We start from the raw sequence: 110,093 nt of genomic DNA, 5'->3' as shown, positions 1-110,093 counted from the left end.
GCCCCTGGGGGTGCTGCGCCTGTCGCTCACGGCCCGCTGCAACCTGGCCTGCCCCTACTGCTGTCCCGACACGGAGGAGCCGCCCGGGCTGCTGACGCTGGCGGAACGCCTGGCCCTGGTGGAGGCGTCCGTGGGCCTGGGGGCGCACACCCTGCGGCTCACCGGCGGCGAGCCCCTGCTGCACCGGCCCCTGGAGGAGCTGATCGCCGCCCTGCAGCCCCTGCGGCAGCGGCAGGCAGATGATCCCCGCGGTGCCCTGCGGGAGATCGCCCTCACCAGCAACGGCGTGCTGCTGGGCGCCGAACGGGCCCGCCAGCTGAAGGCGGCGGGGCTCGACCGGATCACCCTCAGCCTGGATGGCACCGATGGCCCCACGGTGGCCCGCATGGGGGGCCTGGGGGGAGCGGCCGCCGGCGGCGCCGTGCTGGAGAAGGTGCTGGCGGCCATCGGCCACGCCCGTGACGCGGGCTTCGATCCGGCCCGGGGCGAGCTGAAGCTGAATGCGGTGATCACCCGCAGCGGCAACGCCGACCAGCTGCTGCCCCTGGCGGAGCTGGCCCGGGAGCGGGGGCTGGAGCTGCGCCTGATCGAATTCATGGATGTGGGCAACCGCAACGGCTGGAACCCGGAGCAGGTGCTGCCGGCGGCGGAGATGGTGGCCCGCATCGGCGCCGCCTGGCCCCTGGAGCCGGTGGGGCGGGCGCCCCACGGCACCGCCAGCCGCTGGCGCTATCGCGATCGGCCCGATGTCCACCTGGCGGTGGTGGCCTCGATCACGGCCCCCTTCTGCGGCGACTGCAACCGGCTGCGGGTCACCGCCGACGGGGTGGCCTACCGCTGCCTGTTCGCCGGCAGCGGCACCGACCTGCGCCCCTGGCTGCGGCCCCGGCCTGACCCAGCCCGGCTGCGGCAGGCCCTGGAGGGGCTGTGGCGCACCCGACGCGACCGCTGGAGCGAGGAGCGCCACGAGGCCCAGGGTGCCGAGGCGAGGCCGTCGCCGGCGGAGATGGCCTACCTGGGGGGCTGAACGGAGCGGGTACCCCGGTCCTGGATCAGCTGGGCCACCAGGCCGGTCCAGCCCGTCTGGTGGCTGGCGCCCAGGCCGGTGCCGTCGTCGCCGTGGAAGTACTCGTGGAAGAGATGCAGGGGCCGGCCTTCGGCATCGGTGAGGAAGGCGGCGGAGGGGCCGTAGGCCGGGGGCGGGCCGCCGTCGTCGGCGGGCAGGAACAGGCCGATCAAGCGGTCGGTGAGCAGGTCGGCGGCCTGCTGCAGGCTGAGCCAGCGGCCGGAGCCGGTGGGGCATTCCACCTGGAAGTCGTCGCCGGCGTAGCGGTGGAACTGGTGCAGGGCCTCGATCAGCAGGTGGTTGACCGGAAACCACACCGGGCCGCGCCAGTTGGAATTGCCGCCGAACAGGCCGGAGCGCGACTCCGCCGGCTCGTAGCCGACCCGGTGCTCCTGGCCTTCGAAACTGAAGACGTAGGGGTGATCGGCGTGGTGGCGGGAGAGGGAGCGGATGCCGTGGCCGGAGAGGAATTCGGCCGGATCGAAGAGGCGCTCCAGGATGCGCCGGAAGCGGTCCTCCGCCACGAAGCGGTTGGGGCTGAGGTAGGTGAGGGCGAGCAGGCGGCGGGCCTTCCGGCCCCGGGTCTCCATGCAGGCCACGTTGACCTTGAGATCGGGCCGGTGCTGGATGAACCACTCCAGCCGCTGCTTGAAGGCCGGCAGCCGATCGAGCACATCGGGCTCGAGGATGGCGATGGCGAACAGGGGAATCAGCCCCACCATCGAGCGGATCTTCAGGGGCAGGCGCTGGCCATCGGGAAGGTGGAGCACGTCGTAGAAGAAGCCATCGGCCTCGTCCCAGAGCCGGTTACCACCGCTGCCGTGGGCATTCATGGCGGCGGCGATGTAGAGGAAATGCTCGAAGAACTTGGTCGCCATGTCCTCGTAGACAGGGTTCTCGAGGGCCAGCTCCAGGGAGATGGTGAGCATGTTGAGGCAGAACATGCCCATCCAGCTGGTGCCGTCGGCCTGCTCGATGAAGCCGCCGGTGGGCAGGGGAGCACTGCGATCGAACACACCGATGTTGTCGAGCCCGAGAAAACCACCCTGGAAAATGTTGTTGCCCTCCGCGTCCTTGCGGTTCACCCACCAGGTGAAGTTGAGCAGCAGCTTCTGGAACACCCGCTCCAGGAATGCCCGGTCGCCCTTGCCGGTGCTGCGCTTCTCCATGCTGTACACCTGCCAGGTGGCCCAGGCGTGCACCGGCGGGTTGACGTCGTCGAAGGCCCATTCGTAGGCGGGCAGCTGGCCGTTGGGGTGCATGTACCACTCCCGGGTCAGCAGGTCGAGCTGGTGCTTGGCGAAGCCGGGATCCACCAGGGCGAGGGGAACACAGTGGAAGGCCAGATCCCAGGCGGCGAACCAGGGGTACTCCCACCCATCGGGCATCGACAGCACGTCGTCGGCATGGAAGTGCTGCCACTGGTGGTTGCGGCCGTGGCGATGCTCCGGCGGCGGCGGGGTGACCGGATCCCCCGCGAGCCAGTCGCGGATCACGTAGAGGTAGGTCTGCTTGGTCCACAGCAGCCCCGCGAAGGCCTGGCGCTGCAGCTCGCGCAGCCGGGACGGCAGGCCGGCCGGGATCAGGTCGGCGTAGAAGGCGTCGGCCTCCCGCTGCCGGGCCAGGACGACCGCATCGAACCCCGCGCCGAGGGGATCGTCCGTGAGCCGCTGATCCACCAGCCTCAGCCTGAGCACCCGGGTCTCCCCCGCCGCCAGGGACAGCTCGTAAAGCAGCGAGGCCTTGGTGCCGATCCCCTCCGGATGCACCGCGCTCCGGTCGCCCGCCACCACCCGGTCGTTGATGCCGTCCTTGACGTAGGGGCCGGGGTTGTCGACGCCGAAGAGACGGCGGGCGTTGGTGTCGTTGTCGGTGACCAGCAGCTCAGGCTGAGCATTGCCCGAGCCGTCGGAGGCGGCGGCGAGCCGCTCGGCGTGAAGCCAGTACGCCCCCATGGCGGGATGGCTGGCGGCCAGCGTGAGCCAGGGCACGGAGCTGGCCGCATCAGGGGCCGGCGGAGCCGGGCGGATCGAGGGCCGCGGGTCGTCGCCGCCCCAGCTCCAGGTGTTGCGGAACCAGAGGGTGGGCAGCAGGTGCAGGGTGTGGGGGTCGGGGCCCCGGTTGGTGACCCGCAGGCGAATCAGGATGTCGTCCGGAGCCTGCTTGGCGTACTCCACCTCCACATCGCAGAAGCGGTCATCGGTGAAGATGCCGGTGTCGAGCAGCTCGTATTCGGGGTCATCGCGGCCACGGCGGCCGTTCTCTTCGATCAGGTCCTCGTAGGGAAAGCGCCCGTGGGGGTAGCGGTACAGCGCCTTCATCCAGCTGTGGCTGGGGGTGCTGTCGCGGTGGATGTAGATCTCCTTGACGTCCTCGCCGTGGTTGCCCTGGGGGCCGGCCAGGCCGAACAGCCGCTCCTTGAGGAAGGGGTCGCGGCCGTTCCAGAGGGCGAGCGCGAAGCAGAGCCGCTGGTGGTTGTCGCAGAGGCCCAGCAGGCCGTCCTCCCCCCAGCGGTAGGCACGGGAGCGGGCCTGCTCGAAGGGGAAATAGTTCCAGGCGTCGCCGTCGGCGCTGTAGTCCTCCCGCACCGTGCCCCACTGGCGATCGCTCAGGTAGGGCCCCCAGCGGCGCCAGCGGGCCTCGCGACGATCGTCGGCGGCGAGCCGCTCCCTTTCGGCCGCCGCCCCTCCAGCCACTGGGGGGAGTTCAGCCGTCATGGCCTGCAGCCAGCGGGCCCCGCACCAGCACCGGCACCCGCTTGAAAGCGGGGGTGCCGCAGCGGGGGTCGATCACGGCCTTCATGATTGCGTTCACCTCCGGATAGAACATCAGCGCCGCACCCTCGCGGATCTCGCCGGGGATGATCTCCACCTGCTCCAGGGCGCCGGCTTCCCCCTGCACCGTCACCCGCTGGTGGGCCACCAGCCCGGCGCGGCGCAGGTCGGTCCGGTTCATCAGGATCGTCTGGCGGTGGGGCATGCCCCGGTAGGCATCGCCGGGCTTGTAGACGACGGTGTTGTGCTGGCCGTAGCTGCGGGCCGTGATCAGGGCCAGCACCAGACCTGCCTCCCCCGCCGGCAGGCCACCGAAGTGCTCCGGCTCCGGCAGGGAGAGCGCGGGCAGGGGAGTGACGGCGATCCGGGCCTTGCCGGTGGATGTGGGGAAACGGGGGGCGTCGAACAGGCGCCCCTCGACGCTGAACTCTTCCCGGGTGGCGTCGATGGTGGCGATCGGGCCGTAGCCGGGCACGGTGCGGCCGATCAGTTCCCGCACGTAGGCCGGATCCTGCAGCCGGCCCCAGTCGATGGGGTCGCTGCCCATCAGCCGCCGGGCCAGCTCGGCCAGGAAGGCCACCTCGCTGATCAGATCGGCACCGCGCAGGTGGGTGCTGCCCGGCTCGTTGAGGCGCACGTAGTTGTTGCCGGATTCGGTGGTGGTGCGGTGGGGCGTCTCGAAGCGGTTGAACACCGGCAGCACCAGGGTCTGGCGGGCGGCCAGGCCGTGGAAGTGACCCTGATTGGGCTTGGTGGCCAGATACAGGATCGTGTCGATGCGGCCCAGGGCCCGCCTGGCCTCGGCGGCATCGGGGTTGGCGCCCCAGAGGTTGCCGCCCAGGCACAGCAGGCTCTCCACCCGGCCGTCTGCGGCAGCCTCGATCAGGGCGCGGGTGTCGTAACCCGGCACCCGGCTGAGGGGGCGGCCCAGCAGCTGCTCGAGGGCCTGCTGCATCTCCGCGCGCAGCTTGACGGTGACCCCCATCGAGCCGAAGCCCTGCACGTTGGAGTGGCCCCGGATCGGCATGGTGCCGGCGCCAGGGCGGCCCACGTTGCCGCTGAGCAGGGCGGTGTTGGCGATGGCCTGCACGTTGTCGGTGCCGTTGGCGTGGTGGGTGATGCCCATGGCCCAGGCGAACACCACCGCGCGGGAGCGGGCGATCACGGCGGCGGCGTGCTCCAGCTCCTCGCGGCTCAGGCCGCAGGTGGCGGTGATCGCCTCCCAGCCGGTGGCCTCCAGCTGCTCCAGCAGCGGCTCCCAGCCCTCGGCGTGGGCGGCAAGGAAGTCGCGCCGCACGGCGCCGGCCTCCAGCAGGGCCTTCTGCAGGCCCAGGAACACGGCCGTGTCACTGCCCGGCACGGGCTGCAGGAAGAGGGAGGCGATCTCCGATCCCCGCGGCATCGAGCGCAGCGGGAAGGCGGGGGAGCCGAACCTCAGCAGCCCCACCTCGAGCACCGGGTTGATCACGATCACCGTGCCGCCCCGCTGGCGCAGCTTGATGAGTTCGTTCATCAGGCGCGGATGGTTGGCCGGGGCGTTGGAGCCCACCAGCACCACACAGTCGGCCTGCTGCAGGCTTGCCAGGCTCACCATCGAGGTGCCGGAGCCGAAAACGGCGTTGAGGCCGACGGTGGAGGGGGCGTGGCAGAGGTCGGAACAGTCGGCCAGGTTGTTGGAGCCCATGGCCCGCAGCAGCAGCTGCAGCAGATAGGCGGCCTCGTTGGAGGAGCGGCCGGAGCTGTAGGAAGCCACCCGCTCCGGCGGCGCCCGGAAGGCGGCCTCGGCGATCGCGAACACGTCGTCCCAGCCGATCGGTTCGTAGTGGCTGCCGCCCTCACGCAGCAGCATCGGGTGGCTGAGCCGGCCCAGCCGGTCGGCCTCCAGCGAGGAGAGCTGCTGCAGCTCGGCCAGGCTGCGGCGGCCGAACACCCCTTCGCCCACCGCCGGCTGCAGCTCGGCCATGATCGCCTCGACGCTCTTGAGGCAGCGCTGCAGGGGCTCGCCCAGTTCATCTCTGAAGCCGCCGTGCTGGCCGCCGGTGCCCCAGGCGCAGGAGAGACAGGCGCTGCGGTGGTTGAGGGTCTGCCAGAGCGTTGGGCCCCGGGGCGAGAGGGTGGCCCGGGCCCAGCCCTCGATCAGGGGCCAGCCGCCGCCCACCCCGGGGGTGCCGGGATCGGTGGCGCTGGGGCCGGTGGCGCTGGCGTCGTCGCTCATCGGGCCGGGCAGGAGATGCCCTTCACTCTGGCGGCTCTGCCGGTCGGTGGGGGAGCTGGGGGCCTGGGCTGGCCCCTGGCAAGTGCTGCGGCGGCCCCAAGGCAAAGGGTCCATCACCAGGCCAGGCAATGGGCCAGGCAAAGGCCTGGCAAGGGCCAATCAAAGGGGCGCCAGATAATCCAGGCTTATCACCAAGATATGCGACTCTTTCCTTACGCGGCACCCAACACGATTTGGGTGGAATTAAGGTCTCCGCTGCTTTACCAATACCCACCATGCCTCGCTGTTGAGATCCCTTGAGCCATCGGGGGATCCGGCCCTCAACCTGTTATCCGGAGCCGGCCAGAACAGAGGTGCCGCTGTCATCTGGACCCACGCCCGTCGGCGGGCTGGCCATCACCATCGCCGCCCCATCCCGTGCACGGCAAACCCATGCCGGCCGAAAGATGAGAACTGAAGATCCGGACGTTGTGCCTGACCTCTCTGGCCCTGAGTCCGACACGATCGATGAGCTTCTCTGATATTCTCTTTGCCCTGAATCGATACCACAACCAGAGGATTTGACTTGTCCGATTTCATCACGCTATTTCTCCAGCAGCTCCAGTCTCCAACCCTTGGCTTCCTGATCGGTGGCATCGTTGTTGCCACATTCGGCAGCCAACTGGCCATCCCGGATTCGATCTACAAATTCATCACTTTCTTCCTGCTGATGAAGATTGGGTTGAGCGGTGGCATCGCCATTCGTAATTCCAACCTTTCTGAGATCATTCTCCCGGCCCTGGCTGCCGTGGCGCTTGGCATCCTGATCGTCCTGATCAGCCGATTCACCCTGGCGAGACTGCCGGGAATCAAAGTCGTTGATGCCGTGGCAACCGGTGGTCTGTTCGGTGCCGTGAGCGGCTCCACCCTTGCAGCCGTTCTGCCCCAGCTGGATGCCGCAGGCATCAAGTACGAGGCCTGGACCGCTGCCCTGTACCCCTTCATGGATATCCCGGCTCTGGTGACCGCGATCGTGGTGGCCAGCGTCTACACCAGTCGAATGGCAGGCAAAGCATCGGAACGCGTTGAGATCTGGCCAATTGTGAAGGAAAGCCTGCAGAGCTCTGCCGTCACTGCGCTGCTGCTTGGTGTCGCCCTTGGCATTGCCACCAAACCCGAACCCGTTTATGAGAGCTTTTTCAATCCGTTGTTCCGCGGCTTTCTCGCCATCCTGATGATCATCATGGGGATGGAGGCAGCACAGCGCATGAATGAACTGCGGAAAGTGGCGCAATGGTTTGCCATCTATGCGTTCATCGCCCCCCTGCTGCACGGTTTTCTCGCTTTTGGACTCGGCCTTGTGATTCACAAGATCACTGGCTTCAGCATCGGTGGTGCTGTGGTCCTGGCCGTGATCGCCGCTTCCAGTTCGGATATCTCCGGTCCCCCGACCCTGCGCGCCGGCATTCCATCTGCGAATCCCTCTGCCTACATCGGCGCTTCCACCGCCATCGGAACCCCTGTGGCGATCGCCATCGGCATCCCCCTGTTCATGGGGCTTGCTGAGTCAATCCTTGGTATGTAGCCTTCGTGACAAGGCTGTTCACAACACTCCCCATCTGAGGTCATTCCCATGAGCCAGCAAATCTGCAAACTCGTCATCATCACAGAAGAGATTCTGTTGAAGAAGATCGCCAAGCTGATCAAAGAGGCCGGCGCTTCCGGATACACGGTTCTGGCGGCTGCTGGCGAAGGCAGCCGCAATGTTCGCTCCACCGGCGAACCCAGCGTTTCCCATAACTTCTCCAACATCAAATTCGAAGTGTTGACGTCCAGCCGCGAGCTGGCGGACGCCATTCAGGACAAAGTGGTGGAGAAGTATTTTGACAACTATTCCTGCATCACTTATATCACCATGGTGGAGGCTCTGCGCGCCCACAAATTCTGATCGGATCTGATCCGTGACTTCTTGTTCCCGGCTGTGTGCCTGCACATGGCTGGGATTTTTTGTTTCCGGGTGTCTTGGCTCTCCATGGTGCCGTTTAGGCTGTGAGCCCAACGGCTGTTTGGCGATGCACGACGTTCGCCAGCTGGAAGAACGCCTGCGGGTTGCCATGCTCGCCAGCGACGTCAAGGAACTGGATGTCCTCATCCATGACCGGCTTCTGTTCGTCGGTCCAGATGGCGGCGTCTACAGCAAAGCCGATGATCTTGCGCTCCATCGTTCGGGACAGGAGACGCTCACCAGAATCGACCTCATCGACATCCAGGTCGCGCTGCATGACGCAACGGCCGTTGCCGTGGTGAGGACGGAGATGGCCGGGGTGTTCAAAGGGCAGCCATTCGAAGGCTGCTTTCGCTACATCCGCACCTGGCTCCGCTCAGGTGAGGGGTGGCAAGTCATTGCTGGAAGCGTCTGCACCGCAGGCCCATGAGATTGCCAGGGACAGCAACGGAATTGTGGCCTATCCGTCGCCTGCAGAGCAACGCTTGCGCTCCTGTCCCACCGACAGCGGCCCCTGATGGCCACCCTCAGGCGGCGCCGACGCTCCGTTGCAGGATCAGGGAGAGGCCTGAAAGGGCCCCGGGAACTCAGCCCGAAATCCACAAAGCTTCGCGAACATAGCCTTCGCAGAAGGACAAGTCTGATCTCTGATCTGGTCATGTCTCTTCAAGGTGTCCAGAGGATGGCTTCATCTCCTGGGCAACAACACTTCTCGCGCTGTAAGAAAACGAAACAACTCCAGCTGGAAATGGTGATGGGTGACCGCCAGCCCGTCCGGCAGGCTGTCCAGAGGAGCAGAATCCCACGGATCTTGCTCGAATCTGCAACTTTATGGGCAGCCATCCCGGAGAGTGATCGGAACATGAGGCCCATGAAGTTCGCGACCGCAGTGATCTACACCGATGACGTGGCAGCAACCCTGGCGTTCTACGTCCAGATCACCGGCATCGAGCCCACGCTCCACGACCGCGAACCCGGATTCGCGCTCCTGGGCGCCGACCAGTCGGTGGCGATCGCCTCCCACGCAGCGGGCGCAACGGCGCTCACCCCACCCCGACTGATGCCCTGGGGGCAAACGGTGGCCTACGTGCAGGCTCCGGAGGGCACCATCATCGGCTTGCTGACGCCGGTAGCCGCATGAGCATCACGTTCCGGCAAGCGACTGCTCCGGAAGCGAAGATCGTGGCCGCTCTGGTGATGGCGCTGACCGAAGAGATCGGCACTCGAATGCAGGCCGACCCCTTCGGCCTCGATCTGGATGAAACCATCCAGCGCTGCAAAGAATGGATGGCCAACGACCTGTATTCCGCCATTCTTGGCTGGTCCGACGAGCGTCCCATCGCCGTGGCGACATTCACGGAAACCCATGCTCTCTATGCGGGAGGCAGGGTCGGCATCATCCAGGAATTCTATGTGGTTCCAGAGATTCGCTCGTCCCGCGTCGGAACGGCCTTGCTGGCGGCGGTCCGTGAGCACGGACGCACACGCCATTGGTCATGCATCGAGCTGTGCACGCCGCCCTTGCCGGAATTCGAGCGAACCCTGCAGTTCTACAGAACCAATGGCCTTGATCCTGTGGGCGGCAGAAAGATGCGCCAGAAGCTATGAGGTGTTGTGGCTGACAGCCCAGCGGCATGGCCTCCCCAGCCAGACCGCACCCCTAGGAGGCGCCGGCCAGCAGGGCATCCAGCCGGCCCTGGCGCTCCAGACCGTAGAGGTCTTCGCAGCCACCGACGTGGGCATCGTCGATGAAGACCTGAGGCACGGAGCGCCGGCCGTCAGAGCCCCGGGCCGCCATGGCGTCGCGGGCTTCCTCGTCGCCATCGATGACGTACTCCTCGTAGGCCACGCCCTTGCGATCGAGCAGGTGCTTGGCCCGGATGCAGAACGGGCAGAAGCGCCAGGTGTAGATCTCGACCTTGGGCATGGGCGGCACCGGATGGGGGGCGGAATGCTTTGATTCTGGCGAGTCGGACGCCCCTGGGAGAACCCCCATGCGTGATGGACTGCCCCCCGGCCTGACGGTCTACAGGCGCACTCCCAGCTTCGACGCCGCCACGGTGCCGGCGGGTCTGCTGGCGAACCACCGCACCAAGGAGGGCGTCTGGTCGCGGGTGGTGGTGCTTGAGGGCACCCTGCCGTTCCGGTTCCTGGAGCCCCAGGAGGAACTGGTGATGCTCAGCCCCGAACGGCCCGGGATCGTGGAGCCCACCCGGATGCACCGGGCGGAGGCGCCGCCGCAACTCACTTCCCCTTGTTCAGCTCCTTGTTGAGGATGCAGCCGGCGGTGGCGCCGATGGCCGCCCCGCCGAGCTTGTTGCCCAGACCCCGGCCACTGACCACGGCGCCGGTGAGGCCTCCGAGCACCAACCCGTTGCGGCAGCGGTCCCGGTTGGCTTCCTGGGCCCGTCGTTCGGCTTCGGTGGTCTGGGCAAGGGCCGGGGCGAACAGGGGGAACCCCAGCACCAGCAGGGGGAGAACAACAGCGATCGGCTTCTTCATGACGGGCCTCTCCAACGCATGGATCCAACGCTAACCAACGGGATCGGCCGGGCGGAAGGGCCCTGCCGCGCCGCCGCTGGACCCTGCGGAGCCGCCGCCGGTGCCTGCCGGGGACGGATGGCGCTGCGACACTATCCGAACCCCCTCCTCCTGCCAGGCCCCGGCCGGCTTCCCGCGATGCTCGCGATGCTGCTGCTGGCTCTGCAGGGAGGTGGGGTCGCCGCCGCCCCCGCAGGAAACGCCTGCCCGGAGGCCGTGGCCGGGGCCCAGGCCTCGCTGGTGGCCCGCGGGGCGCTGGTGGAGATGGAGCGCGGATCGAATGGCTCCCCCCACAACCCTCATCCGGGCAGAGACGCGCTGGTGATCCGGCTGGGGTCGACCCAGGCGCCTTTGCCGGTGCAACGACGCTCGGTGGCGGTGCTGACCGACGCCGCCTTCCAGGGCGCCATGACCAGGGATCTTTTCGCCGCCTGCCCGCAGCTGGTGGAGGTGACCTTCACCATCGCTGAAACGGACGAGGCCTCGACCCTGTTCCGGGGCGCCGATGGCGCAGTGCTGCGGGGGATCTGCCTTGAGATCGGCACATCGGACGCATGGCCGCCATGGGGGGAGCTCTTCTGCCCCTGAGGCACCGATCGGTTCACCCCAGCTCGAAGCGATCCAGATTCATCACCTTGGTCCAGGCGGCCACGAAGGCCTCCACGAAACGGGCTTCGGCATCGGCGGAGGCGTACACCTCGGCGATGGCCCGCAGCTGGGAGTTGGAGCCGAACACCAGGTCGACCCGGGTGCCGGTCCACTTCAGATCGCCCGTTTCCCGGTCACGGCCCTCGAAGGTCTGTTCGGCCTCCGAGTCCGCCTTCCAGGTGGTGCCCATGTCGAGCAGGTTGACGAAGAAGTCGTTGCTGAGGGTTTCAGGACGATCGGTGAACACCCCATGCCGCGACTTGCCGTGGTTGGCATCCAGCACCCGCATCCCGCCCAGCAGCGCCGTCATCTCCGGAGCGGTGAGGGTGAGCAGCTGGGCCCGGTCGACGAGCAGCTCCTCCGCCGAGGCCTTGAAGCCGGGCTGAAGGTAGTTGCGGAAGCCGTCGGCCCGGGGCTCGAGTACGGCGAAGGAGTCCGCATCGGTCTGCTCCTGGGAGGCATCCATGCGCCCGGGGGTGAAGTGCACCTCCAGCGTGTGGCCGCTCCGCTTCGCCGCTTCCTCCACCGCGGCGCAGCCGCCCAGCACGATCAGATCGGCCATCGAGACCTTCTTGCCGTTCTGCTGGCTGTCGTTGAAGGAGCGCTGGATGGCTTCGTAGACCTCCAGGGCCCGGGCCAGCTTGGCCGGCTGGTTCACCTCCCAGTCCCGCTGGGGGGAGAGGCGCAGACGGCCGCCGTTGGCGCCGCCCCGCTTGTCGGAGTTGCGGAAGGTGGCCGCCGCCGCCCAGGCGGTGGAGACCAGCTGGGAGATGGGCAGGCCCGCCTCCAGGATCCGGCCCTTGAGGGTGGCGATGTCGAAGGCATCCACCAGGGGATGGTCGACGGCGGGAACCGGGTCCTGCCAGATGAACGTTTCGGCCGTCGCCAGGCTGCCCAGGTAGCGGGAACGGGGTCCCATGTCGCGGTGGATCAGCTTGAACCAGGCCCTGCGGAAAGCCTCCGCCAGCTGGTCGGGGTGCTCGTGGAAGCGCCTGGAGATCTCCAGGTAGGCCGGATCGACCTTCAGGGACAGGTCGGTGGTGGCCATCATCGGCGCGTGGCGGCGGGCCGGGTCATGGGCGTCGGGTACGGCGTCCGCCGCCGCCGGATCGGCGGGCTTCCACTGCCAGGCTCCGGCGGGGCTCTTCTCCAGTTCCCACTCGTAGCCGAACAGGTTGTCGAAGTAGCCGTTGTCCCACTGGGTCGGGTTGGCGGTCCAGGCACCCTCCAGGCCGCTGGTGATGGCGTCGACCCCCTTGCCGCTGCCGAAGAGGTTGAGCCAGCCCAGGCCCTGCTCCGCCATGGTGGCCCCCTCGGGCTCCGGACCCACCAGGTCCTTGTCGCCGGCGCCGTGGCACTTGCCGAAGGTATGGCCACCGGCGATCAGGGCCACGGTCTCCTCGTCGTTCATCGCCATGCGACGGAAGGTCTCGCGGATGTCGCGGGCGGCGGCGAGGGGATTGGGCTCCCCGTTGGGGCCCTCCGGGTTCACGTAGATCAGGCCCATCTGCACGGCGCCGAGGGGATCCTCCAGTTCCCGGTCACCGCTGTAGCGCCGATCGCCCAGCCACTCGGTCTCCTGGCCCCAGTCGATGTCGCTCTCGGGCTCCCACACATCCTCCCGGCCGCCGGCGAAGCCCAGGGTCTTCAGGCCCATGGATTCGATGGCGCAGTCGCCGGCCAGGATGATCAGGTCGGCCCAGGAGAGCCTGCTGCCGTACTTCTGCTTGATCGGCCACAGCAGACGCCGGGCCTTGTCCAGGTTGCCGTTGTCGGGCCAGCTGTTGAGCGGCGCGAAGCGCTGGGTGCCCGAGCCCGCCCCGCCGCGGCCGTCGTAGATCCGGTAGGTGCCGGCGCTGTGCCAGGCCATCCGCACGAAGAAGGGCCCGTAGTGGCCGTAGTCGGCCGGCCACCAGTCCTGGGAGTCGGTCATCAGGGCGAAGACGTCCTGCTTGAGGGCCTCCAGATCGATTCCCTTGAACGCCTCGGCGTAGCGGAAGCCGCGGCCCATGGGATCGGCCAGGGGCGAGTTCTGATGCAGGATCGCCAGGTTCAGCTGGCGGGGCCACCAGTCGCGGTTGGAGAGGGCTCCCGCGCTGGCACCCCGGAGGGTGCCGTGCAGGAAAGGACACTTGCCGCCGGTGTCGGTCCCGGCCTGAACAGCGGTGCCTTCCATCTGTACGTCTGCGTAAGGGCCGATTTTAGGATTGGACCTTGCCCGGGTGTTCGCCGGCTGCCCGTGTCTTCATGGCCGACCCCCTCCCCGACGCCGTTCTGGCGGCGGTGTTCGCCACCACGGCCGAAGCGGAGGCCGCAGCGAAGCATTTCAACTGCAAAGGTGCTCACCGGATGGGTGACCAGTGGATGCCCTGCCGCGAGCATCCGGGTCCCTGAGGGTGAAGACCTGATGGTGAAGAAGGTGCCGGGTCGACGGCGCCGGCAACCGGTCCTTTCAGAATGGGGACCGCTGGCACCTGCTCTTCGCCCGAGCGATGCCGGCCTGGCCTGAGTCCCGCGCTGTCCCCATGAACGCCCCTGTCCGCGCCGCCGCCGGTCCCACGACCGGGTTCCTGGAGGAATCGCCGGGCAACCGTTCCGCCATGCGGCTGATGTGCGTACTGGCCCTGCTGGCCTCGATCGCCTTCGGGGCCATCACCATGGCAAGGAGCGCGCCGATCGTGAGCCGGGATGCCGGCGGTCAGGCGACTCTCACCTATCCGCCCCGGGACGAGACCGGCCTCACCCTCACCTTCGCCTTCCTGCTGGCGGCCTTCGCCCCCAAGGTGGTGCAGAAATTCGCCGAGCAGCGGCTCGGCGGCCTCAAGGGCAGCAGCCTGCGGGAGCTTTTTCTGGGCTCCGGCGGCGGCCCAGCGGCCGAGGCCCCCACCCAGGCCAGCTCCCCGGCGGAGGATCCCCGCCTGGGCCAGCTGCGGCAAGAGCTGGAGCGACTGCGGGCCGAGATCGGCCGCAGCCGCACCCCGATCCAGGTGACCCCGGCCGCCCCCGTCGCCGCGCCGGCCCAGGCCCTGAGCCCACTGGAGCGGATCCGGCTGGGGGGAAGCCTCTGATGAGCTGCCGCTGATGCCTTTCATCACCGCCCGGGAGGACGCGGGCCTCAGCCCCAGCCCCGCCGCCGCCGATGCCGATTCCTACGTGGCTTCCGGCAGCCGCATCGCCGTGGCCTGGGTGCGGCCGGCAGCCGCTGCGGAGCTGGCCATCCTGCGACTGGCGGGCAACTACACCTGCCCCGGCGGCACGGAGCCCTTGCTGGATGGCGAACAGCGCTACTTCAATCCCGACCGCTTCAGCATTCCCGACGACGCCTGGTTGCGGCAGCCCTCCGCCGTTCCCGGCCCGGACCCGCTGCCCCCCGAGGTGGCCCAGCTCAACCACCACTACGAGGGCTGCCGCCTGCAGGCCTATCCCGACCCCCTCACGGGGGGCGAGCCGATCACGATCGGCTGGGGCAGCACGTTCTACGAGGACGGCTCCCCCGTCCGGCTGGGGGATTTGATCACCCAGGAGCAGGCCGATGCGCTCTACGCCCACAACTGCCGGGAGTCGTTCTGGAAGGTGCTGGAGGCCACGATCCCCTTCTGGGGGGAGATGGATGATCGCCAGCGGGCCGCTCTCTGCAGCTTCGCCTACAACAACGGTGCCCGCTTCCATGGCGACGGTCACCACGACACCCTGGATCGCCACCTGCGCGCGCGTCGCTGGGAGGCCGTTCCCGGGGCCCTGATGATGTATCGCAATCCCGGCAAGAAGGTGGAGGTGGGCCTGGGTCGCCGCCGCCGGGCCGAAGGGCTGGTGTGGACCGGCATGGAACCCGTCGCCGCCTGCGCCCGGGCGGAGCGGGAGATCACCAGTCCGGCGGACTGCGAGGCCTGGGAACAGCGGCTCAAGCAGGCGTCGGCGGCTCCGGCCGCGAAGACCGTCGCGGTGCCTGCTCCCGCCGCCTCCGGCGACCGCCCGCCGGTGCTGCCCGGCATGGTGGGCCCCAGCAGGACGCCCCACGACTTCGGCTTCAGCGGCGCTGATTCCCATGTGGTGGTCAACGACGGCAGCGAGACCGCCAGGGCCTTCGACGTGGAGGGCCGGCTGCTCTGGGAGGTCCCGGCCCTGGCCCGCGGCCAGGGCCGGGAGACCCAGTACAAGGAGAACGCCACCGACACGCCGCCGGGCGTCTACCGCATCGGCAGGAAGGTGTACCGGGATTACGAGCAGGATCCCAGCCCCACCTTCTCGGCTGATCGCTGCAGCTACGGCTGGTACAGCTTCGATCTCGAAGATCTGGAGATGCAGGAACGACGCTTCGGCCGCTCCGGGATCATGGTGCACGGCGGCGGCACAGCCTGCGGCTGGCCCGGCGCCTGGGCCCCGCGCCAGCCCCTGCATCCCACCCTCGGCTGCGTGCGGCTCCACAACCAGGACCTGCGCGACAAGCTGCTGCCCCTGGTGGAAAAAGGTACGGTCTACGTGTCGGTGTACCAGGAAGCCTGAGCCCGCCACCCATGGCGATCGCCGATTACCTCAGCCTCGGCCTCGGTGCCCTGGCCGCCGGCGTGGGCGGCGAACTGTTCGTGCGCGGATCGGTGGGAATCGCCCACTGGGCGCGGCTCTCGCCGGGGATCATCGGCGCCACCGTGGCAGCCTTCGCCACCTCCAGCCCGGAGCTGTCGGTGGCCACCACCGCGGCCCTGCAGGGCAAGCCCCAGATCGCCCTCGGCGACGCCCTGGGCAGCAACGTGGTCAACGTGGCCCTGATCCTGGCCCTCACGGTGGTGATCGCGGGGCTGCGGATGCCCTCGGAAACGACCCGCCGCGACCTGCCGGTGGCCCTGGCGGGCCCGATCCTGACCGGGCTGCTGCTGCTGGATGGCACCCTCTCCCGCTTCGACGGCCTGGTGCTGCTGGGGGTCTTCTTTCTCTGGATGCTGCGGGTGGTGGTGGAGGTGCGCCAGCAGCGCAGCGCCGCCGAGCAGATCCTGGGGGAGCCGCGCGGCGGGGTGGCCGTGCTGCTCAGCGGCGCCGGCATGGTGCTGCTGCTGGTGGCCGGCAGGCTGGTGGTGGCGGGGGCCCGGGGCATCGCCCTGTCCTTCGGCATCGATGCCTTCCTGATCGGTGCCACCCTCGTGGCGATCGGCACCTCCATGCCGGAGCTGGCCACTTCGGTGGTGTCGAAACTGCGGGGCCACGACGAAGTGGGCCTGGGCACGATCCTCGGCAGCAACATCTTCAACAGCCTCTGGGTGGTGGGCGTGGCCGCCACCATCACCCCGATCCGCGTGCCCGGACGGGAGGTGGAGCTGGTGCTCGGCTTCGGCATCGGCGCCCTGCTGCTGCTGATCCTTCCCAACGGCTCGGGCTTCCTGGCACGCTGGCGCGGCTGGCTGCTGCTGACGCTCTATGGCGGCTACCTGGCGGCGATCGTGCACGGCCGGGTGCCCCACGGCTGAGCCGCCATCACCTCCGCCCGGCCGCTACTTCCGGGTCAGCTGAACGTTGATGGCTGCGCTGTCAGCGCCGACTTCGGCGTACTGGCCCTGGATCGTGTCATCCAGGAACCGGCCGCGGAACACCCCATCCTCGTCGGTGATCAGGATGTCGCCGTTGGGGGCGATCACGCCGTTCAGCACCTCCTTCTGGGCCGGCTCGCCTTCCCGTTGGTAGGTCTTGTAGCCGGTGAAGCCCTGGCCCTCCGCTTCCTCGACGACCAGCGTCTGGTTCTCCCAGCTGACCGGTCGGCCCTGCTCGTAGCCGGTGCCCGTCTGGGCCCAGGTTCCCTTCAGCTCGCCGGCCGACGGCACCCGGGCGGCTGGATTCGCCTGGCAACCTGCGCCCAGAGTGACCGCTGCCGCCATGCTGACGGCGGTGAACAGGGAGGAGATCCTGAAACCCATGGACAATCCCGGACGATGGCGTGAACCCCGGCCACCGTATCCACCAGCCACCGGCATGGGCCGGGGCCGAGCGGCAGGGTGATGGAGCTGCGGCGGGTTCTCGTGGGGCTGATGCCTGGCCTGGAGCGACTGCTGGGCTACCGGCGGGACTGGCTGCGGCCCGATCTGCTGGCGGGCCTCACCGTGGCCGCTTACCTGGTGCCCCAGTGCATGGCCTACGCCGAGGTGGCCGGGCTGGCCCCGATCACCGGCCTCTGGGCGATCCTGCCCCCCCTGCTGCTCTATGCCCTGCTGGGCTCCTCCCCCCAGCTCTCGGTGGGGCCCGAATCCACCACGGCGGTGATGACGGCCGCGGCGATCGGGCCGCTGGCGGCGGGGGATCCGGTGGCCTATGCCGGCCTCAGCAGCCTGCTGGCCCTGCTGGTGGGACTGGTGTGCTGTGCCGGGGCCTGGAGCCGGCTGGGCTTCCTGGCCGATCTGCTCTCCCGGCCGATCCTGGTGGGCTACCTGGGCGGGGTGGCCCTGATCATGATCGGCGGCCAGCTGGGGCGGATCTGCGGCCTGAGCCTGGAGGCCAGCTCGATCCCGGGTCAGCTGCGCGAAGTGGCCGGCCGGCTGGGGGAGATCCACGGGCCGACCCTGCTGCTGGCCCTGGGGGTGCTGGCCTTCCTGCTGCTGGTGCAGCGCCGCTTCCCCCGGGCCCCGGGCCCCCTGCTGGCGGTGCTGCTGGCCATGGCGGTGGTGGCGGCGGCCCATCTGGAGCAGCGGGGCGTGGCTGTGATCGGCGCCATTCCGGCCGGTCTGCCCCACCCGACGCTGCCCCAGGCCCCCGCGCCCCCCCAGCTCCGCTATCTGCTCACGGCGGCGGTGGGCATCGCCCTGGTGGGCTACTCCGACAACGTGCTCACAGCCCGGGCCTTCGCCGCCCGGGGCGGCTACCGCATCGACGCCAACCGGGAGCTGCTGGCCCTGGGGGCCCTGAACCTCGGCACCGGGCTGCTGCAGGGCTTTCCGGTGAGCAGCAGCGGCAGCCGCACCGCCATCGGCGACTCCCTCGGCAGCCGCTCCCAGCTCTTCTCCCTGACGGCCTTCGTCGTCGTGCTGGCGGTGCTGCTGTGGCTGCGGCCGCTGCTGGCCCTGTTTCCCACTGCGGCCCTGGGGGCGATCGTGATCTACGCCGCCCTGCGGCTGATCGACATCCCGGAATTCCTGCGGCTGCACCGCTTCCGGCCCAGCGAGTTCCGGCTGGCCCTGATCACCCTGGCCGGGGTGCTGCTCACCGACCTGCTGACGGGGGTGGGCGTGGCGGTGGGGCTGTCGGTGATCGATCTGTTCGCCCGGCTGGTGCGGCCCCATGACGCGGTGATGGGCAGGGTGCCCCAGCTGGCCGGGCTGCACGACGTGAACGACTGGGAAGGAGCCCGCACCATCCCGGGCCTGGTGCTGTTCCGCTTCGATGCTCCCCTGTGCTTCGCCAACGCCGAGCACTTCCGCCAGCGGGTGCTGGAAACGGTGGCCGCCGAGCCCCAGCCGGTGGCCTGGTTCGTGCTCAACGCCGAAGCGATCGTGGAGATCGACATCACTGCCGCCGACGTGCTCGAGGAACTGCACCGGGAGCTGACGGCCCGTGGCATCACCTTCGGGATGGTGCGGGTCAAGCAGGACCTCTACGCCCAGCTGGAGCGGGCCGGCCTGGTGGAGCGGATCGGGGAGCGGCTGTTCTTTCCCACCCTGCCGACGGCGATCGCGGCCTTCCAGGGGCGGGCGACGCCGGCGCCTACCCCATGAGAACCGCGGCGCAGCGGCACCAGCTGGTGCTGGCCGGGGGCGGCCACAGCCACGTGCTGGTGCTGCGGCGCTGGCTGATGCGGCCGGCCTCCAGGCCCGCGAACACCCGCATCAGTCTGGTGAACCGCCACGGCACCGCCCTCTACTCGGGCCTGCTGCCGGCGGTGGTGGCGGGGCTCGAGCCCCGCGAGGCCGCCGCCATCGACCTACGCCGCCTCTGCGGCCTGGCCGGCGTCGCCTTCCTGCAGGCGGAGATCACCGGGCTCGACCCGGCGGGCCGGGAGCTGCACCTGGCAGGCCGGCCGCCCCTGCGCTTCGACCGGCTCAGCCTCGATGTGGGTGCCGTCACCGCCATGCCGGAGCCGATGGCGCCTGGGGAGGCGATGGCGGTGAAGCCCCTGGAGCCCTTCCTGGCCTGGGCGGAGCGGCGCCACGCCGGCGAACCGCTGGTGATCCGGGGCGGTGGCGCCGCCGCCGTGGAGCTGGCCCTGGCCTTCCGGGCCCGGGGGCTGGCCTGCCGCCTGCTGTTGCGGGGCGAAACGCTGCACCTGGGCTCGGCGGCGGCGAACCGGGCCGGGGAACAGCTGCTGGCCCAGGCCGGCATCCCCATCCAGCGCCAGGCCCCGGCCGGAGCCCGTGCCGATCTGGCCTGCACCGGCAGCCGCGCGCCCGCCTGGCTGGCGGCCGCCGGCCTGCCGGTGCAGCCGGAGAGCGGCCGGGTGCTGACCCAGCCCAGCCTGGAGGTGATCGGCCATCGGGATCTGTTCGCCGCCGGCGACTGCGGCCTGATCGCCGACGATCCTCGGCCCCCCTCAGGAGTCTGGGCCGTGCGGGCGGCGCCGGTGCTTGCGGAAAACCTGCGCCGCTGCCTGGCCGAGCCGCCGCGGCCCCTGCGGTCCTGGCGGCCCCAGCCCCGCGCCCTGCAGCTGCTGGGCGACGGTGGCTGGCACCCCGGCGGCCCCCGGGCCCTGGCCTTCTTCGGCCCGCTGGCCCTGGGGCCCGCCGGCTGGATCTGGGCCTGGAAACAGCGCATCGATCGGGCCTTCATGGCCCGCTTCACCCAGCTGCGGCCGATGGCCCCGGCCGCCATGGCCTGTCGGGGCTGCGCCGCCAAGCTGGGCGCCGCCCCCTTGCATGCCGCCCTGGCCCGGCTCGCCCCGGATGGCCTCGCGCCGCTGGCGGACGATGCCGCCCCGGTGGGCCTCAGCGCCGGGGGTGATCTGCTGCTGCAGAGCGTGGACGGCTTCCCGGCCCTGGTGGATGACCCCTGGCTGAACGGCCGCCTCACCACCCTGCACGCCTGCAGCGACCTGTGGGCCAGCGGCGCGGCGGTGGAGAGCGTGCAGGCCCTGGTGACGGTGCCGGAAGCCGGCGCGGAGCTCCAGGAGGAGCTGCTGCTGCAGACCCTGGCCGGTGTGCAGTCGGTGCTGGAGCCCCTGGGGGCGGCCCTGGTCGGCGGCCACACCCTGGAGGGCCGCGACGGGGCGGGCCTGGCCCTGGCCCTGACCGTGAACGGGCGGGTGGCCCCGGCCGGCCACTGGCGCAAGGGCCCCCTGCAAGACGGCGATGTGCTGGTGCTGAGCAGGCCCCTCGGCAGCGGCGTGCTGTTCGCCGCGGCCATGGCCGGCGCCGCCGCCCCCGAGTGGATCGAGGCGGTGCTCGAAACGCTGCAGCAGTCCCAGGCGCCCCTGGTGGATCTGCTGGGGGCCCACGGCTGCGGTGTCTGCACCGACGTGACCGGCTTCGGCCTGCTGGGCCACCTGGGGGAGATGCTCGCCGCCGGTCCCGGGGACCTGGACGTGGTGCTCGACGGTGCCGCCGTTCCCGCGCACCCCGGCGCCCTGGACCTGCTGGGGCAGGGGTTCGCCAGCAGCCTGGCCCCGGCCAACGCCACCGCCCTGGCCCTGCTGGAGGGGCCGGTGCGGCTGCAGGGGGCCGCGGGCAACAACGCCCGGGAGGCCGCGCTGCGGGGGCTGCTGATCGACCCCCAGACCTGCGGGCCGCTGCTGGCGGCCCTGCCGGCGGAGCGAGCGCCGGCCGCCCTGGCGGCACTGCAGGCGGCCGGGTTCACCGGGGCCGTCCTGATCGCTCGGGTGCGCAGGCGGCGGCAGGACGCGGAAGGGCCACCGCCACGCACCCGAAGAGCAAGCCGAAGGAATGGGTGAAGGACAGCAGCGGTACCGAGGCCCGGAAGCCATAGCGGAGGGAACCGGTGGGGAAGTCCCGCAGCCGTAGGGTCAACGTTCCGATCATCTCCACCGTCAGGAACAGCCCCCAGGCGTCATGGCGTTGGGAGGACATCAGCCCAGGGGATCGATCGGGGCACGGGCCGCCTCAGGACGCAGGCTGGTGGAGCGGCTGTTCTCCTCCTTCCTCACCATGCAGCGCAAAAAGGAGAGGTCTCAGCGGCCACCGCCGCGAGCGTACCGGTCGGCAAGAGGTGCTCCGACCCTGCGGATGACTTCCAGCAGCAGCAGGCTCAGGCAGACCAGAGAGAGCGGGATGAGCGGTTCGCTGTAGCGAGGGATGAAGTGAGAGAACAGCCCATAAAAGAGGAAATAGCCCACGGGAACAATGGAAATCAGCACCCATTCGGGTTTTCGCCACATGACTCCGAGCGCAGGCATCGCCAGCAGACTGGTCATGGCCAGGCCATTGGCAATGACACCGAACCAGGTCATCTGGTTCCTGAAGGTCCATAAGGCTTGCCAGGACAGCGGCAGGCTCACGAGCACATGCTTAAGGGGAGCGGCCCGAATGCGATCGAGGGCCACGCCCTGCTGAACGACATCACCGGGAGTCTTGATGCCACTCATGACGGTCTGGGCACGGATCTGGGCAGGGAGAACACGCTTGCCGATCTGGTAGAAACTTTTCACATCTCCTTCACGCCCCTCGGCGAACGCGCGCTCATCGCACGGCAAGCTCCGGGACAGACGCTCCAGTGACCCCCCGCACTCGCGCTGCGTTTCCGAAAAGCCCAGATAAGGCTCGAAGAAGTCCTTTTGTAATCGTTCCGGTGCGAAGAAATAAAAGGCTCCCCGAAACTCATGAGGTGTCATTTGATTGTAAACGGATCGGATCATCAGGACGTCGGCCCCTCCTCTGGCGATGGCAGGTTTTCCGAACTCAATCAAGTTGCGTGCCACCCAGGGGAGAACGGCCAGAGCGAAGCCAAGAGCAACACAGAGACCAAGGGCCAAAGACCTGCGCCTGGAGTGATTCAGCAGGAACGGGATCAGGGGCAGCAACACCAGCGCCAGGTAGCTGCCCGAGGCCTTGGTAAGCACCAGGCCTCCGAAAACAAGGCCGGCCAGAATGGCCCAACCACTGTGGTGACGCTGCCGGAGCAGCACGAAGGCCAGGGCCGTGAGAGTCATCATCAAGGCCGCCGGCAGCTCGGTGTTGAGTGTGGTGAGTTGATCTGCGGCGAATGCGTTATCACTGAAGTAGATCACTACGACAGCGACCAGATGGGCCAGCCATCCAGGACGGATAAGGCGCACACACAATCCCCAGAGCGAGAGAAATAGCGCCAGAAGATAGACGAGATTCACCTGCATCGTCCTGGTCAGCAGGTCTGGATCCGCCACAAGGTCTGCATACGGAAGACCCACCGGTGCTCGCACCAGCCACTTCAGATGGGCCGCCAATATCCAGTTGGGCAAGGGTTCGCGGCGATACCCCGCCTCAACGGGATTCAGGGACTCCCCATACACTCCGTGCTGCCACAGGTTCATTGCACTGCGCAGGTTCTGGCTGGCGTCACCTCCAATGGAATCCACCCGCAGACTGATCCAGCCTTGCCACACAAGAAACAGGCTGAGTCCCAGCACAAGGAGCGGCAGCAGAACGGCCAACCCATGCAGGAAGCGATGCCGTGAGGGGGACCTCGCAAAATGCCTCACCTCAGACAAACCCCATGGATGTAACATTGTACAAAATCCCCAGCGAAGGCCAGACGTGAGCAGCTGAAGCTCCCACCGGCAGCCAACACCGGAAACCATCAAGGTCGCGGCAGAGACGGGAAAGGCTCAGCGATCAGGCCAGAACCATTCCTCAACATCTAAGGTGAGGCTATTGCGGGATGAATCCACTGCCATGCTGGCCAACATCGTCATACCATGTTACAACGAAGAAGGTGCCATTGCGCGAACGGTTGAGGACCTCCTGGGTCACCTCAATGAGCATGGTCTGGATGATGTTGAAATCATCGTCGTCAATGATGGATCCTCGGACGGGTCGGAACGTACGCTCAATCAGCTGCTCGTCGCCCACCCGGACCAGCGCCTGAGGGTGGTTCACCATCGCCGCAACCTCGGCTACGGAGCAGCTCTGAAGAGTGGAATCATGCGATCCAATGCTGAGTACATCGCCATCACGGATGCCGACGGCACCTATCCGAACCACCGCATTCCGGAATTGATCCGCCTGACTGCGGAGCACGACATGGTGGTAGGAGCGCGCATCGGGGAGGACGTGACCTACTCCAGGACGCGCTCAATCCCCAAGATGATCCTCGTGCCATGGGTGTCCTTTCTGTGTGGAGAGCACGTTCCTGACATGAATTCAGGGCTGCGCGTCTTCCGGCGCGACCTCGCGCTGAAATTCCTGAAACTCCTCCCCGATGGATTCAGTTTCACCACGACCATCACGATCTGCTTTCTACGGAATCGCCACGATGTGGCATTCGTGCCGATCAGTTATACCAAGAGAATCGGCAAGAGCCACATCAAACCGATCCGAGACACGCTTCGATTCGTGCAGCTGATTGCTCGCACAGGGATGTACTTCGCACCCATGCGGCTACTCGTTCCCATCGCCGTCCTGCTGGCCTTTCTGTTCCTGGCCAGCGGCTTCTATGACGCTCTGGTACTCGGCAACCTCACGGACAAGACGATTCTTTTCGCCATCTCAAGCTTGAATATCTTCATCTTCGCCATGCTGGCGGATATGATCGATAAACGCAGTTAATACTGCCTCTGAGGAAATCTTACGCCATCCCAACTGAAGCCATCCTTCTTCATCATCCAGAGCCCTGGGGTTTCGCTGGAAAGCCAGGCTGACCACCAGCAGGAAGGCGCAGATGGCCACCAGCACCGCAGGAGAATCCGCAAGAGTGATCAGACCATTGGCAGGCAGAAAGCCGATCCACAGCGAGGCCTGGGTCTGATCCTCACGGGAGCGGCCGAGAGCGAAGCCCACCCTGGCGCTCTGGAGCTTCAGGGGGAGGGTTTCACCAGCAGACGGCCGGGTTCGCCTGGGCGGCCCTGATCGGACGGGTGCTCAGGCGGCAGCCGGATGGTTCAGGACCACCAGCCCCCGGCTGACCAGCTCCAGGGCCGCCGCCGCCGCCCCCAGACCGCCCAGGTCGACGGCGCGGCAGGCATGGCCATCCAGGCCGTGGTCGTAGCAGCGGTCGTAGTAATCGAGCATCTGCCGGCAGGCGGAGGCCCAGTCGCGCTGCCCGATCGCCTCCAGGGCTGCCGCCGTGCGCTGGGGCCCCAGCCGCCGGGCGATGCGCTGGGTGGCCTCCGCCAGGGCGAGGGGGTCCTGGGCGCCGTAGATGGTCACCAGGTGAGTCACCCGCTCCGCCAGAGGGCGCTCCACCGCCAGCACCGGCGCGGCCTTCATCTGGCGCCAGAGGCCGGCGGGGATGCGGCAGCGCCCCACCATGGCGCTTTCAGCCTCCAGCCAGATCTGGCCGGCGCCGGCCATGGGGGCCAGCACGGTGGCCAGGCTGTTCTCGTAGTGCTCGCTGGTGGGCTGCTCCGGCAGACCCAGGCCGCCGAAGCTGCTGCCCCGGTGGTGGGCCAGCCCCTCCAGGTCGACCACGGCCGCCCCCAGCTCCCGCAGGGCCAGCAGCAGCTCGGTCTTGCCGGTGCCGGTGCGCCCCCCCAGCAGCCGCAGGGGCCAGGGCCGCTCGAACAGCTCCAGCACCCAGTGCCGGTAACTCTTGTATCCCCCCTCCAGCAGCACCACCGGCAGCTCCAGCTGCCCCGCCAGCCAGGCCACGCTGGCGGAGCGCATGCCGCCGCGCCAGCAGTGCAGCCGCAGGGGCGCACCTGCCGTGCGCTCGCTCCAGGCGGCCAGCTCCGCCGCCATGGCGTGCATCCGGGGCCCCACCAGGGCCAGGCCCCGCAGCACGGCGGCCTGGCGCCCCTGCTGCTTGTAGAGGGTGCCCACCTCGGCCCGTTCCGCGTCACTGAACAGGGGAAGGTTGCGGGCACCGGGGATGTGGCCCTGGCGGAACTCGGCGGGCGTGCGCACATCGATCAGGGCGCCGCCGCCCGCCAGGAAGGCATCAATGGGGAGGGAAACCACCATGGCGCTGGGCAACGGGAGGGGGCGCCGGACGACGGGGAGGGTCGCGCGGATGGCCGCGGACCGCAAAGCCATAGTGGGCCAGAGGACGACCCTGCTTGCCAAGCCTTTCCATGACCTTTCGGCTCCGTGTCGCCGCCACCCTGGTGGGCGCTTCTCTGGCTCTGCTTCCCCTGCTGGCGCCACCCGCCTCGCCCCTGGCGGCGCTGCTGACCCCGGCCGCGGCCCAGCAGAGCCAGAAGGTGCTGCGCATCGGTGCCATCCCCGACCAGAAGCCTGAGAAACTCAACCGCCTCTATCCCCTGGTGGCCGATGAACTCAGCCGGCAGCTGGGGGTGAAGGTGGTCTACGTGCCGGTGGTGGATTACGCCGCCGCCGTGAGCGCCTTCCGGACCGGTGGCCTGGATCTGGTCTGGTTCGGCGGCCTCACCGGCGTGCAGGCCCGACTGCAGAAGCCCGGCGCGAAGGTGATCGCTCAGCGGGACATCGACGTGGCCTTCCGCACCATCTTCATCGCCAGCACCCGCAGCGGCCTCAAGCCCCTGAACTCCCAGAAGGGGCTGACGGAACTGAAGGGCAAGCGCTTCACCTTCGGCTCGGAGAGCTCCACCTCCGGCCGGCTGATGCCCCAGTACTTCCTCGGCCAGGCTGGGGTGAAACCCTCCGACTTCGCCGGCGGGGCGCCGGGCTTCAGCGGCAGTCACGACGCCACCATCGCCCTGGTGCAGAGCGGCGCCTATGACGCCGGTGCCGTGAACGAACAGGTGTGGCGCGCCAGCCTGCGCGACGGCAAGGCCAACCGGGCCAAGGTGATCCCCATCTGGAAGAGTCCCGGCTACCCCGATTACCACTGGATCGCCCAGCCCGACCTCGACAGGCGCTTCGGCAAGGGCTTCACCAGCAAGGTGCAGAAGGCGATCCTGAGCTGGCGCAGCAACGACCCCACCCAGAAGCAGATCCTGGCCCTGTTCGGCGCCCAGCAGTTCACCGGCGCCGACGCGGCGGCCTACGGGAAGATCGAGCAGGTGGGACGGCAGATCGGCAAGATCCGCTGATGGCCGCGGGCCGGCGGGCGGCGGGTCTGGCCCTGGCTGCCCTGCTGGGGGCGGGAGCGCCCCTGTCGGCCGCCCCCGGGCCCTGCGTCCCCGGGGGCGCCTGGGTGGAGCCCAGCGCCGCGGGGCCCCGACCGCGCGCTGCAGGGACCCTGCTGGATCAGGCGGCGGCGGGATCAGTACTGCTGCTGGGGGAACGCCACGACAGCGCCGACCACCACCGCTGGCAGCTGGCGACGCTGCAGGCGCTGCTCAAGCGGCGACCCGACCTCAGCCTCGGCCTGGAGATGGTGCCCCGGCGGCGGCAGCCGGTGCTCGATCAGTGGTCGGCCGGGGAGCTCGACGAGGCCGCGTTCCTGGCGGCCCTCGACTGGCCGGCGATCTGGGGCTACGACGTGGAGCTCTACCTGCCGATCCTGCGCTTCGCCCGCGACCGGCGCATCCCCCTGCTGGCCCTCAACGTGGACCGGCAGCTGGTGCGCCGGGTGCGCCTGGAGGGCTTCGAGGCGGTGCCGCCGTCCGAGCGGGAGGGGGTGGGGCGGCCGGCGCCCGCCAGCGAGGCCTACGTGGCTCTGCTGCACCGGCTCTGGCAGCACCATCCCTTCGTGCCCACCCCGGGCCACCGGCTGCCCGGGGTGGAGGATCCCTCCTTCCGGCGCTTCGTGGAGAGCCAGCAGCTGTGGGACCGGGCCATGGCCCAGGCCATCGCCGACCAGCGAAGGCGCCGGCCCGGGGCGCTGGTGGTGGCGCTGATGGGCAACGGCCATCTGGCGGGAGGCTTCGGGGTGCCCCACCAGCTGCGGGCCCTGGGCATCGCTGAGCCGGCCTGGTTCCTGCCCTGGGACGCCTCCCTGAACTGCGACACGCTCCGGCCAGGGCTGGCCACGGCGGTGTTCGGCATTGACCCCGGCCCACCGGCGGGTCTGACGCTGGGGGTGTACCTGGAAACCCACCGGGGCCGGGTGGAGATCCATCAGGTGGCCCCGGGGTCGCTGGCCGATCGCTCCGGCCTGCTGGTGGGCGACGTGATCACCGCGATCGATGGCCGCCCGGCCACCAGCGCCCGCCAGGTGATCGACGCCGTGGCCGCCCATCCCCGGGGGCTGCCCCTTGTCCTGACGATCAGCCGCAACGGGCGGGGCGAACGGAGGGAGATGGTCCTGCCATCGCCAGGACGGCAGCCGACGGCCCCGGCAAGCCTCCCAACCTCCTAGTATCGATTTATACACTCCCGCTCCGTGGGGGCCAGTGGTTATCCCTGCTCGGTTCGGCGACCGGCAGACCATGCGGCCGCCTCCCCTGAGCCCACAGAAAGGATCCGAACCCCTTGACCGTTCCGCCCCGGGCTATCGGCGCGCGCCCATCGGGGCGCGTCCTGGCCCAGCCGCAGGCGACGCCCGCCCCGCTGACCGCACCCATGGCAGCGGTGGTCTACTGCGAAGGACAGTTCGCCAGCGCCGACGGCAAGACCGCCCACGGACTGGTGCGTCACAGCGCCGATTACCAAATTTTGGCCGTGATCGACAGTCAGGCTGCCGGCCACGACGCCGGTGAGCTGCTGGATGGCCAGTGCAGTGGCATCCCGATCGTGGCCGATCTGGCGGCCGCGTTCCGCCTCGGCGGCCCGGCCCCGCGAACACTGATCTATGGCATGGCTCCTGCCAATGGCCTCTACAGCCCCAGCGACCGGCAGGTGCTTCTGGCCGCCATGGCGGCTGGTCTGTCCCTGGTCAGCGGCATGCGCGAGTTTCTTGCCGATGACCCTTTCTTCGCCGCCTGCGCGGCCCGGCACCGGGTGACGATTCAGGACGTGCGCCGGCCGCCGGCCCTGCAGGATCTGCGGCTGTTCAGCGGCGCGATCGGTGGCGTCACCTGCCGGCGCATCGCTGTGCTGGGCACCGATGGCGCCATCGGCAAACGCACCACCGCCACGCTCCTGGTGCAGACCCTCAATGATCACGGCATCCATGCGGCGCTGGTGTCGACGGGGCAGACCGGCATCATCCAGGGCGGCCGCTACGGCCTGCCGCTCGATGCGATTCCCTCCCAGTTCTGCTCCGGTGAAGTGGAGGCCGCCGTGGTGGACGCCTTCAACAGCGAGCATCCCCAGGTGATCGTGATCGAAGGTCAAGGAGCGCTCAGCCATCCGGCCTATCTCTCCTCCACCTTCATCCTGCGGGGCGCCCAGCCCCAGGCCGTGATCCTGCAGCATGCGCCAAGACGTCGCCAACGCTGCGATTTCCCCGGCGTGGCCATGCCCACGCCCCACAGCGAGATCACCCTGATCGAGGCCTTTGCGCCCACCCGGGTGATCGGCCTCACGCTCAACCACGAGGGCATGACCGCGGCCCAGATCTCCGCTGCGATTGCCCTTTACGAGGCGGAACTGCACATCCCCGTCACCGATCCACTCAGCGGCTCCCCCGAAGGCCTGGTGCAGATGGTGGTCAGGGCCTTCCCCGAACTCGGCTCGGAACTGGCGGCGATGGCGTGAGCGCCCCGCGGCTCGAGATCGCTCTCGACCGCCTGCGCCACAACGCCGTCACGCTGGTGGGTCACCTGTCACGCCATGGGATCACGGTCACGGCGGTCAGCAAGGCCTGCCTCGGCAGGCCGGAGATCGTGGGCACCTGGCTGGCGGCCGGCGTGACCTCGATCGGCGACTCCCGCATCGAAACGCTGGAGGGACTGGCCCGCGGCGGCCTGACGGCGCCGACGCTGCTGATCCGTACCCCGATGCTCAGCCAGGTGGAGCAGGTGGTGGCCCATGCCACCAGCAGCTGCAACAGCGAACCGCTGCTGATCCAGGCGCTGGCGGCGGCGGCCCAGCGTCAACAGCGGCGCCACGGCGTGCTGCTGATGGTGGAACTGGGCGATTGCCGCGAGGGCCTCCTGCCCCGTGATCTGGAGGCCGCCGCCAGGCTCACCCTGAGCCTGCCGTCGCTGCGACTGGTGGGGATCGGCACCAACCTGGGCTGCCAGCACGGGGTGGTCCCCGATGCGGCCAACATGGCGGAGCTCTCGGCCCTGGCGAACGCCCTCGAAGCCCGCCTGGGCATCGGGCTCGAGCTGGTGTCCGGTGGCAATTCGGCCAATCTCCCCTGGCTGGCCCAGGGGGGCACCCCGGGGCGGATCAACCATCTGCGGTTGGGGGAGGCCCTGCTGCTGGGGCGGGAACCCCTGGCCCGCACGGCCATCCCCGGCCTGCACACCGATGCCTTCACCCTGGTGGGGGAGCTGATCGAGGTGAAACGCAAACCCAGCTCCCCCTGGGGGAAACAGGGTCTCACCAGCTTTCAGGCCTCGGCCCCACCGCCGGCGCCGGACCGGGGCCTGCGGCAGCGGGGTCTGCTGGCGCTGGGTGTCCAGGACATGGATCCGGCGGATCTGGAGCCGCCGGCGGGCGTGTCGATCGTGGGGGCCAGCAGCGATCACCTGGTGGTGGAGGCGGAGCGGCCGCTGCGGGTGGGCGAGGAACTGCACTTCCGGCCCGGCTACAGCGCCCTGCTGCGGGCCATGACCAGCCCCTTTGTGGTCAAGAGATACAGCGGCGGCGACCGGTGGCTCACCAGGGCAGCAGCTGACCGTTGGCGTGCCAGAAGCTGCCGGACGTCTCAAGGCTGAGGGCGTCGATGCGGGCCAGCAGGCCAGCCACCGCCTCCTGGGGGCTGATGCCCCGCTCGCTGAAGCCGGTCATGCGGGTGCGCACCAGGCCGGGGTGGAGCAGGGCCACGGCGATGCCGCGGGGCGCCAGGTCGATGGCCAGCGACCTGCCGGCCATGCAGAGCGCCACCTTCGACATCCGGTAGCCGTAGGAGCCGCCGGAGCTGTTGTCGGCGATCGAGCCCATGCGGCTGGTCATCAGGATCACCCTGGCACCGGCCGGCAGCTGGCCCAGCAGGGCCCGGGTGAGCGCCAGGGGGGCGATGGCGTTGACCTCGAACTGGCGGCGCAGGCTCTCGGTGTCGAGATCCTCCAGGCCGGTGCGCTCCAGGATGCCGGCGTTGTGGATCAGCACGTCGATGGTCAGGCCGTCGAGCCGCTCCACCAGGCCGGCCACGGCGGCCTCGGAGGTGAGGTCGACCCCCGCCTCGATGCGCACCCCCAGGGCCTCCAGCTCCGGCGACGGGGTGCGGCACACGGCCAACACCGTGTCGCCCCGGGCCTGGAGCTGGCGGCAGTATTCGAGGCCGATGCCGCGGTTGGCGCCGGTGATCAGATAAGTGGCCATAGGAACAGTCTCAACCCTCCTCCCAGCGAAAGCCCTGGTCGTCCCAGGCCTTCGGATCCTCGATCGGTTCGAGGTGGGTGAGCACATCACTGCGGGGCAGGGCCGCCGCGATCTCCCGCTCCAGCCGTTCACAGAAGTCGTGGCCGGCCTGCACCGTCCAGCGGCCCGGCACCAGCACGTGGAAGGCCACGAAACGGCGCGAACCCGCCACCCGGGTGCGCAGGGCATGGAAGCGGATCTCCTCCGTTTCATGGGCGGCGAGCAGCGCCTCCAGCCGACCGTGCTCGTCATCCGGCAGGGATCGGTCGAGCAGGCCGGAGGCCGTTTCGTGCAGCAGTTTCCAGCCGGTGACGATGATATTGAGAGCCATGGCGATGGCGATCAACGGATCGAGGATCGTCAGACCGGTGACCTTCACCAGCCCGATCCCCAGCACCACGCCGAAGGAGGTCCAGACGTCGGTGAGCAGGTGGTGGGCGTCAGCCCGCAGGGTGATCGAGTGGAAGTGGCGGGAGGCCCGCAGCAGCACCCAGGCCACCAGGCCGTTGAGGGCCGTGGCCACCAGGGAGAGGGCCAGGCCGATCCCCAGCTGCTCCAGCGGCTGCGGCTGCAGCAGCCGGCCCACGGCGGCAAAGATGATCGCCAGGGCCGCCAGCACGATCAGCACACTCTCCAGACCGCTGGAGAAGTATTCGGCCTTGAAATGGCCGTAGTGGTGGGTCCGGTCGGCCGGTTTGGCGGCCAGACTCAGTGCCCAGAAGGCCCCAAGGGCCGCCACCAGGTTCACCACCGATTCCATCGCATCGGACAGAAGGCCCACCGATCCGGTGAACCGCCAGGCCGCCGTCTTCAGCACGATCGTGGCCACGGCCGCCGCCACCGACAGCAGAATGAAGGAGCGGGGAGACGCGAAGGCCATCGGGATGGGATCGGCTGTCAGCCGTCGTTCCGTTCGACCACGAGCAGCAGGCCCCCCATGATCGAGAGGTTCTTGAACAGCGCAATGCGCTCCTGCGGGTCCGCCACATCGTTGTGGAAGAGCAGGGTTGTGGGCACCAGGAACAGCAGCAGCAGCAGCGCCCCCAGCCGGGTCCAGTAGCCGCTGATCACCAGCGCCGAACCCACCGCCATCAGCGCCATGGCCGCCGCCAGCAGCAGCGGTGCGAACGGCAGCCCGCGGGCCGCCATCATCCCGGCCACCCCGGCGAAGCCGCTCAGCTTGCCGATCACGGCATGGACGAACACCAGGCAGAGCAGCACCCGGGCGATGCGGGTGAGCAGGGAGGGCCGGAGCCGGGGAAGGGATGTCATCGGCGAAGTCGCGGATGACTGGATTCTGGTGGCCGCCGGCGAGGCTGGGGGCAGACGGCTGCCATCGTGGGTCGACGCTCTGCTGCCACCACCTGCCATGGCCGCCGGCCCGCCCACCGCCGTGCTCGCCCTGCGGGGGATCCGGGTGCCCGGCCGCGAGCGGCCCCGGGTGGAGGACGTCGATCTGAGCCTGGCCCCCGGGGAGAGGGTGGCCCTGCTGGGGGCCAGCGGTGCCGGCAAGAGCACATTGTTGGCGGTGGCCAACGGCCTGCTGGCGCCGGCGGCAGGCACGGTGCTGTGGGAGGGCAGGCCCCCCGCCCGCTCGCGCCGCGGCCGGCGCCTCCAGCAGGCACGCATCGGCACCCTCTGGCAGGACCTGCGCCTGATTGAGGAGCTGACCGTGCAGCAGAACCTCAATGCCGCCCGCCTGGCCCGCTGGGGCTGGCCCAAAGCGCTGCTCAACCTGCTGCTGCCGCTGGAAACGGAGGCCTGCGCCGCGGCCCTGCGGGCGATGGACCTGGATCCGGCCCTGCTCGACCAGCCGGTGACGGCCCTCTCCGGCGGCCAGCGCCAGCGGGTGGCCATGGCCCGGCTGCTGCGCCAGGAGGCCACCCTGCTGCTGGCCGATGAACCCCTGGCCAGCCTCGACCCCCGCCTGGCCAGCGAACTGCTGGCCCTGCTGCTGGCCCAGGCCAAAGCGCCCCGGGCCCTGCTGCTGAGCCTGCACCGGCCCGACCTGCTGGCCGGTTTCGATCGGGCCGTGGCTCTCAAGGGCGGACGGGTGGTGTTCGACGGGCCCGTGGACCAGCTGGACGAAGCCCGGCTGGCGGACCTCTACGGCGGCGCGCCGCCGTGAAACCGGCCGCACCACTGCTGATGCTGCTGCCGGCCCTTGTGCCGGTGCCCCTGGCCGTGCTGCTGCCGGGCCTGACCCACGGCGGTGGCTGGGATCTGATCGGCTCCTTCGCCGCAGCGGCGGTGACACCGTCGCTGGATCCGCTGGTGCTGGGCTCGCTGGTCCGTGGCCTGGGGGTGACCGCCGGCATGGCCCTGCTGGGCTGGGCAGCCAGCCTGGTGCTGGGTCTGCTGCTCGGTGTGGCCAGCTCCCGCACGGTGTGGCGCACCCTCACCGGCACCGCCCTGCCGGCCTCGCTGATCCGGCGACTGCTGGCCATCCCCCGCTCCATCCATGAACTGATCTGGGGCCTGCTGCTGCTGCAGCTGGTGGGGCTGCAGCCGGCGGTGGCGGTGCTGGCCATCGCCCTGCCCTTCGGCGCCCTGGTGGCGCGGGTGCTCAGTGATCTGCTGGATGCGCTGTCCACCGCCAGCCTGGAGGCCCTGCGGGCATCTGGCGCACCGGCGCCGGCGGCCCTGCTCACCGCCCTGGGGCCGGCCCTGCTGCCCGGGGTGCTCAGCTACGGCGGCTACCGGCTGGAGTGCGCCCTGCGCAGCGCCACCCTGCTGGGGGTGTTCGGCCTGGGGGGCCTGGGCACCGACCTGAAGCTGAGCCTGCAGTCGCTGGAATTCCATGAACTCTGGAGCGGCCTGTGGCTGCTGCTCGCGGTGATGCTGGCCCTGGAGGGGAGCGTGAGCCTGCTGCGCCGCCGCTGGCTGGCCCCCGGCCGCTTCGTGCTGGCCCGCCGGGGCGTGGGCGAGCGCAGCCGGGAGATGCTGCTGGCCACGGCGGCCCTGCTGCCCCTCTGCGCCCTCGTGGGCCACCGGCTGGGGGTGGATCCTTCGGCCCTGCTGGCCTGGCAGCCCCTGCCGGGACTGGGGCAGGGCGACTGGGCCACCACCCTGGCCCTGCCCTGGCCCCGGCTGGTGGGGGGCACCCTGCTGCTCACTGTCCTGGCGGCCACCCTGGCGGTGGGCCTGGCGCCGCTGCTGCTGCTGCTGGTGGCGCCCCGGGCCTGGGCGCGGCGGGGGCTGCAGCTGGTGTGGGCCCTGGCGCGCCTGTGGCCGCCTCCGCTGAGCGCCCTGCTGCTGCTGTTCGTGCTGCAGCCCGGGGTGGTGACGGCCGCGCTGGCCCTCGGCTTCCACAACCTGGGCGTGCTGGGGCGGCTGCTGCTGGAGAGCACCGACGATGCCGACCCGGCTGCCGAGGAGGCCCTGGCCTGCGGCGGCAGCGGGCCCCGGCTGGCCCTGCTCTATGGGCGCTTCAGCGGCCTGGCCCGCCCCTACCTGGCCTACGGCGCCTACCGGGCCGATGTGATCCTGCGGGAATCGGTGGTGGTGGGCCTGGCCGGAGCCACCGGCCTGGGCAGCCAGCTGCTGGAGAGTCTGAGCTCCTTCGCCTGGGACCAGCTGCTGGCCCTGGTGGCGGCCTACGCCGTTCTCACCCTGCTCGGTGAGGACCTGAGCGACCGGGCCCGGCGCCGCTGGCTCGCCGTGGCCTGATGGCCCATGGTGAGACCGCCGCCGCGACGCCCGGATGCCTCCAGCCCCCTCCAACCCCGGTGAGGGCGCACCCGCCTTCACCTATCGCTTCCTGCATCGCATCGAGCCGGCGGGGGTGGAGCGGTTCCTGGCGGTGCAGGAGAGGCTGATGAGTGCCGCTCACCGCTACCCCGGCTTCGTGGCGGAAACCGTTCCCACCCCCCTGGGACGGGAGTCGCACGGGCAACGGCTGCTCTACCAGTCGGAGCTGAGCTTCGCCTCCCCGGACGCTTTCATGGGCTGGATGGATTCCCGGGAGCGGCGGGCCCTGCTCAGTCCGGCCGAGCAAGGCGGCTACCGCTATGAGGGCAGCAGCGACTGGGACGGCTATGCCCAGTGGCTCCAGGGCAGCGTGGACGGGGAGCTGCCGGCCTGGAAGGTGAACCTGATCGTGCTGCTGGTGCTTTATCCCAGCGTGATGGTGCTGGGGGTGCTGCTGAAACCCCTGCCCCTCGATTTCCCCACCGCTCTGCTGCTGGGCAACGTCTGCAGCGTGGCCCTCACGGGCTGGCTGCTGGTGCCCTGGGCCAGCCGGCTGCTGCAGCCCTGGCTGGAGGGAAGCCTCGGCCGGCGCGGCCGCTCCCTCACCCTGGCCGGGATCCTGCTGGCGCTGGTCCTGATGCTGCAGCTGTTCCGGACCCTGCCGGCCACCCGCGTCGCCTGAGAGCCTGGGCGACAGCGGCAGTGGGGAGCCGGACGCCCGGGATCAGTAGCGGACCCGGTCGGGCTTGGCCTGGTAGGCCTTCCAAACGTCCACCGCCTCCTCGCGCAGCACCTGGGTCAGCTTGATGGAGCGCTGTTCCTTGGGCAGGGCCAGCTGCTCGTAGATGGGGCGATCGTCGAAGTCGCCGTATTCGAAGGCATCCTCCACGCTGGCGGCGTAATACACCTCATCGATGCCGGCCCAGTAGCAGGTGGCCATGCACATCGGGCAGGGCTCGGCGGAGGTGTAGAGAATGCAGCCGGGCAGCTTGAAGCTCTGCAGGGTGATGCAGGCCAGCCGGATCGCCTCCATCTCCCCGTGCCAGGTGGGATCGTGGCTGGCCACCACCCGGTTCATGCCGGTGGCGATCACCTGGCCATCCCTGACGATCACCGCACCGAACGCCCCACCGGTGCCGTACTCCAGGGCCGCTTTGCGGGAGAGTTCGATGGCCTGGCGGATGAACGTTTCGTGATTCGCCGTTGATGCAGCCATGCCTTCTCTCTCCTTTGATGGTGCGGAAGCCATGGCTCGCGCCGTTTCACCGTACCGTCGCTGGTGATGCCAAGCCCACTCCAGCCCAGCACCGAAGCGGTGGGGATGGCCCTCGCCGCAGCCCTCCTGATCGGACCCAGCGCCTTCGCGGCAGCCCCCGCCACTGCCGGTTCCCCTGGGGCGGCAGCGGCGACGATGGCGCCGGTGGCAGCACCCCTGCCGGCCTGGCTGGAGCGGCGGATCGCTCAGCTGGCGGCCCAGCCACTGGGCAACCCACCCCAGTCGGTGTGGCGCTACGTGTACCGGGGTCGGGTGGTGTATTACCTGCCGCCCCAGTGCTGCGACCAGTACAGCGTGCTGCTCGATGACCAGGGCACGGTGATCGGCGCCCCGGACGGGGGCCTGACCGGGCGAGGGGATGGCCGGGCAGCCGACTTCCATGCCGTGCGCTCCCAGGGCCTGCTGCTGTGGCGCGACCCGCGGGGCCAGGGCCCGCAGGCGCCGCGCTGATCAACGCAGGGCCGCCAGCTCCAGTCCGTCGGCCAGGGGGATCCCTTCCTGCTGGAGGCGGGCCACCAGCCGCCGGCGCAGCTCCCGGGAGGCGGCCCACTGCTCACCCGCCACGGTGGTGAGCAGCACGCTGACGGTGATGCCGAGGGGGCCGGTGGCGCTCACGCCCCGCAGCAGGGGCGGCGCCAGCAGGCGGGGAGCCCAGGTGGCGTCACAACGGAAGGCCTCGAGCACCTCGGCCACCACCGCCAGCGCCCGGTCGATGCCGGGGCCGCGGTGGGAGAGCAGCAGCGTCACCTCCTTGCCGGAGCGCAGCTTGGTGTGGTTCACCACCCGGTCGAAGGCACTGTTCTGGATCACCGCCACCCGCTGGTCGAGGCAGCGCAGCTGGGTGCTGAGCACCCCCACGTCCACCACGTCGCCCTCGAGGCCGCCGATCTCCACCCAGTCGCCGATGGCGTAGCGGTCTTCGATCAGCACGGCGAGGCCGGCGGCGAAGTCGCGCAGCAGCCCCTGGAACACCAGGGCCAGGCCACCCAGCAGGGCACCGCCGGCCAGCAGCAGGGAGGCGGAGGCCTCCCGCACCCCGGGGATGTCGACCAGGATCCAGAGCACCGCCAGGTTCAGGCTGGTGAGGTCGATCAGGCGATGGATCACCCGCACCAGGTTGCGATGCCGCTGCTCCCGCCGCGCCTGCTCCTCCACCGCCGCCCGGGCGCCGTCGGCCCACTGGTTGAGCAGGAAATTGGCCAGGGAGCGGCCGATCAGGGCCACCGCGGCGAATACGAGGAGCTTGAGCCCCCCCAGCAGCGGCTGGAAGAGGAGCTCCAGGCCCAGGGGCACCTCCCCGGGAACGGCCATCACCGCCAGGGCGACGACGGCCGTGAGTTCGACCAGCACCAGCAGCAGCAGCAGCTGCCCGAGCAGGCGCCAGCGTTGCCGCGAGGGGTCGGCGGACACCCGCAGCCGGTTGCGGCGCCAGAGGCAGAAGCTGACCGCCGTGAGCGCGAGCAGCAGCAGCTCGAGCAGCAGCAGGGTGCGCCAGCGCCGGACGAGGGCCTCAGGCCCCGTCGCCTTGCGGGCATAGAGCAGACGGCTCTCGAGACGGCGGCGCCAGCGTTCGGCCAGATCCCAGGCGTTGGTTCCGTTGAGGGCCGCATCGGCATAGGTGACCGTGAGCAGGGACAGGGGCTCGCTGCGCTCCGGCACCACCGCCTCCAGCACCACCTCGCCACCGGGCAGGCGGCGCCGGTTCACCGTCACCTCGGGATGGCTGCCGCGGCGTTCCTGAAGGGGGGAATTCACGCAGGCCCGGTCCTGCCGATCCCCCAGCACCCGCAGCAGAATCCCCTCCGCGATCCACTCGCCGTCGCTGCACAGGGCGGTGGGGTCGTAGAGGAGGTCGAGATTGCCCTCGATCACCTGAGCGCGACGGCTGGCATCGGGGGCATCGCCCTGATCGCCCACCACCGGGGCCGCCACCGTGAGGGCGGGGATCCCGAGGATCCGCACCTTGGCCTGCTCGTAGCTGCCCGCGGAGAAGCGCTGCCCGGGGGCGTCCCGGTCGGCCCCTGCCGGCGTGGATCCCTCCAATGCAGCGGGGCTCACCGCCGGCCGGGCGGGCAGGGCCAGCAGGGCCGCCAGCAACAGGGCACCCACCCCCAGCAGCAAGGACCGCAGCCGCCGCAGGAGGGAGGCCGCCATCAGTGCTCCATCAGCCTTGGCAGCAGCTGCACCAGGTTGCAGGGGCGGGTGCTGGTATCGAGCTGGGCGCGGATCAGCCGGTCCCAGGCGGTGGTCACCGCATCGAGGGAGCCGGGCAGCACGAACACCACCGTGCCGTTGGCCACCCCGGCCAGGGCTCGGCTCTGCAGGGTGCTGGTGCCGATGGTCTCGAAGGAGAGCACCCGGAACAGCTCGCCGAAGCCCTCGATCGTCTTGTCGAGCAGGGGCGCCACCGCCTCGGGGGTGCCGTCCCGGCCGGTGAGGCCGGTGCCGCCGGAGCTGATCACCACCTGCACGGCCGGATCGGCGATCCAGCGGCTGATCTCGGCCCGGATGCGGTAGCGGTCGTCGGGCACCAGGGTGCGCTCCAGCAGCCGGTGGCCGGCGACGTCCAGCCGCTGCTGCAGGGCATCACCGGAGGGATCCTCGGCGAGGGTGCGGGTGTCGGACACCGTGAGCAGGGCGATGGCGAGGCTCAAGACCGGGGCAACGGCGGCCTCGCCATTGTGAAGGGCCCGCCGGATCAGGGCGGGATCCCCGGCAGCTGGTGGGCCTGCCAGCGGCCGCCCGCCTTCTCTGCCACCAGGGGGGTGAGCGTGATCCGCAGCGGCGTGCCGGCGGCCACCTCGACCCGCAGGGCGGAGTAGGCACGGCGCAGGGAGGAGCCCCGGCCGCTGCGGCCAAGAAACAGACGGGAGCGGGCCACGACGCGCTGGTCGCCGGGCGGCCCCTCGCGCAGTTCGGGGCCCTCCGGCCGCTGGCGGCGCAGGCTGTAGCCGCTGCCGCCGCAGATCACCCAGGGGATGCCAGCATCGCCGTGGCCGGTGTCGGCGGTGCGCAGCACCTCCAGGCAGTGGGCATGGCCGCTGAAGGCCAGATCGATCAGAGGGCGGCCGGCCGGGAGGTCGCCGAGGGCCGCGGCCACCCGATCCAGCGCCTGGCGCAGCCGGGCTCGCACGGCGAGGGTCTGGCCCTGGTCCCACTTGCTCGCCTCGGTGACGTAGGGGGGGTGGTGCAGCACCAGCAGCCGGCCCCGCACGGCCGGGTTGCGCCAGGAGGCGATCAGGGCGTCGGCGAACCAGTCGAGCTGGGCCTGGTCGACCACCACGGGACCGCCGGCGAGCTGCTTGTCGATGTCGCGGATCTGCTCATCCAGCTGCTCGGCCTTGGCGGCCCGATCGTCGAGGGTGTCCTCGTCGGCCCCCCACTCGTCGAGGGAGCGCAGCAGGGCCGCCCGCTCGGCGTCGAGGACGCGGCGGCGGTGGCGCAGCCCGTCGTCCTCCCGGGGCCCCGCCGGCAGGGGCTGGTTGATGGTGTTGGAGTCGAGGGCGAACACGTCGACCCCAGCCCAGCGGAAGCTGTAGTGGCGGTGGGGCAGCCGGGTGAAGCGCCCGGGCCGGTAGCCGAGGCAGCGGGTCCCGTCGGCCGTGGCGGTGCGGGTGGCATCCAGATGGTCGCCGAGGCGGTCCTCGGGCACGTCGGCGAGCATGTCGAGGAAGGCACGGGCCCAGGCCTCGCCCACGTAGGACCCGTGCCAGCCCACGTCGAGGTCGATCCAGGAGCGCATCAACCGGCGCAGCGGCGCCGTGAGGCCGGAGAGCAGGCCCAGCGGCAAAGGCAGGTCGTAGTAGTCGTGGTTGCCGGGCACCGGCAGGAACGGCACCCGGAACACCAGCTGGTCGTAGCGGAGCCGGCGCCAGTCCTCACCGCCGACGATCCACTCCCGGTAGGGACGGATGAAGTTGTTGCTGTACTGCTCGCTGGAGCCCACCTGGTAGACGACGTCGCCGGTGTGGAGCAGGAAACGGGCATCGCCGCCATGGGCGAGCAGCTGCTCGGCCACCCGCCGCTGGGGGCGATCGCGGCGATGGCGACCGGTGCCGCTGTCGCCGAGCACGAGGAACGCGAAGGCCTCCGGCTCTCCCGGATCCCCCTCGATCGCCAGGCGGCAGGGGTCGATACCGCGGCGGGCCAGGGCGGGGTGGCCCCAGCGCACCCGCTCCTCCATGCGGCGGATCTTGGTGGCGACACCCGCCTCGGAGGCGAGGTTCACAGCGGCGGCAGCGGTGCGAACACCGTCAGGGCGCCGGGCAGGCAGGTGAAGGTCACGGGGTTGGCTGCCACCATCTCGCCGTCGATCACCAGCTCCTGGGGCGGGTCGGTGCTGATCGTGAGGTGCCTGGCCCGCAGGCAGAGCAGGTCGGGACGGTTGGTGGGGGACTGAACCACGGCGGAGGCCAGCAGGGAGGCGAGGGCGTTGAGCCCCGCCAGCCGGGAGGCAGGGGAGGCGATGGTGACCTCGAGCAGGCCGTCGTCGGGGATCACCCGCCCGAATCCCTGGGCCAGCACGGAGGAGGCGGGGGCCACGTTGGCCACGGTGATGGCGGCGGCCTGCAGCTCGGTGACGGCCCCATCGATCTCGATGCGGGCCTGGAACGGCTGCTGGGCCACGAGCTGCTGGGCGCCGGCGAGCATGTAGGCCAGCAGGCCGAGCATGGACTTGAGCTCCCGCGTGGCCCGATCCACCATGCCCGCCTCGAAGCCGAGGCCGGCCAGCAGGGTCATGGGCACGTCGTTGCAGCGGGCCGCATCCACCACCACGGTGTGGCCGGCGAGGATGGTTTCGCAGGCGCCGACCAGGTCGGAGGGGATGGCAAGCGCCGCGGCGAAGGCGTTGGCGGTGCCGCGGGGAATCACCCCGAAGGGAATGCCGGTGCCGGCCACTGCCCCCGCCACGGCCGACACGGTGCCGTCGCCACCACAGGCGATGATCATCACCGTGCCCGCTTCGCCGAGGGCGCGCGCCTGCAGCAGGGCGACCAGCTCCCGGGTCTGCTGGGCCGGATCGCCCTCGGGCCGGGTCACCAGCACGGTGAGCTGCAGCTGGGGCTCGAGGATCGAGCGGATCAGGGCCAGGTCGCTGTTGGCATCCCCCTGGCCGGCCACGGGATTGAACAGCAGGTAGGCGGAACGGCCGTGGGCCAGGCCGCGCAGGGCCAGGTCGGCGCTGGCGGCAGTGAGAGCCAGGGGCACTGCGGCCTGCTCACAGGCGCGCAGCAGCAGCCGCAGGTCGGGTGGCGGCCCGGGGAGAGCCTGCGGATCGAGAAAGGCCACCACCAGGGCCGCCTGGCCGTCGAGCACGCGGGCGGCGATCTGGATGTCGCCGCCCTCGGCGAGGGCCGCCACGGCCGTGACCGGCAGGGCCGCCGTGCGCGCATTTTCCTGCAGCCGGCGGGCCAGGTCGGCGGTGACGAGCAGGGGCAGGCCGGCCACAGCCAGGGCCTGCCGATCGAGCCAGTCGAGCAGCGCCTCGACGCGCGATGCGCTCGCCAGCAGCACCAGGGCATGGGCCATCACTGCTGAGGCTAGGACTGTGCAGGGAGGATCTGAACGACAGGGCGAATGTTCGCCCAGGCTGGGGGGTGTCGCCGCCGCCCTTCCATGGCCCGTCCCGACCAGCGCCTGGCCGCCAACGTGCCAGGGGCGTTCTACGTGGATGGCAGCTGCATCGACTGCGGCACCTGCTGGCAGTTCGATCCGGCCCACTTCGCCCCCACCGGCAGCACGTCACATGTGTGGGCCCAGCCGGAGGACGACGCGGCCACCCGCCAGGCGCTGCTGGCCCTGCAGGCCTGCCCGGTGGCGGCGATCGGCGCCCCGAAGCAGCTGCTGGCCCAGACGCCGGCCGATGGCTTCCCGGCCCTGGTGACGGCCCTGCCGCAAGGCGAGGTGCACTACTGCGGCTGGGCGTCGCGCAAGAGCTTCGGGGCGAGCAGCTGGCTGATCACCCGGCGGCGAGCGGATGGCCGCCCCGACAACGTGCTGATCGATTCCCCCCGCTGGAGCGCCGCCCTGGCCCGGCGGATCGAGGCCCAGGGCGGGGTGAGCCGGATTCTGCTCAGCCACCGCGACGACGTGGCTGACCACAGCGCCTGGGCCGATCGCTTCGGCGCCGGGCGCTGGATCCACACCGCCGATGCGGACGCGGCCCCCGAGGCGGAACATCGCATCGAGGGCACGGAGCGCCAGCAGCTCGACGACGACCTGCTGGTGGTGCCCGTGCCGGGGCACACCGCCGGCTCGGTGGCGCTGCTGTTCGCCGGCACGGTGCTGTTCAGCGGCGACCACCTGTGGTGGGGCGTGGATCCAGCGGGGCTGGTGGCCTCGCGCCGCCACTGCTGGTGGAACTGGCAGGAGCAGCTGCGGTCGGTGGAGCGGTTGCGCGATCTCGACGTGCGCTGGCTGCTGCCGGGGCACGGCCGCTGGCACAGCTTTGTGAAAGGGGAGTGGGAGCTGGAGCTGGAGAAACTGCTCCGCCATCTCCATCGCTGACGACCGTCACAGCAGAGGCAGCCGCGTTGCACCAAGCGCTGCGATGGTGCCTTTGCCGGCTTGTTGCCTTCCTTCGCTGGCGTTACGGTGCCCCGACCCGTTCAGCACCCCCGTGAGCCTCACTCCCACCCGCGCCACTCCGGGGGCATCCCCACAGCACGGTGGCAGCCAGGTTCCATGGCTGGCTGTTCTCCTCAGCCTGATGCCCCTGGCCCTGCAGGTCGGCCCTGCCAGGGCCGAGAAGACGGACCTGAATCCCACCATCGAGCAGATGTGTCAGGGGATGGCCGGGCTCAACACAAAGATCGGCGCCACCGCTGCACCCGGCACGCCGATGGGGAAGCTGATGGAGACGAATCTGTCCCTCTCCGTGGCGCAATATGAAGCGCTCTGGTCATTGATGAAACTCACACCCACCACCACCTGCCAGTCGTTGTACTGAGGGCCATAGCGGTCGGTGCTCTCGTTCAGGCACTTGCCACCGGCGGGCACCTTTCCACGACGGGAAACAAGTGGACCTACACGCTGCGGCCGAATCCAGTCGGCATGGAGATCAACTGAGCGACAGACAGCGTGTGCCTCGGAGCAGGGGGGAGACCTGATCGGCCCTGACAGAATGGTGATCGTCATCCAGTGAGGCGGTGGAGACGCCACGACGGACGATGAACGTGCTCGTATTCGGCAATTCGGGTTCCGGCAAATCCACCTTCGCCGGCGCTCTGGCCCGGGTCCATGGGCTGGCCCACCTGGATCTGGACACCATCGTGTGGGAAGCCGACACGGTCGCTGTGGAGCGCCGACCGGCAGACGTGCGGGCGTCGCTGGAAACGTTTCTGGCCTCCTACCCGCGCTGGGTGATCGAAGGTTGCTACGGGGAGCTGGTGGAAGTGGCGGCCGGCCGCTGCACCGAACTCGTGTTCCTCAACCCGGGCCTTTCCGCCTGCCTGGACAACAATCGGCGCCGGCCGTGGGAGCCCCACAAGTACGCCACGAAGGAGGCCCAGGACGCCATGCTCGCCGATCTGCAGGAGTGGGTGACGGGCTACTACCAGCGGCAGGACGCCTGGTCCTACACCGATCATCGCCGCCTCTTCGAGGCATTCACCGGCCCCAAGCGGGAGATCACCAGCACCAAGGCGGCGGATGAACTCAGACAAGCAGATCCGGTCCAGGAGCAACCAGGAGGCCTGCCCATGAACAGGACGGCCTACAACAGCATTGCCACCCAGTGGGATACAGCCCGCAGCGGGTTCTACGGGCGGGAGCGTGACTACATCGAGGCGGTGCTGTCGGCGGCACCGCCGGGCAGCACCCTGCTCGACCTGGGCTGCGGGACGGGGCGTCCGATGGCGGAACACATCGTGTCCCGGGGGCGCCGGGTGCTGGGAGTGGATCAGTCGGAGGCGATGCTGGCCATCGCACGCCGCCGGCTGCCGCGGGAGCAGTGGCGGCTCTCAGCGATGGAGACCTACAGGCCGGCGGCAGGTTTCCAAGGGGCCCTGATCTGGGACGCACTTTTTCATCTGCCGCGGACGCTGCATGAACCGATCCTGCACCGGGTGGTGGACGCGCTGCCCTCAGGCGGCAGGCTCATGCTCAGCGTGGGTGGCTCCGCCCAGCCCCCGTTCACCGATGTCATGTTCGGCCAGGAGTTCTCTTACGACTCCCATACACCGCAGCAAACGGAACTCATCCTCCGGGGCCTAGGGTGCCGCATCATTCTCGCGGAGGTCATGAACAAGCCCGATGGGAAAAGGGACAAGGGCCGCGATGCCATCATTGCCGAGAAGGCCTGAACTTCGGCCATTGAAAACTGCCAGCAGATCAGCCATCACGGAACTTCAAGGCTTGCGTAATCTGGGCCCGAAGAGTGCCGCCTGGCTGGCCGGCATCGGCATCACCAGCCGCGCCGAACTGGCACAGGTGGGAGCGATCGAGGCCGATGCGATTCAGGGCGCCCTGATGGACTGCGACTGGCGAGCGCTCCCTCCGGAATTTCGCCGGACACTCGTGCTGGAGTTCAGCAGCATGAAACTGAAAACCCTCCAGAGCTGAGCTCCCACTGCCTCTGAAGCAGACCTGCAATCAGGCTTTCAGCAGACAGACCGAGAGCAGCACCGGGATCTCCCGCGCCAGCCCTTCGGGTTCCAGCCGCTCAGGCCGGTCGACCATCACCCCATGCAGGAGTGATCGGATGGTGCACTGGAGGGGAACGCCTGACAGGGCTGGGCGCCGCCTGTTCGGCAGCCTGCAGAACGACCTCGTGCTACGCCCACGGACCGGGTGAAGGGATGCCCTCCGTCAACATCCAGATCACCCGCGGCGCCACCCGGGAGCAGAAGGGGAGAACTGGGGCTTCTGCGGCCTGCTCACCGACGACTGGACGCGGCAGGCCTGATGGACCTGGCGCTTCAAGCCGCTCCAGCCCGCGCTGCACCAACCCAATGGGTGGAGACCAAGGCGTCGCCGCAGGTGAGTCCGGCAGTCGGATCGCCAGGCTGTTCCGCCACGCCGATGCCCGGGTGTTCACACCCGACGGCCGGGCCCTCTCGCTTGAGGAACACCAGCGGCTCCACACCCGCTGGACCGACGAAACGCACGAGCTCGGCCCCTGCGCTCTCACCCCCGTTTCCGCTGACCCCCAGCGCGTTCGTTCGGATCACATCCGTCGCCGGGGAAGACTGGATCATCGAGAGGCGTTTAGTTGGCAGCCATTGCTTTGTTTGTTATCACACAACCTTTTTCCATCTCCTGCCGGGATCGGCGCAGGTGGTGATCTGACGACGGCTGTGGCGATCCCTTCAACGCTGTTCGCGTCCAACCAACCGCCTGTCCCGGGGGACGCTGGGATCGTGGCCACCGTCGGTCACGCTGGAGTCCCACCAGCAAGGACGCCATGGCCAGCCAGCAAAGCGCCGTCGCGGCCATGGTGCGCGTGCGCCTGTTCGCCGCCCTGCGGGAGCGGGCCGGCTGGTCCGAGCGCAGCCTGCCCCTGGCGGCCGACGGCTGCCCGCTGACCCCCGCCGACCTCTGGCGGCAACTGGCCCTGGGCGAGGCCCCGCCCGGGCAGGCCGCCGAATTCCCCGCCACCATCCGCGTGGCCATCAACCACGCCTTCGCCCCCGCCGACACCCCGTTGAATCCCGGCGACGAGGTGGCCTTCCTGCCGCCGATCACCGGAGGCTGAGCCATGGACGCGGCCACCACCAGCCGGCCCCGCCTTGAGGTGCGGATCCTCAGCAGGCCCTTCCAGCCCCTGGCGCTGCTGGAGGCCTGGCAGAGCCAGAGCGCCGCCACCGCCGCCGACAGCCCCGCCGCTGAGGGGCATTTCATCGGCCGCGTCCGCGGCAGCACCGCCAGCGGCGCCCCCCTGGAGGCCCTGGAGCTGGAGGACTACCCGGGCATGAGCGAGACCCAGCTTCAGGCCATCGCCGCCGCCTGCGCCGGGCGCCATGGGGTAGGGGCCGTGCTGGTGGTGCACCGGGTGGGGCGGATCCTGCCGGGGGAGGCGATCGTGCTGGTGGCGGTGGCGGCCGATCGCCGCGGCCCGGCGCTGCGCTGCGTGGCGGAGCTGCTGGAGGAGCTCAAGCACCACGCCCCCTTCTGGAAACGGGAGTGGAGCGGCGGCCACGGCACCTGGGTGGCGGGCAACACGCCGCTCTGAAGACTTCCTCCGCGGGGTGCAGAATCAAGCCTGGCCGCTTCGCCGCGGTGGCCGGGGAGAGGCAGGTGCCATGAAGTTCAAGGATTACTACGCCGCGCTGGAGGTGGAGCGGGACGCCAGCGCCGAGGACATCAAGAAGGCCTACCGGCGGCTGGCGCGGCGTTACCACCCGGATGTGGCCAAGGAAGAGGGCGCCGAGGACCGCTTCAAGGCGATCAGCGAGGCCTACCAGACCCTCTCCGATCCGGAGAAACGCCAGGCCTACGACGATCTCGGCCGCCACCGCCCCGGGGAGGAGTTCCACCCCTCCCCCGACTGGGAGACACGCTTCCGGCGGGACGGCGGCCAGCCGCAGGAGGTGGATCTGGCCGATCTGTTCGAGCAGATGGGCTTCGGCGCCGGGGGCTGGGGGCGCCCGGCGGGGCCGGTGCCCATCCGCGGCCAGGACCTGGAGGTGGCCACCGAGCTGACCCTCGAGCAGGCGGCCCAGGGCACCGAGGTGTCCTTCAACCTGAGCGTGCCGACCCTGCAGAGCGATGGCCGGGTGCAGCGGGAGACCCGCTCCGGCCGGATCCGGGTGCCCCGCGGCGTGATCGAGGGGGAGCGGCTGCGGGTGCCTGGTCGGGGTGGGGCGGGGATCGGTGGGGGGCCGGCCGGGGATCTGTATCTGGACATCCATCTGAAGCCCCACCCCCGCTTCCGGGCCGTGGGCCATGACCTCTATCTCGACGTGCCGATCGCTCCCTGGGAGATCGCCCTCGGCGCCGAGATCACCCTCCCCAGCCTCGATGGCACCGCCCGGGTGCGGGTGCAGCCGGGCATGCGCAACGGCCAGAAGCTGCGCCTGGCCGGCAAGGGCCTGCCCCACCGGCGCGAGGGAGCCGGCGATCTCTACGGTGTGCTCCAGATCGTGATGCCGCCGGAGCTCAGTGAGCGGGAACGGGAGCTGTTCCAGCAACTGGCCGACGCCTCGTCCTTCCACCCCCGCCTCCATCTCGAAGGAGTTCCCACCGATGGCTGACGATCTGCTGATTCCCGACGACAACGAAAGCCCGCTGCCCCTGGAGGAGTTGCTCTCCGCCTCGGGGCTGGTGCAGGAGGAGGTGATCGAACTGGTTCAGTTCGGTGTGTTCCAGGTGGCCGGGGGCAGTGAACCCACCTGGACTTTCCACAGCCGCACCCTCACCCTGGCCCGCCGCGCCGCCCGCCTGCGCGACGACTTCGGCCTCAATGTCTCCGGCATGGCCCTGGCCCTCACCTATCTCGATCGCATCGAAGCCCTGGAGCAGCGGCTGCGGGAGCTGGAATCCCAGCTGCCGCGCTGAGGGGCGGCCCAGCGGGGCCGGCTACAGACCCAGCTTGCGGCGGCCGAGCGCCATGTCAGCGGCGTAGCCGATCGCCGGCAGCAGCAGCACCGGGCGCAGGGGCAGCTGCACCACCAGGGCGATCCCCACCAGCCAGGGCAACAGCAGCAGAACCCCGAAGGCCAGCTGGGTGAAGCGGGAGCGGCGCGCCAGGCGGCCGGAGCCCTGCACCAGCCGGGGAACACCCTTGCCCAGGCCGTAGCCCAGCAGCACGGTCAGAACGGTAAGCAGGATCGCGCCCATGGCAGGGAGGCAGGCCCCCGGATTCTGGTGCGCCGCGGGGACGGCGAGGAGGCCCGGCAGCAGTCGATGCGGCTGGCCACGTCGGAGTCGCCCCAATGGAGCGAGAGGTGCCCGACTGGCCCGACTGGACGGCATGACCCTGGCAGGGTTTACGCCGGCAAGCCACGCCCCGCCGTGGTGGTGCAGGCGGACCGCTGGCTGCAGGCCCATCCCAGCGTCACGCTCTGCCCCTGGCCGCCCTGGGCGGTGTGGTGGGCCAGCTGGAGCCCCAGCTGTTGATCGAGCTGGATCTGGCCCTGCGGGGCTGGCTGGAGCTGCCGTGGAGGGGGCCGGTCGGCATGGCCAGCCAAACGAACCAAGACCTGACGAGGGGATGGCGGAACCTATCCCGTCCTGCGCCCGAACGCCAACAAACGGGCTGTCTACCCTGAACGCATCGGCTGCCGGCTGGACCTGTGACCACTGGATCGGATCTGGCCTGGGCGGATTGCCCTGCCGTGGAGAAGGATCCTTTGCGCGTCAGTGGTGCCTGGGTGTTTCGCGGTTCTCGGATTCCGGTGGCAGCCCTGTTCGAAAATCTGGAAGATGGCGTTTCCGTTCAGGAGTTCGTCGAGCTGTTCCCTGGCGTCAGTGTCGTGCAGGCCCGGCTGGTTCTGGAGCATGTCGCTAGGAGCACGGCCGCGACGGTGGTCTGAGTGCGGATCCTGTTTGATCAGGGGACACCCGTTCCCCTGCGCCGGTATCTGGATGGCCACATCGTTGCCACGGCTTACGAGTTGGGCTGGTCGACCGTCACCAATGGCGAGCTGATCCGGCTGGCGGAGCAGGAGGGTTACGAGCTGCTGATGACAACCGATACCAACCTTCGTTAGCAGCAGAACCTCCAGGACCGCAGCATCGCGATCCTTGTCCTGACCACCACCAGCTGGCCCAGGATTCGGCAGGCCACGGAAGCCGTGATGGCCGCTGTTGCGGCCACCAGGAGCGGCGATTACAGGGAACTGTTGATTCCCTGATGCCATCAACGGTGGGCATCACGCGGCTGGCAGATCCCGCTGGTTCCACGAGGATCCACCCATGACTCCGACCCTTGACCCCGACCCCCGCCTGCTCGACGGCCCCGACGCCGCCCCGGCCACCCTGCTGCTGGCCCATGGGGCCGGGGCGCCGATGCACAGCCCGTTCCTGGCGGCCATCGCCGCCGGGCTGGCGGGTGGTGCGCTTCGAGTTTGCTTACATGGCCCGGATGCGCGAGACGGGCCGCCGCCAGGGACCCGACCGGATGCCGGTGCTGCAGGAGGCGTTCCGCCAGCAGGTGCGGCTGGAGAGGGGCGTGAGCCCGCAGCGGCCGCTGTTCATCGGCGGCATGGCGATGGGCGGGCAGGTATGGGCGGGCGGGTGGCCAGCCTGCTGGTGGAGCAGCTGGGCTGGATCCCCAGCTGCGACCACAGCTTCAAGCCCACCAGGCGTTCGGGGCTGAGCTCAGTTGCTCCAGCAGCACCGCAGACTGACTCGTTTACTCCTCCTGCGGGGCCTATCGGGTCGGCAGGTTTCATGAGGATCTTCTTCCTCTCGGGTTCACTCGGCTTCATTCCCGATGGACTTGACTTAGCCGCACACAGACTAAGCTGATCCCATTGCGGGCCCTGGCCATGCAGGTGAACCTCCACGACGCCAAGACCCACCTCTCTCGCTACGTGGCCCAGGCCCTCGAGGGGGAGGAGGTGGTGATCGCCAAAGCCGGCCGGCCGCTGGTGCGGCTGGTACCCGTGCAAGAAACCTCAGAGATTCGCCGCGGCGGGTTCCTCCAGGGTGCTGCCGTGGCCCGAGCGGATCTCAAGGCCGACTTCGCCAGCGAGATCGACGCCCTGTTCGGCTGATCCCGCAGGAGTGACCCCCACCGAACCCCAGGCCCTGCTCCTCGACACCCAGCTGCTGCTCTGGTGGGCGATCGAACCGAAGCGGTTGCCCGCTGCTGTGGCCAGCCTTCTGGCAGATCCGGCCCAGCCGGTGGTGCTCAGCGTGGTGAGCCTGTGGGAGGTGGCCATCAAGTCGTCGCTCGGGCGAGCCGATTTCCAGGTGGAGGCTTCCGCCTTGCGCCTGGGTCTGCTTGGCCAAGGGTTCCGCGAGCTGCCAGTGCGCGCCGAACACGCGCTGGCCGTGCAGCACCTGCCCTGGATCCACCGCGACCCGTTCGACCGCCTGCTGGTGGTGCAGGCCCAGGTGGAAGGCCTTCGGATGCTCAGCGCCGATCGCACCCTGGCGGCCTACGGAGAGCATGTGGAGGCCGTGGGCTGATCCTCAGACCTTCACCACGGCTTGACCCGCCCTGCGCGGATGGTCTCGTCACCCCGACCTTGGGCCAACGCCTGCTACGAGGCTCAGGCGCGATGCTCCCCTCTGTTGTCGCCTCAGAGCTGGAGCATGTCGCAAAGGCTGATCGATCGCTTTCCGGCCGATCACGAGCGGCTGCGCAAGACCCTTATGTGGCCTCGCTGGAGCACAAGCCGATCGCTTCGCTGCTGGCCGAAGCGGTGAGCGAGATCCTCGCAAGCGACGCCGACCGGCGCCTGCTGTCCGCTGGCCTGGCCCCGGCGGAATGGACGGAGGGCCGGCGGCTCCACCAGGATCTGGCCATGACGGCTCAGGCCCCAATCTCCGCGCCACGGTTGATCGACGGCCCCGACACCGCCCCGGCCACCCTGCTGCTGGCCCATGGGGCTGGAGCGCCGATGGACAGCCCGTTCATGGTGGCCATCGCCACCGGGCTGGCCGCGGCGGGCTGGCGGGTGGTGCGCTTCGAGTTTGCCTACATGGCCCGGATGCGAGAGACGGGCCGCCGCCAGGGGCCCGACCGGATGCCGGTGCTGCAGGAGGCGTTTCGTGAGCAGGTGCGGCTGGAGAAAAGCGCCAGCCCGGAGTGGCCCCTGTTCATCGGCGGCAAGTCGATGGGCGGGCGGGTGGCCAGCCTGCTGGTGGAGGAGCTGGCCGCCAGCGACGGGGTGCGCGGCTGCCTGTGCCTGGGCTACCCCTTCCACCCGCCCGGCAAACCGCTGCAGCTACGCACCGAGCACCTGGCCGCCCTGACCACGCCCACCCTGATCCTGCAGGGGGAGCGGGACAGCTTCGGGCGCCGCGAGGAGGTGGAGGGCTACAGCCTCTCGCCGGAAGTGCAGCTGGGCTGGATCCCCAGCGGCGACCACAGCTTCAAGCCCACCCGCCGTTCGGGGCTGAGCGAGGCGGAGAACTGGGCCACGGCGGTGGCGTGGAGTGATGGTTTTTTGCGGGGGGTGCTGGGGGGGTGAGGCTTGCCAGCTCGATGCAGCGGAGACAAGAAGCTACGAGGGCTGCCATGCTGACCGGAGACTCGGACTCCTGGATACTGAAACCATGAAAGTGACCGTCGAGTTGTCCGAAACGGAGATGGCCGAAATCCTGGACATCACGGGTGAGCGCAAGAAGGGGCCCGCCATTCGCCGTCTGATGGAGGAGGCCCTGCAGCAGAGGCGCCGGGCCCAGGTGGCTCAGCGCTTCCTCAGCGGCGAGTGGGGCGTGGAGCTGGAAACCTTTGAGGCCGACCAGGAGCGCGAGCGCCAGCGGGCTCAGAAGTTCGCCTCATGACCCTGCTGCTCGACACCAGCCTCTGGATCGACTTCACCCGGGCCCGCAGCCCGGCCGCGCTGAAGCAGTTCATCGCGCCCTTCGTCCTGGACCCCGAGGCCCATCTGGCGGAGCCGGTGCTCTTCGAGGTGCTCCGCTCCGCCCGGCCCGAGGAGGCCCGCCTGCTGGAGGCGCAGTTCGCCACCTTGCCCACGCTCTCCACCCCCACGGACCTGTGGCAGCGGGCGATCGGCCTGGGCCAGGCCTGCCGCCAGGTCGGCCGCACCGTGCTGAGCCTGGATCTGCTGGTGGCCGCCGTGGCCCTGCACCACGACGCCGTGCTGGTGAGTTTCAATGCCGACTTCGAGGCCATCGCCTCGGTCTGCGAGCTGCGGCTGCAGCGTCTGGAGCGCCCCGGTTGATCGACGGCCCCTTCATGGAGGCCATCGCCGGCGGCCTGACGCAGCGGGGCTGACGGGTGGTGCGCTTCGAGTTTGCTTACATGGCACGGATGCGCGAAACAGGCCGCCGCCAGGGGCCCGACCGGATGCCGGTGCTGCAGGAGGCTTTTCGTGAGCAGGTGCGGCTGGAGACGACGCAGCACCCGGAGCGCCCGCTGTTCATCGGTGGCAAGTCGATGGGCGGGCGGGTGGCCAGCCTGCTGATCGATGAGCTTGCCACCAGCGACGGGGTGCGCGGCTGCCTGTGCCTGGGCTACCCCTTCCACCCGCCGGGGAAGCCGCTGCAGCTGCGCACCGAGCACCTGGCCGCCCTGCGCACGCCCACCCTGATCCTGCAGGGGGAGCGCGACAGCTTCGGGCGGCGGGAGGAGGTGGAGACCTACAGCCTCTCCCCGGCGGTGCAGCTGGGCTGGATCCCCAGCGGGGACCACAGCTTCAAGCCCACCCGCCGTTCGGGCCTGAGTGAGGCGGAGAACTGGGGGGCGGCGGTGGGCTGGGGGGATGGGTTTCTGGGGGAGGGGCTCAGCTGCTGAGCCCAGGCCTCTGGTGGCAGCTCCTGCCGGGGTCGGCCGGTAGGTAGGCGGAGCAGCTGGCACCAGCCATCAAAAGTGGCCCCTACTTCGCCGGAAGGCTGTCGTGAAAGACCCCCCCACCCACATTGAACTTTGAGGTGGTCATGGCGTGACCCTTACCGACTTGTCCTCGAAACAGGGGGACCCCCACTTGCGGCCGCCCACGAACTGCAGGTCAACATCGATCAGTCGCTCACCTTCGCCTGCTTTGACCGCCGACTGAAGCAAGCAGCCCAGCTGCTCCAGCTCAAGGTGTTGCCATGAGCGCCGGACCACCGAAGCATGGCGGACCTCCCTGATCCGCTGCATCAGCCTGGAGCCATCTCTTTCAGCAGATCTCCGCCTGTTCCCAGCGCATCTCCGGCGGCAACATCCTCCATCAACCCTTACCCCCCAGCCACCCAGTTTTCAACATGCAGCCCAGGCACCCGGGCAAACTCGCGGCTGTTGTTGGTGATCAATGGGACCTGCTGGCTCAGGGCATGGGCGGCGATCATCATGTCAAGTGCGCCGATCGGCGTGCCACGGCGTTCCAGCTCCACGCGAAGGCCGCCGCAGGCCCAGGCGGCGCGCTCGTCAAAGGGCAGCAGTGTGAGTGGGGCCAGAAACAACTCCAGGGCCTGACGGTTGCGGGCTGAGCCACTCTTGGCCACACCAAAAGCCAGTTCAGCGGCCACCACACTGCTCAGGCCGATCTCACCCATGCGGTAGGACTTGAAACGCTCCAGCACCGCTGCTGGTTTGGCATTGATGATGTAAATACAGATGTTGGTATCGAGCAGGATCATGGGCTGATCGGCTCCCGGATCTGCTCTTCCGGCTGCTCACGCGTGATCACAAATCCCGGTTCAAAGGCCGCCAGTCCCGCCTCCAGGGTTTGCCATGGGTCATCCATGGGCAGCAGCAGCACCCCGTTGCCGAAATGCTTCACCACCACCTCGCTGCCACTGAAGCGATAGTCCTTCGGCAGTCGCACCGCCTGGCTGCGGCCCGATTGAAACAGACGTGCGGTGTCCATGGGCGCCCTTGATCAGGTAGCTACCAATGGTAGCTACTATTGGTGGCCATAGCGATCGTCCCGTGCCCTGCGGCGGGCCTATGGGCTCGATCCAGCCAGCGGCCGTTGTGTTGACTTCGATCTGTTCAGCGGCACCCAGGTGGCGTCCTTTGGCGCAAAGGTGCCGGGCTGCACCGGCCGGTCGCCGCGGAGGGCTGGAAGCGTTGGTGGCGGAGCAGGCAGGCCTGCGGAACCCCCCCTGCTGAGGCGCCGCAGCACCTGCGGGGCCGGCCGAGAAAAGCCACCCAGGCGGCCGATACTGAGCTGATCGGACTGGTGTGATGACGCACAGCTCGCATCGAACAGAGCCAGGTGCTCCGCGACAACCAGACCACCGGTGAGAGCCGCAGCAGCAGGCTCTGTTCCGGGTTCAAGGGGCAGAAGGACATGAGCTTGACCATTCCACAGTCCCTCACCCAGATCTTGAGCTGTCACTTGGATCTGGGCAGGTTTCAGGGCGTCTCTGAAGAGGCTGGACGCTGATCTGGGCGCGACACGCTCCTGGCAGGTCAGTGGTTGACGCGCATGGCCTCGGCTACGCAGGCCGCCTGGACGTGAAGTGCTGCTGTACGACATTCCAGGGCGAACAATCCCAGACATCAAGATGCGAACTGATCAGATTGGCCTGATTCAGAACCAGCTCACTGCGGCCAGGAATGGCAATGCGCGGTTGCCACGGCAAGGGGGTTGTCCAGTTCAGCGTCCAGCGGGTGTGGATGGTGTCATCCACCTGATCGATGGCATGCAGTTGTAAATTCACATCCTGAAACCATCTCTCAATGAATGCAATCATCCGCTGATAGCGAGTGATGCCGTGAAATTGCGTTAGAGGATCTTTGAAAAAGACGTCGGAGGCGTAGAGATCAAAACTCTGCTGGTGGGGAAAGGTTCGGTAGTCGCTGCGAAGCGCCGCCAGGATGTCCATAGGTGTTGATCGGGCGGCGGGCAAGACTGGCATGGACGGCAGGATCCTGGGCCGACTGGGACGCGGGCTACGACGCGCTGATGGTCTCGGACACCTCCTTCATGCGCAATCCGCACGACCACCGGCTGAGCGACACGAGCGACAGCCTCGATCTGCCCTTTCTGGCCGCCGGGTGAACCTGTCAGAGCGATGGTCGGGGGTCCGTGAGGGCCCGCCCCCTTCCTTCAGGGGCTCCCAGACCAGGATGCCGCCATCGGCCAGCAGGCTCAGATACAGCCTTCCGTCCTTCAGCAGGTAGGTGCGCACATAGGGCACCTGGGCGCCCAGACGCTCGCCCAGGCTGGGAGCCGGACAGAGGGCGCGGGTGGTGGCCAGGGGCCCGAAGCTCAGGCTGCCGCTGCCGGGATCGGCGGCCGCTCTGGCCGACCAGGTGCCCCTGGCGCGATTGCAGTCGAGGCGCAGCTGAGCCGTGCCGTCAGCGCCGAACAGAAGCGTGTAGCGGAAAGGATCGGCCGGCCGGGTGGTGCCCTGAGCGTCATCCATCGACTGGATCTCCACCAGGCGCCACTGGGATCCGGCCAGGGGAGCGGCAACGGGCCTGGCCCAGCTGGTGCCGGGCCCGCCGGGAAGCAGGCCGGTGGCGGCGAAGGTTCCGCTGGCCAGAAGCACGGCAACGACGGCTTGGCTCACCCCGGCGGGAACGCAGGCCTTGGCCATCAGGGGATCGCTGCTGCTTCAGCAGTAGCGGCGCCGGAGCTGCCCGTCCAGGCAGCCTTGGGGATCAAGTCCCGCCTGTGATCAGCAGTCGTAGACGCCCACCGCGCAGCGACGCACGGTGCGACGGCCCACCCCGGCCACGCTCACGGGCGTGAGCGGCCGGCCGACCCGCGCCATCGCGGGAGGGATCAAGGTGTTCAGAAGCCCTGCGGAAAGGGTGTGCAGCTGACCTGAGCCAGCCAGGCCCACGGCAACCAGCAGGATGGCAGTTCTCTTGATGTGGGTCATGGGTTACCTCCGTGTGTAGTTGCTGGGCAGTTCGCCCATATCCGTCATCTTTTTGATTTCATCATGGCTGATCTTCGTGGCACCCTCCGGTGGAACGAAGCTGAAGTTCAGGCCGACCGCCGCGGGGCCGGCCTGCCAGTTGCTGATCTGGACAATGTACTGAGGCGAACCGGGAACAAGCTTGGATGTGATCTGATAACGGCAGGGGAAGGGTCGATCTCCCTGGGCGATCCAGATCTGGTAATCCACGTCCTTCTTGCGGAAGGCGAGATGGTCACACTCAACGCCACCGACGACCCCGCTGCCGAGATCCTTCACATCGATGACACCGTCGGTGAGTTCGACGTAGGCCCTGGGAAGCAGCAGGTCGGCAGCGGGAAGGGGCCGGCGGTACGTGTCCTTGAGCTCATCCACCAGGGTCTCGATTGTTCCTTGAATCGGAACCTGCATGTAGACATTTCTGTCCTTGCCAAGGAGGGTGAACGTCGTCCCGTCGAAAACAGATTCTGTATTGATGAAGCCGTTGGAGCGGGTGGCGCGGATCTTCCCCGGCCGCGACAGCGACACCGTGCCGGAACTCGCCAGGGTGAGTCGCTGACTGTCGGTGGTGACAATCTCAAGGTCGGAGTCGTAACGGAAGGAAAGGGTCTGCTGAGCCGACACATAGTTGGTCATGCCCTTGAGCAGGGCCATCGCTTCAGCTTCTCCTGCCACAGCCCTGGAGGCTAATCCTGTGCACGCCACCACCGAGACGACGCTGACAGCGGCCCCACGGAGCAAGCCACGAACAGGACCTGCGGAAAGGGAAAATACTGACATTTTGTTAAAAATCTCACTTGCAGATACCAGCTGTGGTGACAGCCGGAGTGGCCACACAGATTCAGTACCAAGAGATTGCATTCTACGCCATCGCAGCCGTCATGAAATCTCCACAAAAGAAACAGCCCACCCTGGTCAACACCCTCTGAGCCACGCCAGGCTTCGGTGCTCAGCTCCGGCTTGGCTCAGCCGGATGTCCTGCCCCGCAGGATCCGCTCCCCGTCGCGGATGCCCAGCAGCCGGGCCACGGCGAGGAACGTCAGTGCGCCTGCCGCCCCTGCCGCCGCCAGGCGCAGCAGGGCCATGGGGAAGGCCTCCGACTGCGGCAGCACCCCGCCCATCTGCCAGAGGCTCCATGCCGCCAGAGCGGCGAGCAGGCCCGCCAACGTCTTGGCCAGCAGATCGCCGCTGAGGCTCCACCAGGCGATCCCCCCCAGGGCCCGCTCCAGGGCGATGGCCAGCAGCAGGGCGGCGAACAGATTCACGCCCACCGAGGCCAGCACCAGACCCGGTGCTCCGAAACGTTGCACCAGGGCCGCATCCAGGACCACGTTCAGGACGACGGAGGCCAGGCCGACGCGGAACGGTGTGGCCCCATCACCCAGCCCGTAGAAGACGCGCACCATCACATCGCGCACCAGGCTGGGCACGATGCCGATGCCGTAGATCAGCAGCAGCCCCGCCACCTGGCGGGTCGATTCCGGGTCGAAGGCCCGCCGCTGATACAGGGTGGCCACCATCGGCTCCGCCAGGGCCGCCACCAGGGCCGCAAGGGGAACGGCCACGAAGCCGGTGAGGCGGAGGGCCAGCGTCACCCGCTCGCGCAGCTGGGCCGGCTCCCCCTGAGCGGCCTGCCGGGCGATGGCCGGCAGCAGGGGGACCAGCAGCATGCTGGCCACCCATCCGCGCGGCGCCTGGACCAGCACCTCCGCATAGCCGAGGGCGGCGGCCACCCCCGGCAGATAGGAGGCGAAGATCAGATCCACCGTGGCATTGGCGCTTCCCAGCGCCGTCGTCAGGGTCGCCGGTGCCAGCAGGGCGAGAACCTTCCGCTTCGCTTCAGCGGCCGGCCGGTTGGTGCCGGCAGGCCGGGGCGGCGCCGGCTCGGCCGCACGCGGCAGGCGCCCCATCGCCAGCTGCTGCAGGAGCCACTGCAGCAGGGCTCCGAGCACCATGCCCAGGGCCAGGGTGCGGGACGCGGCCGCCATCCAGGTCGGTGAGCCCGGGGTGAACCAGCGCCCCTGTGCCATGGCCACCGCGGCGGCGGCGATCACCGCCGCACTGGAGAGCATCGGGCTGAGCGACGGGATGGCGTAGACACCGGCGCTGATCAGGCGGGCCATCGCCACCCCGATCCAGCCGGAAAGCAGCACGATCGGCGCCATCCAGCGCAGCTGCAACACCGCCAGCTGCCGTGTTTCGTCGCTGAGCCCCGGCGCCAGCAGCTCCAGCAGGGGCCCGGCCGCCAGCACGATCCCCAGGCTGAGGGGCAGCAGCACCAGGGTCAGGCCGCGCTGGGCCCAGCCGATCAGGCGTTGCTGGTCGAGCCCCTCGTCCTGGCTGAGAACGCTCACCAGGGCCGATTGCAGCGGCCCATTCTGGCCGCCCAGCACCACCAGGAAGAAGCCCGGGAGCATGGTGGCGAACGCAAAGGCGTCGGCCACCGCCCCGACACCGAACACCGCCGCCACCGCCATGGAGCGTGCCAGCCCCAGCCCCTTGCTCAGGGCCGTGGCGACCCCCACCACCCCGGCGATCCCCAGCAGGGAGCGACGCTCCCCCACCCCGCTCAGGGCCCGCCGTGCCGGCGCCGGCACGCCGCCACGATCGCGCCGATCAGATCCGGATAGGCCATGCCCGCCTGGGCCGCCACCTGCGCCAGCGACCGCTGCGGGTGCAGGGTGGCATCGGCGTTGAGATCCAGCAGGTGGGCGGTGCCGGCGGCGTCGATGCGGAAGTCGAAGCTGGCGTAATCGAGCGGACCGAGCAGCTCCACCAGCCGCAGGGCGCCGCGGCGCAGCGGCCGCAGGACGGGCTCGTTCAGGTCCACGGCCACCTTGATCAGGCCGCCCCGACGCTTGGCCGTCAGGTCGAGCAGCCGCTCCCCCAGCGCCGAGCCGTCAGCCGCCAGGGTTTCCACGGCGCCCAGCAGAGCGGTCCCCTCGCCCCCGTTGCCCACCACCCCCACGCTCACCTCCCGCCCGGCGATCAGCTCCTCGCACAGCACCGAGCCGCCGAAGTCCTGGCGCAGGCTGTCCACCAGCTGCCGCAGGGCCGCAAGCCCCCAGGCGCTCTCGAAGCGTCGCAGCCCCAGGGAATAACCCTCGCTGGCCGGCTTGAGGATCGAGACCGGCCAGTCCGGCAGCACCTGCACCGGTTCCGCCGGACCGATCAGACGCCAGGCCGGGGTGGCGATCCCGGCCCAGAGCATCACGGGCTTGAGCCAGTCCTTGTTGAGGGCCAGTGCCTTGGCGGCCGCATCAGCACCGGTGTAGGGAATCCCCAGGTGCTCCAGCAGCGCCGGGGCGATCGCGGTCCGGCTGCGGGAGAGGGCCCCCACCGACAGGTTCATCACCAGATCCGGCGCTGCGCCGCCCCCGGCCGTCCCGACCCGCAGCAGGGCGTCCACACCCCCGAGGCGCTCCACCCGGTGGCCCAGCTGGAGCAGGGCCTTTTCCACCGCATCCAGTTCCTCCGGCTCCCGCCAGTGGTAGTGGGTCTCCTCCCGGGCGGCGGGGCCGGCCAGCAGCTCGTCACGTGTTTCGTACAGCAGCCCGATCCGCATCACTGCTGGAGCCAGGTCGTTTCGGGGGTGATCGCTGCGAGGTGGAGGCCTTCGCGGCTGATTCCCCGGCGCACCTGATGCCAGCGGCAGACCAGCTGGCCATCCCGGCCCGGCAGCAGCCCGACCAGTTCCAGCTTGCCGTCGGCATGGGTGAGGATGTAGCGGAAGCGCTTCACGGGCCCGTTGCAGCGCCGGCGCACCGCCTCCACCAGCGCCAGACCGTCGAGGAGCGGCAGCTGGAAATGGGTGGCGTGCTGCACCGGCCGCGGATGGAAGAGGTACTGGGGCAGAACGCCGAGGCGATGCAGGCGTTTGAACAGCTCTGTGAGCACCTCGACGTCGGCGTTCACCCCCTGCATCAAGGGGATCTGGGCGGTCAGCAGACAGCCGCTGTCCTGCAGCGCCTCGATCGCCCGTTCGGCCGCGGGGGTGATCTCGCGGGGGTGGTCGAAGTGGCACTGCACCACGATCTGGAAGCGGCTCCGCAGCCGGCGCAGCAGATCGAGCAGGGCCGGGTCGCTGCTGAACCGGCTCGGCAGGAAGGCCGGCAGTTTGGTGCTGATGCGCAGCTGCCAGAGATGCCGGATCGGGGCCAGGGCCTCGAACAATCGCTCCAGGCGTCGGGTGCTGCAGATCATCGGGTCGCCCCCCGAGAGCAGCACGTTCTCCACTTCCGGATGGGCGGCCACATAGGCGACGGCCGCTTCGAGATCCTCGATCGTCTCCTTGGTCATCACGTCCCGGCTCATCAGCCGCCGGCGAAAGCAGTAGCGGCAATGGCCGGCACAGGCTTCGGTCAGCAGAAAGACGGCGGTCTGCTCATACTTGTGCTGCAGACCCGGCACGATCGTGGAGAGGGCTTCTCCGCTGGTGTCGAGGGATCCTTCGGGGCTCTCCTCCGCGGCGGTGGGCATCAGCAGCTGCCGCAACGGATCACCGGGATCGTTCCAGTCGATCAGGTCGGCGTAGCCGGTGGGCACAAGGAAGGGAAAGCGCTCGCCCGCCGCGGCCACCGCCGGCTGATCCGCCTCCGGCAGCGGCAACCCGGCGCCGGAAGGGTCAGCAGCGAGCGCCCGTGCCTGGCGCAGGCCGCTGCTCAGCTCGTCTTGCCACAGGACCATTGGCGGGATGCTAAGCCAGTCATCCGACCCGGCCAGAATGGCGGTTTCAGGGCGCCGTCATCGATGCCGTTGCCTGCCTGGGCCCAGCCTCTGCGGGCCTGCCTGCGCCAGGGGTGGATCGAATGGGGGTACCGGCGCCGGGGCCACCGCCGCCGCTTCGCGCGGCGCCTGAAGGGCCCCGCAGAAACCACCTACCCCTGGTGCTGGGGGACGTGCGTCACGCCGGTGAAGCGACGCGGTGGGGACTCGGCCGAGGCGGACCGGCTGCACAACATGCAGCGGGCGATCGACCAGCTGCACGGGGTGGTGATCCAACCGGGGGAGGTGCTGAGTTTCTGGCACCACGTGCCTCGCCCCTGCCTGGGCAACGGCTACCGCGCCGGGCCGATGCTCGTGGACGGTCGCCTGCGCAGCGACACCGGGGGGGGGCTCTGCCAGGTCTCCACCACCCTGTTCGGCGCCCTGCTGCGGGCCGGTTGCACCCTGCTGGAGCACAGCAACCACAGCACCGACGTGCATGGAGAGGATCGTTTCTTCGTGCTGGGGCAGGACGCGGCGGTGGCCTACGGCTTCAAGAACCTGCTGGCCCGCAACGACCACGCCGTGCCGCTGCTCCTGGCGATGCGGCTGCACCGCAGCGGCGACGGGCGGAGCTTGGAGGCCGCCCTCCTCGCCCGGGCCCCCTGTCCGCTCCAGGTGCGCCTCGACTCGCGGGTGATCGCCTGGCTGCCGCCCCCCGCCGCCGGTGGCCACCCTGGCAGCCGGGTGGAGACCCGCCGCTGGATGGCGACGGCCGGCCCCGGCGAAGACGACGCCCTGGGGTGGCGGCTGGATTACCGCTTCATCAGCCACTACCGTCCCCTGGCCACCCTGCCTGACTGAATGGCCATGACGGCTGCCGACGGGGCCTGCCTACGCGTGCCCGCAGAGCGGGTCGACCGCTTCATCGGCGCGATGCTGGACCGCCATGGCGTCCGCCCCGATGTGGCCGCTGTGATCCGCAGCCACCTGGTGCAGGCCCATCTCTGGGGCATCGATTCCCATGGCCTGCAGCAGCTGATCGGCTATGACCGCAGCCTGGGCAATGGGCGCATCAACCCCTCCCCCACGCTGCGTTTTGAAGCCACCCACGGGTGCCTGATGCGGGTCGACGCCGATCGCAGCCCGGGGCAGTACGCCGCGGCGCAGGCGATGGGACGGGCGATCGAGGTGGCCCGCACCACGGGGATGGCCGCCGTGGGCGTCACCAACAGCAACCACTTCGGCGTGGCGGGGGTCTACACCCGCATGGCCGCCGCCGCCGGCATGGTGGGCTTCGCCACCAGCGACACCAACGCCGTGGATCTGGCCCCCTTCGGCGGCTGCGCGGCCCGCCTGGGCAACAACCCCCTCTCCTGGGCGATTCCCTGTGGGGACACCCCCGTGGTGCTCGACATGGCGGCGGGCACGGTGAGTGGAGGCCGCATCCGCCACTTCGCCTACCTGGGCCTGCCGATTCCCCCCGGCTGGGCGCTCGACGCCGAGGGCCGCGACACCTTCGACCCGGCAGCATCTGCGGTGAATGCGCCGGGTTCCCCCAAGGGTTCCGGGCTGGCCTTCATCGCCGACCTGCTTTGCGGGCCGCTGCTGGGCACAGACGCGGCGATGTTCAAGCGCAAGGCGGTGCATGACGCCGCCAACGGCACCGGCCATCTCTTCTGGGTGCTTGATGGGGCGGCCTGGAACGGGCGGGCCGAGGTTGAAGCGCGGGTTGAAGCCGCCATCGCCGGACTGAAGGCCACCCCTCCCATCGATGCCGGTGATGAGGTTCTCTATCCCGGCGAACGGGAACGCCTCACCGAAAGGGAACGGCGCCGCGATGGAATCCCCCTGCCCCACGCCCTTCTCCAGGCCCTGGGCGAACACTTCGGTGACGATGCCACTGCCCTGCTGCGGGACGAGTCCTGAACCGGATCCGGTGGCTTGGCCTGTTCATGTTCCGGCCGAGAAGCCCACAGGAACGGCCTTACGACCAATGTGATGGCCGTGGCTGCTGAGACAAGCCGCCAAAGCTTGTGCCGCAGACAGGAGGGCGAGGAGGCTCTGCACGAAGACTGATCGGGAGACTGAAAGGTGACATCTTTAACCTGAAATACTTCCTGCCCGCACTGACTTGGGCCTGAGTTTTGCACATCATCCATTGTATATTGATCTCAAGGGGTTCAGTCAAGCAGGATGGCTCGTCGGCTTGTTTTTCTCGCTCGCTCCTTTGGCGGGGCCCTTGCCAGGCCTCCTATACCTGGTGAAGCGCGTTGATATCGGCGGTGAAACGGCCATAGCCATTCAGATCGTATTGTTTGGATTTCTTATTCTTTGCCATCATTATTACAACAAGAGATGGGCAGGGCTCGTCTCCGGAGCGGGTGCCTTGCTGTGGAGCCTGTCGGGATTTTTCAACGTCTATTCCTTGGCCGCTTGAGCTCCCCTTACACCCAGCATGTCATCACAGGACGAAGGCCATCGAACGATGAAAGTGAATTCGTGATAAGCTGTCTGCCTGAGCATTGCAATAGGAAGGCGTAAAATGCACATTGGAAACGCCAGTCTTTGGACCCTCGCGCTTGTTGCCGCTTCCAGCCTGACGGGTCTTCCAGCACGCTCGCAGGAAAAACGACCCACCACCAGCGTCCGTCCAATCGCTGAAGAAGCCTTCATTTACGGCTTCCCGATGGTCATGAACTATGCCATCTTCAACGAGTACTTCATCGATAGCTCTGGGCCCCAGTTCAAGGCCCCCATCAACCAGATCTACAACACGGCACGCGTCTATACCCCCAAGGACACGACGGTCGTCACTCCCAACAGTGACACCCCTTATTCCTTCGTCGCCATCGACCTCCGCGCTGAGCCGTTCGTGCTCTGCAATCCGAAAATCGAGTCATCGCGCTATTTTTCGGTTCAACTCATTGATATGTACACCTTCAATTACGGCTACATCGGCAGTCGTACAACGGGTAACAATCCAGGCTGTTACATGATCGCAGGTCCGAGATGGAGGGGAGAGAAGCCTGCCGGGATCGGCAAGGTCTTCCGCAGCGAAACCGACTTCTCGACTGCCCTGTTCCGCACCCAGCTGTTCAATCCTGCCGACATCGACAACGTCATCAAGATCCAGTCCGGCTATCGGGCCCTGCCGCTCTCGACGTTTCAGAACAAGCCTGCACCACCCGCCGCACCGCAGATCGCCTGGCCAAAGATCAACAAGCAGCTGGCTGATGCCGATCCCTTCACCTATCTGAATTTCGTCCTGGCATTCAGTCCGCCCATCGGTCCTGCGGCCGTGGAACGGCCCATGCGCGCCCGCTTCGCCTCCATCGGCGTTGCATCAGGCAAGCCCTTCTCTCTTGAGCGGCTCACACCGCAGCAGCAGGCAGAGGTCAAGACGGGCATGAAGGATGGGCTGGAAACGATCAGACAGTCCGTCGGCAGCCTTGGCAACGATGTGAACGGCTGGCGCATCGCCACCAAGGGCATCGGCGACCGCAAGGCCTATGGGGGGGATGACCTGCTCCGCGCCACCGTGGCCATGGCTGGCATCTACGCCAACGATGCGGTCGAAGCGATGTATCCGATCCTTTCCACCGACAGCGAAGGCAACAAGCCCGACACCAGCACCAACCGCTACACACTCACCTTTCCGGCCGGTCAGTTGCCACCGGTCAATGCCTTCTGGTCGGTGACCATGTACGACGGCAAGACGCAGTTGCTGATCGAGAACCCGATCAATCGGTATCTGATCAATTCGCCGATGCTGCCTGATCTGAAGAAAAATGCTGACGGCTCCCTCACCATCCACATCCAGAAAGACTCACCAGGCAAGGACAGGGAATCCAACTGGCTGCCGGCACCCGACGGCCCGATCTACATGGTGATGCGGCTTTACTGGCCAAAGGAATCGGCGCTCAGCGGAACCTGGAAGCCCCCGGCCCTGCAGCGCGTGAAGTGACTACCCCTTCCTGCCGGGAAGAATCAGCCCCTCGCCACCGGGGGGGCCTCTGACCATGGGCCAGTCGTTCGACGCCCTCACCGCCGACCACATCGCCTTCATCGCCGCCCAGAAGCTGTTCTTCGTGGCCACCGCCACGGCCGACAGCCGGGTGAATCTGTCGCCCAAGGGGATGGATGCGCTGCGGGTGCTCGAGGCGAGCCGCCTGATCTGGCTCAACCTCACCGGCAGCGGCAACGAAACCGCCGCCCACGTGCAGCTCTGCCCGCGCATGACCCTGATGTTCTGCGCCTTCGAAGGCAACCCTCTGATCCTGAGGCTCTACGGCAGCGCCCGCACCATCCAGCGGGGCGAGCCCGACTGGGACGAGCTCTACGCCCGGTTCGAGCCCCTGGCCGGCGCCCGCCAGATCTTCGAGCTGGCCATCGAGAAGGTGCAGACCTCCTGCGGGATGGCGGTGCCCCGCTTCGCCTATCAGGGCGACCGCAGCGACCTCGACGCCTGGGCCCGGCGCCAGGGCAAGGCCGGCATCGAGCGCTACTGGTTCCGCAAAAACCGCCGCAGCATCGACGGCCTGCCGGCACCCATCCCCACGCCTGCGGACGACGGCGCGGGCTGATGCGGGCAACGGTTCAGAGCAGCGGCAGCCGCAACAGCTGGGCCCACAGCTCCTGGCCCTCCTCCAGGCCGCCCAGCTCGGCGGGGATCTCCAGCAGCAGGTCGGCCCCCTGCAGCGAACCGATGCGGGAGGAGGCCTGGCTGCCCTCCACCACGGCCAGCAGGGCGCCATCGGCCGCCACCTGCAGCCGGGCCCGGGCCAGTTCCGGCCGGCCGGCGCCGCGCTTCAGCGGCGCCGCCAGCCGCACCTTCAGCCGCGGCAGCAGGCTCACCTCGCCCCCCTCCAGCCGCTGCAGGGCCGGCCAGAGCAGCTGCAGGGCCGTGATCGCCGCCGCCACCGGGTTGCCCGGCAGGCCGAAGAAGGGCCGCTCCCCCAGCCGGCCGAAGGCGAAGGGCCGGCCGGGCTTGAGGAACAGCTTCCAGAACCCCACCTCCCCCAGCTCGGCGAGCAGGGGCCGGATCCAGTCGCTGTCGCCGGCCGACACCCCGCCGGTGCTCACCACCACATCACAGCCGGCGGCCAGCTCCAGCAGGGCCCGGCGCAGGGCGGCCGGATCGTCGGCCACCACCCGCTGCTCGGCCACCGGGTAGCCCAGCCGCTCCAGCAGGGCCCGCAGCAGGGTGCCGTTGCTCTCCCAGATCTGGCCCGGCCCCCGGGCCGCACCGGCCCCCACCAGCTCATCGCCGCTGATCAGCAGCCCCAGCCGCGGCTGGGCGGCCACCTCCAGCGCAGCCACCCCGCAGCTGGCCAGCCGCCCCAGGGCCGCCGGGCCCAGGCGCACGCCGGCAGCCAGCAGCTCGGCGCCGGCGGCGACCTCCTCCTCGGGCGAACGGATCCAGGGGTTGGCACCCGCCTCCCCCGTGAGCCGGATCGTCCCGGCCCCGCCGACTTCGGGGGGCTCGGGGCTCACCAGCTCCTGGGGCAGCACCCGCCGGGCCCCCTCGGGCAGGGGCGCACCGGTGAGGATGCGGATCGCCTCCCCCTCCCCCAGGGCCGCTCCGAAGGGAGCCCCGGGGGCCGAGCGGCCCACCAGCCGCCAGCGGCTTCCCGGGCCGGGGGATTCGGCCTCGGCAACGGCGTAGCCGTCCATGATCGAGGCCCGGAAGCCCGGCACCGCCTCGGCGGCCCGCACCGGCGCGGCGCTCACCCGGCCCAGGCAGCGCGCCAGGGGCAGCCGCTCGCGCCCCTCCAGGGGCTGGAGCTCTGCAAGCACCCGGCGCCGGGCCTCCTCCAGGGGCAGGCCCTCGCGGGGAAACGGTTCAGCCACCGGCCGCCTCCGCCCTGGGCGCCGCACCGGGGTGCTCCCACAGCCCCTTGCGGCCCCCCTCCTTGCGCAGCAGCCGCACCGGCCCGATGGTCATGGCCGGATCGGCCGACTTGACCATGTCGTAGAGGGTGAGCAGGCCCACCTGCACCGCCGTGAGCGCCTCCATCTCCACGCCGGTGGCACCGCTGGTGCGGGCGCTGGCCTGCAGCCGCAGGCCCGAACCATCGGCCGCCGGCTCGATCAGCACCTCCAGGCCCGTCAGGGCGATCGGGTGGCACAGGGGAATCAGCTCCCAGGTGCGCTTGGCCCCCTGGATCGCCGCCACCCGGGCCACCGCCAGCACGTCCCCCTTGGCCGCCCGGCCCTCCAGCACCAGGGCCAGCACCGCCGGGGCCATGGCGATGTAGCCCTCGGCCACGGCGCGCCGGTCGGTGGCGGGCCGGTCGCCCACCTCCACCATGTGCACCTGGCCGGCGGCATTGAGGTGGGAGAGGCCGGGCTCGCTCATGGCGATGGGCGCAGTGGTCGGGGCTTCCAGCATGGCGCTCAACCCAGCGCCAGCAGGCAGCCCTCGGGCAGGGAGAGCACCAGGGGGCCCCGGGAGGCTGCCGGCGCCAGCGCGGCCCAGGCCCGCTGGCGCAGCTCCACCAGCACCGGCTCGCCGGCCCCCTCGCCGGCGCCGGCCGGCACCACGAACACGGTGACGTGCAGCGGCCCCTCGCTCACCCGCACCACCCGGCAGGGCCAGCTGTGGGCCGCATCCGGGGCAGCGCTGACGCCCAGCTCCAGGTGGTTGGCCCGCATGCCCAGGTGGGTCACGGCGGCGTGCAGGGGCTCCGGCGTGTCGAACGTCAGGCCCCAGGCCGGGGCCCGCAGCCCGGTGGACCCGAGCCGCTCCACGGCGGCCACGTTCTTGCAGCCGGTGAGCCGCGCCACCCCCACCGCCCCGGGCCGCTCGAACACCTCCCGACGGGGCCCGTGGCGCTGCAGGCCGCCCCGGTCGATCACCAGCAGCTCCTCGCCCAGCCGGTAGGCCTCCTCCACGTCGTGGGTCACCAGCAGGGTGGGCACCCCGGAGCGCTCCAGCAGCTCCTCCATCAGCTGCTGCAGCCGCCGCCGCCGGTGGGCGTCCTGGGAGGAGAAGGGTTCATCCAGCAGCAGCAGGTCGGGCTCACACACCAGGGCCCGGGCCAGGGCGGTGCGCTGCTGCTGGCCCCCCGAGAGCTGGGAGGGGTAGTGCCGGGCCAGCCCCAGGAGCCCCACCGCCGCCAGCTGGGCCGCCACCCGGGCACTGCGCTCCGCCGGCGCCAGGTGGGCCAGGCCGAAGCCCACGTTGGCCGCCACGCTGAGGTGGGGGAACAGGGCGTCGTGCTGGAGCATCACGGCGATGCGGCGCCGCTCCGGCGGCAGATCGATGCCCCGCCGGGCGTCGAACAGCACCCGGCCGTTGAGCGTGATCCGTCCTGCCGCGGGCCGCTCCAGCCCTGCCAGGCTACGCAGCAGCAGGCTCTTGCCCGCGCCGGAGGCCCCCAGGATCGCCAGCCGCCGGCAGGGGGTGTCCAGGGCCAGATCCAGCTGGAACGCCCCGTGGCGCTGCTGGAGCTCGAAGGCGAGCCGGAAGGGGGCGGGGGGGCGCAGGGACAGCGGCGGCGGCTGGGCGGCCATGGCCGGTGCGAGGGGTGGTGGGGGCTCCGCTGCGGCAGGGGGCGCGGCCTCCGGAGCGGCAGTCCCCCCCGTGATCGGCCGCCGGCCCCGGCCCAGGAACAGCTGCACCAGCGCCAGGCAGAGCCCGTTGAGCAGGAGCACCTGGCCGGTCCACAGCCAGGCCTGAGACAGGTCGCCCGCATCCACCGCCGCGTAGATCGCCAGGGGCAGGGTCTGGGTGCGGCCGGGGATGTTGCCCGCCAGCATCAGGGTGGTGCCGAACTCCCCCAGGGCCCGGGCGTAGCTGAGGCTGAGGCCCGCCCCCAGCCCCGGCAGCACCAGCGGCAGGGTGATGCAGCGCAGCACCCGCCAGGGGCCGGCGCCCAGGCTGCGGGCCACCCCCTCCAGGCCCGGATCCAGCTGCTCAAGGGAGGCCAGCAGGGTCCGGTACATCAGCGGGAAGGCCACCACCGCCGCGCTCAGCACCGTGGCCGGCCAGCTGAACACCAGCTCCAGCCCCAGCCGCGCCAACGGCTCCCCCAGGGGTCCGTAGCGGCCCAGCAGCTGCAGCAGCACGAAGCCCAGCACCGTGGGCGGCAGCACCAGGGGGGAGAGCAGCAGCAGGTCGGCGCTGGTGCGCCGCGGCCCGTGCCAGCGGCGCACCCGCTCGGCGGCGAAGAAGCCCAGGGGCGCCACCAGCAGCACCGCCAGGGCCGCGCTGCGCAGCGACAGCCCCAGAGGTGTCAGCGCCGCCCCCGCTTCCATCAGGGGACCCGGCCGGCCAGGGGCTCGAAGCCCTCGCGGCCGAACAGCGCCTGGGCCGCCGGGGTGGCGAGCGAGCCCAGGTAGGCCCGCGCCAGCCCAGGCTGACGGCTGGTGCGAAGCACGGCGCCGCTATAGCGGATCGGCGCGTGGCTGGCGGCCGGGGCCGTGGCCACCACCCGCAACCCGCCCAGCTGCACCGCGTCACTGCGGTACACCAGGCCGGCGTCCACATTGCCGGCCGCCACCGCCCGCGCCACCGCCCGCACCGAGCCCAGGGGCACCAGCTTCGGGGCCACCGCAGCGCTGAGGCCGTAGTGGGCCAGCACCTGGCGGGCGTAGTCGCCGGCGGGCACGGTGCCATCGCCGATGGCGATCCGCCCCACCCCCGGCCCGGTCAGGCCCGCGAAGCCCAGAGGGCGCCGGGGGGCCCGGGCCGGCACCACCAGCACCAGCCGGTTACCCAGCAGGTCGCGGCGGCTGCCGGGGAGCAGCAGGCCGGCCCGCTGCAGGGCCTCCATCGGCCGCCCGCCAGCGGAGAGAAACACGTCGGCCGGGGCCCCCAGCTGGATCTGCTGCTGCAGCAGGCCGGAGGCGCCGACGTTGAAGCGGGGCGCCGCCAGGCCCCGGGAGCGGGCGAAGGGCGCCGCCAGGGTCTGCAGGGGCCCGGAGAGGCTCGCCGCCGCGCTCACCAGCAGGGGCTCGGAAGCGGCCGCGGCCCGATCTCTGCCCCCACGGCCAGCCAGCGCCACCCCCACCAGACCCCCCATCAGCAGCGAGCCGGCCAGCACTGCCAGGCGCACACCGCGACCGGACGCAAGCAGGGCCATCGGCGGCCTCAGAAGGGAATCGGCATGGCCACATCGGCCGGCGGCGGTGCACAGGACACCACCCGCTCCCCCACCACCGCGCCCACCACCACGATCGAGGGGGAGGCGAAGCCCTCGGCCTCCACCCGGTCGGCCAGCTCCGCCAGGGAGGCCACCAGCTGGCGCTGGCCCCGCACGGTGCCCTGCTGGATCACGGCGGCGGGGGTGGCGGGGGACAGGCCGCCTTCGATCAGCTCCTCAACGATGTGACGCAGGTTGTGCAGACCCATGTAGATCACCAGACCGTCGCTGCTGCGGGCCAGGCCGCGCCAGTCGACGCCCGGCCGTCGCTTGTCGATCTCCTCGTGGCCGGTCACGAAGGTGACGCTCGAGCCCGCCCGCCGGTGGGTCACCGGAATGCCCGCATAGGCCGGGGCGGCGATGCCGGCGGTGACCCCCGGCACCACCTGCACCGGGATGCCGTGCTCCGCCAGGTGGGCCGCCTCCTCGCCGCCGCGGCCGAACAGGAAGGGATCGCCGCCCTTGAGGCGCACGATCAGCCGCCGCCGACCGGCCAGTTCGCGCAGCACTGCATTGGTGCTGGGCTGGGGCACCGAATGGTGACCGCGGCGCTTGCCCACGAAGTGTCGTTCGCAGTCGGCCGGCACCAGATCCAGCAGGGCCGTGGGCACCAGGGAGTCGTAGACGAGGGCGTCGCACTGCTGCAGCAGCCGGTGGGCCCGCAGGGTGAGCAGGTCGGGATCCCCGGGGCCGGCCCCCACCAGGTAGACGGTGCCGGGGCCGACGGAGGACGCGGCGGGCGGAGGCGCGGCGGTCATGGCAGGGCGAGCAGCCGCTCCAGCAGCACGGCCCGGAAGCGGGTGCGCTGCAGCAGGGGGCAGTTGAGCGGCGCAGGCAGGGCGTCCGTGAGCCGGTTGGCCGCCAGGGCCAGGGGCAGGGCAGGGCCAGGCAGGGCCAGGGTCGGATCCTCGCGATCGGACGCACTGTATGGAGTGGCGCGGCATCTGGCTCCGGTCACCGCCGCCAGGTGAGCCAGGTAGGCGGCCCCCAGCGGGCCCTCCAGCGGGTGATGCAGCAGCAGGGGCCCGGCCGAAGGCGCCCCGGCCCCCGGCGCTGAGCGTTCGGCCAGGGCGGCCAGTTCCTCCGCCAGGGCCCGCTGCCAGGTGGGCCAGGAGCCCAGGAACGGCAGCCGCCGCACCGCACCGCCGCGGCGGCAGCGCTCGGCGATCCGGGGCACGTCCTGCCGCACATGGGTGCCCGGCAGCAGGAACAGAGGCACCAGCAGCAGGGGGGCTTCGGCGCCGGCGCCTGGCACCGGCCCGGGTTCAGCGGCTGTGAGAACCTCCAGCCCCACTGGAGCGCCCCGCTGCCGTTCCAGCTGGCGGGCCAGCGCGTCCAGCTCGGCGGGAATCACCCCCCCGGCACGGCCATGGGCCACCAGCAGCAGGGGGCTTGCGATGATCCGGCCCATACCCCTCACCCTACGGAGCCCGCCGGCCATGTCGACGCCGACTCCCGCAGAGGAATGGACGGCCCATCGGCGGGAGCAGCAACGGCAGGCCCTGGGTGAGGATCTCTGCCGCTTCCGCGAACTGATCGCCGCCCTGGGCAGCGGCGAGCGCAGTGGCCGGGCCCTCAGCCGCGCCGAGGCCGGCGAGGCCCTCGACCACCTGCTCGACGGCCGCTGCACCGACGCCCAGGCCGGGGCCTTCCTGATCGCCCATCGGCTGCGCCGCCCCGAGCCCCAGGAGCTGGCCGGCATGCTGGACAGCTACCGCCGGCGGGGGCCGCGGCTGGGGGCCATCCCGCGCCGGGTGGTCAGTTTCGGCGTTCCCTTCGATGGCCGGGTCCGCTCCGCTCCACTGCTGCCCCTGCTGGCCCTGCTGCTGGCGGCGGCCGGCGCCGGGGTGGTGCTCCACGGCGGCGGTCCGATGCCCGTCAAATACGGCCTCAGCACCGCCGAGACCCTTGCTGCCCTCGACCTCGACCTGCGCGACCTGCCCTGGAGCGAGGCACAGCAGCTCTTCGCCCAGGAGGGTCTGGCCCTGATGCACCAGCCGCGTCACTTCCCGGAGGCCGAACGGCTGGTGCCGATCCGTGAGCAGATCGGCAAGCGTCCGCCGATCGCCACCCTCGAGCTGCTGTGGAGCTGCTACGAGGGACCGTGCCTGCAGGTGAGCGGCTTCGTCCACGCGCCCACGGAGGGGCTGGCCTGGGAGGCGCTGAGCACGGCCGGCCAGGACGACGTGCTGATGGTGAAGGGGGGGGAGGGGGGCGTGGAGCTGCCCAACAGCCGGGTGGCGATCGCCTCCCATCGGCGGGGCGGCGTTCCCGAGCGGCTGATCCTGCGGGCCCGGAACCATGGCCTCGGGGCGCCGGAGGTGGCGCTGGAGACTCTCCCCCAGTGGCGCAGCCAGGCCCACCAGGCCCTGAGGGCCACAGGTCCGCTGGCGAGAGGTCTGCTCTGGAATGGCGGCTTCCTGCTCTGGCGGGCCGGGATCCGCGACAACCTCGAGGAAGGGCTGCTTCTGGCGGAGCGGCTGCTGCGGGATGGGGCGGTGGAGAACCTGCACCGACAGCTCATCGCCCGCCTGGCCCTCAGGCCAGGGGGAAGGCCCCCAGCAGAGCCGCCACCCGATCCAGCAGGTTGTTGATCAGCCGCCGCCCCTGGTGTTCCGCAGCCTCGCCCCAGCGCGCCTGCCCCTCCCGCACCTGCTCGACGCCGTCGGGCCCCAGAGCCGTCCGCACCCAGGCGGCATCCTCCCGGAGCCAGCGCTCCAGGGCGGAGTCCGTCACCTCAACATGGAACTGGAGGCCGTGGGCATGGTGGCCGATCCGGAACATCTGCTCGGCGCACAGCTCCGTCGACCCCAGCAGGGTGGCCCCGGCCGGCAGCCGTATCCGGTCCCCGTGCCAGTGGAGCACCGGCGCGCCGGCCCCGAGCCCGGAGAGCACCGGTTCTTCGGCCTCACTCTGCGTCCAGTCCACCGGCCCCCAGCCCAGCTCATAGGCCCGCCCGGGGGGGTCGCCCGCCACCAGGGGCTCCACCCGCCCGCCGGCGGCGAAGGCCAGCAGCTGGGCCCCCAGGCAGAGGCCGATCACCGGCCGCTCGCAGTCCAGGCACTCCCTGAGCAGGTCCACTTCCGCCGCCAGCCAGGAATGGTCCGGTGAGCCGATGTCGGCCACCCCCATCGGACCTCCCAGCACCAGCAGGGCCTGGTCGGCCCCCAGGCGGGGCATCGGCTGTCCCAGGTCCGGCCGGCACACCGTCAGGCCCCAGCCGCGGCGTCCAGCCTCCTCGGCGAAGCGTCCCGGGCCTTCCCGCTCCAGATGCTGCAGCACCACCAGCTGAGTCATGGCCGTGCACAGGGCGGAGGTTGGCCCCAGCATGAGGTTCCCAGCCGCCGACGGCCAGGATCCATGGGCAGCGATCCCTCCAGCCTGCACCGTCTGCTCCGCTCAGCCATGGAAACCCCCGCATCGGTGCTGCGCTTCTGGTTCGAGGAGACGCCCCCCTCCGCCTGGTTCCGGGCCGGGCCGGAGCGGGACCGGGCCGTGCAGGAGCGGTTCGGGGACCTCACCGAACGGGCCCTGGAGGGGGGGCTGGCCCCCTGGGCCGGGAGCACCCCGGAGGCCCTGGCCCTGATCCTGGTGCTCGACCAGTTCCCCCGTCAGATCTGGCGCGATCAGGCCCGCGCCTTCGCGGGCGATCCCCGGGCCCAGGCCCTCACCCTGCGGGCCCTGGAGGCCGGCTGGATCGCGGCGGAGCCGGCCCCGGAACGGCGGCCGTTCTGGCTCATGCCCCTGATGCACAGCGAGGATCTGGCCCTGCAGGAGCGGGGCCTGCCCCTGTTCGAGAGCCTCACCGATGCCCGCACGGCCGACTTCGCCCGCCGTCACCATGCGGTGATCGCCCGCTTCGGCCGTTTCCCCCACCGCAACCAGACCCTGGGGCGCCCGAGCAGCGCCGAGGAGCTGGCCTTCCTGCAGCAGCCCGGCTCCCGCTTCTGACACCGATGAGCGACCCCCCCACCCCCGACACCGCCGAAGCCACGGCCCATCGCCTGGCCGGCGAGCTCTTCCCCTGGGACCTCACCCGGGCCCTGGAGCTGGCCCTGCTCAAGACCTTCTGCGTGCCCTCCATCTCCGGCCTGCTGGCCCGCACGGGGGAATTCGAACGCCGGCCGCGCAAGCGCTACGACGACACCGGCCTGATGGTGGCCGAACTGCTGCGCCATGGCCCTGCCAGCCCCGAAGGCGCCGCGGTGATCGAGCGCATGAACCGCATCCACGGCCACTACGCGATCAGCAACGACGATTTCCTCTACGTGCTCTCCACCTTCGTGGCCGAGCCGATCCGCTGGCTGGCCCGCTACGGCTGGCGGCCGCTCACGGCCCTGGAGCAGGAGCACCTGTTCCTCTTCTGGCATGGGGTGGGCGAGCGGATGGGAATCGCCGCCCTGCCGGCCAGCCTGGAGGCGCTGCTGAACCTGAACGAGCGGGTGGAGCGAGAGGCCTTTGCCCCGGCAGCCACCAACCGGCGCATCGCCGAGGCCACCCTCGCCATGCTTCTGGCCGACTGGCCCCCGCCCCTGCGGCCCGCCCTGCGCCGGGTGCTGCTGGGTCTGCTCGACCCCCAGACCAGCGAGGCCCTGGGCTGGAGCGCCGCCCCCGGCTGGCTGCAGGCCCTGGTGCTGCAGGGCCTGAGGGCCCGCAGCCGGGCCGCTGCCCTGGTGGCCGCCGGCCGTCGCGCCCTGGGCCGCCCCGCTCCCGCCCGTTTCTATTCCCAGCACCCCACCCCCAGCTACGGCGCCGGCTTCCGCCTCGAGCAGCTGGGCCCACCGCCCCTGCTGGAGGCCCTCGGGGAGACCCCCAGCGGTGACCCCTGAGCCTCCGCGGGGCTGCCCGGCCCGGCGGCCCTGGCTATGCAGGGATGGCAGATCCGCCCCTGCCGCCCATGGCCGCCCCGTTCCAGTCCCCCCACTTCGCCATCGCGCGCACGGAAGACGGCTGGATCATCGAGGCCCGGGTCACCAAGGATCTGACGGGTGACTGGCTGCTGAGCCGCCACGAACTGGAGGAGCTCCACGGGCTGCTGGAGCGGGTGATCGCCTCCTGAGCCCCTCCCTCCCCGACGATCCGATGTCCACCGACCTGGAAGCCACGCCGCCGGCACCGGGCCGGCTGCTGAATGTGCTGGGGGTGACCTTCGGCATCGCCGGGGCGGTGGGCGGCACCATCGGCGCCGGCATCCTGCGCACCCCCGGCCTGGTGGCGGCCCAGCTGGGCAGCGGTGGCTGGGTGCTGGCGGCCTGGCTGGCGGGCGGCCTCTATGCCCTGCTGGGCGCCCTCGCCGCGGCGGAGCTGGGGGCCAGCCTGCCCCTGGCGGGCGGCTGGTACGTCTACGCCCGCCGCTGCTTCGGGGACGCCGCCGGCTTCACCGTGGGCTGGATGGACTGGATCGGCCACTGCACCGGCATCGCCTGGGTGGCGGTCACCGTGGGGGAGTACGCGGCCTTTCTGCTGCCTGACCTCGAGGCCCATCAGAAGCTGGTGGGGCTGGCGGTGCTGCTGCTGTTCACCCTCATCCAGCTGCTGGGGGTGGAGGCCGGCAGCGGCAGCCAGAAGCTGCTGAGCCTGGCCAAGGCGGCCGCCTTCCTGGCGGTGGTGGCCGCCTGCTTCCTGCTGGGCGGACCCGACACCCGCGCCGCCGCCACCGCCGCCATCCCCACCGGCCCGGGGGCCCTGGCGACCCCCGCCGGCTGGACCGGCCTGGCGGTGGCCCTGGTGTTCTCCCTCCAGGCCATCGTCACCACCTACGACGGCTGGCACAGCCCCATCTACTTCTCCGAGGAGTTCAGCGAACCGGAGGACGACCTGCCCCGCTCCCTGATCGGCGGGGTGCTGGCGGTGATCGCCATCTACACCCTGTTCAACCTGGCCCTGATGCGGGTGCTGCCCCTGCCGGTGATCGCCGTCTCCAGCCTGCCGGTGGCCGACGCCGCTGCCCTGCTGTTCGGCGCCTTCGGCGGCCAGGCCATCACTGTGCTGGCGCTGCTGTCCTTGGCGGGGCTGATCAACGCCTCGATCATGGGCGCCCCGCGCATTCTCTACGGCCTCAGTCGCGATCGGCTGTTCAGCCCCCTGGTGGACCGGGTGAACCGCGGCGGCACGCCCACGGTGGCGCTGGTGCTCACCAGCCTGGCGGCGGGCCTGCTGGTGCTCGGCGGCGACTTCACCATCCTGCTGGGGCTGGCGGCCTTCCTCTACGTGAGCCTCTACCTGGTGGGGATCATCTGCCTGTTCGCCCTGCGCCTCAGGGAGCCGGAGCGGCCACGGCCCTTCCGGGCCTGGGGCTACCCCTGGAGCGCCGCCATCGTGCTGCTGGGATCGGTCGCCTTCCTGATCGGCGCCCTGCTCAACGACACCGCCAACAGCGGCTGGGCCCTGCTGCTGATCGGCCTGAGCGTGCCGGTGTTCCAGGCCACCCGCGCCCTGACTCCCGCCGAGGCGCCGTGACCGGCGCCTGGCCGCCGCCCTGGTGGGATGGCGCCCTGGCGCGGGAGATTCTGCAGCGCAGCGGCGAACACCTGCTGCTGGTGGGCACCGCCCTCGGCCTGGCCCTGGCGATCAGCCTGCCGCTGGGCCTCTGGATCAGCCGCCGGCCCCGCTGGGCGGGCGTTGTGCTGGCGGCGGCCAGCACGGTGCAGACGATCCCGAGCCTGGCGATCTTCGGCCTGCTGATCACCGTGCCCCTGCTGGGAGGGATCGGCACCAACCCGGCCATCGTGGCCCTCACCCTCTACGCCCTGCTGCCCCTGCTGCGGGGCCTGGTCACCGGCCTGGCCCAGGTGCCCCCGGGGCTGAAGGAGGCCGGCCTGCGGGTGGCCACCGTGATCGGCGTGGGAGTGGCCACGATCGCCGCCGCCATCGGCGCCGGCGGCCTGGGGGTGTTCATCTTCCGGGGCATCGCCACGGTGAACAACAGCCTGATCCTGGCGGGAGCCCTGCCGGCGGCCGCCATCGCCCTGGCCGCCGATGGCGGCCAGGGGCTGCTGGAGCGGCGCCTGGCCCAACGGCGGCCGAAGGCTGCGCGCCGCGGCGGCCGGCGGTCGCGACGGGTCGCCGGGAGCCTGGCGGCCCTCGCCCTGGCGGCCGTGGTGGGCCTGAGGCTGCTGCCAACGGCCGGCGGGGGCACGGTGCGGATCGGCAGCAAGAGCTTCACCGAGCAGCTGATCCTGGGCGAACTGCTGGCACAGCAGATCGAAGCCGACACGTCCCTGAAGGTGCAGAGGGATTTCGGCCTGGGGGGCAGCGGCCTGATCCACGAAGCGGTGCGCCGCGGCCGCATCGACGGCTACGTGGAGTACACCGGCACCGCCTGGACCACGCTGCTTGGCCAGACCCCACCTCCGCCGGAGACTCTTGATCCGGCGCGGAAGGTGTTCGAGGACACACGCCGGCTCTACGCCGCGCGCTTCGGACTCGCAGTGTTCCCCTCCCTGGGCTTCGAGAACAGCTTCGCGATCCTCGTGCGCCGGGGCGAGGCGAAGCGGCTGGGGATCGCCAGCATCAGCGCCGCGGCCCCCCACACCCCGGGCTGGCGGGCCGGATTCGGCTACGAATTCCTCAACCGGCCCGATGGCTTTCCCGGCCTGGTCCGTCGCTACGGGCTGCGCTTCGCCGGGCCGCCGGAGGCCATGGATCTGGGCCTCACCTACCGGGCCCTGGCCGAGGGGCAGGTGGACCTGATCGCCGGCGATTCCACCAACGGCCTGATCCCCGCCCTCGATCTGCAGCAGCTGACAGACGACCGCCACTACTTCCCCCCCTACGACGCCGTTCCGGTGTTCAACGCCGCCAGCCTGCGCCGCCACCCCGAACTGGAACCGGTGATCACGGCGCTGTCCGGCCGGATCCCCGCTGCCACCATGCAGCGGCTCAATGCCCAGGTCGACCTGGAGGGCCGCAGCGTTGCGGAGGTGGTGCGGGGCTGGCGCCTTCAGGAGGCCGGAGACGCCGGCTCCGCTTCCGGGCGGCGGTAGACCAGCACCGGCAGGGAGGTGTGGGTCAGCACCCGCTGGGTCTCACTGCCCAGCAGCAGCCCGGAGAGCCCCCGGCGGCCATGGGAGGCCATGAAGATCAGATCGCAGCCGTGGCGGGTGGCGGCCTCGATGATCGCCTCGCAGACCACCGGGTGCTCCCCCAGGTCCGTGTCGCAGCTCACGCCGGCCGCCTCGGCGATCGCCCGGGCCCGGTCGAGAAGGGACACGGCATAGGTGTGCTCCGCACGGCTGAACTGCTCCACGACGGCCGGATCGAGCAGCACCGGATCGCCGTACAGGGAGGCGTGGGGGGGCATCGCCAGGCTGGCGAGGGCGTGGAAGAAGGTGATCGTCGCCCCAGTGTCCCGGGCGAAGCTCACCGCCTGGCGAACCGTGTCCTCGGAGAGGTCCGAGCCGTCGGTGGGCACCAGCAGGTGGCGGAACATCGGCCTCGCCGCAAGGGAGTGGGGATGCGGCTCATGATCGCCCGTCCGGGGCGGCGGATCCCCGGCCCGCGAGGCGCCGCCGCAGCCGCCGGGCCAGCTCCGGGGCCAGGCGGTCGTGGTCGAGCGCCGCCAGGTCCTCCAGCCCCCCCGGCAGGCGGGCCAGCAGGTCCACCGCGGTGGCGGCCAGGGCAGGGTCGAGGTCCCCCACCAGGGTGACCAGGCCCTGGCGCAGGGGTTCCGGTGGCCAGGCCCCGAGCCCCACCGCCAGGCCCTCAAGGGCGGCCCGGCGCTGCGCCAGCGGCAGGGGAGCCAGGGCCCGTTCGAGCAGCAGGGGGAAATCGGCTGGATCGCGCTGGTGGCCCAGCAGCGGCAGCAGAACCACGCTGCGCTCCGAAGCCACCGCCGGGGCGTCCAGGGCCTCCCGCAGCAGGTCCCGGCAGGGGGGATGGCGATGGCGGCCGATCACCTCCAGCAGGCGGGGATCGGCCACGGGCTCGGCCAGCCACCAGGCCAGCAGCCGGGCCGCGGCCGGGCCGTCCAGCCGCTCCCCCAGCACGGCCAGCAGATCGGCGGCGGGCACCAGCCGGCCCGCTTCGACGGCCTGCAGCCAGGGCTCCAGATCGACGCCGTCGGCGCGCCGCAGGCCCTGCAGCCAGGTCCAGCGCTCGGGACTGCCGGCAGCGGGCAGCTGGAGCGGGTCCCAGCCACCAGCAGGGCCGCCAGCGGCGGGGGAAATCGGATTCGACATCAAGAAACTGTCGCCATTGCTACGTTTCATGCCACCGTCCCGATGGCCCCATCCGCCGGCGTTACAACCGAATCAACCCTTCCGCCAGGCTGGTGTCCCATGGTCGCCCATCCCGCCCCCGTCCTCGGCACCGGCACCATTCCCGACCTGGCGGCCAGCCCCAATGAACGCAAGCTGCGCCAGCTGGTGCTGACCCTGGCGGCCCAGCTGGCCGAAGCCCAGTTCGTCCAGGCCGACCGGCCCCGGGTGGAGAGGCTCTGGCAGGAGGCGGCGGCCCTGGAGATCGACCCTGAGCGCCTGATCCGGCTGCTCTACGGAGGTCAGGACCTGAACGATCGGCAAGCCCTGGCCACCATGGACCGGGCCTGGTCCGCGGCCGGCAGGGGCCGCCAGAGGATCGGGAAACCGTGGCTCAGGAGGCCGTGGCCCGCCTCCGGGCGCCGAAGTGCTCCACCAGCAGACCTTCCAGCACGTCACTGAGCTCGCTCAGGGGCACGCCCTTGTCGTGCAGTTCGGCCAGCTTCGGATCGCCGTCCATGGCACCGCCCAGGAAGATCTTGGCCGCCTCCACCATCTGGCCGTCCTGGCGGGCCTTGGCCCCCATCAGCCCGATCTGGCCCATGTAGGGCTGGCCGCAGGCGTTGGGGCAGCCGGTCCAGTGGGTGCGCACGGGGTGGGGCAGTTCCAGCCGCCGCTCCAGGTCGTCGATCACCGCCTGGGCCGTGCTCTTGGTGGGGATCAGGGCGAAGCTGCAGTAGCGGTTCCCCGTGCAGCTCACCGCTTCGGCCTGCAGGGTGCCGGGCTCCAGGCGGAACCGTTCCAGCAGGGGCTCGGCGCGCAGGGCCTCGAGCCGATCGGCCGGCACGTCGATGATCAGAGCGTTCTGGGCCTCGGTGAGGCGCAGTTCACCGCTGCCGTGTTCCCGTGCCAGACGGGCCAGTTCCAGCATGGTCTCGGCGTCGAGACGCCCCATCGGCACATGCAGTCCGGCCCAGTGGAGCCCTTCCTGCTTCTGGACCTGGATCCCCAGCCCGTCGCGGGGAGCCCGCTCCACCAGATGGGATCCGTCGTGGGGCAGCACTGCCGCGGACGGCGCCCCGGCCAGCGATGCATAGGCCTCCACCACAGCGGCCCGGTACGCCTCCAGCCCCAGGGCGTCGATCAGGTACATCAGCCGGCTCTTGTTGCGCTGGACCCGGTTGCCGTGCTCGACGTAGTGGTGCAGCACGGCGAGGGTGAAGTCGGCCAGCTGATCCGGCCGCAGCCACAGGCCCAGGGGGATGGCCAGCTCGTTGCGCTGGGCCGAGAAGAACCCTCCCACCATCACGGTGAACCCGAGCGGCGCCGCCGGATCCTGAGGATCGGGTGCGGGCAGGTAGGCCAGATCGTTGTGCAGCAGGAAGCTGTCGGGGGCACCGCCCACCGCCACGTTGAACTTGCGGGGCAGGTTGCGGAGCCCATCGTCCGCCAGCATCCGGGCCTGGATCGCCGCAACCAGCGGCCGGGTGTCGATCAGCTCCTCCGGGTCGATGCCGGCCAGGGGGTTGCCGGTGACGTTGCGGGGGTTGTCGTGGCCCGACTGGCGGCTGGTGAGCCCGACCCGCTCCATCGCCGCCATCAGGGGCGCCATGTCCTCCAGCAGCAGGCCGCGCAGCTGCAGGTTCTGGCGGGTGGTGATGTCGGCGCTGCCATGGTCGCCGCAGCGGTCCACCGCATCGGCCAGCGCCTCGAGCTGCTCGGCGCGGATCACGCCGTTCGGCAACCGCAGACGCACCATGAAGCGGCCGGGGGTGACGGGGCGGAAGAAGATCCCCAGCCACTTGAGCCGGATGGTGAGGGTGGCCTCGTCGAGGGATTCCCAGCCCTCCGCGGCCAGCTCGGCCAGCCGAGGGGCCAGGTCGAGGCCACAGAGGTCGGCCTTGGCCTGCTCGACCTTGCTGAGCTTCGGCTGGGGCGGGTTGGAAACGTCGGTGCTTGTCATTCAGAAACGGGGAGTCCGCAGGGCCAGCCGTGGGGAGGGGCTCTGCCGGAAGGGAGAACAGGGGCGAAGCCGCTTCGGCAAGCGCCTCAAGCCATGGAGGAAAGACGCTGAACCGAGGACGCCGATGAGAGCTGCGTCGTCGGGGAGGCTGGGCTGTCGGGGTTTGCCAGCGGGAGCGCCAGAGAAAGCTGCGCAGGCCGCGGATCAGTGAAGATTTAGTTTCCGGGATCGCTTCGTCCTCTCGTGTCGTCCCTGTTACCGAAATCGGCCAGGCCCGAGTCCGACGCCTCGGCGCCTGGATCGGACGCCCCGGAGGACCGGCGCCTGGCCAGGCTCCAGGCCCTGGGCCCCGCCCGGGCACGCTTCCGCGAGCTGATCGGCAAGGTGGGCAGCGGTGAACACACCAGCACGGGACTGGATCGGAAGGAAGCCGCTGAGGCGATGGAGCTGATGCTCAGGGGGCTGGTGGATGACGCCCAGATGGGTGCCTTCCTGATCGCCCATCGCATCCGCCGGCCCCATCCCACGGAACTGGCCGGCATGCTCGACAGCTACCGGCGTCTGGGGCCGGTGCTGGAAACGCCGGGACGGCGACCTCTGGCCTTCGGAGTGCCGTACGACGGCCGCAGCCGCACCGCGCCGCTGCTGCCGCTGGTGGCCCTGGTGCTGGCCAGCGACGGCCTGCCGGTGGTGCTGCACGGCGGGGGGGCCATGCCGGTGAAGTTCGGCATCACCCTCGCCGAACTCTTCGAGGCGATCGGCATCCCGTCGACCGGTCTGCCGCTGGGCGAGGTGCAGGGGCGTCTCGATCACCATGGACTGGCCCTGACCCATCAGCCCGACCATTTCCCGCTGGCCGAGCGGCTGGTGCCGGTGCGGGATGCCATCGGCAAACGGCCGCCGGTGGCAAGCCTGGAGCTGCTGTGGACGCCCCACCGCGGCGACCACCTGCTGGTGAGCGGCTTCGTCCATCCCCCCACGGAGAGCCGGGCCTGGCAGGCCCTGGAGGCCTGCGGAGAAACCGATGTGCTCACGGTGAAGGGCCTGGAGGGGTCCACCGACCTGCCCACCTCCCGGGCCGGGATCACCGCCAGGGTGCACCGGGGCGTGCCGGAGCGGATCCTGCTCCACCCCCGCGACCACGGCATCACCGCCGCCGAGGTGCCGTGGCAGAGCCTGGAGGTCTGGCGCACCCAGGCTCTGGAGGCCCTCCGCGGGGAGGGTGCCCTGATGCCGGCGCTGCGCTGGAACGTGGCGGCCTACCTCTGGTTCGGCGGCCGCTTCGAGCACCTCGAGGATGCCCTGGTGCAGGCGACGGCTCTGCTGAGGGCCCGCAGCGGCGAGCGCCTGCGGCGGGAGCTGGTGGGCTCGGACGACCGCTGAGCAGGCCGCGCGGACCTTCGGGTCCCGACACCCGGACACGTGTAGCAATGGCCACAGCCCAAGGCCCGCACCCAATGATGGGATGAACCCAGTGGTCAGCATCTGCGCCGCGCAAGAACCTGGGCGCATTCTTTATCGGAAGCCAGGGTTAATTCCTTATACCCTGATCCATGTTAGGCGAACTCTGGTCTTTTCAAGGACGATACCGAACCCTGCATCTCACCTGGTTCGCATTCTTCCTCACCTTCGTTGTCTGGTTCAACTTGGCCCCACTGGCCACCACGGTCCAGGCTGATTTCGGACTTTCCGTTCCCCAGATCCGAACCCTGGCCATCTGCAACGTGGCCCTCACGGTGCCGGCCCGGATTCTGATCGGCATGCTGCTCGACAAATTCGGGCCGCGCATCACCTATTCCACTCTGCTCGTCTACGCGGCCTTTCCCTGCCTGTTGTTCGCCACGGCGCAGGACTTCAATCAACTCGTGATCGCCCGCCTGCTGCTCTCGATCGTGGGGGCTGGTTTCGTCATCGGCATCCGCATGGTGGCAGAGTGGTTCCCGCCCAAGGAGATCGGTCTCGCAGAAGGGATCTACGGCGGCTGGGGCAACTTCGGGTCCGCCTTCTCGGCCCTCACCCTGGTGATCGTGGCCGGCTGGCTCTCCTTCTCCGGCGGCGCCGACCTCGGCGGTGTGGTGCTCAACTGGCGCGGCGCCATTGCCCTCACCGGCATCATCGCAGCCGTCTATGGCGTCATCTACTTCTTCAACGTCTCCGACACTCCCCCCGGCAAGACCTACCAGAAGCCCGCCAAGACCGCGGGCCTGGAAGTCACCTCCATGAGGGACTTCTGGGGCCTTCTCGGCATGAACGTTCCCTTCGCGGCGATCCTGGTCGTGCTCGCCTGGCGCCTGCAGAAGGTCAACTTCCTCGATGCCGGCGGCTACACCCTGGCCCTGCTGCTGGTGCTGGCCTGGTTCATTTTCCAGACCTGGGGCATCATCCGCACCAACAGCGATCTGATTTCCGGTGCCAAGACCTATCCCAAGGAGGATCGCTACGACTTCAAGCAGGTGGCTGTCCTGGAGCTCACCTACATCGTGAACTTCGGCTCCGAACTGGCTGTGGTGTCGATGCTTCCCACATTCTTCGAAACCACGTTCTCCCTGCCCAAGGCCACCGCCGGCATCCTGGCCTCCGCCTTCGCTTTCGTGAACCTGGTGGCCCGTCCCGGCGGTGGGCTGCTCTCCGATCGCCTCGGCAGTCGCAAGAACACCATGGGCTTCCTCACCATGGGTCTGGGGATCGGTTACCTGGTGATGAGCCTGATCAAGCCCGGCACCTTCACCGGCGGCGTGGGCATTGCCGTTGCCGTGGTGCTCACCATGGCCTGCTCCTTCTTCGTCCAGGCCGGGGAAGGGGCCACCTTCGCCATGGTGCCGCTGGTCAAGCGCCGGGTCACCGGCCAGATCGCCGGCATGGTGGGGGCCTATGGGAATGTGGGCGCCGTGGCCTACCTCACTATCTACAGCCTCCTGCCAGTGTGGATGGGCGGTGATACCAAGGACCCCTCACCGGCCATCGTGGCGGCTTCCAACAGCGCCTTCTTCCAGGTGCTCGGAATCGCAGGCCTGATCGTGGGGTTCCTCTGCTACTTCTTCCTCAGGGAGCCCAAGGGATCCTTCGCCGAGGAGCATGAGGGCGAAACGGCCGTGGCCCAGGCCTGAGCCAGTCGTCTGTCCGCGGAGGCCGGGGCAGTTCCCCGCCTCCGCCCCAACGCCCGGGAGATTCCCCTTTCCCAGAACGGAATTCGTCCTTGACGGTCCCCTGCTTCGATGGCTGAGACCACTGCCCCCACAGCCGCAGCCCGCACCCAGTGCCCCTACTGCGGGGTGGGTTGCGGACTGGAGATGCTGCCTCCCGCCGTGGCCGGGCAGAGCGTGCGCCGTGATGCCGAAGGCACGCCGATGTGGACGGCCCGCGGCAGCCGGACGCACCCCTCCAGCCTCGGCCAGGTGTGCATCAAGGGGGCCACGGTCGGCGAGACCCTCTCAAGGGGGCGTCTCAGCGAGCCCCTCTACCGCCCCAGCCTGGGGGAGGCCTTTGAGCCCATCGGCTGGGAGGCCGCCCTCGAGCTGCTGGTGGGCCGCATCCGCCACAGCCTGGCCACGCGGGGCCCCGGGGCGATCGCCATGTATGGCTCCGGCCAGTTCCACACCGAGGACTATTACGTCGCCCAGAAGCTGCTCAAGGGCGCCCTGGGCACCAACAACTTCGACGCCAACTCCCGCCTCTGCATGAGTTCGGCGGTGGCGGGGTACACCCGCAGCCTCGGCTCCGATGGCCCCCCCTGCTGCTACGAGGACCTGGACCACTGCAGCGTGGCCTTCCTGATCGGCACCAACACCGCCGACTGCCATCCGGTGCTCTTCCAGCGACTGGTCAAGCGCAAGAAGCGCCATCCCAGGAGCGTCACGATCGTGGTGGTGGATCCCCGGGCCACCGACACCAGCCGGGCCGCCGATCTCCATCTCGCCATCGCTCCTGGCACCGATCTGGCCCTGCTTCACGGCATCGCCCACCTGGTGCTGCGTGAGGTGGGCTTCGACAGCGACTTCATTGAGGAGGCCACGGATGATTTCGCGGCCTATGCCGAACTCGTGGCGGCGTGGACGCCCGCAAGGGTGGCAGCTCTGTGCGGCATCCCCGAAGAGCAGCTGCGTGCCGTGGCACGCCTCTGGGGATCCCGGCGGGGCATTCTCAGCCTCTGGTCGATGGGGGTGAACCAGCGGCGCGAGGGCACCGCCGTGGTGGGGGGACTGATCAACCTCCACCTGCTCACCGGCGAGATCGGCCGGCCCGGTGCCGGGCCCTTCTCGCTCACCGGCCAACCCAATGCCATGGGCGGTCGGGAAGCCGGAGGCCTGTCCCATCTGCTGCCGGGTTACCGGCTGGTGACCAACGGCGAACACCGGGCCGAGGTGGAACGGGCCTGGGGCTTCGCGCCCGGTTCGATCGCCTCCCGGCCCGGTCTCACCGCCTGGCAGCAGGTGGAGGCCATGGAGGCCGGCGCGCTCGATCTCTGGTGGGTGGCGGCCACCAACCCGCTGGTGAGTCTGCCCAACCTGGAGCGGGTGAAGGCGGCGATGGCCCGCTGTCCGCTGGTGGTGCTCAGCGAGGCCTATGCCGGCAGCGAGACGGCCCACTACGCCCACCTGCTGCTGCCGGCTGCCCAGTGGAGCGAAAAGGCCGGCGCCATGACCAATTCGGAGCGGCGGATCACCCACTGCCCGGCCTTCCGTCCGCGCCACGGCCAGAGCCGGCCCGACTGGGAGGTGTTCGCCGACGTGGGTCGGCGGCTCGGCTTCGAGGCGCAGTTCAGCTTCACGTCCGCCGCCGAGGTCTATGCCGAGTTCGCGGCCCTCAGCGCCGGTCGGGTGTGTGACGTCTCGGGCCTGAGCCACGACCTGCTAGAGCGCGAAGGGCCCCAGCAGTGGCCTTTCCCCACCGGCTCCGCACCGGACTCCGCCTCCAGGCGGCTCTACACCGACCAGCGCTTTCCCACCCCCTCGGGCCGGGCCCGCTTCGTGGCGGACCAGCCCCTGGGACTGGCGGAGCCCTCCTGCGACACCTACCCCCTGGTGCTCACCGTGGGTCGCTACCTGGGCCAGTGGCACACCATGACCCGCACCGCCAAGGTGGAACGCCTGCAGGCCATGCATCCGGAACCTCTGCTGGAGATCCATCCCCAGGATGCGGAGCGTTACGGCATCGAGGATGGCGCCCTGGCGGCCGTCACCTCCCGCCGCGCCGGCCTCACCGTCAGGGTGCAGGTGACCGATCGAATCCGCCTCGGCTCAGTGTTCCTGCCGATGCACTGGGGCTTCAACCAGGAACCGGCCTGTGAAGCCAATGCCCTGATGCATGAGCAGGCCTGCCCGATCTCCGGCCAGCCGGAACTGAAGGCCACGGCCGTCTGCGTGGCCCCCGCCACGGCCGGGGGCCACCCGGCCCATTGAGAAGTATCAAGAACTACAGAATGTCGTGACGGTGGCCAGGTGGCGCTGGGGCGGGCGGCGTTCGGTGTCATCGGCTGCGGACCTCTGCCCCCCGGGCCCTGCAGGATGCGCCCATCAATGAGTTGCTGCAGTGCGTCTGGCGATTTCCCTGGGTCTGCTTCTGGGCATCGGCCATGGCTGGCTGGCCTCCGACCAACGGCTGCAGACCACGCACCAGACCCCCGGGAGCTGGCTTCAGTCCGTCCGGCCCGCCCAGGCGCCCTTTCCATACTGAGGGGGTGCCGCCGAGTCCTCCCATGACCCAGATCAGGACCTCCACCCGCCCGGGTTCCACGCCCCTCGGTGTCGCAGCGGGTTTCCTGGGTGCCTTCGTCGTGGCCTCCCTCGCCGTCCAGCTGATTCGCGAAGCCCAGCCTGCCGCCGGCACCGCATCCGCCGGACCCGCCCCCGTGCTGGCCCACCAGGCGGCCCTCTGGGAAACCCTGGGCAAGCCCTGAACGGCTGAGGCTGACCCTCCGGATGTCGTGGGGCCCACTGATGCTGGGCACGATGGCCACTGGGCTGCTACCAGCTAGGGAGACCTCCGCCTTCGCGGCGCCGTCCCCCAGCCCGTGAGCCATGCAAGACCCCAACGGCAGCTTTCCGATTGATCTGGGAGCCTGGCGTCCCCTGGCCCTCGACCCAGCCGAGCCGCGGCTGAGCGCCGAACAGCGCGACACGCTGGCGGCCAACATCCGCCTCTGCCGCGACGCGATCGTGTTCTTCACCGCCACCGGCGCCGCCCGGGGGGTGGGGGGCCACACGGGCGGCCCCTACGACACCGTCCCGGAGGTGATGATCCTCGATGGCTTCTTCCGCGGGGCCCCCGAGCGTTTCCTGCCGGTGTTCTTCGATGAGGCCGGCCACCGGGTGGCCACCCAGTACCTGATGGCCGTGCTGCGGGGCCATCTGCAGGCCTCCGACCTGCTGCACTACCGGGCCGCCCACTCACGCCTGCCCGGCCACCCCGAGCTGGGCCTCACCCCGGGGGTGGAGTTCAGTTCCGGCCGGCTGGGCCACCTCTGGCCCTTCGTGAACGGCGTCGCCCTGGCCCACCCGGGCCGCACCCTGTTCTGCCTGGGCTCCGACGGCGCCCAGCAGGAGGGGGACGACGCCGAGGCGGCCCGCTTCGCCGTGGCCCACGGCCTGAACGTGAAGCTGGTGATCGACGACAACGACGTCACCATCGCCGGCCACCCCTCCGAGTACCAGAAGGGCTACGACGTGGCCCGCACCCTCGGCGGCCAGGGTCTGGTCACCCTGGTGGGCGACGGCGAGGACCTCGACGACCTCTACGGCCGACTCTGCACCGCGGTGGCCAGCGATGGCCCGGTGGCGGTGATCAACAAGCGGGCGATGGCCGTGGGTATCGAGGGGCTGGAGGGCTCCACCCACGGCCATGACGTGATCCCCGTCGACCTGGCGATCACCTACCTGGAGCAGCACGGCCAGGACGCGGCCGCCGCCTATCTGAAGGCCATCGAAAAACCGGTCAATCCCTACATCTACCTGGGCTCGAGCACCCACACCGCCGCCAACCGCAACATCTTCGGCGACACGGTGGTGTCGATGCTCGCCCCGATGGAGGCGGCCGAACGCAAGACCACGACCCTCTGCGTGGACAGCGATCTGGAAGGCTCCTGCGGGCTGGCCCAGATCCGCAAGGCCTATCCGGAGATCTTCGTCAGCGGCGGAATCATGGAGCGCGGCAATTTCTCCGCCGCCGCGGGTTTCGGCATGCAGAGGGGGCGGCAGGGGATCTTCGCCACCTTCAGCGCCTTCCTGGAGATGTGCATCTCCGAGATCACCATGGCGCGGCTGAACGGCGCCCATGTGCTCTGCCATTTCTCCCACGCCGGCGTGGACGACATGGCCGACAACACCTGCCATTTCGGCCTCAACAATTTCTTCGCCGACAACGGCCTGGAGGACGACCATCACCCCACCCGGCTCTACTTCCCCGCCGACGGCGGCCAGATGAAGGCCTGCGTGGAGGCCGTGTTCCACGATCCCGGCCTGCGCTTCGTCTTCTCCACCCGCTCCAAGGTGCCCGACCTGCTTGATCGGGAAGGGCTTCCCCTGCACGGTGAGGGCTACGTGTTCGAACCGGGCCGCGACGAGGTGGTGCGCGAGGGGGATGCCGGCACGATCATCAGCTTCGGCGCCTGCCTCTACCGGGCCCTGGATGCGGTGGAGAAGCTGCGGCTGGAGGGCATTGCCATCCGGTTGATCAACAAGGCCAGCCTCAACGTGGTCGATGAAACGATGATGGCGACCGTCGGCAACTCGCCCTTCGTGCTGGTGGTGGAGTCCTTCAACCGCCGCACCGGCCTGGGCAGCCGTTTCGGCACCTGGCTGCTGGAGCGGGGGTACCACCCCAGGTACGCCCACCTGGGCACCTGGCGGGAAGGCTGCGGCGGCCTCTGGGAGCAGATCCCCCATCAGGGCATCGACAGCGACGGGATCCTCAGCCACGTGCGCGCCCTGCTCGCCTGAGCGGACCGCAGGGCGTTTTCACCTCAACGCCCTTAACGGGCCCTTGAGGCAATCGTTCTAGTGTTCAGAACGCATCAAGAGGAGTTCAGGCCCATGGTGTCCACCTCCCTTCCCGCCGGAACCACGACCACCCCCCCCGATGCCGAGCAGGAGCTCAACCTGCTCGACGCCTGGTGGCGCGCCGCCTGCTACCTGGCGGTGGGGATGATCTACCTGCGCGACAACCCGCTGCTGGCGGAACCGCTGCGCCACGAGCACATCAAGACGCGACTGCTGGGTCACTGGGGTTCTTCCCCGGGCCAGGCGTTCCTCTGGGCCCACGCCAACCGGGTGATCCGCCGCCACGACCTCGACATGATCTATCTGTCGGGGCCGGGTCACGGTGCTCCGGGCGTGCTGGGCCCCACCTATCTCGATGGCAGTTACAGCGAGGTGTATCCGGACAAGAGCCGCGACACCGAGGGGATGCAGCGCTTCTTCAAGCAGTTCTCCTTCCCCGGCCACATCGGCAGCCACTGCACCCCGGAAACCCCCGGTTCGATCCATGAGGGCGGTGAACTGGGCTACGTGCTCTCCCATGCCTGCGGGGCGGTGTTCGACAACCCCGACCTGATCGCCCTGGCCTGCGTGGGCGACGGGGAGGCCGAGACCGGCCCCCTGGCCACCTCCTGGCACATCAACAAGTTCCTCAATCCCATCGGCGACGGGGCGGTGCTGCCGGTGCTGCACCTCAACGGCTACAAGATCGCCAACCCCACCCTGCTGGCGCGGATTCCGCGGCAGGAACTGGCCAGCCTGATGCGCGGCTACGGCTGGGATCCGATCTTCGTGGAGGGCAGCGATCCGATGCCGATGCACCACGCCATGGCAGCGGCGATGGAGCAAGCGGTGGGCCGCATCCTTGAGATCCGTGCCCAGTGCCGCGCCAGCGGTGAAGCCGTGCGTCCCGCCTGGCCGATGATCGTGCTGCGCTCCCCCAAGGGCTGGACCGGTCCTGCCGAACTGCATGGCAAGAAGCTTGAGGGCTTCTGGCGTTCCCACCAGGTGCCGTTGCCCGCACCGAACACCGATCCAGAGCAGCTGAGGATGCTTGAGGACTGGATGAAGAGCTACCGGCCCTGGGAGCTGTTCGATGCCGGGGGGACCCTGATCCCGGAACTGCAGGCGCTTTCACCGCAGGGACCGCGGCGGATGGGCTCCAACCCCCATGCCAACGGAGGCCTGCTGCGGCGCAAGCTCCGCCTGCCTCCCATCGAGAGCTACGCCGTGCCCGTCGAGGCACCCGGAGCCACGGAAGCGGAGAACACCTACCCCCTCGGGGAGCTGCTGGGCGACATCATCCGCGCCAATCCCGATTCGATGCGGGTGTTCGGCCCCGATGAAACCGCCTCCAACCGCCTGCAGGCCATCTACGCGGTGAGCAAGAAGGTGTGGATGGAGGACTTCCTGCCGGAGGATCTCAACGGCAGTGAACTGGCCCGCGAGGGCCGGGTGGTGGAGATGCTGAGCGAGCACACGCTGGTGGGAATGATGGAGGGCTATCTGCTCACCGGTCGCTACGGCTTCTTCCACACCTATGAGGCCTTCGCCCACATCATCGCCTCGATGTTCAACCAGCACGCCAAATGGCTGGAATCCTGCAACCTGCATGCTCCCTGGCGTGCCCCGATCGGACCCTGGAACTGCCTGATCTCCTCCACGGTGTGGCGCCAGGACCACAACGGCTTCACCCACCAGGACCCCGGCTTCATCGACCTGGCCGGCAACAAGAGCGGCGAGGTGGTGCGGGTCTACCTACCCGCCGACGCCAACTGCCTGCTGGCGGTGGCGGAGGAGGCCCTGCAGGACACCAACGTCTGCAACATCATCGTCTCCGACAAACAGAAGCACCTGCAGTACCTCACCATCGAGCAGGCCCGGCGCCATGTGGCCAAGGGGATCAGCATCGTCCCCTGGGCCAGCAACGACGACCAGGGGACCGAACCGGATGATCCCGATGTGGTGATGGCCTGCGCCGGCGACGTCCCCACCAAGGAGACCCTGGCGGCGGTGGAGATCCTGCGTTGCGAGATCCCCCACCTGCGGATCCGGGTACTGAACGTGGTGAAGCTCTTCGCCCTCACCCAGCCCAGCGAGCACCCCCACGGGCTGAGCGACCGGGACTTCGACACCCTGTTCACCACTGACCGGCCGGTGATCTTCAACTTCCACGGCTATCCCTGGCTGATCCACCGGCTCACCTACCGCCGCACCAACCACCCCAACTTCCACGTGCGCGGCTACAAGGAGAAGGGCAACATAAACACGCCCTTAGAACTGGCGATGAAAAACCAGATCGATCGTTTCAATCTGGTGATTGACGTGATCGACCGGGTACCCTTCCTGCGCTCCCGTGCGGCCCACGTCAAGGAGCGGATGAAGGACGCGATCCTGTCGCACAGAGAGTATGCCCATCTCCACGGCACCGATGCCCCGGAAGTGACTGACTGGCGCTGGACCCTGCCGATCGCCGAGGACTGATGACAGGCGCCGCCACTGCGGGAGCGGTGGGACATGGGGAGGTTCTGGTGCTGAACACCGGCAGCTCCAGCCTCAAGGCCTCCGTGCTCTCACGCTCCGGCGCCTGCCTCTGGAGGGAACAGCGCAACTGGAGCGCAGCCGCTCAGGAGGCGAACGCCCCGGAGGAGGGCCTGGACGAGGTGCTCGAAGGCTGGCTTCCCGAGGCGCTCACACCCTGGGGTGATGGGCTGGTTCTGGCCGGCCATCGCGTCGTCCATGGCGGCGAACGTTTCACGGCGCCCATCCGCCTCAATCCTGAGGTGCTGCAGGCGCTGGAAGAACTGGTGCCCCTGGCTCCGCTGCACAACGGTCCGGCCCTGCGGGTGATGCGTTGGCTGGGGGGCTGGAAACCCGATCTCCAGCAGTGGGCCTGCTTCGACACGGCCTTCCACAGCACACTGCCACCAGAAGCCCACACCTATGCAATCCCGGCCAGCTGGCGCGAAGCGGGCCTGCGACGGTTCGGCTTCCACGGCCTCAACCATCAGCATGTGGCCGAAACCTTGGCCCGACTCCGGAACGATCCGGACGGCCGTGCTTCCCTGCGGCTGATCAGCTGCCACCTCGGCGCCGGCTGCTCCCTCTGCGCCATCCGGGGGGGGCGCAGCATCGCCACCACGATGGGCTACACCCCCCTTGAAGGGCTCGTGATGGCCACCCGCAGTGGTTCGCTGGATCCGGGGCTGATGCTGCACCAGCTGCGCCAGGGGCTCACGGTCGAGGCCCTCGATCACGCCCTGCGGCAGGAGAGCGGGCTGCTGGGCCTGTCAGAGCTGAGCGCCAGCATGAAGGACCTGCGCCTGGGCGCCGCAGAGGGCCACCGAGGAGCCCAGCTCGCCATCGAAGTGTTCCGCCACCAGCTGCTGCAGGGGATCGGGGCGATGGCCGCCTGCCTGGAAGGGGTCGACGTGATCGCCCTCACCGGTGGCATCGGCGAAAACGACGCGGCGCTGAGGGACGAACTGGAGCAGCGGCTGGCCTGGTTGCAGCCGTTCGAGCTGGTATGTGTGCCTGCCGATGAGGAGGGCGTCATCGCCAGGGATTGTCTGGCGGCCGCGGCCCGGAGCCACGGACCGTGAGGGGAAACGGATGCTTCCTCAGGCGCGCCGCCAGGATTCCCGGTGCATCCAGCTGATCCAGTCGGCGGAGATCTGCTTGGGGCAGACGGCCTCGCATTCCAGGTTGCTGCTGCAGCTGCCGAAGCCCTCCTCAGTCATCCGGTCCTGCATGGCGCGGGCCCGGTGGCGACGCTCCGGCTGCCCCTGGGGCAACTGGCCCAGGTGGGCCAGCTTGGCGGCCACGAACAGGCTGGCCGACGCATTGCGGCAACTGGCCACACAGGCACCGCAGCCGATGCAGGCGGCCGTGTCGAAGGCCCCGGCCGCCTGCTCACGGCCGATCAGCAGGGCATTGGCTTCGGGGGCGCTGCCAGTGTTCACCGAGCAGTAGCCGCCGGCGACGATGATCCGATCGAAGGCGGAGCGGTCCACCGCGAGATCCTGGAGCACCGGAAACGCCCGGGCCCGGAAGGGCTCGAGCGTCAGCGCGTCCCCGTCGCGGAACTGGCGCAGATACAGCTGGCAGACGCTGGTGGCCCGCTGGGGCCCCTGGGCCTGGCCGTTGACCAGAAAGCCGCAGGATCCGCAGATCCCTTCGCGGCAGTCGTGCTCGAAGCCCACCGGCCGCTTCCCGGCGGTGATCAGTCGTTCGTTGAGCAGATCGAGGGCCTCCAGCAGCGAGAGGTCGGTGGACAACCCTTCCAGGGCATGGGTCTCGAAGCCGCCGGGGTCGGCGGGTCCGGCCTGGCGCCAGATGCTCAGGGTGAGGGAGACGGTGGGCATGGTCGGGCCGTGGAGGGCGCCGGAGCGGGCCTCGATTCTGACGGCCCGGCCCAGGCTCCCGGCACGGCGATGATGTCGTTCCACGTCATCCCTGCGGCCCGGCCCACGGCCTCCAAGAAGGAGGTGTCAGGCTCATGGAATTTTCAGGTTCAACGGCCCGAGTGTGGGTTGATCCGGTCCGTCAGGAAGCGTGAACGAGCATCGCAAGCTGGTTGTGGAACTTCGCCGGTCGATGGGGCGCCTGGAGGCTGCCCTGGGCACCATCAGCGATGCCCTGGTGATCACCAGCAGCGAGGGAAGCGTGCTCTGGTGCAACGCCACCTATGCCCGGCTGGTGGAGCGGGCGCCCCCCGGGCTCCTGGGGGAGTCGATCTACGACCAGCTGCCCCGCGACTGCGACAGTGCTCCGCTGCTCAACCCGGCCCAGGTGAAGGAAGCCGGCGATCAGGGCGGCCAGATCACCAGGGTGCTGCAACGCCACAAGCTGCGTGCCCTGCAGATCGAATGGAAACCGGTCTGCACGGAGCGGCTGCGGCCTCTCATCTTCTGCTTCCGGGATGTGAGCGCCCTGCTCTCCTACGAGCAGCTGCGGGTCGAGGCGGAACGGATCGAGCGACGCCGCCAGCAGACCGAGAATCTCAACCAGGCCCTGGAGCTCGAACGCCTGGCCCTGGCCACCAAGGTGATGGAGTGTCCGGTCACCGGGCTGCCGAACCGCCGCGGACTCCATGTCAGCCTCAATGCCGCCCTCAGGGCCCAGCGGGAGAGTGGCGGCCGCATCACGATCCTGTTCTGCGATCTCAATGGCTTCAAGGAGATCAACGATCTTCACGGCCATCAGGTCGGGGATGAGCTGCTGATCGAGATCGGGCGCCGGCTGCAGCGGGCCCTGCGCCACGGGGACATCCTGTCGCGCCTGGGAGGGGACGAATTCGTGATTCTCACGATGGGGGTCTTCGATCAGGGCGATGCGCTCCAGATGGCCATGCGACTCATGGACGCCGTGGGACAGCCCTGGTCGGTGGAGGATCACACGATCCGGCCCTCGATGAGCATCGGCATCAGCCTCTCGGACGATCCGGAGATCGCGATCGACGAACTGATCCGCCGTGCCGATCTGGCGATGTACGAAGCGAAGACCAGGAGCGCCCAGCCCATCTCCTTCTACCAGCCCTCCATCGACAGGAAGGTGAAAAAGAACATCCACCTGCGCCATCAGCTGGAGGACGCGATCCTGCACGAGGCCATGTTTCTGGCCTATCAGCCGATCGTGGATCTGCGCGATCTCAGGCCGCTGGGCATGGAGGCCCTGCTGCGGCTCGGAGGCACCGCCTCGCCGATCGCGACCCCGTCGGAATTCATTCCGCTGGCCGAACGCACCGCCCTGATCCTGCCGATCGGCCGCTGGGTGATCGTGGAAGCCCTCAAGCAGCTCAACACCCTCCGCGCCGGTGGTTCGCCGGTCACGATGGCGATCAATGTGAGCCCGCTGCAGCTGAAGGAAACCGGCCTGTGCGACTTCTTCCTCACCCAGGCGGAACATGCCGGTGTGGACCCGTCCTGGACCGCCATCGAAGTCACCGAAAGCATCCTGATCGAACATCCCGACCTGGCCGCCTCCGAGCTGCGCCGGTTGCGCGAAGCCGGCGTCAAGGTGCACCTCGACGACTTCGGCACGGGGTACTCGAGCATGTCCTGGCTGGCACGGCTGCCGATCGACACCATCAAGGTGGACCGGAGTTTCATCGCCGATTTTCTGGTCAACCACCGCAAGGCCGTGGTGCTCGAGGCGATGATCCGCCTTTCCAACGACCTGGGCCTGGGCCTGATCGCCGAAGGCATCGAGACCAGCGAGCAGCACACGGGCCTGCTTGCCCTGGGCTGCCATCAGGGGCAGGGATTCCTCTTCGGCCGGCCCGAGCCCGTCATCGGTAGTTTCGCTGCGTTGGCCTGACGCGCTCGTACACCAGCGGCTCGGTGTGACGCACTGGTGTCTGCCCGGCTCGATGTTCCCAGGCGGCGATGTGGGCGAAGCGATCGTCATCCCGCAGGGCTTCCCCCTCCGCTGTCTGGTGTTCCTCCCGGAAGTGGGCGCCACAGGATTCCTGCCGCTCCAGGGCATCCCTCAGCATCAGATCCGCCAGACCGAAGAAATCCTCCAGCCGCAGGGCTTTCTCCAGTTCTCCGTCAAGGACTCCGCCCTGCTCGGGAACGCGCACGTCGCTCAGGAAGCACTGGCGCAGATCCTCCAGTGCCGTGAGGGCCTCCGTGAGGCGATCCCCCCGGCGGCTGATGCCGCAGGCTTCGATCATCAGATGACCCAGCCTCCGGTGGAACAGGTCCACGGGTTGGGTTCCCCCGCTGCTGCCCAGCGCCGTGATGCGCCCCTGCACCGCCGCCAGCGCCTCACGACAGGCGGGATGGTCGGTCGGCAGCTCCTCGCCCGGCCGTCCGGCCAGCCAGGCGGTCACCGTGGCCGGGGCGATGAAGTAGCCATCCGCCAGGCCCTGCATCAGGGCACTGGCCCCCAGCCGGTTGGCCCCGTGCTCGGAGAAGTTGGCCTCACCGAGCACGAACAGACCGGGCACCGAACTCATCAGGTGATAGTCGACCCACAGCCCGCCCATCGTGTAGTGGGGCGCGGGGTAGATCCGCATCGGCGTGGTTCTGGGGTTGTCGCCGGTGATCCGCTCGTACATCTCCAGCAGGTTGCCGTAGCGGGCCTCGATCGCCGTGGCGCCATCCCGGTCGAAGGCCTCGGCGAGATCCAGGTAGACCGACCGCCCTCCGGGACCCACCCCCCGCCCCTCCAGGCACAGCTCGCGGGCCCGGCGCGAGGCCAGATCGCGGGGCACCAGATTGCCGTAGGTGGGGTATTGGCGCTCCAGGAAGTAATCCCGCTCCGCCTCCGGGATGGCCGCGGCCGGCCGGTCGTCGTCCGGCCGCAGCGGCAGCCAGATCCTGCCGTCGTTGCGCAGGCTCTCGCTCATCAGGGTGAGCTTGCTCTGGTGGGCGTCGCCGCTGGGAATACAGGTGGGGTGGATCTGGGTGAAGCAGGGGTTGGCGAAACAGGCGCCCCGCCGGTGGGCCTGCCAGATGGCCGTGGCGTTCGACTTCAGGGCGTTGGTGGAGAGGTAGTAGACGTTCGAATAGCCCCCGGTGGCCAGCAGAACCGCATCGGCGCTGAGCACCTCCAGCGCGCCGGTCGTCTGGTGACGGCAGACCACACCACGGGCCACGCCGTCGTGGACGATCAGGTCGAGCATGTCGCGACGGCAGAGCAGCTCCACCCGCCCGGTGGCCACCTGGCGGAGCATGGCCTGGTAGGCGCCGTAGAGCAGCTGCTGGCCCGTCTGGCCGCGGGCATAGAAGGTGCGGCTGACCAGGGCGCCGCCGAAGCTGCGGTTGGCCAGCGTGCCGCCGTACTCCCGGGCGAAGGGAACCCCCTGGGCCACGCACTGGTCGATGATCGCGCCGCTGATCTCCGCCAGCCGGTGGCAGCCGGCCTCCCGGGCCCGGAAGTCACCCCCCTTCACCGTGTCGCGGAACAGGCGCTCGACGCTGTCGCCGTCGTTGGCGTAGTTGCGGGCGGCGTTGATGCCTCCCTGGGCCGCCACCGAGTGGGCCCGGCGGGGACTGTCGTGGTACGTCACCACCTGCACCCGGTAGCCCTGCTCGGCCAGGCTGGCGGCGGCGGAGGCCCCCGCCAGGCCGCTGCCCACCACCAGGATCCGCAGCCGCTGCTTGCGGCTCGGGCTGATCAGCGGAAGGTTCTCACGGCAGCGCTGCCAGGCGGTGTCGATCGGACCAGCAGGGAGGCGCGGATCCAGGCGCGGGGAGCCGTTCATCCGCCGGCCCCCGCCATCACCGCCGGTCTCAGCACCAGGGCCACGGGAATCAGCGTGAAGCCAGCTCCCAGCAGCAGGGCCAGCCCCCGGCCGGCCAGGCGCAGGCTGGGGGCGGTGGCCGGGGCCAGGAGCCCCAGCCGTCGGGCGGCGCTCTCACCGCCATGCAGCAGGTGCATCCCCAGCGCCGCCCCGGCAGCCACGTAGAGGGCCAGGCTCCAGGGAGAGGCCAGCGCGGCCCGCACCGCGGCCAGCTCCGCACCCGCCGGCGGCCGGTCCCAGCGCAGCTGAGCGAGGTGCAGGATCAGGAACAGCGCCAGCACGGCTCCGCTCCAGGGAATGGCACGGGCCGCCAGCGCCGCCAGGGGTTCCCATGGCCCCTGACGACGACTGCGCAGCGGGCCCGCGACCGGCCCCCTGGCCTGGCGGTTGGCCAGGACCCGCCGCAGGGAAAGCAGTGGATGGCCCAGAACCGCCGCCGCCAGGACGACCTCGATCCAGGGGAGCCAGGCCTGCCGGTGCAGTGAGTCCGCATAGCGCTCAAAGGCCGCCGGATCCACCAGGGCCACGGCCACGCCACCCAGGTGGAGGGCCAGGAAGAGCACGAGCGCCAGGCCGGAAACGGCGATCCAGACTCCCTTGATCATTGGATGCAGGTTGACGTCCCGTGCATCGGAGGTGCCGGAAAGCGCATCACCTCGACCCTACGATGGGTCAGCCAGGCCTGGGGGGACAGCGATGAAGCGGCCCGGCACGTCGCCTCTGGTCAGCGTCATCGTTCCCAACTTCGAGCACGCGCCCTTTCTGCGCGAGCGGCTGCGCTCCATCCTCGAACAGTCCTTTCAGGATTTCGAACTGATCGTTCTGGATGATGCCTCCCAGGACGATTCGCTCCAGGTCATTCGTGACACCCTCCGGGACCATCCCCACCGACTGATCCGCAACCCTGTCAACTCAGGCCAGCCCTGCTCCCAGTGGCTGAATGGGCTGCGCCATGCCACGGGTCGCTATGCATGGATCGCCGAATCGGATGACACCTGCTCACCCCTGTTTCTGGAGCGATTGGTGCGTGCCCTGGAAGAGGGCTGTGTGCTGGCCTACTGCCGGACCACCTCCATCAATACTCAGGGCGATCCCTTCTCCACGGATTTTTTCTGGCCGGACACGTTTGATCCCGTGCGCTGGCGCTCCCCGTTCACGCTCGGCGGAGCCGACCTGTGTCGTGCCTACATGGCCCGCGGCAATGTGATCGCCAATGCCAGTTCCGTGGTGTTCCGCAAACCCGATGACTCCCTGCTGGCCGCTCTGGAGCAGGCCGTCGCGGGCAGACGCTGCACCGGGGACTGGCTGTTCTGGACCCTCTATCTGATGCGAATGGGGGGATCGGTGGACTTCGAATCCGAAGCGCTCTCCAGCTTCCGTTTTCACGAAGGAACCACCCGCAGCATCGCCAGTCGCCAGAAGGAAACAGGGCGTTTCGGCGAATACTCCACCGCCATCGCAACGATCCTGCGAATCACTCGCCCATCGCCGCGGTGGCACTGGTTTGAGGTGGCCACCAGCGGCGACTGGGACTGGCTTCTCAACGAATATCTCTTGCAGTACAGACCTTCTCTGAGCGAGAAGCTGTTCCTCCTGATCGTCCACGGCCCCCTGCGCCTGGGGCTGTACGTTCGCCTGCTCCAGTGCCCAGCTCTGCGTCGTCGCTACCTGCGCTGGCCCACCGCCTGAAGCCGATCGGAGCCGGTCCGGGGGCGGCGCCAGATCCTGCGGGTATCCTTCAGGCTTCCTGGAGGGTGCGTTGAGAGTCGCCTTCGCCCACTACAGCCAGGCGAACGACATCAGCGGCGTCACCACATGGGTGCTCACCCTGGCCAGGCGACTGGCGGCAGATGGTGTCCCCGTGGCCATCCATTTCGTGATCGCACCCGGGGAACCGCAAGGGGAGCCCTCCCTGTTCCAGGACCTGCGCCAACGGGGCATCCATGTGTCCTCGGCGCCGCGGCGGCCGACCCTCAAGGACGACACCCGGGAAACCCTTGCCTTCCTGAACCACTGGCAGCCCACGGTGTTCCTGCCGCAGTGCAAGCCGGCGCACTATGCGGCGGCGGCTGTGGCAGGCGCCTGCGGCCTTCCCTGGGCACTCACCATCCATTCGGATGACCCGGATTACTGGTCCACGGTCAGACAGTTCGGTGGATCCCGCGACGGAAGCGCCATCGTCAGCGTTTCGGAGCACATCCAGGGCGAACTGAATCGCAGAGCCCCCGATCGGGCGTCCAGGGTCATTCCTTACGGGGTGGCCATTCCCGAATGCACCACCACCTACCGGAATGATCCTTTCCAGGTGGTGTTCAGCGGCAGGCTCTGGGAGCACCAGAAACGGGCGTCCCTGGTGATTCAGGCCCTGATCGGCGCCTGTCAGGACCATGGGGCCATGCGGGCCACGTTGCTGGGTGAGGGCTATGCCCGCCGCGACTGCGAACGGCAGGTGGCCGAGGCCGGCCTCACCGCCAGGATCACCTTCACCGGATCCCTTCCGCCTTTCGAGGTCATGGCCCGGCTGCTGGAATCCCAGGCCATCCTGCTGATGTCCGATTTCGAGGGGCTGCCCATCGCCCTGCTGGAGGCGATGGCGGCGGGCGTGGTTCCGGTGGTGCGCCGCATCCCCAGCGGCATTCCCGAACTCGTGACCCATGAGCACACCGGCCTTCTCGTCTCGGAGGATCCCGGCGAGGCCGCGGCGGCCCTGGTGCGACTGGCCGGTGATGCCGACCTCTGGCGGCGCTGCTCCACGGCGGCCCGGGAGCGGGTGGCGCGGGGCAACAGCGCCGACACCAGCTACGCCCAGTGGCGCGAGGTTCTGGAGCAGCTCGACCGGCAGCAGGCCGCCGCCCCGTCCAGCCCCTTTCCTCTGGACACCCGCAGGATCCCCAGCCTTCGCCAAATCGATCCAGCGATGCACCAGGAGTACAGGAGAGCGGTTCCGCTGCGTGCGGCCTTCACCCAGGCCCTGCGCACCGGCATCGCCCGGTCCAAGCATCGGCTCAAGCGTCTTCTTCCCCCCCACCCCTGAGGCGGCCGCGCCGGCCAGGCCTTGCCCCCCGGCGTGGGAAGGTGCCCGGGATCCAAGGCCCCCTGCCGTGCGCCTCTCGCGCCCCTCCACCCTCCTCTGCGCCTTCCTGACGCTGCTCAACGACCGGCTGGGGGAGAGCATCGTGTTTCCGCTGCTGCCCTTCCTGCTGGCGGGCTTCACCGCCGACGGCCGCACCCTCGGCCTGCTGGCGGGCAGCTATGCCATCGCCCAGTTCGCCTTCACGCCCCTGATCGGGGCCCTCAGCGACCGCTACGGCCGCAAGCCCGTGATCACGGCCTGCGTGGCCGGGTCGGTGCTGGGGCTGGGCCTGTTCGCCCTCACGGTCAGCCTGCCCTGGAGCCGCCTCTGGCCGGAGGCGGCCGCCAGCGGCCTCCCCCTGGCCCTGCTGTTCGCCGCCCGGCTGATCGACGGGGTGAGCGGCGGCACCGCCGCCACCGCCGCGGCCGTGCTGGCTGACATCTCGACGCCGGAGCGGCGGGCCCGGGCCTTCGGCCTGATCGGCGTGGCCTTCGGGCTGGGGTTCATCCTCGGCCCGGCCCTGGGCGGGCTGCTGGGCGGCATCGACGTGACCCTGCCACTGCTGCTGGCGGTGGGCTTCGCCGTGCTCAACCTGGTGGTGGTGGTCACCCTGCTGCCGGAGACCCATCCGCCGGAGGCGCGGCTGCCCCTGCCACGCCATTGGGAACTGCAGCCCTTCGGCCAGCTGCAGCGGGTGTTCGCCAATCCCCGGGTGCGCCGGCTCTGCGCCGCCTTCTTTCTTTTCTTCCTGGGCTTCAGCGGCTTCACCGCCCTGCTGGTGCTCTATTTCAAGCAGGTGTTCGGCTGGGGGCCGGGCCTCTCCGCCGGGGCCTTCCTTGTGGTGGGGGTTGTGGCCACGGTGGTGCAGGGGGGCCTGATCGGTCCGCTGGTGCAGCGGCTGGGGGAATGGCGCCTCACCCAGATCGGCCTGGGCTGCGTCATGGCGGGCTTCCTGCTGGTGCCCCTGGCGGAGCGGGCGAACGCGGTGCCGGTGGTGTTCACGGCCGTGGCCCTGCTGGCCCTGGGCACGGGCCTGGTGACCCCGAGCCTGCGCAGCCTGGTGTCCCGGCGCCTTTCCGACGAAGGCCAGGGCGCCGCCCTGGGCAGCCTGCAGGGGCTGCAGAGCCTGGCCAGCTTCCTCGGCCCGCCCCTGGCGGGCCTGGCCTACGAGACCATCGGTCGCCGGAGTCCCTTCTGGCTGGGCATCCTGCTGATGGCCGTGGTGGTGTGGCTTGTGGCCGGCAGGGCCCCCCGTCAAGCGGAGGCAGCACCCTGAGGCTGCAGCCGCCATTGCTACGTTGCCTGCTTCCGTGGCCGTGGAGCCCAGCGCATGTCGTCGCAGCCGGTCGTCGCCCCTGATCTGTACATCAACCGCGAGCTGAGCTGGATCGACTTCAACCACCGGGTGCTCTCCCAGGCGCTCGATGAACACACACCGCTGCTGGAGCAGGCCAAATTCAGCGCCATCTTCAGCAACAACCTCGACGAGTTCTTCATGGTGCGGGTGGCTTCGCTGAAGTCCCAGCTGGAGGCCGGGATCTCCACCCGCAGCGATGACGGTCGGACCCCCCAGGAGCAGCTGGAGGCCATCCAGGCCAAGCTGCGGCCCCTGCTGGAGATGCAGCAGCAGCACTATCGCCACTCCCTGAAAACCCACCTGGCCGAGTACGGCGTCCAGCTGCTCGACTACCTGCGCCTCAACGAGCAGCAGAAGGCCTGGGCCGACGAATACTTCCGCAAGGCGATCTTCCCGGTGCTGACGCCCCTGGCGGTGGATCCGGCTCACCCGTTCCCGTTTCTCAGCAACCTCAGCCTCAACGTGGCGGCCCTGATCCGCGACCCGGACACCGGCCGCCAGCAGTTCGCCCGGGTGAAAGTCCCCCAGAAGATCCTGCCCCGCTTCGTGCCGATCCCCACCGACCTCAGCGGCATCGCCCCCTCCCCGGGCTTCACCGCCGTACCTCTGGAGCAGCTGGTGGCCTTCAACCTGCGCTGGCTGTTCCCGGGGATGACCATCGAGGGGCACTACTTCTTCCGGATCACCCGCGATGCCGACCTGGAACTGCGGGACCTGGAGGCCGATGACCTGATGGAGGCCCTGCAGGAGGGCCTGCGTAAACGACGGGTCGGCGGCGAGGTGGTGAGGGTCGAGGTGGCCGACGAAATGCCCGAGGAGGTGGTCCAGCTGCTGATGGAAGGCACCAACGTCGAGCCGGAGGACGTCTACCGGACCAACGGCCCCCTCGGCCTCGATGACCTGATGAGCCTGATGGCGATCCCCCTGAGCCAGCTGCGGGACGCCCCCCACAAGGGCCGCACCGTGCCGTCCCTGGTGCGCGCCCAGCGGAGCCAGCTGGAGGACGGTTCGATCAAGCAGGAGGAGTTCGAGAGCATTTTCTCGGTGCTGCGCCGCGGCGACGTGCTGCTCCATCACCCCTTCGACCTTTTCTCCACCTCCCTGGAGGAATTCCTCAACCAGGCCGCCAACGACGCCTCGGTGCTGGCCATCAAGATGACCCTCTACCGCACCTCGAAGGACACGCCCGTGGTGTCCTCCCTGATCCGGGCCGCCGAAAACGGCAAGCAGGTGATGGCCCTGGTGGAACTCAAGGCCCGCTTCGATGAGGACAACAACATCCAGTGGGCACGCCAGCTGGAACGTTCAGGGGTGCATGTGGTCTATGGCGTGCTGGGTCTCAAGACCCACACCAAGGTGCTCCTGGTCGTGCGCCGCGAGAAAGGGGCTCTGCGCAGCTACGTGCACATCGGAACCGGCAACTACAACTCCAAGACCTCCTCGCTCTACACGGACATCGGATTACTCACCGCCCGTGAGGACTTCGGCCAGGACCTGGTGGAACTGTTCAACTACCTGACGGGTTTCTCCAAGCAGCAGAGCTTCCGCAAGTTGCTGGTGGCTCCCGTCACCCTGCGCAAGGGCATGGAAGGCCTGATCCGCCGGGAGATCGAGCATGCCAGGGAGGGCCGGGGCGGTCACATCCGGGCCAAGATGAATGCGCTGGTGGATCCGGCCATCATCGCCCTGCTCTACGAAGCCTCCCAGGCAGGGGTGCGGATCGAACTGATCATCCGGGGCATGTGCTGCCTGCGGCCCGGTGTGGAAGGGGTCAGCGAAGGCATCAGCGTGGTGAGCGTGATCGGTCGCTTTCTCGAGCATTCCCGCCTCTTCTGGTTCGGCAACGGCGGGCAGCCGGAAATGTTCTTCGGCAGTGCCGACTGGATGCCCCGTAACCTCGATCGCCGCGTCGAAGCGGTGGCCCCCATCGAGGACCCGCAACTGCAGAAGCAGATCGAGGCCCTGCTGGAGCTTTACCTCAGCGATACGGGCGCCTGGCACATGCATGGCGATGGACACTTTTCACAGCGTCAGCACGACGGGGAACCACAACTGACGCAAGCCTTTCTCATGGAACGCTGGCGTGGCGGCTTGCCCATCGGGGTGAAAAGCGTAGCCACCACGACATAAGCAACGTTACTCAGCCAATACACAGAAAACCTTCCTGCTCGCACTGGTTTACGCCTTGCTGCGGTGCTACATTCCGGCCAAATTCATTCGGGAGCCTGGGGTGATGGGGACACCTCTGCATTCCGCCATCTCTCTGCTCAAGAGCAGTGGGGAGGGATCGTCCTCAAAAAGGACGAAACCCAGCGGCGGTTCTGTCAGCGCAAAATCAGCACCACGTCAGGGGGGTCGGCTCAGTGCCGATTCGATTGGCTGGTATCTCAGCACCATCGGCCGTGTGCCGCTTCTCACACCGGCCGAAGAAATCGAACTGGCTCACCACGTCCAGGCAGGCAAGACGCTTCATGCCCTGGCCGAGGAAGAGCTCACGCCGCGCCAGAAGCGCCAGGTGCGGATGGGTCAGCGGGCGCGCGACCGCATGATGGCTGCCAATCTCAGGCTCGTGGTGAGTGTGGCGAAGAAATATCAGAACCAGGGGCTGGACTTGCTCGATCTCGTCCAGGAAGGAGCCATCGGCCTGGAGCGGGCTGTCGACAAGTTTGACCCCGCCATGGGCTACAAATTCTCCACCTACGCCTACTGGTGGATCCGTCAGGGGATGACGCGCGCCATCGACAACAGCGCCCGCACGATTCGCCTGCCGATTCACATCAGTGAGAAGCTCTCCAAGATGCGGCGCATCACCCGGGAGCTCTCCCACCGGCTCGGGCGCCAGCCGAACCGGCTCGAGCTGGCCCACGCCATGGGGATGCGGCCCGAGGAACTGGAGGAACTCATCACCCAGAGCGCCCCTTGCGCCTCCCTCGACGCCCATGCCCGGGGCGAGGAGGATCGCAGCACCCTGGGTGAGCTGATCGCCGATCCGGCCAGCAACGAGCACTTCGACTCGATGGATCGCCATCTGCAGAAGGAGCACCTCGGCACCTGGCTGTCCCAGCTCAACGAACGGGAGCAGAAGATTCTGCGGCTGCGCTTCGGGTTGGAGGGCTCCGAGCCCCTGACACTCGCCGAGATCGGCCGCCAGATCAACGTCTCCCGCGAGCGGGTGCGGCAGCTGGAGGCCAAGGCGATCATGAAGCTGCGCCTGATGAGCAATCTCCACCAGGCCGCCTGAGCGACATCTCCCTGCTGGCGTTGGCAGCTTCTACGGTCCCCCATGGGTGGGCCCAGCCCATGGGGGTGGTGGCTGTGGCCGCCTGGCTGGCCCTGCTGAGTGGCGCGGCCCTGCTGCTCCGCCAGCGCTGGCCGGAGCAACGGGAATGGAGCCGCAAGCTGGTGCACATCGGGGCCGGTCCGGTGGTGCTGATCGCCTGGGCCTTCGGGGTGGATCGCCTGATCGCCGTTCCCGCCGCCGGAGCCATCACCCTGCTGGCGGCGCTCAACCACCGCATGAGGGTGCTGCCGGCCATTGAGGACGTGGAGCGGCGCAGCTACGGCACCATCGCCTACGGCGCCTCGATCACCCTGCTGCTGTGGCTCTGGTGGCCGGCCCATCCGGCCACGGTCGCGGCCGGTGTGCTGGTGATGGCCTTCGGGGACGGCCTGGCCGGCCTGCTGGGCCCCCTGATCCCCTCCCCCAGCTGGACCGTCATGGGGGAACGGCGCTCCCTGGTGGGCACCGCGGCCATGGCGATCGCCAGCCTGAGCGTGCTGCTGGCCCTGGCCCTGCTGGGAAGCGCGCCCGCACCGGCACCGGCCTGGATCGCCCTGATCGCCCTGCTGGCCACGGGGCTGGAGCAGTGGGCCCTGTTCGGCATCGACAACTTCAGCGTGCCCCTGGCAGTGGCGGGACTCTGGCAGGTGCTGGCCTGATGGAGCTGCTGGAGCGGGCTCTGCTCAGCCTGGTCCTGGTGGCGGGCCTGCTGCTGCTGGTGCTCGCCACACGCCGTCGGCGACTGCCGCCGCCGCCACGGGTGATGCCACTGGTGGCCGTGTTGCTCTGGTGCCTGCTCAGCGGCAGCACGCGTCCCGCCGGGCTGCGCTGGCTCGGCGCCGTGGACGAACTGGCCATCGCCTACGCCCTGATCGGTCTGCTGGCCTGGCTGACCCTGGAATGCCCAGCGGCCCTGGGCTGGTGGCGACCCACCGCCAAGATCCTGCGCGACCTGCTCAACCTCGGCCTGTCGGCGGTGGCCACCGTGCTGGTGCTGCAGCGCCAGGCCAACCTGAATCTGGTCGGTCTGGTCACCACCTCGGCGGTGCTGACCGCCGTGATCGGCCTGGCGGCCCAGGAATCGCTCAAGGATCTGTTCGCCGGCATCGAACTGCAGGTGGATCCGCCCTTCCGGGAGGGGGACTGGATCAGCGTCGGGGACGAGAGCGGCACGGTGGACTCGCTGCATCTGATGAGCACCCGTCTGCGCCGCATCGACGGCTCCACCGTGAACCTGCCCAACAACACGGTGGTGGACACCCCGATGCAGCGGTTCAGCCAGAACGGGCCGGTGGGCAACCGCTTCGGCATCGCCCTGGGCTATGAGATCCCGCCCGCCCGGGCCCGCCAGCTGCTGGAGGCAGTGATGGCCGACAACCCCCTGGTGCTGCAGGCACCGCCCCCGGAGGTCTGGATCCGCGCCTACGAGGACTCCCAGATCCGCTACGAGTTGCTGGCCTTTCATCGGGGCGCTTCCGAGGAGGAGCGGCTGAGGCTGCGCAGCGGCCTGCTGGAGCAGATCTGGTACGCCCTGGAGCGCCAGGGTTGGGAGCTTCCCTATCCGGTGCGGGAGCTGCAGCGGAGGGTCGCCCGCACGGATCCCTCCCACCCCGGCGGGGAGGATGCGACGCTCACGGGGGAACTGCTGCGGCGCAGCTGGCTGTTCGCCCAGCTGGATCCTGCCCTGGTGGATCAGCTGGCCAGCTCAGTGCGCTGCCTGCGCTTCGGCCCCGGCGAAACGATCGTCGCCGAGGGCCAGGAAGGGGATGCCCTGTTCCAGGTGGTGCAGGGGGAGGTGGAGGTGTTCAAGGCCGACGGGTCCCCCCTGGGGCGGTCCGTGGCGGTGCTGGGCAGCGATCAGATCTTCGGGGAGATGACCGTCTGCACGGGGGAGCCCCGCACCGCCACGGTGCGCTCCCGCAACGAGTGCGTGCTGCTGGAGGTGGAGCGGCACGACTTCCTGCCCCTGGTGGAAGCCGACGCCGGGCTGGTGGAGGCCCTGGCGGCGATCGTGGGCCGCCGCCGCACCGAACTGGAGAAGCTGTCCTCGCCCGATGCGGCCCGACGCCAGACGTCGATCCTGGAGCGGATGCGGCACCTGTTCGGCATCGAGGCCGACTGAGCTCAGGCCCGCAACGACTGTTCGCAGCGGATCTCCCAGTCACGCTGGGTACCGATCCCTGCCACCAGCAACCGGTCGGCGGGCTCCTCCCGCAGGCGCAGCTGCCACTGGCGGATCACGTCGGCCCGCTCCATCCAGACATCCAGCACCAGGCGCTGGATGACGTCCCCATCCCAGCAGCGGCCCCGGGCCGTGTCGAGGGCCCAGCCGAGCAGGTCGTCCAGCTGGAAAGGCCGGAATCCGCCATAGATCGGACCGGGAGCCGGAACAGGATCGCTGGGATGGGGAACCTCACCCGAAGGGGAAAAGGCGGACTTCTGCTCGAGATAGAACAACTGCAAGGGATCCGACAACCCGCAGAACTGCAGGAGATAGGTCATCAGCGGACCTCAATGACTTGCTGCTCTCAAACGTAACCAGGGTCAGTCAGATAGCTGTTCAGCAAGAACAGTTTGTTGCAGGAAATTGGATCAGCACTCTCACCTCCGGAGTGCCAATCCCCTGGTCGAACAGTCCGGAGCAGGGGTCAATCCGCCCAGTTCCCGATCGGGAAGACCGTCCGGTACTCAGGCCAGAGCCAGGGTTCGGGCCTGGGCCTGCTGCACGGCCTCGGCCAGTTCGACGAGCAGATCCAGCGTCGTGGCGAGGTCAATGCAGGCATCGGTGATGCTCTGGCCGTAGGTGAGCGAGGAGAGGTCGGCGGAAATCTTCTGATTTCCTTCCACCAGATGGCTCTCCAGCATCACCCCCATCACGTGGATGGAGCCGCCCTTCACCTGCTGGGCCACCTGGCGCAGCACCTCCCCCTGGCGGCGGTAGTCCTTGTTGGAATTGCCGTGGCTGCAATCCACCATCAGCCGGGCCGGCAGGCCGTCCCTGGCCAGCAGGGCCGCCGCGGCCTCCACCGCCTCGGCGTGGTAGTTGGTGCCGCTCTTGCCGCCCCGCAGCACCAGGTGGCCGTCGGGGTTGCCGGTGGTGGAGACGATGGCGGCCTGGCCCTCTTTGTTGATGCCCAGGAAATGGTGGGGGCGGGCCGCCGCCTCCATGGCGTTGATGGCCGTGGCCGCGCTGCCGTCGGTGCCGTTCTTGAAGCCGATCGGCATCGACAGGCCCGAGGCCATCTCCCGATGGGTCTGGCTCTCGGTGGTGCGGGCGCCGATGGCGGTCCAGCTGATCAGGTCGGCCAGGTACTGGGGCACCACCGGATCCAGCACCTCCGTGGCCGCCGGCAGGCCCATCTCCGCCAGATGGAGCAGCAGCCCCCGGGCCCGGCGCAGACCCGTGTTGATGTCGTAGCTGCCGTCAAGGTGGGGATCGTTGATCATCCCCTTCCAGCCCACGGTGGTGCGCGGCTTCTCGAAGTAGACCCGCATCACGATCTCCAGTTCGTCCCGGTGGCGGCGCTGGGCCTGGGCGATGCCCTCGGCGTATTCCCGGGCTGCGGCGACGTCGTGGACCGAGCAGGGGCCGACGATCACCAGCAGCCGCTGGTCACCGGCGTGCAGAATGGCCTTGATCCGTTCGCGGGCCTGCTGCACGGTGCGGGCGGCCTGTACGGACAGGGGCAGCTCCCGGTGCAGCAACGCCGGCGGCACCAGGGGGCGGGTTTCCACCACGTGGAGATCGGAGGTGGGGATCATGCGGCCGCCGCGATGAGTGGTCAGACCCCCCAGCCTACGAACCGACGTTCCTCGGCGCCCCTCACCTCTGAACTTCGCCACCAATGGCCCCGCCGACTTCTGCAGCGGTCGTCACCAAGCGGCGGGCCGGCAGGGAAGAACAATGGAACCATTGCCCATGCCCTGGAGTTCCGTCCCGGCACCCATCCACCGGCACCCCATCCATATGTCCGTCTCCCCGAGCCCCACCCCCCTCTCGCCCGCCGAACTGCTGCCCACCTACCGGGAGGCCGCCGCCACCCGCGCGGCCCTCGGCGTGCCCCCCCTGCCCCTGACCGCCGAGCAGACTCAGGCCCTCACCCAGCTGCTGGAGAAGCCCCCCGCCGGCGAGGAGGCCTTCCTGCTGGAGCTGCTGAGCGAGCGCATTCCGCCCGGGGTCGACGAAGCCGCCTACGTGAAGGCCGGCTGGCTCAGTGGCGTGGCCGCGGGCACGGCCACCAGCCCCCTGGTGAGCGCCCTGGAGGCCACCCGGCTGCTCGCCACCATGATCGGCGGTTACAACGTGGGCGCCCTGATCGCCCTGCTCTCCAGCCCTGATCCCGCTGTGGCCGCCGAGGCCGCCATTGGGCTGAGCCGCACCCTGCTGGTCTACGACGCCTTCCACGACGTGATCGAACTGGCCGAGACCAACCCCCTGGCCCGCCAGGTGGTGGACAGCTGGGCGGCGGCGGAATGGTTCACCGCCAGGGCGCCCCTGGCCGAGGCGATCACCGTGACCGTGTTCAAGGTGGAGGGGGAGACCAACACCGACGACCTCTCGCCGGCCACCCACGCCACCACCCGCCCCGACATCCCCCTGCACGCCATGGCGATGCTGGAGACGCGGATGCCGGAGGGGCTGGCCCTGATCGCTGAACTGAAGGCCAAGGGCCACCCCCTGGCCTACGTGGGCGATGTGGTCGGCACCGGCAGCTCCCGCAAATCGGCGATCAACTCCGTGCTCTGGCACATCGGCACCGACATTCCCCACGTTCCGAACAAGCGCAGCGGCGGGGTGGTACTTGGGGGCAAGATCGCGCCGATCTTCTTCAACACCGCCGAGGATTCCGGCGCCCTGCCGATCGAATGCGACGTGGCGGCCCTGGCCAGCGGCGACGTGATCACGATCCGGCCCTACGCCGGCACGATCGAGCGGGCCGAGGGCGAGCCCGGCGCCGGCGAGATCCTGGCCCGCTTCGAGCTCAAGCCCAGCACCATCGCCGACGAGGTGCGCGCCGGCGGCCGCATCCCCCTGCTGATCGGCCGTTCGCTCACCGACAAGGTGCGACTCCAGCTGGGCCTGCCCCCCTCCGAGGTGTTCATCCGCCCGGTGGCCCCCAGCGACACCGGCAAGGGCTTCACCCTGGCCCAGAAGATGGTGGGCAAGGCCTGCGGCCTGGCCGGGGTCCGGCCCGGCACCAGCTGCGAACCGCTGATGACCAGCGTCGGCAGCCAGGACACCACCGGGCCCATGACCCGCGACGAGATGAAGGAGCTGGCCTGCCTGGGCTTCTCCGCCGATCTGGTGATGCAGAGCTTCTGCCACACCGCCGCCTACCCCAAGCCGGTGGACCTCAGGACCCACGCCGAGCTGCCCGACTTCATCAGCTCCCGCGGCGGCGTCGCCCTGCGCCCCGGCGACGGCATCATCCACAGCTGGCTCAACCGCATGCTGCTGCCCGACACGGTGGGCACCGGCGGCGACAGCCACACCCGCTTCCCCCTGGGGATCTCCTTCCCGGCCGGCTCCGGCCTGGTGGCCTTCGCCGCCGCCATCGGCGCCATGCCACTCGACATGCCCGAATCGGTGCTGGTGAAGTTCACAGGCAAGCTGCAGCCCGGCGTCACCCTGCGGGACGTGGTCAACGCCATTCCCTACGTGGCGATCCAGCAGGGCCTGCTGACGGTGGCCAAGGCCGGCAAGAAGAACATCTTCTCGGGCCGGATCATGGAGATCGAGGGGCTGCCCGATCTCAAGCTGGAGCAGGCGTTTGAGTTGACGGACGCGACCGCCGAGCGCTCCTGCGCCGGCAGCACGATCAAGCTCAGCGTCGAGACGGTGAGCGAATACCTGCGCAGCAACGTGGCCCTGCTGAAGAACATGATCGCCCGCGGCTACAGCGACGCCCGCACCATGGCCCGCCGCATCAAGGCGATGGAGGCCTGGCTGGCCGATCCGGTGCTGATGGAGGCCGATGCCGACGCCGAATACGCCGCCGTGATCGAGATCGACCTGAACGAGCTCACCGAGCCGATCCTGGCCTGCCCCAACGACCCGGACAACGTCAAACCGCTGAGCGCGGTGGCCGGCGAGCGGATCGATGAGGTGTTCATCGGCTCCTGCATGACCAACATCGGCCACTACCGGGCCGCGGCCACGGTGCTGGACGGGGCCGGCACC

110 protein-coding genes (2 of these 110 cut by a window edge) are annotated in these 110,093 nt (G+C 69.5%); 68 read left to right on the top strand and 42 right to left on the bottom strand.

Translation table 11 applies throughout. The features are described from left to right. On the top strand, window positions 1–1,027 hold the 3' portion of the coding sequence (locus tag KUG41_RS02280) for a GTP 3',8-cyclase MoaA (protein ID WP_216900643.1). It extends 32 nt beyond the left edge of the window; the window shows 1,027 of its 1,059 coding nt (coding positions 33–1,059); its start codon lies off the left edge, out of view; its stop codon occupies window positions 1,025–1,027. Here the strand turns inward: KUG41_RS02280 and KUG41_RS02275 are convergent. Together KUG41_RS02275 and KUG41_RS02270 are read right to left on the bottom strand one after the other, a co-directional pair. Beyond that, complete coding sequence (locus KUG41_RS02275; RefSeq protein ID WP_216900641.1) at window positions 1,012–3,783, bottom strand: glucosidase; 2,772 nt, start codon at window positions 3,781–3,783, stop codon at window positions 1,012–1,014. The genes KUG41_RS02280 and KUG41_RS02275 overlap by 16 nt on opposite strands. After that, window positions 3,773–6,055: an FdhF/YdeP family oxidoreductase gene (locus tag KUG41_RS02270; RefSeq protein WP_216900639.1), complete on the bottom strand. Its 2,283-nt coding sequence runs from the start codon at window positions 6,053–6,055 to the stop codon at window positions 3,773–3,775. The genes KUG41_RS02275 and KUG41_RS02270 overlap by 11 nt, the downstream gene beginning before the upstream one ends. A gap of 565 nt (window positions 6,056–6,620) precedes the next feature. Here KUG41_RS02270 and KUG41_RS02265 point away from each other — a divergent pair. The 5 genes from KUG41_RS02265 (at window position 6,621) to KUG41_RS02245 (ending at window position 9,647) form a co-directional block, all read left to right on the top strand. Next, complete coding sequence (locus KUG41_RS02265; RefSeq protein WP_216900637.1) at window positions 6,621–7,619, top strand: sodium-dependent bicarbonate transport family permease; 999 nt, start codon at window positions 6,621–6,623, stop codon at window positions 7,617–7,619. Window positions 7,620–7,667: 48 nt separating this feature from the next. Then, on the top strand, window positions 7,668–7,982 hold the full coding sequence (locus KUG41_RS02260; RefSeq protein ID WP_216900635.1) for a P-II family nitrogen regulator: 315 nt from the start codon (window positions 7,668–7,670) through the stop codon (window positions 7,980–7,982). A 124-nt stretch (window positions 7,983–8,106) separates the two neighbouring features. Continuing rightward, the gene (locus KUG41_RS02255) at window positions 8,107–8,469 is read left to right on the top strand and encodes a nuclear transport factor 2 family protein (protein WP_216900633.1); all 363 of its coding nucleotides are present in this window, start codon (window positions 8,107–8,109) and stop codon (window positions 8,467–8,469) included. Window positions 8,470–8,910: 441 nt separating this feature from the next. Then, window positions 8,911–9,180 carry a hypothetical protein gene (locus KUG41_RS02250; RefSeq protein WP_216900631.1) on the top strand — a complete coding sequence of 90 codons (270 nt, stop codon included), beginning with the start codon at window positions 8,911–8,913 and terminating at the stop codon, window positions 9,178–9,180. Beyond that, complete coding sequence (locus KUG41_RS02245) at window positions 9,177–9,647, top strand: GNAT family N-acetyltransferase (RefSeq protein WP_216900629.1); 471 nt, start codon at window positions 9,177–9,179, stop codon at window positions 9,645–9,647. Before KUG41_RS02250 ends, KUG41_RS02245 begins: the two co-directional genes overlap by 4 nt. 52 nt (window positions 9,648–9,699) lie before the next feature. On the opposite strand, the gene grxC is transcribed toward KUG41_RS02245, so the two are convergent. Further along, window positions 9,700–9,966, bottom strand: a complete 267-nt coding sequence (gene grxC / locus KUG41_RS02240; protein ID WP_216900627.1) for a glutaredoxin 3 — start codon at window positions 9,964–9,966, stop codon at window positions 9,700–9,702. 67 nt (window positions 9,967–10,033) lie between these two features. Between grxC and KUG41_RS02235 the strand changes: the two genes are divergently transcribed. Further along, window positions 10,034–10,312: a DUF1971 domain-containing protein gene (locus KUG41_RS02235; RefSeq protein ID WP_216900625.1), complete on the top strand. Its 279-nt coding sequence runs from the start codon at window positions 10,034–10,036 to the stop codon at window positions 10,310–10,312. On the opposite strand, the gene KUG41_RS02230 is transcribed toward KUG41_RS02235, so the two are convergent. After that, window positions 10,284–10,541 carry a hypothetical protein gene (locus KUG41_RS02230; protein WP_216900623.1) on the bottom strand — a complete coding sequence of 86 codons (258 nt, stop codon included), beginning with the start codon at window positions 10,539–10,541 and terminating at the stop codon, window positions 10,284–10,286. The two genes, KUG41_RS02235 and KUG41_RS02230, sit on opposite strands and share 29 nt — an antisense overlap. An 18-nt stretch (window positions 10,542–10,559) precedes the next feature. Between KUG41_RS02230 and KUG41_RS02225 the strand changes: the two genes are divergently transcribed. Beyond that, window positions 10,560–11,168: a hypothetical protein gene (locus tag KUG41_RS02225; protein ID WP_216900621.1), complete on the top strand. Its 609-nt coding sequence runs from the start codon at window positions 10,560–10,562 to the stop codon at window positions 11,166–11,168. Between the two features lie 13 nt (window positions 11,169–11,181). Here KUG41_RS02225 and katG read toward each other — a convergent pair whose 3' ends face one another. Continuing rightward, window positions 11,182–13,404: a catalase/peroxidase HPI gene (gene katG, locus KUG41_RS02220; RefSeq protein ID WP_216900619.1), complete on the bottom strand. Its 2,223-nt coding sequence runs from the start codon at window positions 13,402–13,404 to the stop codon at window positions 11,182–11,184. A gap of 71 nt (window positions 13,405–13,475) precedes the next feature. On the opposite strand from katG, the gene KUG41_RS02215 reads away from it, so the two are divergent. The 4 genes from KUG41_RS02215 to KUG41_RS02200 all read left to right on the top strand — a co-directional run bounded on the left by KUG41_RS02215 (window position 13,476) and on the right by KUG41_RS02200 (window position 16,687). Further along, window positions 13,476–13,622: a DUF3721 domain-containing protein gene (locus KUG41_RS02215; RefSeq protein WP_216900618.1), complete on the top strand. Its 147-nt coding sequence runs from the start codon at window positions 13,476–13,478 to the stop codon at window positions 13,620–13,622. 131 nt (window positions 13,623–13,753) lie between these two features. Beyond that, window positions 13,754–14,296 (top strand): hypothetical protein, encoded by a 543-nt coding sequence (locus KUG41_RS02210; protein WP_216900617.1) that lies wholly within the window; start codon window positions 13,754–13,756, stop codon window positions 14,294–14,296. A gap of 13 nt (window positions 14,297–14,309) precedes the next feature. Further along, the gene (locus KUG41_RS02205; RefSeq protein WP_216900616.1) at window positions 14,310–15,731 is read left to right on the top strand and encodes a glycoside hydrolase family protein; all 1,422 of its coding nucleotides are present in this window, start codon (window positions 14,310–14,312) and stop codon (window positions 15,729–15,731) included. An 11-nt stretch (window positions 15,732–15,742) separates the two neighbouring features. Continuing rightward, window positions 15,743–16,687, top strand: coding sequence for a calcium/sodium antiporter (locus KUG41_RS02200; protein WP_216900615.1), 945 nt, complete (start codon window positions 15,743–15,745; stop codon window positions 16,685–16,687). 24 nt (window positions 16,688–16,711) lie between these two features. Here the strand turns inward: KUG41_RS02200 and KUG41_RS02195 are convergent, their stop codons facing one another. Next, complete coding sequence (locus KUG41_RS02195; RefSeq protein WP_216900614.1) at window positions 16,712–17,131, bottom strand: hypothetical protein; 420 nt, start codon at window positions 17,129–17,131, stop codon at window positions 16,712–16,714. An 81-nt stretch (window positions 17,132–17,212) separates the two neighbouring features. Between KUG41_RS02195 and sulP the strand changes: the two genes are divergently transcribed. Both sulP and selD read left to right on the top strand, forming a co-directional pair. Next, window positions 17,213–18,919, top strand: a complete 1,707-nt coding sequence (gene sulP / locus KUG41_RS02190; protein WP_216900613.1) for a sulfate permease — start codon at window positions 17,213–17,215, stop codon at window positions 18,917–18,919. Further along, entirely contained in the window at window positions 18,916–21,084 is a 2,169-nt protein-coding gene (selD, locus tag KUG41_RS02185) for a selenide, water dikinase SelD (protein ID WP_216900612.1), read from the top strand. The genes sulP and selD overlap by 4 nt, the downstream gene beginning before the upstream one ends. Window positions 21,085–21,321: 237 nt before the next feature. Here the strand turns inward: selD and KUG41_RS02180 are convergent, their stop codons facing one another. Beyond that, entirely contained in the window at window positions 21,322–22,779 is a 1,458-nt protein-coding gene (locus tag KUG41_RS02180; RefSeq protein ID WP_216900610.1) for a glycosyltransferase family 39 protein, read from the bottom strand. Window positions 22,780–23,020: 241 nt separating this feature from the next. On the opposite strand from KUG41_RS02180, the gene KUG41_RS02175 reads away from it, so the two are divergent. Further along, window positions 23,021–23,893: a glycosyltransferase family 2 protein gene (locus KUG41_RS02175; RefSeq protein WP_216900608.1), complete on the top strand. Its 873-nt coding sequence runs from the start codon at window positions 23,021–23,023 to the stop codon at window positions 23,891–23,893. Here the strand turns inward: KUG41_RS02175 and KUG41_RS02170 are convergent. Together KUG41_RS02170 and mnmH are read right to left on the bottom strand one after the other, a co-directional pair. Beyond that, a complete protein-coding gene (locus tag KUG41_RS02170; RefSeq protein ID WP_216900606.1) occupies window positions 23,834–24,124 on the bottom strand; it encodes a hypothetical protein in 291 nt (96 codons plus the stop codon). The genes KUG41_RS02175 and KUG41_RS02170 overlap by 60 nt on opposite strands. 81 nt (window positions 24,125–24,205) lie before the next feature. Beyond that, window positions 24,206–25,246 carry a tRNA 2-selenouridine(34) synthase MnmH gene (mnmH, locus tag KUG41_RS02165; RefSeq protein WP_216900604.1) on the bottom strand — a complete coding sequence of 347 codons (1,041 nt, stop codon included), beginning with the start codon at window positions 25,244–25,246 and terminating at the stop codon, window positions 24,206–24,208. A gap of 110 nt (window positions 25,247–25,356) precedes the next feature. On the opposite strand from mnmH, the gene KUG41_RS02160 reads away from it, so the two are divergent. From KUG41_RS02160 to KUG41_RS02145, 4 genes are all read left to right on the top strand, one after another. Further along, window positions 25,357–26,298, top strand: a complete 942-nt coding sequence (locus KUG41_RS02160; protein ID WP_216900602.1) for a putative selenate ABC transporter substrate-binding protein — start codon at window positions 25,357–25,359, stop codon at window positions 26,296–26,298. Further along, window positions 26,298–27,509 (top strand): ChaN family lipoprotein, encoded by a 1,212-nt coding sequence (locus KUG41_RS02155; RefSeq protein WP_216900600.1) that lies wholly within the window; start codon window positions 26,298–26,300, stop codon window positions 27,507–27,509. The genes KUG41_RS02160 and KUG41_RS02155 overlap by 1 nt, the downstream gene beginning before the upstream one ends. A gap of 203 nt (window positions 27,510–27,712) precedes the next feature. Next, window positions 27,713–28,789, top strand: coding sequence for a DUF1611 domain-containing protein (locus KUG41_RS02150; protein ID WP_216900598.1), 1,077 nt, complete (start codon window positions 27,713–27,715; stop codon window positions 28,787–28,789). After that, a complete protein-coding gene (locus KUG41_RS02145) occupies window positions 28,786–29,919 on the top strand; it encodes an alanine/ornithine racemase family PLP-dependent enzyme (RefSeq protein WP_216900596.1) in 1,134 nt (377 codons plus the stop codon). The genes KUG41_RS02150 and KUG41_RS02145 overlap by 4 nt, the downstream gene beginning before the upstream one ends. Here the strand turns inward: KUG41_RS02145 and KUG41_RS02140 are convergent. The 3 genes from KUG41_RS02140 to KUG41_RS02130 are packed head-to-tail and all read right to left on the bottom strand — an operon-like array spanning window position 29,861 to window position 31,837. Beyond that, the gene (locus KUG41_RS02140) at window positions 29,861–30,526 is read right to left on the bottom strand and encodes an SDR family oxidoreductase (protein WP_216900594.1); all 666 of its coding nucleotides are present in this window, start codon (window positions 30,524–30,526) and stop codon (window positions 29,861–29,863) included. The two genes, KUG41_RS02145 and KUG41_RS02140, sit on opposite strands and share 59 nt — an antisense overlap. Window positions 30,527–30,536: 10 nt before the next feature. Then, a complete protein-coding gene (locus KUG41_RS02135; RefSeq protein WP_216900592.1) occupies window positions 30,537–31,445 on the bottom strand; it encodes a cation diffusion facilitator family transporter in 909 nt (302 codons plus the stop codon). A 17-nt stretch (window positions 31,446–31,462) separates the two neighbouring features. Then, window positions 31,463–31,837 carry a DoxX family membrane protein gene (locus KUG41_RS02130; RefSeq protein ID WP_216900590.1) on the bottom strand — a complete coding sequence of 125 codons (375 nt, stop codon included), beginning with the start codon at window positions 31,835–31,837 and terminating at the stop codon, window positions 31,463–31,465. Between the two features lie 97 nt (window positions 31,838–31,934). Between KUG41_RS02130 and KUG41_RS02125 the strand changes: the two genes are divergently transcribed. From KUG41_RS02125 to KUG41_RS02115, 3 genes are read left to right on the top strand one after another with little or no spacing between them, the layout of a single operon-like run. Then, window positions 31,935–32,693 (top strand): phosphonate ABC transporter ATP-binding protein, encoded by a 759-nt coding sequence (locus KUG41_RS02125; protein WP_216900588.1) that lies wholly within the window; start codon window positions 31,935–31,937, stop codon window positions 32,691–32,693. After that, entirely contained in the window at window positions 32,690–34,234 is a 1,545-nt protein-coding gene (locus KUG41_RS02120) for an ABC transporter permease subunit (protein WP_216900586.1), read from the top strand. Before KUG41_RS02125 ends, KUG41_RS02120 begins: the two co-directional genes overlap by 4 nt. 34 nt (window positions 34,235–34,268) lie before the next feature. Then, on the top strand, window positions 34,269–34,937 hold the full coding sequence (locus tag KUG41_RS02115) for a hypothetical protein (RefSeq protein ID WP_216900584.1): 669 nt from the start codon (window positions 34,269–34,271) through the stop codon (window positions 34,935–34,937). 42 nt (window positions 34,938–34,979) lie between these two features. Here KUG41_RS02115 and KUG41_RS02110 read toward each other — a convergent pair whose 3' ends face one another. Next, on the bottom strand, window positions 34,980–35,471 hold the full coding sequence (locus tag KUG41_RS02110) for a nucleoside deaminase (protein WP_216900582.1): 492 nt from the start codon (window positions 35,469–35,471) through the stop codon (window positions 34,980–34,982). Between the two features lie 66 nt (window positions 35,472–35,537). Here KUG41_RS02110 and KUG41_RS02105 point away from each other — a divergent pair, with 66 nt between their 5' ends. Then, the gene (locus KUG41_RS02105) at window positions 35,538–35,981 is read left to right on the top strand and encodes a hypothetical protein (protein WP_216900580.1); all 444 of its coding nucleotides are present in this window, start codon (window positions 35,538–35,540) and stop codon (window positions 35,979–35,981) included. Here KUG41_RS02105 and KUG41_RS15925 read toward each other — a convergent pair whose 3' ends face one another. The 4 genes from KUG41_RS15925 to KUG41_RS02085 are packed head-to-tail and all read right to left on the bottom strand — an operon-like array spanning window position 35,982 to window position 41,060. Beyond that, the gene (locus KUG41_RS15925; protein ID WP_216900578.1) at window positions 35,982–37,685 is read right to left on the bottom strand and encodes a mechanosensitive ion channel family protein; all 1,704 of its coding nucleotides are present in this window, start codon (window positions 37,683–37,685) and stop codon (window positions 35,982–35,984) included. It abuts the gene before it with no gap. Further along, window positions 37,685–38,185 carry a molybdenum cofactor biosynthesis protein B gene (gene moaB / locus KUG41_RS02095; RefSeq protein WP_216900576.1) on the bottom strand — a complete coding sequence of 167 codons (501 nt, stop codon included), beginning with the start codon at window positions 38,183–38,185 and terminating at the stop codon, window positions 37,685–37,687. Before moaB ends, KUG41_RS15925 begins: the two co-directional genes overlap by 1 nt. 44 nt (window positions 38,186–38,229) lie before the next feature. Continuing rightward, complete coding sequence (locus tag KUG41_RS02090) at window positions 38,230–39,759, bottom strand: metallophosphoesterase (RefSeq protein WP_216900574.1); 1,530 nt, start codon at window positions 39,757–39,759, stop codon at window positions 38,230–38,232. Further along, window positions 39,756–41,060 (bottom strand): diacylglycerol kinase family protein, encoded by a 1,305-nt coding sequence (locus tag KUG41_RS02085; protein ID WP_216900572.1) that lies wholly within the window; start codon window positions 41,058–41,060, stop codon window positions 39,756–39,758. The genes KUG41_RS02090 and KUG41_RS02085 overlap by 4 nt, the downstream gene beginning before the upstream one ends. Window positions 41,061–41,147: 87 nt before the next feature. Between KUG41_RS02085 and KUG41_RS02080 the strand changes: the two genes are divergently transcribed. The 8 genes from KUG41_RS02080 to KUG41_RS02045 all read left to right on the top strand — a co-directional run bounded on the left by KUG41_RS02080 (window position 41,148) and on the right by KUG41_RS02045 (window position 47,027). Then, window positions 41,148–42,038 carry an MBL fold metallo-hydrolase gene (locus tag KUG41_RS02080; protein ID WP_216900570.1) on the top strand — a complete coding sequence of 297 codons (891 nt, stop codon included), beginning with the start codon at window positions 41,148–41,150 and terminating at the stop codon, window positions 42,036–42,038. A gap of 202 nt (window positions 42,039–42,240) precedes the next feature. Next, the gene (locus KUG41_RS02075; RefSeq protein ID WP_216900568.1) at window positions 42,241–42,480 is read left to right on the top strand and encodes a hypothetical protein; all 240 of its coding nucleotides are present in this window, start codon (window positions 42,241–42,243) and stop codon (window positions 42,478–42,480) included. A 220-nt stretch (window positions 42,481–42,700) separates the two neighbouring features. Continuing rightward, a complete protein-coding gene (locus KUG41_RS02070; RefSeq protein WP_216900566.1) occupies window positions 42,701–43,834 on the top strand; it encodes a methyltransferase domain-containing protein in 1,134 nt (377 codons plus the stop codon). 52 nt (window positions 43,835–43,886) lie between these two features. Beyond that, a complete protein-coding gene (locus KUG41_RS02065) occupies window positions 43,887–44,093 on the top strand; it encodes a TfoX/Sxy family DNA transformation protein (RefSeq protein WP_216900563.1) in 207 nt (68 codons plus the stop codon). 841 nt (window positions 44,094–44,934) lie between these two features. Beyond that, on the top strand, window positions 44,935–45,225 hold the full coding sequence (locus KUG41_RS02060; RefSeq protein ID WP_254216742.1) for a MoaD/ThiS family protein: 291 nt from the start codon (window positions 44,935–44,937) through the stop codon (window positions 45,223–45,225). A gap of 3 nt (window positions 45,226–45,228) precedes the next feature. Beyond that, window positions 45,229–45,702 (top strand): molybdenum cofactor biosynthesis protein MoaE, encoded by a 474-nt coding sequence (locus tag KUG41_RS02055; RefSeq protein ID WP_216900561.1) that lies wholly within the window; start codon window positions 45,229–45,231, stop codon window positions 45,700–45,702. Window positions 45,703–45,772: 70 nt separating this feature from the next. Further along, a complete protein-coding gene (locus KUG41_RS02050) occupies window positions 45,773–46,723 on the top strand; it encodes a DnaJ C-terminal domain-containing protein (RefSeq protein WP_216900559.1) in 951 nt (316 codons plus the stop codon). Further along, entirely contained in the window at window positions 46,716–47,027 is a 312-nt protein-coding gene (locus tag KUG41_RS02045) for a chaperone modulator CbpM (RefSeq protein ID WP_216900557.1), read from the top strand. Before KUG41_RS02050 ends, KUG41_RS02045 begins: the two co-directional genes overlap by 8 nt. A 21-nt stretch (window positions 47,028–47,048) precedes the next feature. Here the strand turns inward: KUG41_RS02045 and KUG41_RS02040 are convergent, their stop codons facing one another. Further along, window positions 47,049–47,309, bottom strand: a complete 261-nt coding sequence (locus KUG41_RS02040; RefSeq protein ID WP_216900555.1) for a hypothetical protein — start codon at window positions 47,307–47,309, stop codon at window positions 47,049–47,051. 149 nt (window positions 47,310–47,458) lie between these two features. After that, window positions 47,459–47,668 (bottom strand): hypothetical protein, encoded by a 210-nt coding sequence (locus tag KUG41_RS02035; protein WP_216900553.1) that lies wholly within the window; start codon window positions 47,666–47,668, stop codon window positions 47,459–47,461. A gap of 138 nt (window positions 47,669–47,806) precedes the next feature. On the opposite strand from KUG41_RS02035, the gene KUG41_RS02030 reads away from it, so the two are divergent. From KUG41_RS02030 to KUG41_RS15515, 9 genes are all read left to right on the top strand, one after another. Further along, window positions 47,807–48,004: a DUF433 domain-containing protein gene (locus tag KUG41_RS02030; protein WP_371733998.1), complete on the top strand. Its 198-nt coding sequence runs from the start codon at window positions 47,807–47,809 to the stop codon at window positions 48,002–48,004. Then, window positions 48,005–48,181 carry a hypothetical protein gene (locus tag KUG41_RS15520; protein WP_254216741.1) on the top strand — a complete coding sequence of 59 codons (177 nt, stop codon included), beginning with the start codon at window positions 48,005–48,007 and terminating at the stop codon, window positions 48,179–48,181. A 281-nt stretch (window positions 48,182–48,462) separates the two neighbouring features. Then, a complete protein-coding gene (locus KUG41_RS16040) occupies window positions 48,463–48,789 on the top strand; it encodes an alpha/beta family hydrolase (protein WP_371734002.1) in 327 nt (108 codons plus the stop codon). Window positions 48,790–48,961: 172 nt separating this feature from the next. Beyond that, window positions 48,962–49,189: a type II toxin-antitoxin system Phd/YefM family antitoxin gene (locus KUG41_RS02020; RefSeq protein ID WP_216900549.1), complete on the top strand. Its 228-nt coding sequence runs from the start codon at window positions 48,962–48,964 to the stop codon at window positions 49,187–49,189. 10 nt (window positions 49,190–49,199) lie between these two features. Beyond that, the gene (locus KUG41_RS02015) at window positions 49,200–49,607 is read left to right on the top strand and encodes a type II toxin-antitoxin system VapC family toxin (RefSeq protein WP_216900547.1); all 408 of its coding nucleotides are present in this window, start codon (window positions 49,200–49,202) and stop codon (window positions 49,605–49,607) included. A gap of 338 nt (window positions 49,608–49,945) precedes the next feature. After that, on the top strand, window positions 49,946–50,614 hold the full coding sequence (locus KUG41_RS02010; protein ID WP_216900878.1) for an alpha/beta family hydrolase: 669 nt from the start codon (window positions 49,946–49,948) through the stop codon (window positions 50,612–50,614). Window positions 50,615–50,699: 85 nt separating this feature from the next. Continuing rightward, complete coding sequence (locus KUG41_RS02005; RefSeq protein ID WP_254216740.1) at window positions 50,700–50,930, top strand: hypothetical protein; 231 nt, start codon at window positions 50,700–50,702, stop codon at window positions 50,928–50,930. Further along, a complete protein-coding gene (locus KUG41_RS02000) occupies window positions 50,927–51,331 on the top strand; it encodes a PIN domain-containing protein (RefSeq protein WP_216900545.1) in 405 nt (134 codons plus the stop codon). The genes KUG41_RS02005 and KUG41_RS02000 overlap by 4 nt, the downstream gene beginning before the upstream one ends. Window positions 51,332–51,387: 56 nt before the next feature. After that, a complete protein-coding gene (locus KUG41_RS15515; protein ID WP_371733997.1) occupies window positions 51,388–51,903 on the top strand; it encodes an alpha/beta family hydrolase in 516 nt (171 codons plus the stop codon). Window positions 51,904–52,328: 425 nt separating this feature from the next. Here the strand turns inward: KUG41_RS15515 and KUG41_RS01990 are convergent, their stop codons facing one another. The 8 genes from KUG41_RS01990 to KUG41_RS01950 all read right to left on the bottom strand — a co-directional run bounded on the left by KUG41_RS01990 (window position 52,329) and on the right by KUG41_RS01950 (window position 59,654). Then, window positions 52,329–52,730, bottom strand: a complete 402-nt coding sequence (locus tag KUG41_RS01990) for a type II toxin-antitoxin system VapC family toxin (protein WP_216900543.1) — start codon at window positions 52,728–52,730, stop codon at window positions 52,329–52,331. Further along, window positions 52,727–52,960, bottom strand: a complete 234-nt coding sequence (locus KUG41_RS01985; RefSeq protein ID WP_216900541.1) for an antitoxin — start codon at window positions 52,958–52,960, stop codon at window positions 52,727–52,729. Before KUG41_RS01985 ends, KUG41_RS01990 begins: the two co-directional genes overlap by 4 nt. Window positions 52,961–53,534: 574 nt before the next feature. Then, window positions 53,535–53,924 carry a DUF2358 domain-containing protein gene (locus KUG41_RS01980; protein ID WP_216900539.1) on the bottom strand — a complete coding sequence of 130 codons (390 nt, stop codon included), beginning with the start codon at window positions 53,922–53,924 and terminating at the stop codon, window positions 53,535–53,537. Window positions 53,925–54,023: 99 nt separating this feature from the next. Further along, entirely contained in the window at window positions 54,024–54,641 is a 618-nt protein-coding gene (locus KUG41_RS01975) for an META domain-containing protein (RefSeq protein WP_216900537.1), read from the bottom strand. Between the two features lie 291 nt (window positions 54,642–54,932). Then, window positions 54,933–55,622 (bottom strand): DUF2092 domain-containing protein, encoded by a 690-nt coding sequence (locus tag KUG41_RS01965; RefSeq protein ID WP_254216739.1) that lies wholly within the window; start codon window positions 55,620–55,622, stop codon window positions 54,933–54,935. Window positions 55,623–55,933: 311 nt separating this feature from the next. Continuing rightward, window positions 55,934–57,565 (bottom strand): murein biosynthesis integral membrane protein MurJ, encoded by a 1,632-nt coding sequence (gene murJ, locus KUG41_RS01960; protein WP_216900531.1) that lies wholly within the window; start codon window positions 57,563–57,565, stop codon window positions 55,934–55,936. Then, a complete protein-coding gene (locus KUG41_RS01955) occupies window positions 57,538–58,533 on the bottom strand; it encodes a D-alanine--D-alanine ligase (RefSeq protein ID WP_216900530.1) in 996 nt (331 codons plus the stop codon). Before KUG41_RS01955 ends, murJ begins: the two co-directional genes overlap by 28 nt. Then, a complete protein-coding gene (locus KUG41_RS01950) occupies window positions 58,533–59,654 on the bottom strand; it encodes a KamA family radical SAM protein (RefSeq protein WP_216900529.1) in 1,122 nt (373 codons plus the stop codon). Before KUG41_RS01950 ends, KUG41_RS01955 begins: the two co-directional genes overlap by 1 nt. A 63-nt stretch (window positions 59,655–59,717) precedes the next feature. On the opposite strand from KUG41_RS01950, the gene KUG41_RS01945 reads away from it, so the two are divergent. The 5 genes from KUG41_RS01945 to KUG41_RS01925 all read left to right on the top strand — a co-directional run bounded on the left by KUG41_RS01945 (window position 59,718) and on the right by KUG41_RS01925 (window position 64,258). Beyond that, a complete protein-coding gene (locus KUG41_RS01945) occupies window positions 59,718–60,536 on the top strand; it encodes a VanW family protein (RefSeq protein WP_216900528.1) in 819 nt (272 codons plus the stop codon). 6 nt (window positions 60,537–60,542) lie between these two features. Next, the gene (locus tag KUG41_RS01940; RefSeq protein WP_216900527.1) at window positions 60,543–61,601 is read left to right on the top strand and encodes an Ldh family oxidoreductase; all 1,059 of its coding nucleotides are present in this window, start codon (window positions 60,543–60,545) and stop codon (window positions 61,599–61,601) included. A 205-nt stretch (window positions 61,602–61,806) separates the two neighbouring features. Further along, window positions 61,807–62,112 (top strand): hypothetical protein, encoded by a 306-nt coding sequence (locus tag KUG41_RS01935; RefSeq protein ID WP_216900526.1) that lies wholly within the window; start codon window positions 61,807–61,809, stop codon window positions 62,110–62,112. A 105-nt stretch (window positions 62,113–62,217) separates the two neighbouring features. Then, window positions 62,218–63,639, top strand: coding sequence for a DUF1254 domain-containing protein (locus KUG41_RS01930; protein WP_216900525.1), 1,422 nt, complete (start codon window positions 62,218–62,220; stop codon window positions 63,637–63,639). Between the two features lie 55 nt (window positions 63,640–63,694). Continuing rightward, window positions 63,695–64,258, top strand: a complete 564-nt coding sequence (locus KUG41_RS01925; RefSeq protein ID WP_216900523.1) for a pyridoxamine 5'-phosphate oxidase family protein — start codon at window positions 63,695–63,697, stop codon at window positions 64,256–64,258. A 13-nt stretch (window positions 64,259–64,271) separates the two neighbouring features. Here the strand turns inward: KUG41_RS01925 and KUG41_RS01920 are convergent, their stop codons facing one another. The 6 genes from KUG41_RS01920 to KUG41_RS01895 are packed head-to-tail and all read right to left on the bottom strand — an operon-like array spanning window position 64,272 to window position 70,232. Continuing rightward, on the bottom strand, window positions 64,272–65,525 hold the full coding sequence (locus tag KUG41_RS01920) for a molybdopterin molybdotransferase MoeA (RefSeq protein ID WP_216900521.1): 1,254 nt from the start codon (window positions 65,523–65,525) through the stop codon (window positions 64,272–64,274). Beyond that, window positions 65,518–66,066 carry a cyclic pyranopterin monophosphate synthase MoaC gene (moaC, locus tag KUG41_RS01915; protein WP_254216738.1) on the bottom strand — a complete coding sequence of 183 codons (549 nt, stop codon included), beginning with the start codon at window positions 66,064–66,066 and terminating at the stop codon, window positions 65,518–65,520. Before moaC ends, KUG41_RS01920 begins: the two co-directional genes overlap by 8 nt. A gap of 5 nt (window positions 66,067–66,071) precedes the next feature. Continuing rightward, window positions 66,072–67,934, bottom strand: a complete 1,863-nt coding sequence (gene modB / locus KUG41_RS01910) for a molybdate ABC transporter permease subunit (RefSeq protein WP_216900519.1) — start codon at window positions 67,932–67,934, stop codon at window positions 66,072–66,074. Continuing rightward, window positions 67,934–68,761 carry a molybdate ABC transporter substrate-binding protein gene (gene modA, locus KUG41_RS01905; RefSeq protein ID WP_216900517.1) on the bottom strand — a complete coding sequence of 276 codons (828 nt, stop codon included), beginning with the start codon at window positions 68,759–68,761 and terminating at the stop codon, window positions 67,934–67,936. Before modA ends, modB begins: the two co-directional genes overlap by 1 nt. An 8-nt stretch (window positions 68,762–68,769) precedes the next feature. Continuing rightward, window positions 68,770–69,579 (bottom strand): uroporphyrinogen-III C-methyltransferase, encoded by an 810-nt coding sequence (gene cobA, locus KUG41_RS01900; protein WP_216900515.1) that lies wholly within the window; start codon window positions 69,577–69,579, stop codon window positions 68,770–68,772. Next, window positions 69,576–70,232 (bottom strand): CbiX/SirB N-terminal domain-containing protein, encoded by a 657-nt coding sequence (locus tag KUG41_RS01895; protein ID WP_216900513.1) that lies wholly within the window; start codon window positions 70,230–70,232, stop codon window positions 69,576–69,578. The genes cobA and KUG41_RS01895 overlap by 4 nt, the downstream gene beginning before the upstream one ends. 28 nt (window positions 70,233–70,260) lie before the next feature. Between KUG41_RS01895 and KUG41_RS01890 the strand changes: the two genes are divergently transcribed. Next, complete coding sequence (locus KUG41_RS01890) at window positions 70,261–71,415, top strand: anthranilate phosphoribosyltransferase (RefSeq protein WP_254216737.1); 1,155 nt, start codon at window positions 70,261–70,263, stop codon at window positions 71,413–71,415. On the opposite strand, the gene KUG41_RS01885 is transcribed toward KUG41_RS01890, so the two are convergent. Further along, complete coding sequence (locus KUG41_RS01885) at window positions 71,360–72,118, bottom strand: type 1 glutamine amidotransferase (RefSeq protein WP_216900509.1); 759 nt, start codon at window positions 72,116–72,118, stop codon at window positions 71,360–71,362. The two genes, KUG41_RS01890 and KUG41_RS01885, sit on opposite strands and share 56 nt — an antisense overlap. 63 nt (window positions 72,119–72,181) lie before the next feature. Here KUG41_RS01885 and KUG41_RS01880 point away from each other — a divergent pair, with 63 nt between their 5' ends. From KUG41_RS01880 to KUG41_RS01860, 5 genes are read left to right on the top strand one after another with little or no spacing between them, the layout of a single operon-like run. Continuing rightward, window positions 72,182–72,772: a DUF924 family protein gene (locus KUG41_RS01880; protein WP_254216736.1), complete on the top strand. Its 591-nt coding sequence runs from the start codon at window positions 72,182–72,184 to the stop codon at window positions 72,770–72,772. A gap of 5 nt (window positions 72,773–72,777) precedes the next feature. Continuing rightward, the gene (locus KUG41_RS01875) at window positions 72,778–73,650 is read left to right on the top strand and encodes an oxygenase MpaB family protein (RefSeq protein ID WP_216900507.1); all 873 of its coding nucleotides are present in this window, start codon (window positions 72,778–72,780) and stop codon (window positions 73,648–73,650) included. A 44-nt stretch (window positions 73,651–73,694) separates the two neighbouring features. Beyond that, window positions 73,695–73,880, top strand: coding sequence for a hypothetical protein (locus KUG41_RS01870; RefSeq protein WP_216900505.1), 186 nt, complete (start codon window positions 73,695–73,697; stop codon window positions 73,878–73,880). 23 nt (window positions 73,881–73,903) lie between these two features. Beyond that, entirely contained in the window at window positions 73,904–75,280 is a 1,377-nt protein-coding gene (locus KUG41_RS01865) for an APC family permease (protein WP_216900503.1), read from the top strand. Continuing rightward, the gene (locus KUG41_RS01860) at window positions 75,277–76,806 is read left to right on the top strand and encodes a glycine betaine ABC transporter substrate-binding protein (RefSeq protein ID WP_216900501.1); all 1,530 of its coding nucleotides are present in this window, start codon (window positions 75,277–75,279) and stop codon (window positions 76,804–76,806) included. The genes KUG41_RS01865 and KUG41_RS01860 overlap by 4 nt, the downstream gene beginning before the upstream one ends. Here KUG41_RS01860 and KUG41_RS01855 read toward each other — a convergent pair. Together KUG41_RS01855 and KUG41_RS15920 are read right to left on the bottom strand one after the other, a co-directional pair. Beyond that, entirely contained in the window at window positions 76,764–77,252 is a 489-nt protein-coding gene (locus KUG41_RS01855) for a universal stress protein (protein ID WP_216900499.1), read from the bottom strand. The genes KUG41_RS01860 and KUG41_RS01855 overlap by 43 nt on opposite strands. A gap of 31 nt (window positions 77,253–77,283) precedes the next feature. Continuing rightward, window positions 77,284–78,000, bottom strand: coding sequence for a hypothetical protein (locus KUG41_RS15920; protein ID WP_216900497.1), 717 nt, complete (start codon window positions 77,998–78,000; stop codon window positions 77,284–77,286). A gap of 99 nt (window positions 78,001–78,099) precedes the next feature. Between KUG41_RS15920 and KUG41_RS01845 the strand changes: the two genes are divergently transcribed. Beyond that, window positions 78,100–78,480: a hypothetical protein gene (locus KUG41_RS01845; RefSeq protein ID WP_216900495.1), complete on the top strand. Its 381-nt coding sequence runs from the start codon at window positions 78,100–78,102 to the stop codon at window positions 78,478–78,480. On the opposite strand, the gene KUG41_RS01840 is transcribed toward KUG41_RS01845, so the two are convergent. Beyond that, window positions 78,413–79,981: a ferredoxin--nitrite reductase gene (locus KUG41_RS01840; RefSeq protein ID WP_216900493.1), complete on the bottom strand. Its 1,569-nt coding sequence runs from the start codon at window positions 79,979–79,981 to the stop codon at window positions 78,413–78,415. The two genes, KUG41_RS01845 and KUG41_RS01840, sit on opposite strands and share 68 nt — an antisense overlap. A gap of 342 nt (window positions 79,982–80,323) precedes the next feature. Here KUG41_RS01840 and KUG41_RS01835 point away from each other — a divergent pair, with 342 nt between their 5' ends. The 7 genes from KUG41_RS01835 (at window position 80,324) to KUG41_RS01805 (ending at window position 91,553) form a co-directional block, all read left to right on the top strand. After that, on the top strand, window positions 80,324–81,364 hold the full coding sequence (locus KUG41_RS01835; protein WP_254216768.1) for an anthranilate phosphoribosyltransferase: 1,041 nt from the start codon (window positions 80,324–80,326) through the stop codon (window positions 81,362–81,364). Window positions 81,365–81,534: 170 nt separating this feature from the next. Then, entirely contained in the window at window positions 81,535–83,088 is a 1,554-nt protein-coding gene (locus tag KUG41_RS01830; protein ID WP_216900489.1) for an MFS transporter, read from the top strand. A gap of 108 nt (window positions 83,089–83,196) precedes the next feature. Then, a complete protein-coding gene (locus tag KUG41_RS01825) occupies window positions 83,197–85,380 on the top strand; it encodes a molybdopterin oxidoreductase family protein (RefSeq protein WP_216900487.1) in 2,184 nt (727 codons plus the stop codon). 296 nt (window positions 85,381–85,676) lie between these two features. Then, entirely contained in the window at window positions 85,677–85,877 is a 201-nt protein-coding gene (locus KUG41_RS01820; RefSeq protein WP_216900485.1) for a hypothetical protein, read from the top strand. Between the two features lie 121 nt (window positions 85,878–85,998). Beyond that, window positions 85,999–87,915: a transketolase C-terminal domain-containing protein gene (locus tag KUG41_RS01815; RefSeq protein WP_216900483.1), complete on the top strand. Its 1,917-nt coding sequence runs from the start codon at window positions 85,999–86,001 to the stop codon at window positions 87,913–87,915. Window positions 87,916–88,008: 93 nt separating this feature from the next. Beyond that, complete coding sequence (locus KUG41_RS01810; RefSeq protein ID WP_216900481.1) at window positions 88,009–90,435, top strand: phosphoketolase; 2,427 nt, start codon at window positions 88,009–88,011, stop codon at window positions 90,433–90,435. After that, a complete protein-coding gene (locus KUG41_RS01805) occupies window positions 90,435–91,553 on the top strand; it encodes an acetate/propionate family kinase (RefSeq protein ID WP_216900480.1) in 1,119 nt (372 codons plus the stop codon). The genes KUG41_RS01810 and KUG41_RS01805 overlap by 1 nt, the downstream gene beginning before the upstream one ends. A gap of 18 nt (window positions 91,554–91,571) precedes the next feature. On the opposite strand, the gene KUG41_RS01800 is transcribed toward KUG41_RS01805, so the two are convergent. Further along, window positions 91,572–92,315, bottom strand: a complete 744-nt coding sequence (locus KUG41_RS01800; RefSeq protein ID WP_216900478.1) for a succinate dehydrogenase/fumarate reductase iron-sulfur subunit — start codon at window positions 92,313–92,315, stop codon at window positions 91,572–91,574. Window positions 92,316–92,505: 190 nt separating this feature from the next. On the opposite strand from KUG41_RS01800, the gene KUG41_RS01795 reads away from it, so the two are divergent. Further along, on the top strand, window positions 92,506–94,269 hold the full coding sequence (locus KUG41_RS01795; RefSeq protein ID WP_216900476.1) for an EAL domain-containing protein: 1,764 nt from the start codon (window positions 92,506–92,508) through the stop codon (window positions 94,267–94,269). On the opposite strand, the gene KUG41_RS01790 is transcribed toward KUG41_RS01795, so the two are convergent. Beyond that, complete coding sequence (locus KUG41_RS01790) at window positions 94,241–96,163, bottom strand: fumarate reductase/succinate dehydrogenase flavoprotein subunit (RefSeq protein WP_216900474.1); 1,923 nt, start codon at window positions 96,161–96,163, stop codon at window positions 94,241–94,243. The genes KUG41_RS01795 and KUG41_RS01790 overlap by 29 nt on opposite strands. Further along, a complete protein-coding gene (locus KUG41_RS01785; protein ID WP_216900472.1) occupies window positions 96,160–96,807 on the bottom strand; it encodes a succinate dehydrogenase in 648 nt (215 codons plus the stop codon). Before KUG41_RS01785 ends, KUG41_RS01790 begins: the two co-directional genes overlap by 4 nt. Before the next feature lie 91 nt (window positions 96,808–96,898). On the opposite strand from KUG41_RS01785, the gene KUG41_RS01780 reads away from it, so the two are divergent. The 7 genes from KUG41_RS01780 to KUG41_RS01750 all read left to right on the top strand — a co-directional run bounded on the left by KUG41_RS01780 (window position 96,899) and on the right by KUG41_RS01750 (window position 106,034). Then, entirely contained in the window at window positions 96,899–97,891 is a 993-nt protein-coding gene (locus KUG41_RS01780; protein WP_216900470.1) for a glycosyltransferase family 2 protein, read from the top strand. A 70-nt stretch (window positions 97,892–97,961) separates the two neighbouring features. Next, a complete protein-coding gene (locus tag KUG41_RS01775; protein WP_216900469.1) occupies window positions 97,962–99,236 on the top strand; it encodes a glycosyltransferase family 4 protein in 1,275 nt (424 codons plus the stop codon). A gap of 67 nt (window positions 99,237–99,303) precedes the next feature. Then, a complete protein-coding gene (locus tag KUG41_RS01770; protein WP_216900467.1) occupies window positions 99,304–100,551 on the top strand; it encodes an MFS transporter in 1,248 nt (415 codons plus the stop codon). A gap of 54 nt (window positions 100,552–100,605) precedes the next feature. After that, the gene (gene ppk1 / locus KUG41_RS01765; RefSeq protein ID WP_216900464.1) at window positions 100,606–102,762 is read left to right on the top strand and encodes a polyphosphate kinase 1; all 2,157 of its coding nucleotides are present in this window, start codon (window positions 100,606–100,608) and stop codon (window positions 102,760–102,762) included. A 103-nt stretch (window positions 102,763–102,865) separates the two neighbouring features. Next, window positions 102,866–103,873 carry a sigma-70 family RNA polymerase sigma factor gene (locus KUG41_RS01760; protein WP_216900462.1) on the top strand — a complete coding sequence of 336 codons (1,008 nt, stop codon included), beginning with the start codon at window positions 102,866–102,868 and terminating at the stop codon, window positions 103,871–103,873. 59 nt (window positions 103,874–103,932) lie between these two features. Further along, window positions 103,933–104,571: a diacylglycerol/polyprenol kinase family protein gene (locus tag KUG41_RS01755; RefSeq protein ID WP_216900460.1), complete on the top strand. Its 639-nt coding sequence runs from the start codon at window positions 103,933–103,935 to the stop codon at window positions 104,569–104,571. Beyond that, window positions 104,571–106,034, top strand: coding sequence for a mechanosensitive ion channel family protein (locus KUG41_RS01750; protein ID WP_216900458.1), 1,464 nt, complete (start codon window positions 104,571–104,573; stop codon window positions 106,032–106,034). The genes KUG41_RS01755 and KUG41_RS01750 overlap by 1 nt, the downstream gene beginning before the upstream one ends. Window positions 106,035–106,036: 2 nt before the next feature. On the opposite strand, the gene KUG41_RS01745 is transcribed toward KUG41_RS01750, so the two are convergent. Together KUG41_RS01745 and KUG41_RS01740 are read right to left on the bottom strand one after the other, a co-directional pair. After that, on the bottom strand, window positions 106,037–106,414 hold the full coding sequence (locus tag KUG41_RS01745; protein ID WP_216900456.1) for a hypothetical protein: 378 nt from the start codon (window positions 106,412–106,414) through the stop codon (window positions 106,037–106,039). A gap of 186 nt (window positions 106,415–106,600) precedes the next feature. After that, window positions 106,601–107,674 (bottom strand): 3-deoxy-7-phosphoheptulonate synthase, encoded by a 1,074-nt coding sequence (locus tag KUG41_RS01740; protein WP_216900454.1) that lies wholly within the window; start codon window positions 107,672–107,674, stop codon window positions 106,601–106,603. A 205-nt stretch (window positions 107,675–107,879) separates the two neighbouring features. Here KUG41_RS01740 and acnB point away from each other — a divergent pair, with 205 nt between their 5' ends. Then, a protein-coding gene (gene acnB, locus KUG41_RS01735; RefSeq protein ID WP_216900452.1) for a bifunctional aconitate hydratase 2/2-methylisocitrate dehydratase crosses the window boundary here: on the top strand, window positions 107,880–110,093 show its 5' portion. 429 nt of this gene lie beyond the right edge of the window; 2,214 of the gene's 2,643 nt are visible here — the first part of the coding sequence; its start codon is at window positions 107,880–107,882; its stop codon lies off the right edge, out of view.

Origin of the sequence: Synechococcus sp. CCY 9618 (genome assembly GCF_019038415.1) — a bacterium.
Classification (GTDB): Bacteria; Cyanobacteriota; Cyanobacteriia; order PCC-6307; family Cyanobiaceae; genus Cyanobium.
The sequence above is the reverse complement of the archived record's forward strand: the minus strand, read 5'-3'. Positions and strand labels throughout refer to the sequence as shown.

Excerpts from the sequence above, each read along its gene's own strand:
- cobA (WP_216900515.1), bottom strand. The coding sequence starts at position 69,579 with ATGACCGCCGCGCCTCCGCCCGCCGCGTCCTCCGTCGGCCCCGGCACC.
- KUG41_RS02225 (WP_216900621.1), top strand. The coding sequence starts at position 10,560 with ATGGATCCAACGCTAACCAACGGGATCGGCCGGGCGGAAGGGCCCTGC.
- KUG41_RS01945 (WP_216900528.1), top strand. The coding sequence starts at position 59,718 with ATGCCGTTGCCTGCCTGGGCCCAGCCTCTGCGGGCCTGCCTGCGCCAG.
- KUG41_RS01875 (WP_216900507.1), top strand. The coding sequence starts at position 72,778 with ATGAGCGACCCCCCCACCCCCGACACCGCCGAAGCCACGGCCCATCGC.
- KUG41_RS02270 (WP_216900639.1), bottom strand. The coding sequence starts at position 6,055 with ATGAGCGACGACGCCAGCGCCACCGGCCCCAGCGCCACCGATCCCGGC.
- KUG41_RS02150 (WP_216900598.1), top strand. The coding sequence starts at position 27,713 with ATGGCAGCGGTGGTCTACTGCGAAGGACAGTTCGCCAGCGCCGACGGC.
- KUG41_RS01990 (WP_216900543.1), bottom strand. The coding sequence starts at position 52,730 with ATGATCCTGCTCGATACCAACATCTGTATTTACATCATCAATGCCAAA.
- KUG41_RS02250 (WP_216900631.1), top strand. The coding sequence starts at position 8,911 with ATGAAGTTCGCGACCGCAGTGATCTACACCGATGACGTGGCAGCAACC.
- KUG41_RS01855 (WP_216900499.1), bottom strand. The coding sequence starts at position 77,252 with ATGTTCCGCCACCTGCTGGTGCCCACCGACGGCTCGGACCTCTCCGAG.
- moaC (WP_254216738.1), bottom strand. The coding sequence starts at position 66,066 with ATGCTGGAAGCCCCGACCACTGCGCCCATCGCCATGAGCGAGCCCGGC.
- KUG41_RS01955 (WP_216900530.1), bottom strand. The coding sequence starts at position 58,533 with ATGCGGATCGGGCTGCTGTACGAAACACGTGACGAGCTGCTGGCCGGC.
- KUG41_RS02070 (WP_216900566.1), top strand. The coding sequence starts at position 42,701 with ATGAACGTGCTCGTATTCGGCAATTCGGGTTCCGGCAAATCCACCTTC.
- KUG41_RS01825 (WP_216900487.1), top strand. The coding sequence starts at position 83,197 with ATGGCTGAGACCACTGCCCCCACAGCCGCAGCCCGCACCCAGTGCCCC.
- KUG41_RS02200 (WP_216900615.1), top strand. The coding sequence starts at position 15,743 with ATGGCGATCGCCGATTACCTCAGCCTCGGCCTCGGTGCCCTGGCCGCC.
- KUG41_RS02275 (WP_216900641.1), bottom strand. The coding sequence starts at position 3,783 with ATGACGGCTGAACTCCCCCCAGTGGCTGGAGGGGCGGCGGCCGAAAGG.
- KUG41_RS02175 (WP_216900608.1), top strand. The coding sequence starts at position 23,021 with ATGCTGGCCAACATCGTCATACCATGTTACAACGAAGAAGGTGCCATT.
- KUG41_RS01805 (WP_216900480.1), top strand. The coding sequence starts at position 90,435 with ATGACAGGCGCCGCCACTGCGGGAGCGGTGGGACATGGGGAGGTTCTG.
- KUG41_RS01740 (WP_216900454.1), bottom strand. The coding sequence starts at position 107,674 with ATGATCCCCACCTCCGATCTCCACGTGGTGGAAACCCGCCCCCTGGTG.
- KUG41_RS01785 (WP_216900472.1), bottom strand. The coding sequence starts at position 96,807 with ATGATCAAGGGAGTCTGGATCGCCGTTTCCGGCCTGGCGCTCGTGCTC.
- sulP (WP_216900613.1), top strand. The coding sequence starts at position 17,213 with ATGGAGCTGCGGCGGGTTCTCGTGGGGCTGATGCCTGGCCTGGAGCGA.
- KUG41_RS01780 (WP_216900470.1), top strand. The coding sequence starts at position 96,899 with ATGAAGCGGCCCGGCACGTCGCCTCTGGTCAGCGTCATCGTTCCCAAC.
- KUG41_RS01985 (WP_216900541.1), bottom strand. The coding sequence starts at position 52,960 with ATGGACACCGCACGTCTGTTTCAATCGGGCCGCAGCCAGGCGGTGCGA.
- KUG41_RS01865 (WP_216900503.1), top strand. The coding sequence starts at position 73,904 with ATGTCCACCGACCTGGAAGCCACGCCGCCGGCACCGGGCCGGCTGCTG.
- KUG41_RS02010 (WP_216900878.1), top strand. The coding sequence starts at position 49,946 with ATGACGGCTCAGGCCCCAATCTCCGCGCCACGGTTGATCGACGGCCCC.
- KUG41_RS01750 (WP_216900458.1), top strand. The coding sequence starts at position 104,571 with ATGGAGCTGCTGGAGCGGGCTCTGCTCAGCCTGGTCCTGGTGGCGGGC.
- KUG41_RS01830 (WP_216900489.1), top strand. The coding sequence starts at position 81,535 with ATGTTAGGCGAACTCTGGTCTTTTCAAGGACGATACCGAACCCTGCAT.
- KUG41_RS02105 (WP_216900580.1), top strand. The coding sequence starts at position 35,538 with ATGCCAAGCCCACTCCAGCCCAGCACCGAAGCGGTGGGGATGGCCCTC.
- KUG41_RS01760 (WP_216900462.1), top strand. The coding sequence starts at position 102,866 with ATGGGGACACCTCTGCATTCCGCCATCTCTCTGCTCAAGAGCAGTGGG.
- KUG41_RS02245 (WP_216900629.1), top strand. The coding sequence starts at position 9,177 with ATGAGCATCACGTTCCGGCAAGCGACTGCTCCGGAAGCGAAGATCGTG.
- KUG41_RS01880 (WP_254216736.1), top strand. The coding sequence starts at position 72,182 with ATGGGCAGCGATCCCTCCAGCCTGCACCGTCTGCTCCGCTCAGCCATG.
- KUG41_RS01815 (WP_216900483.1), top strand. The coding sequence starts at position 85,999 with ATGCAAGACCCCAACGGCAGCTTTCCGATTGATCTGGGAGCCTGGCGT.
- katG (WP_216900619.1), bottom strand. The coding sequence starts at position 13,404 with ATGGAAGGCACCGCTGTTCAGGCCGGGACCGACACCGGCGGCAAGTGT.
- KUG41_RS01980 (WP_216900539.1), bottom strand. The coding sequence starts at position 53,924 with ATGGACATCCTGGCGGCGCTTCGCAGCGACTACCGAACCTTTCCCCAC.
- KUG41_RS16040 (WP_371734002.1), top strand. The coding sequence starts at position 48,463 with ATGGGGCCGGGGCGCCGATGCACAGCCCGTTCCTGGCGGCCATCGCCG.
- KUG41_RS02040 (WP_216900555.1), bottom strand. The coding sequence starts at position 47,309 with ATGGGCGCGATCCTGCTTACCGTTCTGACCGTGCTGCTGGGCTACGGC.
- KUG41_RS02215 (WP_216900618.1), top strand. The coding sequence starts at position 13,476 with ATGGCCGACCCCCTCCCCGACGCCGTTCTGGCGGCGGTGTTCGCCACC.
- KUG41_RS02125 (WP_216900588.1), top strand. The coding sequence starts at position 31,935 with ATGGCCGCCGGCCCGCCCACCGCCGTGCTCGCCCTGCGGGGGATCCGG.
- KUG41_RS15920 (WP_216900497.1), bottom strand. The coding sequence starts at position 78,000 with ATGTCGAATCCGATTTCCCCCGCCGCTGGCGGCCCTGCTGGTGGCTGG.
- KUG41_RS02005 (WP_254216740.1), top strand. The coding sequence starts at position 50,700 with ATGAAAGTGACCGTCGAGTTGTCCGAAACGGAGATGGCCGAAATCCTG.
- KUG41_RS02085 (WP_216900572.1), bottom strand. The coding sequence starts at position 41,060 with ATGGCCCATGCCCTGGTGCTGCTGGCGAGCGCATCGCGCGTCGAGGCG.
- ppk1 (WP_216900464.1), top strand. The coding sequence starts at position 100,606 with ATGTCGTCGCAGCCGGTCGTCGCCCCTGATCTGTACATCAACCGCGAG.
- KUG41_RS01925 (WP_216900523.1), top strand. The coding sequence starts at position 63,695 with ATGGGCCAGTCGTTCGACGCCCTCACCGCCGACCACATCGCCTTCATC.
- KUG41_RS01820 (WP_216900485.1), top strand. The coding sequence starts at position 85,677 with ATGACCCAGATCAGGACCTCCACCCGCCCGGGTTCCACGCCCCTCGGT.
- KUG41_RS01885 (WP_216900509.1), bottom strand. The coding sequence starts at position 72,118 with ATGACTCAGCTGGTGGTGCTGCAGCATCTGGAGCGGGAAGGCCCGGGA.
- KUG41_RS02055 (WP_216900561.1), top strand. The coding sequence starts at position 45,229 with ATGGACGCGGCCACCACCAGCCGGCCCCGCCTTGAGGTGCGGATCCTC.
- selD (WP_216900612.1), top strand. The coding sequence starts at position 18,916 with ATGAGAACCGCGGCGCAGCGGCACCAGCTGGTGCTGGCCGGGGGCGGC.
- KUG41_RS02260 (WP_216900635.1), top strand. The coding sequence starts at position 7,668 with ATGAGCCAGCAAATCTGCAAACTCGTCATCATCACAGAAGAGATTCTG.
- KUG41_RS01975 (WP_216900537.1), bottom strand. The coding sequence starts at position 54,641 with ATGGCCAAGGCCTGCGTTCCCGCCGGGGTGAGCCAAGCCGTCGTTGCC.
- KUG41_RS02140 (WP_216900594.1), bottom strand. The coding sequence starts at position 30,526 with ATGGCCACTTATCTGATCACCGGCGCCAACCGCGGCATCGGCCTCGAA.
- KUG41_RS02160 (WP_216900602.1), top strand. The coding sequence starts at position 25,357 with ATGACCTTTCGGCTCCGTGTCGCCGCCACCCTGGTGGGCGCTTCTCTG.
- KUG41_RS02060 (WP_254216742.1), top strand. The coding sequence starts at position 44,935 with ATGGCCAGCCAGCAAAGCGCCGTCGCGGCCATGGTGCGCGTGCGCCTG.
- KUG41_RS01810 (WP_216900481.1), top strand. The coding sequence starts at position 88,009 with ATGGTGTCCACCTCCCTTCCCGCCGGAACCACGACCACCCCCCCCGAT.
- modB (WP_216900519.1), bottom strand. The coding sequence starts at position 67,934 with ATGGAAGCGGGGGCGGCGCTGACACCTCTGGGGCTGTCGCTGCGCAGC.
- KUG41_RS02000 (WP_216900545.1), top strand. The coding sequence starts at position 50,927 with ATGACCCTGCTGCTCGACACCAGCCTCTGGATCGACTTCACCCGGGCC.
- KUG41_RS01965 (WP_254216739.1), bottom strand. The coding sequence starts at position 55,622 with ATGGCCCTGCTCAAGGGCATGACCAACTATGTGTCGGCTCAGCAGACC.
- KUG41_RS02255 (WP_216900633.1), top strand. The coding sequence starts at position 8,107 with ATGCACGACGTTCGCCAGCTGGAAGAACGCCTGCGGGTTGCCATGCTC.
- KUG41_RS02135 (WP_216900592.1), bottom strand. The coding sequence starts at position 31,445 with ATGGCCTTCGCGTCTCCCCGCTCCTTCATTCTGCTGTCGGTGGCGGCG.
- KUG41_RS01745 (WP_216900456.1), bottom strand. The coding sequence starts at position 106,414 with ATGACCTATCTCCTGCAGTTCTGCGGGTTGTCGGATCCCTTGCAGTTG.
- modA (WP_216900517.1), bottom strand. The coding sequence starts at position 68,761 with ATGGCCCTGCTTGCGTCCGGTCGCGGTGTGCGCCTGGCAGTGCTGGCC.
- KUG41_RS02050 (WP_216900559.1), top strand. The coding sequence starts at position 45,773 with ATGAAGTTCAAGGATTACTACGCCGCGCTGGAGGTGGAGCGGGACGCC.
- KUG41_RS01845 (WP_216900495.1), top strand. The coding sequence starts at position 78,100 with ATGGTCGCCCATCCCGCCCCCGTCCTCGGCACCGGCACCATTCCCGAC.
- KUG41_RS01930 (WP_216900525.1), top strand. The coding sequence starts at position 62,218 with ATGCACATTGGAAACGCCAGTCTTTGGACCCTCGCGCTTGTTGCCGCT.
- KUG41_RS01790 (WP_216900474.1), bottom strand. The coding sequence starts at position 96,163 with ATGAACGGCTCCCCGCGCCTGGATCCGCGCCTCCCTGCTGGTCCGATC.
- KUG41_RS02130 (WP_216900590.1), bottom strand. The coding sequence starts at position 31,837 with ATGACATCCCTTCCCCGGCTCCGGCCCTCCCTGCTCACCCGCATCGCC.
- KUG41_RS01950 (WP_216900529.1), bottom strand. The coding sequence starts at position 59,654 with ATGGTCCTGTGGCAAGACGAGCTGAGCAGCGGCCTGCGCCAGGCACGG.
- KUG41_RS15925 (WP_216900578.1), bottom strand. The coding sequence starts at position 37,685 with ATGGCGGCCTCCCTCCTGCGGCGGCTGCGGTCCTTGCTGCTGGGGGTG.
- KUG41_RS02075 (WP_216900568.1), top strand. The coding sequence starts at position 42,241 with ATGCCCCTGGCCCTGCAGGTCGGCCCTGCCAGGGCCGAGAAGACGGAC.
- KUG41_RS01870 (WP_216900505.1), top strand. The coding sequence starts at position 73,695 with ATGGCAGATCCGCCCCTGCCGCCCATGGCCGCCCCGTTCCAGTCCCCC.
- KUG41_RS02045 (WP_216900557.1), top strand. The coding sequence starts at position 46,716 with ATGGCTGACGATCTGCTGATTCCCGACGACAACGAAAGCCCGCTGCCC.
- KUG41_RS01940 (WP_216900527.1), top strand. The coding sequence starts at position 60,543 with ATGACGGCTGCCGACGGGGCCTGCCTACGCGTGCCCGCAGAGCGGGTC.
- KUG41_RS02210 (WP_216900617.1), top strand. The coding sequence starts at position 13,754 with ATGAACGCCCCTGTCCGCGCCGCCGCCGGTCCCACGACCGGGTTCCTG.
- KUG41_RS01800 (WP_216900478.1), bottom strand. The coding sequence starts at position 92,315 with ATGCCCACCGTCTCCCTCACCCTGAGCATCTGGCGCCAGGCCGGACCC.
- KUG41_RS02080 (WP_216900570.1), top strand. The coding sequence starts at position 41,148 with ATGGCCCGTCCCGACCAGCGCCTGGCCGCCAACGTGCCAGGGGCGTTC.
- KUG41_RS02230 (WP_216900623.1), bottom strand. The coding sequence starts at position 10,541 with ATGAAGAAGCCGATCGCTGTTGTTCTCCCCCTGCTGGTGCTGGGGTTC.
- KUG41_RS02020 (WP_216900549.1), top strand. The coding sequence starts at position 48,962 with ATGCAGGTGAACCTCCACGACGCCAAGACCCACCTCTCTCGCTACGTG.
- KUG41_RS02155 (WP_216900600.1), top strand. The coding sequence starts at position 26,298 with ATGGCCGCGGGCCGGCGGGCGGCGGGTCTGGCCCTGGCTGCCCTGCTG.
- grxC (WP_216900627.1), bottom strand. The coding sequence starts at position 9,966 with ATGCCCAAGGTCGAGATCTACACCTGGCGCTTCTGCCCGTTCTGCATC.
- KUG41_RS01895 (WP_216900513.1), bottom strand. The coding sequence starts at position 70,232 with ATGGGCCGGATCATCGCAAGCCCCCTGCTGCTGGTGGCCCATGGCCGT.
- KUG41_RS01840 (WP_216900493.1), bottom strand. The coding sequence starts at position 79,981 with ATGACAAGCACCGACGTTTCCAACCCGCCCCAGCCGAAGCTCAGCAAG.
- mnmH (WP_216900604.1), bottom strand. The coding sequence starts at position 25,246 with ATGGTGGTTTCCCTCCCCATTGATGCCTTCCTGGCGGGCGGCGGCGCC.
- KUG41_RS01890 (WP_254216737.1), top strand. The coding sequence starts at position 70,261 with ATGTCGACGCCGACTCCCGCAGAGGAATGGACGGCCCATCGGCGGGAG.
- KUG41_RS02115 (WP_216900584.1), top strand. The coding sequence starts at position 34,269 with ATGCCTCCAGCCCCCTCCAACCCCGGTGAGGGCGCACCCGCCTTCACC.
- KUG41_RS02195 (WP_216900614.1), bottom strand. The coding sequence starts at position 17,131 with ATGGGTTTCAGGATCTCCTCCCTGTTCACCGCCGTCAGCATGGCGGCA.
- KUG41_RS01755 (WP_216900460.1), top strand. The coding sequence starts at position 103,933 with ATGGGGGTGGTGGCTGTGGCCGCCTGGCTGGCCCTGCTGAGTGGCGCG.
- KUG41_RS02110 (WP_216900582.1), bottom strand. The coding sequence starts at position 35,471 with ATGGCTGCATCAACGGCGAATCACGAAACGTTCATCCGCCAGGCCATC.
- KUG41_RS02205 (WP_216900616.1), top strand. The coding sequence starts at position 14,310 with ATGCCTTTCATCACCGCCCGGGAGGACGCGGGCCTCAGCCCCAGCCCC.
- KUG41_RS02235 (WP_216900625.1), top strand. The coding sequence starts at position 10,034 with ATGCGTGATGGACTGCCCCCCGGCCTGACGGTCTACAGGCGCACTCCC.